This window comes from Streptomyces sp. NPDC036815 (assembly GCF_055609205.1).
In genome coordinates this window covers 57,110-171,283 of sequence record NZ_JBVJPW010000015.1, presented here as the reverse complement: position 1 = coordinate 171,283, position 114,174 = coordinate 57,110, and the positions used below count along the sequence as shown (strand labels likewise).

At 71.7% G+C, this 114,174-nt stretch carries 97 protein-coding genes and 1 tRNA gene (2 of these 98 only partly in view); 64 read left to right on the top strand and 34 right to left on the bottom strand.

Features of this window, described 5'->3' with window-relative positions; all coding sequences use genetic code 11:
* Nucleotides 1–277, top strand: the final stretch of a protein-coding gene (locus tag ACZ69I_RS27340) for an NUDIX hydrolase (protein ID WP_470835246.1). It extends 593 nt beyond the left edge of the window; the window shows 277 of its 870 coding nt (coding positions 594–870); the start codon falls outside the window, past its left edge; its stop codon occupies nt 275–277.
* Between the two features lie 388 nt (nt 278–665).
* Nucleotides 666–1,496, top strand: a complete 831-nt coding sequence (locus ACZ69I_RS27335) for an MBL fold metallo-hydrolase (protein ID WP_467674179.1) — start codon at nt 666–668, stop codon at nt 1,494–1,496.
* A 63-nt stretch (nt 1,497–1,559) separates the two neighbouring features.
* Here the strand turns inward: ACZ69I_RS27335 and ACZ69I_RS27330 are convergent, their stop codons facing one another.
* Nucleotides 1,560–2,234, bottom strand: coding sequence for a Crp/Fnr family transcriptional regulator (locus ACZ69I_RS27330; protein ID WP_016642758.1), 675 nt, complete (start codon nt 2,232–2,234; stop codon nt 1,560–1,562).
* 367 nt (nt 2,235–2,601) lie between these two features.
* On the opposite strand from ACZ69I_RS27330, the gene nth reads away from it, so the two are divergent.
* The 3 genes from nth (at nt 2,602) to ACZ69I_RS27315 (ending at nt 5,772) form a co-directional block, all read left to right on the top strand.
* The gene (nth, locus tag ACZ69I_RS27325; RefSeq protein ID WP_470835244.1) at nt 2,602–3,582 is read left to right on the top strand and encodes an endonuclease III; all 981 of its coding nucleotides are present in this window, start codon (nt 2,602–2,604) and stop codon (nt 3,580–3,582) included.
* A 275-nt stretch (nt 3,583–3,857) separates the two neighbouring features.
* A complete protein-coding gene (locus tag ACZ69I_RS27320; protein ID WP_470835268.1) occupies nt 3,858–4,517 on the top strand; it encodes an NUDIX hydrolase in 660 nt (219 codons plus the stop codon).
* Nucleotides 4,518–4,566: 49 nt separating this feature from the next.
* A complete protein-coding gene (locus ACZ69I_RS27315; protein ID WP_467674175.1) occupies nt 4,567–5,772 on the top strand; it encodes a MarP family serine protease in 1,206 nt (401 codons plus the stop codon).
* A 30-nt stretch (nt 5,773–5,802) separates the two neighbouring features.
* Here ACZ69I_RS27315 and ACZ69I_RS27310 read toward each other — a convergent pair whose 3' ends face one another.
* From ACZ69I_RS27310 to ACZ69I_RS27285, 6 genes are all read right to left on the bottom strand, one after another.
* On the bottom strand, nt 5,803–5,991 hold the full coding sequence (locus ACZ69I_RS27310) for a hypothetical protein (protein ID WP_467674173.1): 189 nt from the start codon (nt 5,989–5,991) through the stop codon (nt 5,803–5,805).
* A gap of 98 nt (nt 5,992–6,089) precedes the next feature.
* A complete protein-coding gene (locus ACZ69I_RS27305) occupies nt 6,090–7,031 on the bottom strand; it encodes an alpha/beta fold hydrolase (RefSeq protein ID WP_470835242.1) in 942 nt (313 codons plus the stop codon).
* Entirely contained in the window at nt 7,028–7,525 is a 498-nt protein-coding gene (locus tag ACZ69I_RS27300; protein WP_389717432.1) for a phage holin family protein, read from the bottom strand. The genes ACZ69I_RS27305 and ACZ69I_RS27300 overlap by 4 nt, the downstream gene beginning before the upstream one ends.
* A gap of 51 nt (nt 7,526–7,576) precedes the next feature.
* A complete protein-coding gene (nhaA, locus tag ACZ69I_RS27295) occupies nt 7,577–8,983 on the bottom strand; it encodes a Na+/H+ antiporter NhaA (protein WP_470835240.1) in 1,407 nt (468 codons plus the stop codon).
* A gap of 248 nt (nt 8,984–9,231) precedes the next feature.
* The gene (gene acs, locus ACZ69I_RS27290; RefSeq protein ID WP_467674166.1) at nt 9,232–11,187 is read right to left on the bottom strand and encodes an acetate--CoA ligase; all 1,956 of its coding nucleotides are present in this window, start codon (nt 11,185–11,187) and stop codon (nt 9,232–9,234) included.
* A 126-nt stretch (nt 11,188–11,313) separates the two neighbouring features.
* Nucleotides 11,314–13,641: a bifunctional SulP family inorganic anion transporter/carbonic anhydrase gene (locus tag ACZ69I_RS27285; protein ID WP_470835239.1), complete on the bottom strand. Its 2,328-nt coding sequence runs from the start codon at nt 13,639–13,641 to the stop codon at nt 11,314–11,316.
* 295 nt (nt 13,642–13,936) lie between these two features.
* On the opposite strand from ACZ69I_RS27285, the gene ACZ69I_RS27280 reads away from it, so the two are divergent.
* A complete protein-coding gene (locus tag ACZ69I_RS27280; protein WP_467674162.1) occupies nt 13,937–15,208 on the top strand; it encodes a polysaccharide deacetylase family protein in 1,272 nt (423 codons plus the stop codon).
* A gap of 15 nt (nt 15,209–15,223) precedes the next feature.
* Here ACZ69I_RS27280 and ACZ69I_RS27275 read toward each other — a convergent pair whose 3' ends face one another.
* Nucleotides 15,224–16,204 carry an ATP-binding protein gene (locus ACZ69I_RS27275; protein WP_470835237.1) on the bottom strand — a complete coding sequence of 327 codons (981 nt, stop codon included), beginning with the start codon at nt 16,202–16,204 and terminating at the stop codon, nt 15,224–15,226.
* 101 nt (nt 16,205–16,305) lie between these two features.
* Between ACZ69I_RS27275 and ACZ69I_RS27270 the strand changes: the two genes are divergently transcribed.
* On the top strand, nt 16,306–17,160 hold the full coding sequence (locus ACZ69I_RS27270) for a Fic family protein (RefSeq protein WP_467674158.1): 855 nt from the start codon (nt 16,306–16,308) through the stop codon (nt 17,158–17,160).
* 410 nt (nt 17,161–17,570) lie between these two features.
* On the opposite strand, the gene ACZ69I_RS27265 is transcribed toward ACZ69I_RS27270, so the two are convergent.
* Nucleotides 17,571–18,395, bottom strand: a complete 825-nt coding sequence (locus ACZ69I_RS27265) for an HAD family hydrolase (protein WP_470835236.1) — start codon at nt 18,393–18,395, stop codon at nt 17,571–17,573.
* 524 nt (nt 18,396–18,919) lie between these two features.
* On the opposite strand from ACZ69I_RS27265, the gene ssd reads away from it, so the two are divergent.
* The 7 genes from ssd (at nt 18,920) to ACZ69I_RS27230 (ending at nt 24,412) form a co-directional block, all read left to right on the top strand.
* Entirely contained in the window at nt 18,920–20,050 is a 1,131-nt protein-coding gene (gene ssd, locus ACZ69I_RS27260) for a septum site-determining protein Ssd (protein WP_470835234.1), read from the top strand.
* Nucleotides 20,047–21,222 (top strand): TadA family conjugal transfer-associated ATPase, encoded by a 1,176-nt coding sequence (locus ACZ69I_RS27255; RefSeq protein ID WP_470835233.1) that lies wholly within the window; start codon nt 20,047–20,049, stop codon nt 21,220–21,222. Before ssd ends, ACZ69I_RS27255 begins: the two co-directional genes overlap by 4 nt.
* Before the next feature lie 50 nt (nt 21,223–21,272).
* Nucleotides 21,273–22,085 (top strand): type II secretion system F family protein, encoded by an 813-nt coding sequence (locus tag ACZ69I_RS27250; protein WP_470835232.1) that lies wholly within the window; start codon nt 21,273–21,275, stop codon nt 22,083–22,085.
* A gap of 386 nt (nt 22,086–22,471) precedes the next feature.
* Nucleotides 22,472–22,894: a type II secretion system F family protein gene (locus ACZ69I_RS27245; RefSeq protein ID WP_470835230.1), complete on the top strand. Its 423-nt coding sequence runs from the start codon at nt 22,472–22,474 to the stop codon at nt 22,892–22,894.
* A gap of 207 nt (nt 22,895–23,101) precedes the next feature.
* On the top strand, nt 23,102–23,239 hold the full coding sequence (locus tag ACZ69I_RS27240; RefSeq protein ID WP_355810965.1) for a DUF4244 domain-containing protein: 138 nt from the start codon (nt 23,102–23,104) through the stop codon (nt 23,237–23,239).
* Nucleotides 23,226–23,639: a TadE family type IV pilus minor pilin gene (locus ACZ69I_RS27235; RefSeq protein WP_470835228.1), complete on the top strand. Its 414-nt coding sequence runs from the start codon at nt 23,226–23,228 to the stop codon at nt 23,637–23,639. The genes ACZ69I_RS27240 and ACZ69I_RS27235 overlap by 14 nt, the downstream gene beginning before the upstream one ends.
* On the top strand, nt 23,636–24,412 hold the full coding sequence (locus ACZ69I_RS27230) for an Rv3654c family TadE-like protein (RefSeq protein WP_470835227.1): 777 nt from the start codon (nt 23,636–23,638) through the stop codon (nt 24,410–24,412). The genes ACZ69I_RS27235 and ACZ69I_RS27230 overlap by 4 nt, the downstream gene beginning before the upstream one ends.
* Nucleotides 24,413–24,596: 184 nt before the next feature.
* Here the strand turns inward: ACZ69I_RS27230 and ACZ69I_RS27225 are convergent, their stop codons facing one another.
* Nucleotides 24,597–27,047 carry a DEAD/DEAH box helicase gene (locus ACZ69I_RS27225; RefSeq protein WP_470835226.1) on the bottom strand — a complete coding sequence of 817 codons (2,451 nt, stop codon included), beginning with the start codon at nt 27,045–27,047 and terminating at the stop codon, nt 24,597–24,599.
* Nucleotides 27,048–27,127: 80 nt separating this feature from the next.
* Between ACZ69I_RS27225 and bldG the strand changes: the two genes are divergently transcribed.
* The 11 genes from bldG to ACZ69I_RS27170 all read left to right on the top strand — a co-directional run bounded on the left by bldG (nt 27,128) and on the right by ACZ69I_RS27170 (nt 44,208).
* A complete protein-coding gene (gene bldG / locus ACZ69I_RS27220; RefSeq protein WP_003975386.1) occupies nt 27,128–27,469 on the top strand; it encodes an anti-sigma factor antagonist BldG in 342 nt (113 codons plus the stop codon).
* Between the two features lie 119 nt (nt 27,470–27,588).
* A complete protein-coding gene (locus ACZ69I_RS27215) occupies nt 27,589–28,023 on the top strand; it encodes an ATP-binding protein (RefSeq protein WP_470835224.1) in 435 nt (144 codons plus the stop codon).
* An 877-nt stretch (nt 28,024–28,900) separates the two neighbouring features.
* Nucleotides 28,901–31,303, top strand: a complete 2,403-nt coding sequence (locus ACZ69I_RS27210; protein WP_470835223.1) for a sodium-translocating pyrophosphatase — start codon at nt 28,901–28,903, stop codon at nt 31,301–31,303.
* A 260-nt stretch (nt 31,304–31,563) separates the two neighbouring features.
* Complete coding sequence (locus tag ACZ69I_RS27205; RefSeq protein ID WP_470835222.1) at nt 31,564–32,133, top strand: small secreted protein; 570 nt, start codon at nt 31,564–31,566, stop codon at nt 32,131–32,133.
* A gap of 194 nt (nt 32,134–32,327) precedes the next feature.
* Nucleotides 32,328–33,851 (top strand): DUF7059 domain-containing protein, encoded by a 1,524-nt coding sequence (locus tag ACZ69I_RS27200; RefSeq protein ID WP_470835220.1) that lies wholly within the window; start codon nt 32,328–32,330, stop codon nt 33,849–33,851.
* Between the two features lie 190 nt (nt 33,852–34,041).
* Nucleotides 34,042–34,239: a hypothetical protein gene (locus ACZ69I_RS27195; RefSeq protein ID WP_361725907.1), complete on the top strand. Its 198-nt coding sequence runs from the start codon at nt 34,042–34,044 to the stop codon at nt 34,237–34,239.
* A gap of 470 nt (nt 34,240–34,709) precedes the next feature.
* Nucleotides 34,710–37,553 (top strand): type I DNA topoisomerase, encoded by a 2,844-nt coding sequence (gene topA, locus ACZ69I_RS27190; RefSeq protein WP_470835219.1) that lies wholly within the window; start codon nt 34,710–34,712, stop codon nt 37,551–37,553.
* Between the two features lie 168 nt (nt 37,554–37,721).
* Nucleotides 37,722–40,952, top strand: a complete 3,231-nt coding sequence (gene tmk, locus ACZ69I_RS27185; RefSeq protein WP_470835218.1) for a dTMP kinase — start codon at nt 37,722–37,724, stop codon at nt 40,950–40,952.
* A 186-nt stretch (nt 40,953–41,138) separates the two neighbouring features.
* Nucleotides 41,139–42,344 carry a DNA polymerase III subunit delta' gene (locus ACZ69I_RS27180; protein WP_467674130.1) on the top strand — a complete coding sequence of 402 codons (1,206 nt, stop codon included), beginning with the start codon at nt 41,139–41,141 and terminating at the stop codon, nt 42,342–42,344.
* 131 nt (nt 42,345–42,475) lie between these two features.
* Nucleotides 42,476–44,047: an alpha/beta hydrolase gene (locus ACZ69I_RS27175; RefSeq protein ID WP_470835216.1), complete on the top strand. Its 1,572-nt coding sequence runs from the start codon at nt 42,476–42,478 to the stop codon at nt 44,045–44,047.
* An 84-nt stretch (nt 44,048–44,131) separates the two neighbouring features.
* Nucleotides 44,132–44,208 (top strand) — tRNA-Thr (locus tag ACZ69I_RS27170).
* A gap of 51 nt (nt 44,209–44,259) precedes the next feature.
* On the opposite strand, the gene ACZ69I_RS27165 is transcribed toward ACZ69I_RS27170, so the two are convergent.
* Nucleotides 44,260–45,207 carry a LysR family transcriptional regulator gene (locus ACZ69I_RS27165; protein ID WP_467674126.1) on the bottom strand — a complete coding sequence of 316 codons (948 nt, stop codon included), beginning with the start codon at nt 45,205–45,207 and terminating at the stop codon, nt 44,260–44,262.
* A gap of 314 nt (nt 45,208–45,521) precedes the next feature.
* On the opposite strand from ACZ69I_RS27165, the gene ACZ69I_RS27160 reads away from it, so the two are divergent.
* Nucleotides 45,522–46,610, top strand: a complete 1,089-nt coding sequence (locus ACZ69I_RS27160; protein WP_470835215.1) for a ParB/RepB/Spo0J family partition protein — start codon at nt 45,522–45,524, stop codon at nt 46,608–46,610.
* Between the two features lie 60 nt (nt 46,611–46,670).
* On the opposite strand, the gene ACZ69I_RS27155 is transcribed toward ACZ69I_RS27160, so the two are convergent.
* From ACZ69I_RS27155 to ACZ69I_RS27145, 3 genes are all read right to left on the bottom strand, one after another.
* Nucleotides 46,671–48,065 carry an aldehyde dehydrogenase family protein gene (locus tag ACZ69I_RS27155; protein WP_470835214.1) on the bottom strand — a complete coding sequence of 465 codons (1,395 nt, stop codon included), beginning with the start codon at nt 48,063–48,065 and terminating at the stop codon, nt 46,671–46,673.
* Complete coding sequence (locus tag ACZ69I_RS27150) at nt 48,065–49,165, bottom strand: phenazine antibiotic biosynthesis protein (protein WP_470835213.1); 1,101 nt, start codon at nt 49,163–49,165, stop codon at nt 48,065–48,067. The genes ACZ69I_RS27155 and ACZ69I_RS27150 overlap by 1 nt, the downstream gene beginning before the upstream one ends.
* A gap of 201 nt (nt 49,166–49,366) precedes the next feature.
* On the bottom strand, nt 49,367–49,765 hold the full coding sequence (locus tag ACZ69I_RS27145) for a hypothetical protein (RefSeq protein ID WP_470835211.1): 399 nt from the start codon (nt 49,763–49,765) through the stop codon (nt 49,367–49,369).
* Nucleotides 49,766–50,208: 443 nt separating this feature from the next.
* On the opposite strand from ACZ69I_RS27145, the gene ACZ69I_RS27140 reads away from it, so the two are divergent.
* Together ACZ69I_RS27140 and ACZ69I_RS27135 are read left to right on the top strand one after the other, a co-directional pair.
* Nucleotides 50,209–50,571: a YybH family protein gene (locus tag ACZ69I_RS27140; protein WP_467674116.1), complete on the top strand. Its 363-nt coding sequence runs from the start codon at nt 50,209–50,211 to the stop codon at nt 50,569–50,571.
* 100 nt (nt 50,572–50,671) lie between these two features.
* Complete coding sequence (locus ACZ69I_RS27135) at nt 50,672–52,231, top strand: MFS transporter (protein ID WP_470835210.1); 1,560 nt, start codon at nt 50,672–50,674, stop codon at nt 52,229–52,231.
* A 54-nt stretch (nt 52,232–52,285) separates the two neighbouring features.
* On the opposite strand, the gene ACZ69I_RS27130 is transcribed toward ACZ69I_RS27135, so the two are convergent.
* On the bottom strand, nt 52,286–53,197 hold the full coding sequence (locus tag ACZ69I_RS27130; RefSeq protein ID WP_467674111.1) for a LysR family transcriptional regulator: 912 nt from the start codon (nt 53,195–53,197) through the stop codon (nt 52,286–52,288).
* Nucleotides 53,198–53,451: 254 nt separating this feature from the next.
* Here ACZ69I_RS27130 and ACZ69I_RS27125 point away from each other — a divergent pair, with 254 nt between their 5' ends.
* The 3 genes from ACZ69I_RS27125 to ACZ69I_RS27115 all read left to right on the top strand — a co-directional run bounded on the left by ACZ69I_RS27125 (nt 53,452) and on the right by ACZ69I_RS27115 (nt 55,800).
* Complete coding sequence (locus tag ACZ69I_RS27125) at nt 53,452–54,006, top strand: adenylyl-sulfate kinase (protein ID WP_467674109.1); 555 nt, start codon at nt 53,452–53,454, stop codon at nt 54,004–54,006.
* 65 nt (nt 54,007–54,071) lie between these two features.
* Nucleotides 54,072–54,860: a class I SAM-dependent methyltransferase gene (locus tag ACZ69I_RS27120; RefSeq protein ID WP_467674107.1), complete on the top strand. Its 789-nt coding sequence runs from the start codon at nt 54,072–54,074 to the stop codon at nt 54,858–54,860.
* Nucleotides 54,861–54,888: 28 nt separating this feature from the next.
* Entirely contained in the window at nt 54,889–55,800 is a 912-nt protein-coding gene (locus ACZ69I_RS27115; protein WP_467674105.1) for a sulfotransferase domain-containing protein, read from the top strand.
* 134 nt (nt 55,801–55,934) lie between these two features.
* Here ACZ69I_RS27115 and ACZ69I_RS27110 read toward each other — a convergent pair whose 3' ends face one another.
* Nucleotides 55,935–57,854 carry a serine/threonine-protein kinase gene (locus tag ACZ69I_RS27110; RefSeq protein ID WP_470835207.1) on the bottom strand — a complete coding sequence of 640 codons (1,920 nt, stop codon included), beginning with the start codon at nt 57,852–57,854 and terminating at the stop codon, nt 55,935–55,937.
* A 177-nt stretch (nt 57,855–58,031) separates the two neighbouring features.
* Here ACZ69I_RS27110 and ACZ69I_RS27105 point away from each other — a divergent pair, with 177 nt between their 5' ends.
* Both ACZ69I_RS27105 and ACZ69I_RS27100 read left to right on the top strand, forming a co-directional pair.
* On the top strand, nt 58,032–58,625 hold the full coding sequence (locus ACZ69I_RS27105) for a cupin domain-containing protein (RefSeq protein ID WP_470835205.1): 594 nt from the start codon (nt 58,032–58,034) through the stop codon (nt 58,623–58,625).
* Nucleotides 58,618–59,430, top strand: a complete 813-nt coding sequence (locus tag ACZ69I_RS27100) for an SDR family NAD(P)-dependent oxidoreductase (protein WP_470835204.1) — start codon at nt 58,618–58,620, stop codon at nt 59,428–59,430. The genes ACZ69I_RS27105 and ACZ69I_RS27100 overlap by 8 nt, the downstream gene beginning before the upstream one ends.
* Nucleotides 59,431–59,501: 71 nt before the next feature.
* Here the strand turns inward: ACZ69I_RS27100 and ACZ69I_RS27095 are convergent, their stop codons facing one another.
* The 3 genes from ACZ69I_RS27095 to ACZ69I_RS27085 form a co-directional block, all read right to left on the bottom strand.
* On the bottom strand, nt 59,502–60,146 hold the full coding sequence (locus ACZ69I_RS27095) for a LuxR C-terminal-related transcriptional regulator (protein WP_467674096.1): 645 nt from the start codon (nt 60,144–60,146) through the stop codon (nt 59,502–59,504).
* Complete coding sequence (locus tag ACZ69I_RS27090) at nt 60,110–61,438, bottom strand: sensor histidine kinase (protein ID WP_470835202.1); 1,329 nt, start codon at nt 61,436–61,438, stop codon at nt 60,110–60,112. Before ACZ69I_RS27090 ends, ACZ69I_RS27095 begins: the two co-directional genes overlap by 37 nt.
* Nucleotides 61,439–61,537: 99 nt before the next feature.
* Nucleotides 61,538–62,335 (bottom strand): alpha/beta fold hydrolase, encoded by a 798-nt coding sequence (locus ACZ69I_RS27085; RefSeq protein ID WP_470835200.1) that lies wholly within the window; start codon nt 62,333–62,335, stop codon nt 61,538–61,540.
* A gap of 85 nt (nt 62,336–62,420) precedes the next feature.
* On the opposite strand from ACZ69I_RS27085, the gene ACZ69I_RS27080 reads away from it, so the two are divergent.
* From ACZ69I_RS27080 to ACZ69I_RS27060, 5 genes are all read left to right on the top strand, one after another.
* Nucleotides 62,421–63,779 carry an aminotransferase-like domain-containing protein gene (locus tag ACZ69I_RS27080; protein ID WP_470835199.1) on the top strand — a complete coding sequence of 453 codons (1,359 nt, stop codon included), beginning with the start codon at nt 62,421–62,423 and terminating at the stop codon, nt 63,777–63,779.
* 95 nt (nt 63,780–63,874) lie between these two features.
* On the top strand, nt 63,875–64,462 hold the full coding sequence (locus ACZ69I_RS27075; RefSeq protein ID WP_470835197.1) for a hypothetical protein: 588 nt from the start codon (nt 63,875–63,877) through the stop codon (nt 64,460–64,462).
* 108 nt (nt 64,463–64,570) lie between these two features.
* Nucleotides 64,571–65,392 carry a response regulator transcription factor gene (locus ACZ69I_RS27070; protein WP_470835196.1) on the top strand — a complete coding sequence of 274 codons (822 nt, stop codon included), beginning with the start codon at nt 64,571–64,573 and terminating at the stop codon, nt 65,390–65,392.
* A complete protein-coding gene (locus tag ACZ69I_RS27065) occupies nt 65,382–67,556 on the top strand; it encodes a sensor histidine kinase (protein ID WP_470835195.1) in 2,175 nt (724 codons plus the stop codon). The genes ACZ69I_RS27070 and ACZ69I_RS27065 overlap by 11 nt, the downstream gene beginning before the upstream one ends.
* Nucleotides 67,557–67,865: 309 nt before the next feature.
* Nucleotides 67,866–70,994 carry an AfsR/SARP family transcriptional regulator gene (locus ACZ69I_RS27060; protein WP_470835194.1) on the top strand — a complete coding sequence of 1,043 codons (3,129 nt, stop codon included), beginning with the start codon at nt 67,866–67,868 and terminating at the stop codon, nt 70,992–70,994.
* 31 nt (nt 70,995–71,025) lie between these two features.
* Here ACZ69I_RS27060 and ACZ69I_RS27055 read toward each other — a convergent pair whose 3' ends face one another.
* The gene (locus ACZ69I_RS27055; protein ID WP_470835192.1) at nt 71,026–72,738 is read right to left on the bottom strand and encodes a bifunctional 3'-5' exonuclease/DNA polymerase; all 1,713 of its coding nucleotides are present in this window, start codon (nt 72,736–72,738) and stop codon (nt 71,026–71,028) included.
* A 104-nt stretch (nt 72,739–72,842) separates the two neighbouring features.
* Between ACZ69I_RS27055 and ACZ69I_RS27050 the strand changes: the two genes are divergently transcribed.
* The 3 genes from ACZ69I_RS27050 to ACZ69I_RS27040 all read left to right on the top strand — a co-directional run bounded on the left by ACZ69I_RS27050 (nt 72,843) and on the right by ACZ69I_RS27040 (nt 77,578).
* On the top strand, nt 72,843–73,685 hold the full coding sequence (locus ACZ69I_RS27050) for a nitrilase-related carbon-nitrogen hydrolase (RefSeq protein ID WP_467674078.1): 843 nt from the start codon (nt 72,843–72,845) through the stop codon (nt 73,683–73,685).
* 119 nt (nt 73,686–73,804) lie between these two features.
* Nucleotides 73,805–74,950 carry a DUF2786 domain-containing protein gene (locus ACZ69I_RS27045; RefSeq protein WP_470835191.1) on the top strand — a complete coding sequence of 382 codons (1,146 nt, stop codon included), beginning with the start codon at nt 73,805–73,807 and terminating at the stop codon, nt 74,948–74,950.
* Nucleotides 74,951–75,067: 117 nt separating this feature from the next.
* Nucleotides 75,068–77,578, top strand: a complete 2,511-nt coding sequence (locus ACZ69I_RS27040) for an FUSC family protein (protein ID WP_470835190.1) — start codon at nt 75,068–75,070, stop codon at nt 77,576–77,578.
* A gap of 43 nt (nt 77,579–77,621) precedes the next feature.
* Here the strand turns inward: ACZ69I_RS27040 and ACZ69I_RS27035 are convergent, their stop codons facing one another.
* Nucleotides 77,622–78,128: a hypothetical protein gene (locus tag ACZ69I_RS27035; RefSeq protein ID WP_467674072.1), complete on the bottom strand. Its 507-nt coding sequence runs from the start codon at nt 78,126–78,128 to the stop codon at nt 77,622–77,624.
* Between the two features lie 207 nt (nt 78,129–78,335).
* Between ACZ69I_RS27035 and rpmG the strand changes: the two genes are divergently transcribed.
* The 4 genes from rpmG to ACZ69I_RS27015 all read left to right on the top strand — a co-directional run bounded on the left by rpmG (nt 78,336) and on the right by ACZ69I_RS27015 (nt 80,616).
* Complete coding sequence (rpmG, locus tag ACZ69I_RS27030) at nt 78,336–78,500, top strand: 50S ribosomal protein L33 (RefSeq protein WP_052836384.1); 165 nt, start codon at nt 78,336–78,338, stop codon at nt 78,498–78,500.
* A 5-nt stretch (nt 78,501–78,505) separates the two neighbouring features.
* Complete coding sequence (locus ACZ69I_RS27025; RefSeq protein ID WP_467674070.1) at nt 78,506–78,760, top strand: type B 50S ribosomal protein L31; 255 nt, start codon at nt 78,506–78,508, stop codon at nt 78,758–78,760.
* A 71-nt stretch (nt 78,761–78,831) separates the two neighbouring features.
* Nucleotides 78,832–80,055 carry a CobW family GTP-binding protein gene (locus ACZ69I_RS27020; protein WP_470835187.1) on the top strand — a complete coding sequence of 408 codons (1,224 nt, stop codon included), beginning with the start codon at nt 78,832–78,834 and terminating at the stop codon, nt 80,053–80,055.
* A gap of 321 nt (nt 80,056–80,376) precedes the next feature.
* Nucleotides 80,377–80,616 carry a DUF397 domain-containing protein gene (locus tag ACZ69I_RS27015; protein ID WP_361725630.1) on the top strand — a complete coding sequence of 80 codons (240 nt, stop codon included), beginning with the start codon at nt 80,377–80,379 and terminating at the stop codon, nt 80,614–80,616.
* 169 nt (nt 80,617–80,785) lie between these two features.
* Here ACZ69I_RS27015 and ACZ69I_RS27010 read toward each other — a convergent pair whose 3' ends face one another.
* A complete protein-coding gene (locus ACZ69I_RS27010) occupies nt 80,786–81,274 on the bottom strand; it encodes an ATP-binding protein (RefSeq protein WP_467674065.1) in 489 nt (162 codons plus the stop codon).
* 298 nt (nt 81,275–81,572) lie between these two features.
* Here ACZ69I_RS27010 and ACZ69I_RS27005 point away from each other — a divergent pair, with 298 nt between their 5' ends.
* The 7 genes from ACZ69I_RS27005 (at nt 81,573) to ACZ69I_RS26975 (ending at nt 87,873) form a co-directional block, all read left to right on the top strand.
* Complete coding sequence (locus tag ACZ69I_RS27005; protein WP_467674819.1) at nt 81,573–82,436, top strand: helix-turn-helix domain-containing protein; 864 nt, start codon at nt 81,573–81,575, stop codon at nt 82,434–82,436.
* 75 nt (nt 82,437–82,511) lie between these two features.
* Nucleotides 82,512–83,969, top strand: a complete 1,458-nt coding sequence (locus ACZ69I_RS27000) for an aldehyde dehydrogenase family protein (protein WP_470835186.1) — start codon at nt 82,512–82,514, stop codon at nt 83,967–83,969.
* 111 nt (nt 83,970–84,080) lie between these two features.
* Nucleotides 84,081–84,815: a S1 family peptidase gene (locus ACZ69I_RS26995; RefSeq protein ID WP_467674061.1), complete on the top strand. Its 735-nt coding sequence runs from the start codon at nt 84,081–84,083 to the stop codon at nt 84,813–84,815.
* A gap of 132 nt (nt 84,816–84,947) precedes the next feature.
* Nucleotides 84,948–85,496, top strand: coding sequence for a DinB family protein (locus ACZ69I_RS26990; RefSeq protein WP_470835184.1), 549 nt, complete (start codon nt 84,948–84,950; stop codon nt 85,494–85,496).
* A 71-nt stretch (nt 85,497–85,567) separates the two neighbouring features.
* The gene (locus tag ACZ69I_RS26985; RefSeq protein ID WP_470835183.1) at nt 85,568–86,209 is read left to right on the top strand and encodes a PadR family transcriptional regulator; all 642 of its coding nucleotides are present in this window, start codon (nt 85,568–85,570) and stop codon (nt 86,207–86,209) included.
* An 87-nt stretch (nt 86,210–86,296) separates the two neighbouring features.
* Nucleotides 86,297–87,055 carry a MerR family transcriptional regulator gene (locus ACZ69I_RS26980; RefSeq protein WP_467674054.1) on the top strand — a complete coding sequence of 253 codons (759 nt, stop codon included), beginning with the start codon at nt 86,297–86,299 and terminating at the stop codon, nt 87,053–87,055.
* Between the two features lie 140 nt (nt 87,056–87,195).
* Nucleotides 87,196–87,873, top strand: coding sequence for a DedA family protein (locus ACZ69I_RS26975; protein WP_467674052.1), 678 nt, complete (start codon nt 87,196–87,198; stop codon nt 87,871–87,873).
* Between the two features lie 22 nt (nt 87,874–87,895).
* Here the strand turns inward: ACZ69I_RS26975 and ACZ69I_RS26970 are convergent, their stop codons facing one another.
* Both ACZ69I_RS26970 and ACZ69I_RS26965 read right to left on the bottom strand, forming a co-directional pair.
* Entirely contained in the window at nt 87,896–89,569 is a 1,674-nt protein-coding gene (locus ACZ69I_RS26970) for a threonine/serine exporter family protein (RefSeq protein ID WP_467674050.1), read from the bottom strand.
* Between the two features lie 119 nt (nt 89,570–89,688).
* Entirely contained in the window at nt 89,689–90,180 is a 492-nt protein-coding gene (locus tag ACZ69I_RS26965; RefSeq protein WP_055568469.1) for an inorganic diphosphatase, read from the bottom strand.
* Between the two features lie 124 nt (nt 90,181–90,304).
* Between ACZ69I_RS26965 and dacB the strand changes: the two genes are divergently transcribed.
* The 6 genes from dacB to folE all read left to right on the top strand — a co-directional run bounded on the left by dacB (nt 90,305) and on the right by folE (nt 98,225).
* Entirely contained in the window at nt 90,305–91,810 is a 1,506-nt protein-coding gene (dacB, locus tag ACZ69I_RS26960; RefSeq protein WP_470835182.1) for a D-alanyl-D-alanine carboxypeptidase/D-alanyl-D-alanine endopeptidase, read from the top strand.
* A 447-nt stretch (nt 91,811–92,257) separates the two neighbouring features.
* On the top strand, nt 92,258–93,385 hold the full coding sequence (locus ACZ69I_RS26955) for a zinc-dependent metalloprotease (RefSeq protein ID WP_470835181.1): 1,128 nt from the start codon (nt 92,258–92,260) through the stop codon (nt 93,383–93,385).
* Nucleotides 93,386–93,618: 233 nt separating this feature from the next.
* Nucleotides 93,619–94,656: a tRNA lysidine(34) synthetase TilS gene (gene tilS / locus ACZ69I_RS26950; RefSeq protein ID WP_470835180.1), complete on the top strand. Its 1,038-nt coding sequence runs from the start codon at nt 93,619–93,621 to the stop codon at nt 94,654–94,656.
* Between the two features lie 54 nt (nt 94,657–94,710).
* Nucleotides 94,711–95,271 carry a hypoxanthine phosphoribosyltransferase gene (gene hpt / locus ACZ69I_RS26945; protein WP_150175769.1) on the top strand — a complete coding sequence of 187 codons (561 nt, stop codon included), beginning with the start codon at nt 94,711–94,713 and terminating at the stop codon, nt 95,269–95,271.
* A 184-nt stretch (nt 95,272–95,455) separates the two neighbouring features.
* Nucleotides 95,456–97,477 carry an ATP-dependent zinc metalloprotease FtsH gene (ftsH, locus tag ACZ69I_RS26940; protein ID WP_467674042.1) on the top strand — a complete coding sequence of 674 codons (2,022 nt, stop codon included), beginning with the start codon at nt 95,456–95,458 and terminating at the stop codon, nt 97,475–97,477.
* A gap of 142 nt (nt 97,478–97,619) precedes the next feature.
* Complete coding sequence (gene folE, locus ACZ69I_RS26935; protein WP_467674040.1) at nt 97,620–98,225, top strand: GTP cyclohydrolase I FolE; 606 nt, start codon at nt 97,620–97,622, stop codon at nt 98,223–98,225.
* A gap of 442 nt (nt 98,226–98,667) precedes the next feature.
* On the opposite strand, the gene ACZ69I_RS26930 is transcribed toward folE, so the two are convergent.
* The 6 genes from ACZ69I_RS26930 to ACZ69I_RS26905 all read right to left on the bottom strand — a co-directional run bounded on the left by ACZ69I_RS26930 (nt 98,668) and on the right by ACZ69I_RS26905 (nt 103,669).
* A complete protein-coding gene (locus ACZ69I_RS26930) occupies nt 98,668–99,153 on the bottom strand; it encodes a DUF3180 domain-containing protein (RefSeq protein WP_470835178.1) in 486 nt (161 codons plus the stop codon).
* 47 nt (nt 99,154–99,200) lie between these two features.
* Nucleotides 99,201–99,812 (bottom strand): 2-amino-4-hydroxy-6-hydroxymethyldihydropteridine diphosphokinase, encoded by a 612-nt coding sequence (gene folK, locus ACZ69I_RS26925; RefSeq protein ID WP_470835177.1) that lies wholly within the window; start codon nt 99,810–99,812, stop codon nt 99,201–99,203.
* Nucleotides 99,809–100,168 (bottom strand): dihydroneopterin aldolase, encoded by a 360-nt coding sequence (folB, locus tag ACZ69I_RS26920; RefSeq protein ID WP_055565731.1) that lies wholly within the window; start codon nt 100,166–100,168, stop codon nt 99,809–99,811. The genes folK and folB overlap by 4 nt, the downstream gene beginning before the upstream one ends.
* Nucleotides 100,169–100,391: 223 nt before the next feature.
* Nucleotides 100,392–100,949, bottom strand: a complete 558-nt coding sequence (locus tag ACZ69I_RS26915) for a nuclear transport factor 2 family protein (protein WP_470835175.1) — start codon at nt 100,947–100,949, stop codon at nt 100,392–100,394.
* Nucleotides 100,946–101,818, bottom strand: coding sequence for a dihydropteroate synthase (gene folP / locus ACZ69I_RS26910; protein ID WP_470835174.1), 873 nt, complete (start codon nt 101,816–101,818; stop codon nt 100,946–100,948). The genes ACZ69I_RS26915 and folP overlap by 4 nt, the downstream gene beginning before the upstream one ends.
* Nucleotides 101,819–101,848: 30 nt before the next feature.
* Nucleotides 101,849–103,669 (bottom strand): phosphatidylglycerol lysyltransferase domain-containing protein, encoded by a 1,821-nt coding sequence (locus ACZ69I_RS26905; protein WP_470835173.1) that lies wholly within the window; start codon nt 103,667–103,669, stop codon nt 101,849–101,851.
* Nucleotides 103,670–103,919: 250 nt separating this feature from the next.
* On the opposite strand from ACZ69I_RS26905, the gene ACZ69I_RS26900 reads away from it, so the two are divergent.
* Entirely contained in the window at nt 103,920–105,038 is a 1,119-nt protein-coding gene (locus ACZ69I_RS26900; RefSeq protein ID WP_470835172.1) for an alpha/beta hydrolase, read from the top strand.
* A 25-nt stretch (nt 105,039–105,063) separates the two neighbouring features.
* On the opposite strand, the gene ACZ69I_RS26895 is transcribed toward ACZ69I_RS26900, so the two are convergent.
* The gene (locus ACZ69I_RS26895) at nt 105,064–106,221 is read right to left on the bottom strand and encodes an ABC transporter ATP-binding protein (RefSeq protein WP_470835170.1); all 1,158 of its coding nucleotides are present in this window, start codon (nt 106,219–106,221) and stop codon (nt 105,064–105,066) included.
* A 158-nt stretch (nt 106,222–106,379) separates the two neighbouring features.
* Between ACZ69I_RS26895 and ACZ69I_RS26890 the strand changes: the two genes are divergently transcribed.
* From ACZ69I_RS26890 to ACZ69I_RS26875, 4 genes are all read left to right on the top strand, one after another.
* Nucleotides 106,380–107,108 (top strand): ABC transporter permease, encoded by a 729-nt coding sequence (locus ACZ69I_RS26890; protein WP_470835169.1) that lies wholly within the window; start codon nt 106,380–106,382, stop codon nt 107,106–107,108.
* A complete protein-coding gene (locus tag ACZ69I_RS26885) occupies nt 107,105–107,767 on the top strand; it encodes an ABC transporter permease (RefSeq protein WP_361725700.1) in 663 nt (220 codons plus the stop codon). Before ACZ69I_RS26890 ends, ACZ69I_RS26885 begins: the two co-directional genes overlap by 4 nt.
* Before the next feature lie 94 nt (nt 107,768–107,861).
* On the top strand, nt 107,862–108,833 hold the full coding sequence (locus ACZ69I_RS26880) for an ABC transporter substrate-binding protein (RefSeq protein WP_470835167.1): 972 nt from the start codon (nt 107,862–107,864) through the stop codon (nt 108,831–108,833).
* Between the two features lie 163 nt (nt 108,834–108,996).
* The gene (locus tag ACZ69I_RS26875) at nt 108,997–110,100 is read left to right on the top strand and encodes a hypothetical protein (protein ID WP_470835166.1); all 1,104 of its coding nucleotides are present in this window, start codon (nt 108,997–108,999) and stop codon (nt 110,098–110,100) included.
* 51 nt (nt 110,101–110,151) lie between these two features.
* Here ACZ69I_RS26875 and ACZ69I_RS26870 read toward each other — a convergent pair whose 3' ends face one another.
* Nucleotides 110,152–111,498 (bottom strand): PH domain-containing protein, encoded by a 1,347-nt coding sequence (locus ACZ69I_RS26870; protein ID WP_470835164.1) that lies wholly within the window; start codon nt 111,496–111,498, stop codon nt 110,152–110,154.
* The gene (locus ACZ69I_RS26865) at nt 111,495–111,995 is read right to left on the bottom strand and encodes a PH domain-containing protein (RefSeq protein WP_467674014.1); all 501 of its coding nucleotides are present in this window, start codon (nt 111,993–111,995) and stop codon (nt 111,495–111,497) included. The genes ACZ69I_RS26870 and ACZ69I_RS26865 overlap by 4 nt, the downstream gene beginning before the upstream one ends.
* 86 nt (nt 111,996–112,081) lie before the next feature.
* Between ACZ69I_RS26865 and ACZ69I_RS26860 the strand changes: the two genes are divergently transcribed.
* Nucleotides 112,082–113,245: an NADH-quinone oxidoreductase subunit D gene (locus ACZ69I_RS26860; RefSeq protein ID WP_467674012.1), complete on the top strand. Its 1,164-nt coding sequence runs from the start codon at nt 112,082–112,084 to the stop codon at nt 113,243–113,245.
* Between the two features lie 17 nt (nt 113,246–113,262).
* On the opposite strand, the gene ACZ69I_RS26855 is transcribed toward ACZ69I_RS26860, so the two are convergent.
* A protein-coding gene (locus ACZ69I_RS26855; protein ID WP_470835163.1) for an SAM-dependent methyltransferase crosses the window boundary here: on the bottom strand, nt 113,263–114,174 show its 3' portion. 99 nt of this gene lie beyond the right edge of the window; only the last 912 of its 1,011 coding nucleotides appear in the window; the start codon falls outside the window, past its right edge — the gene reads right to left on this strand; the stop codon is at nt 113,263–113,265.

Sequence of the window (114,174 nt, the reverse complement as noted above, 5' to 3'; positions counted from 1 at the left end):
CAACGCCTCCACGGAGGCCGACCGCACGGTCTGGATCACCCCGTCCGAGGCGGCGGCCCGCTACGACGCGGGCGAACTCCTGATGATGCCGCCCACGATCGCGACCCTGCGGTCCCTGACCGCGCACCCGTCGCCCCTGGCCGCCCTGGCCGCGGCCCCGTCCCGGGACATGACGCCGGTCCTGGCCCAAGCGCGTCTGGAGGGCGACGAATTGATCCTGTCCTGGCCGGGCCACGACGAGTTCACGAAGCACATCGCGACGAGCACTCCCCAATGACGCCACCCGGAGCGGCCCCGGGACGGCGGTCGGCCGCGATCGAGACAGGAATCGAGACAGGAATCGAGACAGGAGGGGACGTGGGGGTGTGCGCGCACGGAGCCCTGAGCGCCCTCTGGCGTCCTTGTTCTTGAGGCGTGGCGCGCAGTGATGGCGAGTACGTACATACCCCCGCGGCCCCGCACCCACAGACGAGCCCCAGGCGCCGCACCCGCAGCCCGCAGGGGCCCGCGCCACCCCGCAACGCTCCACAAGCGGCTGAACGCCCCTCAGAGGCTCCAGAGACCCGCTCACCCCGCATCGCCCCGTACGGCCCCGTACGGCCCCGAGAGCACCTGCCCTCAGCCCCCAGCCCCTGGCCCCCAGCCCAGACAGGAGTCACCCCCGCATGACCGATGCCGCCGCCCTCCCCGGCCAGCCGCGCGGCGGAGTCCTCAGCGGCCCCGCCACCACCCGCGCGGTCAACGTCCTCGCGCCCAACCCCTCCGCGATGACCCTGGACGGCACCAACACCTGGATCGTCTCCGAGCCGGACTCACCGCTCGCGGTGGTCATCGACCCGGGCCCGCTGGACGACACGCACCTGAGCCACGTCGTCGAGACCGCCGAGAAGGCGGGCAAGCGCGTCGCCCTGACGCTTCTCACCCACGGCCACCCCGACCACGCCGAGGGCGCGGCCCGCTTCGCCGAGCTGACCCGTACTCACGTCCGCGCCCTGGACCCCGCCCTGCGCCTCGGTGACGAGGGCCTGGCACCCGGTGACGTGATCACCACGGGCGGCCTGGAGATGCGCGTCGTCGCCACCCCCGGCCACACCGCGGACTCGCTCTGCTTCCACCTCCCGGCCGACCGGGCGGTCCTGACGGGCGACACGATCCTCGGCCGCGGCACCACGGTCGTGGCGCACCCCGACGGCCGTCTGGGCGACTACCTGGATTCCTTGCGGCGGCTGCGCTCCCTGACGGTCGACGACGGCGTGCACACGGTCCTGCCGGGCCACGGGCCGGTCCTGGAGGACGCCCAGGGTGCCGTCGAGTTCTACCTCGCGCACCGCGCCAACCGGCTGGCCCAGGTCGAGACGGCGGTGGAGAACGGCCACGTCGAGGCCGCGGACGTCGTCGCGCACGTGTACGCCGACGTGGACCGCTCCCTGTGGCCCGCAGCGGAACTCTCGGTCAGGGCACAGCTGGACTACTTGCGGGAGCACGGCCTGATCTGACGCGGGAACGCCGATGAGCCCTGCCTCCCGGGAGGCAGGGCCCATCGGCGTACGGACACGGCGTCAGCGCGACCGCTTGGCCAGCCGCTCCACGTCCAGCAGGATCACGGCGCGGGCCTCCAGGCGGAGCCAGCCGCGGCCCGCGAAGTCCGCGAGCGCCTTGTTGACCGTCTCGCGGGAGGCGCCGACCAGCTGGGCGAGCTCTTCCTGCGTGAGGTCGTGCACGACGTGGATGCCCTCTTCGGACTGGACGCCGAAGCGGCGGGACAGGTCGAGGAGCGCGCGGGCCACCCGCCCGGGCACGTCGGAGAAGACCAGGTCGGACATCTGGTCATTGGTCTTACGAAGGCGTCGGGCGACGGCGCGCAGCAGCGCGGCGGCCACCTCGGGCCGGGCGTTCAGCCAGGGCTGGAGGTCGCCGTGGCCGAGGCCGAGCAGCTTGACCTCGGTGAGGGCGGACGCCGTGGCGGTCCGCGGGCCCGGGTCGAAGAGCGACAGCTCTCCGATGAGCTCGCCGGGGCCGAGCACAGCGAGCATGTTCTCCCGGCCGTCGGGCGAGGTGCGGTGGAGCTTCACCTTGCCCTCGGTGACCACGTACAGGCGGTCTCCGGGGTCGCCCTCATGGAAAAGCGCATCCCCGCGCGCGAGCGTCACCTCACTCATGGAGGCGCGGAGCTCCGCGGCCTGCTCGTCATCGAGCGCCGCGAAGAGCGGGGCGCGCCGCAGAACGTCGTCCACGAGTTCTCTCCTTGTCGACCTGCTCAGGGGATCTGGGATCTTGATTCCCCCGTCATATCAGGGGACCGTGTTCCCCGTTTTGCTGGACGGTCCAAACAGTGTGATCAGTCACAAGTCTGCCGCACCGGCGTCGCAAGCTGTGCGGGAGGGGGCCAATTGGGGGCCGATCCATGGGGTCAGGGACGGATGTCAGTGCCGGGCTCTAGGCTGGCCGGGTGTCCAAAAAGCCGGTGAGAGCGCAGGCCGAGGGGGCTGAGCAGGTGACCGCACCCCGTTATTCCGCTGTGGGCGAACATGCGTCCGGTACTCCTGAGAAAGCGACAAAACGGACAGCTCCCCTGGCGTCCCCGGTGAAGAGGTCGACCCTGTGAACGCAAAGAAGAAGACGACGCCCGCGCCGGAGAAGGCTACGGCGAAGAAGACCACGGCGAAGAAGGCACCCGCCAAGAAGGCACCTGCCAAGAAGACGGCCGCCAAGAAGACGGCCGCCAAGAAGACGGCCGCCAAGAAGACGGCCGCCAAGAAGACGGCCGCCAAGAAGGCCGCCACCCCGGTCGGGAAGCCCGCGACCGCCGGTACCCGGACGGAGTCCCACGCCGCCCTGGTCCGCCGCGCCCGGCGGATCAACCGCGAGCTGGCGGAGGTGTACTCGTACGCACACCCCGAGCTGGACTTCGAGAACCCGTTCGAGCTCCTGGTCGCCACGGTGCTCTCCGCCCAGACCACCGACCTCCGGGTGAACCAGACGACCCCGCGCCTCTTCGCCAAGTACCCGACTCCGGAGGACCTGGCCGCGGCCGTCCCCGAGGAGGTCGAGGAGCTGATCAGGCCGACCGGCTTCTTCCGGGCGAAGACCAAGTCGATCATGGGCCTGGCCAAGGCGCTGCGGGACGACTTCGGGGGCGAGGTGCCGGGCCGCCTCGACGACCTCGTCAAGCTGCCCGGAGTGGGCCGCAAGACCGCGTTCGTCGTCCTGGGCAACGCCTTCGGAGTGCCCGGCATCACCGTGGACACCCACTTCGGCCGCCTGGTCCGCCGCTGGAAGTGGACCGAGGAGACCGACCCGGTGAAGGTCGAGGCGGCGATCGCCGCGCTCTTCCCGAAGAGCGAGTGGACGATGCTCTCGCACCGCGTGATCTTCCACGGCCGCCGCATCTGCCACTCCCGCAAGCCCGCCTGCGGCGCCTGCCCGATCGCCCCGCTCTGCCCGTCGTACGGAGAGGGTGAGACCGATCCGGAGAAGGCGAAGAAGCTGCTGAAGTACGAGATGGGCGGCTTCCCCGGCCAGCGCCTCAAGCCCCCGTCGGACTACCCGGGCAAGCCCGCGCCGCCGCTCGCCGCGGGGTGACACCGACGGCGGACGGAACGAACCCGAGGGGAAAGAGCGTTGTCCAGAGACGGACGGGGGTGCCGATGACGCACGCGAGCGATACGACGGACACGGCGAGCACCAAGAACACGGCGAGCGACTCGCACATGGCGAGCGACTCGCACACGGCGAGCATCAACAACACCGTGAACCACACCCACAGCACGAACACACCCAGCAACAGCACTCGCACCAGCAGCAGCACCCGTACCACCCTCCCCACCCACCAACCCACAGATCAGGACGGTCACCCCCTGCTCAGCACCGTCGGCCTGCCCTCCTGGCTCGACCCGGTCGTGCACGCCGCCCGGACCGTCAAGCCGCTCCAACTGAGCCGCTTCCTGCCTCCGGAGAGCGGCGCCGGACGCCAGTCCGCCGTACTCGTCCTCTTCGGAGAGGGCGAAAAAGGCCCCGAGATGCTCCTGATGGAGCGTGCCGGATCCCTCCGTTCGCACGCCGGGCAGCCCTCCTTCCCCGGCGGCGCCCTCGACCCCGAGGACGGCGACCCGCAGGGCGAGGGGCCGCTGCGCGCCGCTCTGCGCGAGGCCGAGGAGGAGACGGGGCTCGATCCGCGAGGCGTCCAGCTCTTCGCCGAGCTGCCCCGCCTCTTCATCCCGGTGAGCGACTTCGTCGTGACGCCCGTGCTCGGCTGGTGGCGCACCCCGACCCCGGTGGGCGTCGTCGACCCGAACGAGACGGCCCGGGTCTTCACGGTCCCCGTGGCCGATCTCACGGACCCGGCGAACCGGGCGACGGCGATCCACCCCAGCGGCCACCACGGCCCTGCTTTCCTCGTCGAGTCCGCCCTGGTCTGGGGCTTTACGGCCGGCGTGATCGATAGAATCCTGCACTTCGCGGGCTGGGAGCGCCCTTGGGACCGCAGTAGGCAGGTCCCGCTCGACTGGCGCGCATGACAAGGTTGCGTGGAACGGGCGACCGCGATGCGAGGCGAGGATTGAATCGGTGAACGTGCTGGACGTCCTGCTGCTGCTCGCCGCCGTGTGGTTCGCGGTCGTGGGGTACCGCCAGGGCTTCGTGGTCGGCATCCTCTCGGTGACCGGGTTCCTGGGCGGCGGTCTCGTGGCCGTCTATCTCCTGCCGATCGTCTGGGACGCCCTCACGGACGACGACGCGGCCACGGTGAGTACGACCGCGGCGGTGGTGGCGGTCGTCATCGTGATCGTCTGTGCGTCGATCGGCCAGGCCTTCACCACCCATCTCGGCAACAAGCTGCGCAGATACATCACCTGGCAGCCCGCCCGCGCCCTCGACGCGACCGGCGGCGCGCTGGTCAACGTCGTGGCGATGCTCCTCGTCGCCTGGCTGATCGGTTCCGCCCTCGCGGGCACGACGCTGCCGACCCTCGGCAAGGAAGTGCGCAACTCCAAGGTCCTCCTCGGCGTCTCCCGCACCCTGCCGGGCCAGGCCGACACCTGGTTCGCCGACTTCTCCTCGGTCCTCGCGCAGAACGGCTTCCCGCAGGTCTTCAGCCCGTTCTCGAACGAGCCCATCAAGGAGGTCCAGCCGCCGGACGCCAAGCTCGCCAAGAGCAAGGTCGCCACGAAGGCCAAGCGCTCCATCGTGAAGGTCCGCGGTGAGGCCCGCTCCTGCGGCAAGGTCCTCGAAGGCACCGGCTTCGTCTTCGCGGACCGCCGCGTGATGACCAACGCCCACGTGGTCGGCGGCGTGGACGAGCCGACCGTCCAGATAGGCGATCAGAACCAGACGTACGACGCGAAGGTCGTCCTCTACGACTGGGAGCGCGACATCGCCGTCCTGGACGTGCCCGCGCTGAAGGCCCCGCCCCTGCAGTTCACGCCCAAGGACGCGTCCAGCGGCGCCGGTGCCATCGTCGCGGGCTTCCCCGAGGACGGGCCCTACGACGTCCGCCCCGCACGCGTGCGGGGCCGCATCACGGCCAACGGCCCGGACATCTACCACCGCGGCACCGTGCACCGCGATGTGTACTCGCTCTACGCGACCGTCCGCCAGGGCAACTCCGGCGGCCCGCTGCTCACGCCCGACGGCAAGGTCTACGGCGTGGTCTTCGCGAAGTCCCTCGACGATCCGGACACCGGCTATGCGCTGACGGCGGACGAGGTGCGCGAGGACATCGAGCGGGGCCGCACCGCGAACCAAGAGGTCGACAGCCAGGGCTGCGCGCTCTAGAGCGGCGGTCGGGAGGCCCGGAGGGCGGGGTCAGTCGCGCGTGTGACGGAGCCGCGCGGAGACCCAGCGGGCCCTCCGGCGGAGAATGTGGGGAATGCCCATCTCCTGAGGGGGGCCGTGATGGTCCTGCTCCTGTGGCCCGCCCCTCTCGTGGCTGTTCAGCGCTGTGGCCGAGCGGCGATTGCGTGCTACGTCACTGTAGTCGTGCGTCCAGCCCATACCCCGACGTGTGCCCGGGCCTCATGGTCGGTAACCGCGCGCAGGGGACCCAATTGGCCTATGCGCGAGGCAATTGGCGTTCGTAGGACAAGTGTTCCCTACCGGTCGGGCTCGGGGTCCTTCAGCCAGTTCACCAGCTCCGTCGAGAACGCCACCGGGTCCTCCTCGTGCGGGAAGTGCCCGAGGCCGTCGAACAGCCGCCAGCGGTACGGCGCTTCGACGTACTCGCCGGATCCCGCCGCGCTCCTCGTACGCATCACGGGGTCAAGCGATCCGTGCAGATGCAGCGTCGGCACCCGCACCGGACGCTTCATGCGCCGGTTGAACTGGATGCCGTCGGGACGCGCCATCGACCGCACCATCCAGCGGTACGGCTCGATCGAGCAGTGCGCCGTCGAGGGGATGCACATGGCTCGCCGGTACGTCTCCACCGCGTCGTCGTCGGGCAGTCCGGGGCCGGACCAGTCCCGCACCAGACGCCCCACCAGGGCCGCGTCGTCGGCGATCAGTTGACGCTCCGGCACCCACGGCCGCTGGAAGCCCCACACGTACGAGGCCGCGGCCGTCTGCCTGCGGTCCGACAGCATCGCCGAGCGCCAGCGCCGCGGGTGCGGCATCGAGGAGACGGCGAGGCGGCGCACCAGCTTGGGCCGCATCACGGCCGCGGTCCACGCCAGGTACCCGCCCAGGTCGTGCCCGACGATCGCGGCGTCGGGCTCGCCGAGGGAACGTACGACGCCCGTGATGTCGAGCGCGAGGTTCGCCGGGTCGTAACCGCGGGGCGTGCGGTCGCTGCCGCCCACGCCCCGCAGGTCCATCGCGACGGCCCGGAAGCCCGCGTCGGCGAGCGCCACCAGCTGGTGCCGCCACGACCACCAGAACTGGGGGAAGCCGTGCAGGAGAAGGACCAGTGGCCCGTCGCCCATCTCGGCGATGTGGAAACGTGCCCCGTTGGCGGCCACGTCCCGGTGGGTCCAGGGCCCCTCGATGCGTACGACTGAGCCGGGGGGTTGGGCCGATGGGGCGGCGGGGTCCGTCATGAGGACGAGCGTGCCACAGTCGCTCCCGTCTCACCGACCCGGACCTCGACGGCACCCGCAGGGCTCACCGGGCGGGGATGCGGCTTGACGTTCCCCAGTACGGCAGCCGTCTGTTTGGCCGACGCGGCGACCTTCTGCGGGCCCTTGCCCTTCTTGGCCTTCTTCGCGAAGACGACGCCGATGAGCGCGAGCACCCCGGCCACCAGCACGTTGGCGGCGAAGGACAGCACGAAGCAGATCGCGAGGTTCCAGTCGCTCCAGGTGCGGATGCCGTAGGCGAGCGCGAAGCTCAGCATCGGCAGCGAGAAGATGAGGACCGCGCCGGCCGCGGCGAAGGCTCCGCCGCCGACCGCACCGCGCTTGACGTCCTGTCGCAGTTGGGCCTTGGCCAGGGCGATCTCGTCGTGCACCAGCGCGGACATCTCGCCGGTCGCCGTGGCGACCAGTTGGCCGAGGCTGCGCTCGGCGCCGACGGGGCCGTCGGGTGAGCTCATCGCGTTCTCCCCTTTATCTCTTCTGATCTCTTCTGGATATGTCTGCTCAGATCATGCCGGACCGTTGCCGTCCTTGCGTTCCCCACCCGAGACTTCGGCAAGCCTGCGGTGCTCCGCGGCCTTCTTCTCGTAGATGGCGGCCATCCGCAGGTGGTAGTCCGGCTTGTCCATCTCGTAGATGTCGGGGATGCCGTCGAGGTCGTCGTCGCGCTCCTCGTCCTCGCACAGCTTGCGGTACTTGGTGTTGCGCATCTTCAGCAGGATCCCGGAGAACACCGCCGCGATCAGCGAGCCCGTCAGGACGGCCGCCTTGATCTCGTCCGTGAGCAGCGGGTCCTCGGTGAAGGCGAGTTCGCCGATGAGCAGCGAGACGGTGAAGCCGATGCCGGCCAGCGAGGCGACCGCGAACACGTCGGGCCAGGCCAGGTCCTCGTTCAGTTCGGCCTTGGTGAAGTGTGCCGCGAGCCAGGTGCCGCCGAAGATGCCGACCGCCTTGCCGACCACCAGACCAAGGACCACGCCGAGTGTCTCCGGCTTGGTGAACACATCGCCAAGAGCCCCGCCCGAGACGACCACACCCGCGCTGAACAGCGCGAACAGCGGTACGGCCAGGCCCGCGGAGAGGGGGCGTACGAGATGTTCGATGTGCTCGCCGGGGGAGTGCTCCTCGCTCTCGTCCTCCTTGTGGCAGCGCAGCATCAGGCCCATGGCGACGCCCGCGATGGTGGCGTGGATGCCGCTGTTGTACATCAGGCCCCAGATGGCGAGCGCCAGCGGCACGTAGACGTACCAGCCGCGCACCCGCTTCCTGAGCAGCAACCAGAAGACCGCGAGACCGAGCACGGCGCCGCCGAGCGCCGCGAAGTTGAGGTCACTGGTGAAGAAGACCGCGATGATCAGGATCGCGAAGAGGTCGTCGACGACGGCGAGGGTGAGCAGGAAGGCGCGCAGCGCGGACGGCAGCGCGGTGCCGATGACCGCGAGGACGGCGAGCGCGAAGGCGATGTCGGTGGCGGTCGGTACGGCCCAGCCGTCGAGCGAGCCGCCGCCCGCGGTGTTGGTCAGGAAGTACACGAGCGCCGGCACGGCCATGCCGCAGAGCGCCGCGACGACGGGCAGCGCGGCGGCCTTGGGGTCGCGCAGATCGCCCGCGACCAGCTCGCGCTTGAGCTCGATGCCCGCCACGAAGAAGAAGACGGCGAGCAGTCCGTCGGCCGCCCAGTGCTGGATGGAGAGGTCGAGGCCGAGCGATCCGGGGCCGATGTGGAAGCCCCGTACGGACTCGTAGGAGCCGCCGGCCGTGTTGGCCCAGATCAGTGCGGAGACCGCGGCGACGAGCAGCAGCACACCCCCGACGGTCTCGGCGCGCAGCGCCTCCGCGATGAAGTTCCGCTCGGGCAGGGAGAGGCGGCCGAGAACCTTGCGGTTGTCTTGGGGTGCGGGTGCGGGCGCGGTCACGAGAGACGACCTCCGGTCGGGCGGGCAGGGCAGAGCACATGCCGACCAGACTTCCCGGCGCACCTGAGTTCTTCGCGTCGCGCCATCGGGCCGCGACGCTGAACCTTGTCGCGACGTTGACGCGATCCTTAGCTTACCTAACGTACGCCCGGACCTATCCGGTGATCTTCACCTTAAGCACAAAAGGGCCGCCCGGCACGCTGCCGGACGGCCCTTCGGGCGTACGTGGATCAATCGCTGACCGGCGGTCAGTCCTCGCTGGGCGCGGCCGGCAGCTTCGTCTGGATGAGGTCCATCACGGTCGAGTCGGTGAGCGTGGTGACGTCGCCGAGCTCACGGTTCTCCGCGACGTCCCGCAGGAGGCGACGCATGATCTTGCCGGACCTGGTCTTCGGCAGCTCGGCCACCGGAAGGACCCGCTTCGGCTTGGCGATCGGGCCGAGCGTGGCACCCACGTGGTTGCGCAGCTCCGCCACGAGCCCCTCGTCGTCGGCGTTCGCCGTGCCCCGCAGGATCACGAACGCCACGATGGCCTGGCCCGTCGTCTCGTCCGCGGCGCCCACGACCGCCGCCTCGGCGACCGCGGGGTGCGAGACGAGCGCCGACTCGACCTCGGTGGTGGAGATGTTGTGCCCGGAGACGAGCATCACGTCGTCCACCCGGCCGAGCAGCCAGATGTCGCCGTCCTCGTCCTTCTTTGCGCCGTCACCGGCGAAGTACCGGCCCTCGAAGCGCGACCAGTACGTGTCGAGGAAGCGCTGGTCGTCGCCCCAGATGGTGCGCAGCATCGACGGCCACGGCTCGGTCAGGACGAGATAGCCGCCACCACCGTCCGGCACCTCGTTCGCCTCGTCGTCGACGACGGTGGCGGAGATGCCGGGCAGGGCGCGCTGGGCGCTGCCCGGCTTGGTCTCGGTCACGCCCGGCAGCGGCGAGATCATCATCGCGCCGGTCTCGGTCTGCCACCAGGTGTCCACGATGGGGCAGGCGTCGTTGCCGATGTTCTTCCGGTACCACATCCACGCCTCGGGGTTGATCGGCTCGCCGACCGACCCGAGCACCCGCAGGCTGCTGAGATCGAACTTCGCGGGGATGTCGTCGCCCCACTTCATGAACGTGCGGATGGCCGTGGGCGCCGTGTACAGGATGGAGACCTTGTACTTCTGCACGATCTCCCAGAAGCGCCCCTGGTGCGGAGTGTCGGGAGTGCCCTCGTACATCACCTGGGTCGCGCCGTTGGCCAGCGGGCCGTACGTGATGTACGAGTGGCCGGTGACCCAGCCGATGTCGGCCGTGCACCAGTAGACGTCGGTCTCGGGCTTGAGGTCGAAGACGGCGTGGTGGGTGTACGCCGCCTGGGTGAGGTAGCCGCCGGAGGTGTGCAGGATGCCCTTCGGCTTACCCGTGGTGCCGGAGGTGTAGAGGATGAAGAGCGGGTGCTCCGCGTCGAACGCCTCGGGGGTGTGCTCGGCCGGCTGCTTCTGGGTGATCTCGTGCCACCACACGTCGCGGCCCTCGGTCCACGCCACGTCCTGACCGGTGCGGCGCACGACGAGGACCTTCTCCACGGATACGCGGGTGAGGGCCTCGTCGACGGCGGGCTTGAGCGCGGAGGGCTTGCCCCGGCGGTAGCCGCCGTCGGAGGTGATGACGACCTTGGCGTCGGCGTCCTCGATGCGCTTGGCGATGGCGTCCGCGGAGAAGCCGCCGAAGACCACCGAGTGGGCGGCGCCGATGCGGGCGCAGGCCAGCATCGCGACGACCGCCTCGGGGATCATCGGCAGGTAGACGGCGACGCGGTCGCCCTTCCGCACGCCGAGCTCGGTCAGCGCGTGCGCGGCGCGGCTGACTTCGTCCTTCAGCTCGGCGTAGGTGATGGCCCGGCTGTCGCCGGGCTCACCCTCGAAGTGGATCGCGACGCGATCGCCGTTGCCCGCCTCGACGTGGCGGTCGACGCAGTTGTACGCGACGTTGAGCTTCCCGTCGGCGAACCACTTGGCGAACGGGGGGTTCGACCAGTCGAGCGTCTCGGTCGGCTCCGTGGCCCAGGTCAGCCGACGGGCCTGCTCGGCCCAGAAGCCGAGCCGGTCAGCCTTGGCCTGCTCGTACGCCTCCGCGGTGACGTTGGCGGCGGCTGCCAGCTCCGCCGGCGGCGCGAAGCGACGCTCCTCCTTCAAGAGGTTGGCCAGGCTTTCATTGCTCACGACATCTCCCTTGCGCTGCTTTGCCGGGGGCGACCGTTGTGTCCGAAGCCACAGCTCATCAGACACAACCCGTGGTGACAAGGGGCTGCCGAAAATTGGTTTAGACCTTTACTCGGGAGGCGTCCGCTAGACCTGGATCCGCGCTGTGGGCGCCACCTGATCGAAGACTTCGTCGGGCACTTGCTCCGCGCCGGTCCCCTCCGTCAGCAGATAGGACTGCGCCTCACCGACGTGGAAGTACATACCGTGCAGCTCAAGATCACCTTCGGCAAGTCGGCGCGCCACCGACTCGTGCGCCTTCAGGTGTTCCAACTGCTGGACCACGTTCGTGAGGCAGAGCTGCTCGACCGCGTCGGCGGGCGCGCGTCCGGCCAGGCGCGCCCATGACCTGTCCTGCGCGCCCATCCGCTCCAGGCTCGGCAGACCGTGCCGCAGCCACCGCTTCAGCGGGGTCTGGGCGCCGCCGGGCGGGGTGTTGAGCAGCGCCTGCATGGCACCGCACCCGGAGTGCCCGCAGACGGTGATGGACCGCACCCGCAGCACGTCGACCGCGTACTCGATCGCGGCGCCCACCGAATCGTCCCCGCTCTCGGCGCCCGGCATCGGCACCAGATTGCCCACGTTGCGTACGACGAAGAGGTCGCCGGGGCCGCTCGACGTGATCATCGAGGTGACCACCCGGGAGTCCGCGCAGGTCAGGAAGAGCTGTGCGGGGCGCTGCCCCTCACGGGCGAGCCGGGCGAGCTCGCCGCGCACGTGCGGCGCGGTGTTCCGCTGGAACGCGCTGATCCCGCTCGCCAGTTGATGCGAACTGGGGCGCGCCGCCTGCTCGTCCTCCTGCGGCCGGTCGCAGTGGTGGTTGCGCCACGGGGTCCAGGGCCGGCAGCAGGAGTGCGCGGTACTGGCGGGCTCGGCGATACGGATCCCGGAGCGGCCGGTGATCTCGACGCTGCCGCCGTGCGCGGCATGCGCGTCCTGCCAGCACTGCAGCGATTCGTACGCCGCGTGGTCCATGAAGGAGCCGTCCAGCTCCACGATCACCTGGGCCTCGTGCGGGACGAGGTGCAGCGTCCGGCTGAGCCGCGGCACCGCGAGGAAGGTCAACTGCCCGCGCACGCGCACGTGGTGGACGCCGTCCACCTCGCGGTGGGTGATCCGGGTGCGGGCGAGCCGGTGCAGCGAGACGGCGACGGCGACGGCGACGCCGAGCGCCACCCCTTCGAGGACACCGAAGACGACGACGCCGAGGGTGGTGACGGCGTAGACGAGGATCTCGCGGTGGCGGGTGACGGTCCGGATGTGGTGGAGGTTGACCATCTGGATGCCGACGGCCATGACGAGGGCGGCGAGGGCCGCGAGCGGGATCAGCTCCAGGACGGGGACCAGGAGCAACGCGGCCACTACTACCCAAACGCCGTGCAGCATCGTGGAGTTCCTGCTGACCGCTCCAGCGCGCACATTGGCCATGCTGCGCACGGCGACACCGGCGACAGGGAGCCCGCCGAGGGTGCCCGACACGATGTTCGCCGCGCCCTGGCCGAGCAGTTCGCGGTCGAGGTCGGAGCGGCGCACGCCCTGGTGCAGGTCGTGCTGTCCGGCGACGACCTTGTCGACGGCGACGGCACCGAGGAGCGACTGCACGCTGCACACCAGGGTGGTGGTGAGCACGGCGGCGATGAGCCCGAGGACGGGCCCGTCCGGCAGCCCGGCCAGTGCGTGACTGCGCCAGGACGGCAGGTCCACCTTGTCGACCCCGAGCCCGCCGAGCGAGGCGGCGGCGGTCGCGGCGGCGACGGAGACGAGGGCCGCGGGCAGGATCCGGGCGATGCGCCCCGCCCGCCCGGGGATCCGCGGCCAGAGCAGCAGGATCGTCAGGGTCAGCACGCTGATCGTCAGGGCGGCCGGGTGGAGGTCGGCCAACTGGGCGGGCAGCGCACTGATGTTGTCGAGCACGGAGCTCTGCGGGGTGCCGCCGAGCACGATGTGCAGCTGTGCCACCGCGATCGTGACGCCGATGCCGGCCAGCATGCCGTGCACGACGGCGGGGCTGACGGCGAGCGCGGTGCGGGCCACGCGCACGCAGCCGAGGCCGAGTTGGGCGAGTCCGGCGAAGACGGTGATCGCGCAGGTGGTCCGCCAGCCGTACTGCTGGATGAGATCGGCGGTGACGACGGTCAGTCCGGCGGCCGGGCCGCTGACCTGGAGCGGCGAGCCGCCGAGCGCTCCGACGAGGATGCCGCCGACGGCGGCGGCGACGAGGCCCGCCTGGAGCGGGGCCCCGGTGGCGAGGGCGATGCCGAGGGACAGCGGCAGGGCGATCAGGAAGACGGCGACCGATGCGGACAGGTCGGCGCCCGCGATACGGAACCTCTTGCCGGGCGGCGGGGCGTGGGGCTTGTTGGCGCGGGGTGTGTGAGCCGAGTCGGTGGGGCGAGTGGGGACGCAAGCAGACATGTTTCCCGTCTCCTCCGGGGCAGCGCGGTCGCGGAACAAGGGGTCCCCCGGAGTTCTCCGGAGGGCGGGTCGCGGCCGTGGGTCACGGCGTGCAGCGGCGGGATTCTCAACTCTCGGTAAACGGATCGTAATCCAGAGTAAAGGGTTTCCAAGGCTTTTCGGCGCAAATGGGGTAACTAATCACCCTGATGAGTGAATAAAAAATCTTATCGGCTTGTCGTACAAATACATTTTGGGCTCCGTGTGAAGTTGAGGCCGTTCTGTCCCTACTTGCACGGAAGAAGGTGGGCGGAAGATGGCCGCCACCCGGAGGATTGCCGCGAGCCTCACCGCCCTCGTGGCGTGCACAGCGGTACTGGCAGGCTGCGCCGACAGCGGCTCCGGCGCCGAAAAGGGCGCGCGGGGCCCGAAGAAGGCCGCCGGAGCCCCGGCCCCCAAGAGTCCCGTCCGCATGATCGGCGACGGCTCCACGTCCTTCACCGGGAAGCAGCCGCACCTGCCCCGGCCCGCCCGCCTGAAGCCGGGCCAGAAGCCGCCGCAGTTCGTGGTCTTCTCCTGGGACGGGGCGGGCGAGGACAGCCAGAAGCTGTTCTCCCACTTCCGCAAGGTCGCCAAGCGGAACAACGCCGACATGACGTACTTCCTGAGCGGCGTGTACATGCTCCCGGAGGGCAAGCGCAGGCTCTACAAGCCGCCGCAGCACATGGCGGGCAGCTCGGACATCGGCTTCAACGACCGCAAGGGAATCAAGGACACCGTGGAGCAGCTCCGCGGCGCCTGGCTCGAGGGCAACGAGGTCGGCACGCACTTCAACGGCCACTTCTGCGGCGCCGGGCGCGGGGTGGGCGAGTGGTCCGTCGAGGAGTGGAAGAGCGAGATCAGACAGGCCAAGTCCTTCGTGAAGGCATGGAAGACCAACACCGGCCTGAAGAAGGCCCAGCCCCTGCCCTTCGACTACGACAAGGAGCTGGTCGGGGCCCGCACCCCGTGCCTCGAGGGCCGGAAGAACTTCATGCGGGCCGCCCGCGAGCTCGGTTTCCGCTACGACACCAGCGGCGTCAACAACCAGGTCTGGCCCAAGAAGAAGGAGGGGCTGTGGGACCTGTCGATGCAGCTCGTCCCGGTCCCCGGCCGCAAGTTCGAGACGCTGACCATGGACTACAACTTCATGGTCAATCAGTCCGGCTCGACGTCGCACGGCGACCCGTCCATGCACGAGTACTGGGGTGACCAGATGCGGGACGGCCTGCTCCAGGGCTTCAAGCGCGCCTACAAGGGCAACCGCGCGCCGCTGATCATCGGCAACCACTTCGAGTCCTGGAACGGCGGGACGTACATGCGGGCCATCGAGGAGACCGTCGACCGGGTGTGCACCAAGCCCGGCGTGCGCTGTGTCTCCTTCCGCCAACTCGCTGACTGGCTCGACGCGCAGGACCCGAAGACGCTGGCGAAGCTGACCGGGCTCCCGGTCGGCAAGGCGCCGAAGGAGGGCTGGGCGAGGTTCCTCTCCGCCCAGCCCGCACCGGCTCCCAAGGGTGTCCCGGGCGCTCCGGCGGTCAAGCAGTAGCACCCCGCGGCCTGTTCAGGCCGTCGCGGTCATCCGCTCGCGCAGTACGAAGTCGGGGTCGACCTGGGCAGCCAGGTCGGCCCCGGTCCTTTCGTTCCCCCAGCTCTGCGCGTTCTTCAGGTGGAAGTGGACCATCTGGCGGGTGTACCGCTCCCAGTCCCGTCGCTCGTACGAGGCGTCGACGGCGTCCTGAAGCGCCTGCAGGGAGCGGCGGTTGTCGTCCTCAAGGAGCTCGAAGCGCGGCGGGTGCCCCTTCTCCATGGCGCGCACCCAGTCCGAGTGCCCGACCGTCACGAGGAGGTCGTCACCGACCTGCTCGCGCAGGAAGTCCACGTCGTCCTGGCCCTGCACCTTGTTGCCGACGACGGCGAGGCTGACGCCGAAGTCCCGTGCGTACTCCTTGTACTGGCGATAGACGGAGACTCCCTTCTTCGTCGGCTCGGCCACCAGGAACGTCATGTCGAAGCGCGTGAACATGCCGGAGGCGAAGGAGTCCGAGCCTGCGGTCATGTCCACGACCGCGTACTCGTCGCGGCCGTCCACCAGGTGGTTCAGGCAGAGCTCCACCGCTCCCGTCTTGGAGTGGTAGCAGGCGACACCGAGGTCGGCTTCGGTGAACGGCCCGGTGACCATCAAACGCACGGCGGCGTCGTCCAGTTCCACGGTGCGGGCACACGCGTCGTACACCGGGTTGTCCTCGCGCAGCCGCAGGAGCCGCGAGCCGTCGCCGGGCGGCGTCGTCTTGATCATGGTGTCGGCGGAGGCGATCCGTGGGTTGGAGCCCCGCAGGTACTCCTTGATCAGGGGCAGTCGCGCGCCCAGGGCGGGCAGCTCGGCGGCGGTCGCCTCGTCGAGGCCCAGGGCCGGCCCCAGGTGCTGGTTGATGTCGGCGTCCACCGCGATGACGGGGGCACCGGTGGCGGCGAGGTGGCGGATGAAGAGCGAGGACAGCGTGGTCTTGCCGCTGCCGCCCTTCCCTACGAAAGCGATTTTCATAACCACGAAGAGTAGCCGCTCGCGCACGTGGAGTGCTCGACCCGCGTGAAGAAGACCACTCCTTCGTGGAGGGCGGCCCGGGAGTACGTAGGGTCGTACTCATGAGTACGACAGCTGATCCTTCCCCGGGCTCCGGATCCGGCTCGAGCATGGGAGACCCGCTCGCGGCCCTCGGGGGCCTCCCGGGCGTGGCCGACTCCGTGGACTCCGTCCGCAAGGCCGTGGACCGGGTCTACGGGCACCGGATCATGCGGCGCCGCAGCAACGAGATCACCTCCGAGGCGGCGCTGCGCGGCGCCCGCGGCTCCGCGGCGCTCTCCGGCGCCGACTGGGCGCTCGAAGAGGTGCGCCGGCGCAGCGACTTCAGTGGCGACGGCGAGGAGCGCACGGTCGGCGCGGCCCTGCGGCTGACCGCCGAGGCCGGTCAACTCCTGTCCATCTGGCGGCAGTCGCCGCTGCGGGTCCTGGCGCGCCTGCACCTGGTCGCCGCGGCCGACTCCACCGACGAGGCGGGGCGCCCGCGGCTGGCCGGCGAGCCCGTCGACGAGCCCCTCGTCGAGCTTCCCCTGCCGGACGCGGACGAGGTGGCGGGCCGCCTGGAGGGCCTCTCGCAGCTGATCATCGCGGGCGGCTCGGCGCCGGCCCTCGTGACGGCCGCCGTGGTCCACGGTGAGCTGCTCAGCCTGCGCCCCTTCGGCTCGCACAACGGCCTCGTCGCACGGGCCGCCGAGCGCATCGTCCTGGTGGGCAGCGGCCTCGACCCGAAGTCGGTCTGCCCGGCGGAGGCGGGGTACGCGGAGCTGGGGCGGGCGGCCTACGTCGCGGCCCTCGACGGCTACGCGTCGGGACGGCCGGAAGGTATGGCGGCCTGGATCGCCCACTGCGGCAAGGCGCTGGAGCTCGGCGTCAGGGAATCCACAGCGGTGTGTGAGGCGCTGCAGCGCGGCGCGGCCTAGGGCAACCTGAGACGGCACGGCGGGGGCCTGAACAGGGTTGCGGCGGTACGGAATCCGTACCGCCGCTGGCATGTTCACCGGGTTACCAAGCGTCCTCGAAGGTTGCCCATCAGGTCGGGAACGTTGCCCGTCACCTGGTGCGGCTGGCCCGTAATCGACGGGTCGACGTCGCGTGGGTGCTCGGTGTTCATGCTTCGGTCCGTGGGGCCTTACTGCGTTTAAAGGTGATCCTCTCGGATGTCCTTGGTCTCGCGGGCCGTTGACTCCTTTGTACTCCAGTCCTCGGGTAAGCGGAAGTGCTGGCCACACTTCTTTACTTTTAGGTTCAAACAGGTGTGAATCGGGCGCGGGGGGCTTCGTGCGCTTCCGGCCGGTCTCCGCCCGGCTCCCGCGGCCTGGCGCGTCCTGGGTCAGCTCGCCGTCGCCCGGCGTCGGCTGGCGAACCAGACGAGGCCCGCCGTCGCCGCGGCCGCGCCCACGGCGGCGGCCGCCACGACGGCGGGGCGGGGCGGCGTGGGAAGGCGCTGCTTCAGGCGGACCGGACGGTGGAAGTCGAGGATCGGCCACGCGCGCGTGGTGGCCTCGCGACGCAGTGCGCGGTCCGGGTTGACCACGAAGGGGTGGCCGACCGACTGCAGCATCGGCAGGTCGGTGGCCGAATCGCTGTAGGCGTAGCAGCGGTCGAGGTCGTACCCCTCCGACCGGGCGAGCTCCTTGATGGCCTCCGCCTTGGTGGGTCCGTACGCGTAGTACTCCACCTCACCCGTGAAGCACCCGTCGTCCCCGACCACCATCCGGGTCGCCACCACCCGGTCCGCGCCGAGGAGTTCACCGATCGGCTCGACGACCTCGGCGCCCGAGGTGGAGACGATGACGACGTCCCGGCCCGCCGTGTGGTGCTCCTCGATGAGGGAGGCGGCCTCGTCGTAGATGATCGGGTCGATCAGGTCGTGGAGGGTCTCGGCGACGATCTCCTTGACCTGCTGCACGTTCCAGCCGCGGCACAGCGCCGACAGGTACTCGCGCATCCGCTCCATCTGGTCGTGGTCCGCGCCGCCCGCGAGGAAGACGAACTGCGCGTACGCGGTGCGCAGTACCGCTCTGCGGTTGATCAGGCCACCTTGGTAGAACGACTTGCTGAAGGTGAGCGTGCTCGACTTCGCAATGACCGTCTTGTCCAGGTCAAAGAACGCGGCAGTCCGAGGCAAGGAGTGGTTTTCCACGAGGCCGAGCATAGGCGCCCACCATTCGGCGTAAGCTGAGGCGCGTGGGTTTGCCTGAGAAGGCTCTCGGGTACACCATGGAAGTCACGGATCGTTCGCGACCGTGCTAACCCGGTCTGGCTCCTCCCCCCCCGAGTCGGACCGTGGGGACGACCCCCGCTCTCCCCCCCGGCGGGGGTCGTCGCATGTCCGGATGGGTTTTTGAACCCTCCGCTGATCCTCTTCCAGTCCTTGAGCGATCCTCGTCGCCATCTTGAGCGCCGCTCGGCCTGTCCAAGATCCGTCACTGTGTGTAGTCGAGACACTGCTCTGCGGAAGTCGCCACGAAGTCCGTGAGATGTCACTGGTATGGGTGACCGGGATATTCACAGGCACCGTCTTGTCCACAGTTATTGACCAAGATCCACACCATTTTCGACACCGCTGCACGCTGATTCCGCCCGTTCCAGTCGCGAAGTCCAGGGCCGGATTGCTTTGTGCCGGCTCTTCGCGGAGACGGGACGAGGCATTCACAAGGGGCACGAGGTGTGAGGGGGATGGAGATCGTGGGTGGAGTCATTTCGCGTGACGGGGCCGCGCCGACCGGTGCGCGGCAGGGCGGGCCGCTGATCGTCACGGAGGACGTGGAGCTGCTGGACGACCTGCTGCGGCTGTGCGCCGCGGCCGGAGCGCTGCCGGAGGTGCACCACGGAGGTCCCTCGGGGAGGGACAGCTGGGACTCGGCCCCGCTCGTCCTGGTCGGGGACGACGCGGCGGACCGGGTCCGCGGGGCCGCGCGGCGGCGTGGAGTCGTGCTGGTCGGACGGGACCAGGACGACCCGGGCGTCTGGCGGCGGGCGGTGGAGATCGGCGCCGACCAAGTGCTGCTCCTGCCCGACGGCGAGCAGTGGCTCGTGGACCGCATCGCCGACGTGGCGGAGGGCGTGGGACGGCCCGCGCTCACCGTCGGCGTCATCGGCGGCCGCGGTGGTGCCGGGGCTTCCACGCTGGCCTGCGCCCTCGCGGTCACGGCGGCGCGCGCCGGGCGGCGCACGATGCTCGTCGACGCGGACCCGCTGGGCGGCGGCCTCGACGTGCTCCTGGGCGGCGAGAGCGCCGAGGGACTCCGCTGGCCCGCGTTCGCCGCCTCGCGCGGCAGGGTCGGCGGTGGAGCACTGGAGGAATCGCTTCCCGAGCTGCATGCGCTGCGCGTCCTGAGCTGGGACCGGGGAGAGGCGGTCACGGTCGCTCCGGAGGCCGTGCGCGCGGTCGTCGGTGCCGCCCGGCGGCGTGCTGGTGTGGTCGTGGTCGATCTGCCCCGCCGGGTGGACGAGGCAGTCGCCGAGGCGCTCGCGCAGGTCGACCTCGGCCTGCTGGTGGTGCCCGCGGAGCTGCGGGCGGTGGCGGGCGCGCGGCGGGTGGCCTCGGTGGCGGGCATGGCGCTCCGGGACCTGCGGGTGCTCGTCTCGCACGGTGCGGGGACACCGGGGCCCGGGGGCCTCGACCCGGAGGAGGTCGCACGCCTGCTCGGGCTGCCGCTGGCAGGCGAAGTGCCCTGGGAGGCCGGACTGGCGGCGGCGCAGGCAGCGGGGACCCCACCCGGCGGAGCGGTGCGCGGACCGCTGGCGCGGTTCTGTACGACCTTCTGGGACCGGCTGCCGGCCGACGCCGCGGGAGCGGGCGTATGAGCGCGGTGGTCGGGGCCCGGATGCTGGAGGGGGTTCGCCAATGGCTCGCGGAGAACGGCACGGAGCCGACACCGGCCCGGGTCGCCGAGGCGCTGCGCGCCCAGGGCCGGGTGCTCGGGGACGCCGAAATCCTCGGCGCGGCCGCCCAACTGCGCTCGGAGCTGGTCGGCGCCGGCCCGTTGGAGCCGCTGCTCGCGGACGACTCGGTGACCGACGTGCTGGTCTCCGCGCCCGACCGGGTGTGGGTGGACCGGGGTGGCGGCCTGGAGCTCACGGGCGTCACCTTCCGGGACGCGGCCGCGGTGCGGCGGCTCGCGCAGCGGCTCGCGGCCGTGGCGGGCCGACGCCTCGACGACGCGAGGCCCTGGGTGGACACACGCCTTCCGGACGGCACCCGGCTGCACGCGGTGCTGCCGCCGGTGGCCGTGGGCTCGACCTGCCTCTCCCTGCGGGTCGTGCGGCCCAGGGCGTTCACCCTTGAGGAACTGGTCACGGCGGGGACGGTGCCGCCCGGCGGCGACGGCTTCCTGCGGGCGCTGCTCGACGCCCGGCTGTCCTTCCTCATCAGCGGGGGCACCGGCAGCGGCAAGACGACCCTGCTGAGCGCGCTGCTGGGGCTGGTCGGTCCCAAGGAGCGGATCGTTCTCGCCGAGGACTCGGCGGAGTTGAGGCCCGCGCACCCCCACGTGGTGCGGCTGGAGTCCAGGCCCGCGAACCAGGAGGGGGCGGGGCTCGTCGGCCTGGACGACCTGGTACGACAGGCGTTGCGGATGCGGCCCGACCGGCTCGTCGTCGGCGAGGTGCGGGGTGCGGAGGTGGTGCATCTGCTGGCCGCGCTGAACACCGGGCACGAGGGCGGCTGCGGCACGGTTCATGCCAACGCCGCGGGGGGCGTGCCGGCCCGTCTGGAGGCCTTGGGGACGGCTGCGGGACTCGACCGGGCGGCTCTCCACAGTCAGTTGGCGGCCGCGCTGTCCGTGGTGATCCATCTCGTGCGTGACAGGGCGGGTCGCCGTCGTATCGCCGAGGTGCATGTCCTGGAGCGGACCGAGTCCGGCCTGGTGGTGACGGTACCGGCGCTGCGGTGGGGCAGGTCGGCGTTCACCCGGGAGCCGGGCTGGGAGCGGCTGAGCTCCTTGCTCGCGGACGGGGCCTGGAGTGATGCCAGGTGACTCCCTCGATGTGGGCGGCGGCGCTGTGTGCGGGTAGCGCTGCCTGGCTGATGGGCCGAAGGAACCAGGAGGCCCGGCGACTGCGATCACTGCTCGGGTCGGCCGAGCCGCTGACGAGCCGGACCTCGCCCTGGCACCGGGTGCGGGCAGCGGCCCGCGCACGCCACGAATGGTGGTGCCTGGCGGCCGGGGTGGCGGTCGCGATCCTTGCGCGGTCCGTGGTGCCGCTGGTGGTGGGCGCGGCCGGGGTGCCGCTGGCGGCGCGCGTGCGGCGGGCCCGTGACGCGCGCAGGGGGCGGCAACGGCGTGGCGACGAGGTGATCGCGCTCTGCGGGGAGCTCGCGGGGGAGGTACGGGCGGGTCGGCAACCGGGGGAGGCGCTGCGCCTGGCGCTCGACGAGGCCGGGTCGGGCGAGGGTGGTGCGGGTGCGGGTGCCGGGGTTTCGCGGAGCGCTGTGTTGGCGGCGGCGCGGTTCGGCGGGGATGTGCCGGGGGCGCTGCGAGAAGCGGCCCGGGAGCCGGGCGCCGAAGGCCTGCTCGGGCTCGCGGCGTGCTGGCGGGTGGCGGTGGATCGCGGCGCGGGGCTCGCCGCGGGGCTGGAACGGCTGGAGGGGGCGCTTCGTGCGGAGCGCGACCAGCGGGCCGACCTGCGGGCCCAGTTGGCGGGGGCCCGGTCGACCGCCGTGATGCTCGCCGGGCTGCCCGCCCTGGGACTGCTGATGGGCAGTGCGCTGGGGGCGCAACCGCTGCGGGTGCTGTTCCACACGGGGCCGGGGCTCGTGTGCCTGGCGGCGGGCGGAGCGCTGGAGGCCGCCGGGGCGTGGTGGGCGCTGCGGATCGTACGAGGGGCGGAGGAGCGGTGAACGTTGTCCACAGCCTGGGGGTAGCCGTGTGGGATGCGGCGGCGGTGCTCTGGCTGGCGTTGACGGTGCTGGCCGCACGAGGTGAGCGACGACTGCGGCGGCGGGCAGGACGGACGCTGGACAAGGAGGGCCCGCCCACCCGCCGCCGACCACGAGCCCCGAGCCACTGGCCATGGGCACGGCACTGGCTGCTGACGGCAGGCACGGCGAGCGCTGCCTACGCCCTGCTGGGCGGAGTCTTGGGCCTGTTGGCTGCTGCGGCGGTCGGCTATGGCACCTGGCGCCGCATCCAGCGGACGCGTGCTTCCCCACACCACCCGGGAGGCGGCCCGCAAGGCGACCCGGATGAGGAGAACGCGGCAGCCGAGGCCTCCAGACAACTCCCCTTGGCGGCCGACCTCTTGGCGGCGTGCGTGGCCGCGGGGGCGAGTCCGGTGGCGGCCGCTCAGGCCGTGGGGGAGTCCCTGCGGGGCCCGGTCGGCGCACGACTGGCGCGCGGCGCGGCGGAAGTGCGGTTGGGCGGCGAACCCGCCGAAGCATGGCGCCAGTTGGGAGCGGTGCCTGGCGCCGCTCCGCTGGCCCGGCTCCTGGAACGGGCCGGCGAGTCCGGAGCGCCGGCCGCGGCGCCGGTGGCCCGCCTCGCAGCGGACGCCAGGGCGGAGTGGGGCCGGGCGGCGACGGCCGGGGCGCGCCGGGCGGCAGTCCTGATGACGGCACCCGTGGGCCTGTGCTTCCTGCCGGCGTTCGTCGCGGTCGGGGTGCTGCCGGTGGTGATCGGGATGGCGGAGGGGCTGCTGAAAACGGGCTGAACGGCGGCACTGTCCAGCAACAGCTGGCCAGCAACAGAGGTAATTCTCAAGGAGGTTGAAATGCGGGGGAAGAAGATGCAGGGAGAGAAGACGCGAGGGGCCGCGCCCCAACGAGAGCTCACGCCGGAACGGCCTCGGCGTCCGTGGAGCCTCGTGGGGCTGCGAGGGCTGAGGCGGCGGGCCGGTTCGCCGGACGGGGACGCGGGGATGGTCACGTCCGAGTACGCGATGGGCCTGATCGCGGCGGTGGGCTTCGCCGGGCTGCTCTACAAAGTGGTGACGAGCGGGCAGGTCAAGGCGGCGTTGCAGGCGGTCGTGGAGAAGGCGCTCGATGTCCCGTTCTGAAGTGGAGCGAGGGGTCCGGAGCGCCCGACGCCGGGACCGATCGGCCTTCTCGGACCGGGGGTTCGTGACGGCGGAGGCGGCCGTGGTGCTGCCGACGCTGGTGCTGTTCACCATGGCGCTGATCTGGACGGTGCTGGCGGCATCCGCGCAGATCCAGTGCGTGGACGCGGCTCGGGCCGGAGCCCGGGCCGCGGCCCGGCAGGACCCCGAGAGCGCAGCCGTGGCGGCGGCACACCAGGCGGCGCCGCGCGGGGCCAGCGTCTCCGTACGGCATGAGGGCGACCTGGTGCGGGTCGAGGTGGCGGCGGCCCCGCCGGGCCTCGCGGTGCTCGGTCTGGGGCTGCGTCTGCGGGCTGAGGCGGTGGCGTTGGCGGAGGAGACGGTGGGGGTGGACGTATGAGGGCCGGACGATGGCGCGGAGAGGGCGGGGATCGCGGGGCGGCCACCGTGTGGGTGGTGGTCGTGATGGCCGTGCTCGGCGTGGTCTGCGGTGCGGTGCTCGCGATGGCGCAGGCCGTCGTGGCCAGGCACCGGGCGGGCGGTGCGGCGGATCTGGCGGCGCTGGCCGCGGCGGATCGGTGGGCGGGAGGTTCCTCCCAGGCGTGTGAGGGAGCGGTTCGCGTGGCCGAGGAGCAGGGGGCGCGGGTCCTGCGGTGCGTGTTGCGTGGGCAGGTCTCCGAGGTCGTGGCGGCCTCTTCGGCCGGCCCTTTCTCCGCCAAGGTGAGGTCCCGGGCAGGCCCGGGCCATCCGCCTCCGCGGGCCGTGCCTTTGCCGGTACGGGGGCGTCCCGCCGTCTTGCCCTCGGCGAGGGGGCGCGGGGGGCTGCTGGGTGGGTGTCTCCCCCGATTCCCCCGTGGCGGTACGAACAGGACCGCCGCTCCGCGGCGGATTGATCCCACCCACCCACCCGTTTGCCCCGCGATGTGCGGCGGGAGTAGGGGCGGGTGGGCCGGGGGCCCACCGGGTCACGGGAGTCGCGGCGGGTGGGTGGGGGTTTGCCCCCGCTGGGCCGTCTGCGGGAGCGGGGTTCCCCCCGCCGGGCCGCCCGCGGGAGCCAGGCACCCCCACCGGCCTGTCTGCCGCCGAACGGCCCGAGGGGACGTGGGGGTATGTGCGAACGGAGCACCGAGCATGCTCTGGCGTCTTTGTCCGTGCAGCGCGACGCAGGGATAGCGAGTACGCACATACCCCCGCGGCCCCGCCCCACCCACCGCACACAAGGCGCCCCCACTCAACGCTCAGCCGCCCACGCCTCCCCCCCCAGAAGCACACAAGGCGCCCCCGCCAAAGCGCAGCCGCCCACGCCCCCGCCACAGCGCAGCCGCCCACGCCCCCGCCCCCGCCAAAGCGCAGCCGCCTACGCCCCCGCGTCCCTCAGCAACACCGAAAGCAACCGCACCGCGCCCCGCTTGTGCAGCGGATCGTTGCCGTTGCCGCACTTGGGGGACTGGATGCACGAAGGGCAGCCCGCCTCGCACTCGCAGGAGGCGATCGCCTCTCGCGTGGCCGTCAGCCATTCACGCGCCGTGTGGAACGCGCGCTCGGCGAAGCCCGCCCCGCCGGGGTGGCCGTCGTACACGAAGACCGTGGGAAGGAGCGTGTCCGGATGCAGCGGTATGGAGACCCCGCCGATGTCCCATCGGTCACACGTGGCGAACAGCGGCAGCATGCCGATGGACGCGTGCTCGGCGGCGTGCAGCGCACCGCCGAGGATCTCGGGATTGACGCGGGCGGCGTCCAGTTGGTCCTCGGTCACCGTCCACCACACGGCCCGCGTACGGAGGGTGCGCGGAGGGAGGTCCAGCTTCGTCTCGCCGAGCACTTCGCCGGTGATGAGTTTGCGACGCAGGAAGGAGACGACTTGGTTGGTGACTTCGACGGAGCCGTAGCAGAGGCGCCCGGCGCCCCAGGGGACCTCGGTGTCCGTCTCCAGGATGGAGATCGCCGTGGTGTCGCGGGCGGTCGTGGAGTAGGGCGGTACGGCCTCTTCGACCAAGGCCACCGAGTCCTCCAGATCGAGGTGGCGCACGAGATACGTGAGCCCTTGATGGAGGTGGACGGCGCCTTCGTGGACGGTGGTGTGGGCCGCGGACGCGTCGACCGTGCCGAGCAGTCGGCCCGTGCCCTCCTCGACGATCTGGACGGGCTTTCCGCCCTCGCCGCGGATGTCGGTGAGGTCGGCGGCCCGCTCCCGGCGGGTCCAGTGCCAGGCCTTCGTGCGGCGACGGAGCAGCTTCGCGGCCTCGAGCTGGGGGAGGAGTTCCTCGGTGGTGGGTCCGAAGAGTGCGAAGTCCTCCTCCACGAGGGGGAGTTCTGAGGCGGCGGCGCAGAGGTGGGGAGCGAGGACGTACGGGTTGTCGGGGTCGAGGACCGTGGACTCCACGGGCTGCTGGAACAGCGCCTCGGGATGGTGGACGAGGTAGGTGTCCAGCGGGTCGTCGCGGGCGACGAGGACGGCCAGGGCGCCCTGGCCCGACCGGCCCGCGCGGCCGGCCTGCTGCCAGAGGGAGGCCCGCGTACCCGGGTAGCCCGCGATGATGACGGCGTCCAACCCCGAGACGTCCACCCCGAGTTCGAGGGCGGTGGTGGCGGCGAGGCCGAGGAGCTCGCCGGAGTGCAGGGCGCGTTCCAGGGCGCGGCGTTCCTCCGGGAGGTAGCCGCCGCGATAGGCGGCGACGCGCCGGGGCAGCGAGCGGTCGACCTCGGCGAGGCGTTCCTGGGCGATGACCGCGATCAGTTCGGCGCCGCGCCGGGAACGTACGAAGGCGACGGAGCGGACGCCTTGGACGGTGAGGTCGGTGAGCAGGTCCGCGGTCTCGGCGGTGGCGGTGCGGCGGACGGGGGCGCCCTTCTCGCCGTGGAGTTCGGTGAGCGGGGGTTCCCAGAGGGCGAAGACGAGGTCGCCGCGGGGTGAGGCGTCGTCGGCGACCTCCCGCACGGGCACGCCGGTGAGGCGCTCCGCGGACGCGGCGGGGTCGGCGGACGTGGCGGAGGCGAGGAGGAAGACGGGCTCGGAGCCGTAGCGGGCGCAGAGTCGGCGCAGTCGGCGCAGGACCTGGGCGACGTGGGAGCCGAAGACGCCGCGGTAGGTGTGGCACTCGTCGATGACGACGTAGCGCAGGGCGCGCAGGAAGGCGGACCAGCGGGGGTGGGAGGGGAGGATCCCGCGGTGCAGCATGTCGGGGTTGGTCAGGACGTAGTTGGCGTACTGGCGGACCCACTCGCGTTCCTCGAACGGGGTGTCGCCGTCGTACACGGCGGGGCGCACCGCCTTGCCGAGCGGGCCCGCCAGCTCGCGGACGGCCCGGCGCTGGTCGGCGGCGAGGGCCTTGGTGGGGGCGAGGTACAGGGCGGTGGTGCCGCGGCCGTTGGGGGCATCGGAGCCGTCGAGGAGGGCGGAGAGCACCGGGGTGAGATAGGCCAGGGACTTGCCGGACGCGGTGCCGGTGGCGACGACCACGGATTCGCCGTCCAGGGCGTACTCGGCGGCCAGCGCCTGATGGGCCCAGGGGTGCTCGATGCCCGCGGCCCGGACGGCGGATATGACCTCGGGACGGATGCGGTCGGGCCAGACTGCATACCGGGCCTCACGTGGGGGCAAGTGCTCCGTATGAGTGACGCGCGATGCACGGCTCGGCCCCGCGGTGAGCCGGTCAAGGACGGTCCGCGGGGACGTGTGTGCCGGGGCGCCCGCAGAGGGCCCTCCGGGCGAGGAAATTTTGGCCATCGGCATCGAGTGTGTCACTGGCGGGATGGACAATGGTCCCAAGGCGTCGTGCACGCCTACCAGTAAGTGATTGAATGCCATCGCGGCTGGCGATCCGTCCTGGGGGCTCTGCCGAGGTGTCCCGAGGGATGACCGCTCGATAGCAAGGTGCTGGAGGATCCGTGGACCTGTCCCTGTCGACCCGTACCGTCGGCGATCGTACGGTCGTCGAGGTCGGTGGCGAAATCGATGTATATACCGCGCCCAAGCTGCGCGAGCAGTTGGTCGAGCTGGTGAACGACGGCAGTTTTCATCTTGTCGTCGACATGGAGGGCGTGGACTTCCTCGACTCCACCGGGCTCGGCGTGCTGGTCGGCGGCCTGAAGCGGGTGCGTGCTCATGAGGGCTCGCTGCGCCTGGTCTGCAACCAGGAGCGCATTCTGAAGATCTTCCGCATCACCGGTCTGACCAAGGTGTTCCCCATTCACACCTCGGTCGAGGAAGCGGTCGCCGCCACCGACTGAGTGGCGGTCGACCGGAAGCCGGAACCTCCCGGGCCCTGGGCCCGGGGTTGGCAGTACAGCAGGGGACCGGGCCTGCGGCCCGGCCCCCTGACAGCACGTGTGTATGTCGAGGGGGATGCATGGCCACCGTTGAACTCCGCTTCAGCGCGCTGCCCGAGCACGTCAGGACCGCCCGCCTCGTGGCGGCCGCGGTGGCGCGCAGGGCCGGAGTGGACGAGGCCGTTCTCGACGAGGTCAGGCTCGCGGTCGGCGAGGCCTGCACGCGCGCCGTCGGGCTGCATCAGAGCAGCGGTGTGACGGAGCCGGTGCGGGTGGCGCTGATCGAGGACGAGAAGCAGTTCTCCATCGAGGTCGGCGACGAGGCTCCCCGTGCGGCACCCGGTGACCGGGCACCCGGCGTGGGGCTCGGCGACGGCGACGACGCGGAGGGCGAGGACGAGATGGGCCTCGCGGTCATCAGCGGTCTCGTCGACGACGTGGAGGTAACGGCCGGCGAGTTCGGCGGCCTCATCCGCATGACCTGGCCGACGACCCCGGCGCCGCTCGTCCCCTGACGGGTCTCGGCCCGACTCGCCTCGTCTCCGGCTGGCCTCATACCCGACCGGCCTCACATCTGCCCCGCCTCATATCCGACGGGCCGCCCTCACATCCGGCCTCACATCCGGCCCGCCTCGATCTGACCGGTCTCGACGCGACCTGTCTCGATCCGGCGCGCCTCGATCCGACCCGCTTCGATCCGACCCGCCTCGACCTGACCTCACGCGATCCGGCACGCCCGACCTGACCCGTTCCGGGCCACCCGCCTGCCCCGGACACGCCCGGCGGGCTCCCCACCTTCCTGGAACCCTCCTGGATACCTCCCCGGATACCTCCTGAGCACATCCCTGCGTACCTCCTGGGCACCCCCCTGCGTACCTCCTGGGCACCTTCCTGGACCCGTTCCCGCCCCGCGCGACACCGTTCCGGCCGCGCTCCCGTCCTGTTCCGGCCCCATTCGAGCCCGGTTCCTCGCTCAGCCGCCCGACACCCCGACGCCCCGGCGACCGACGAACCGGCCTCTTCCAGGCATCTTCCCGGCCCCATCCGCCCCGGGCACTCGCCGAATCCTCCCCGGGCCTCCCCGCGCCGCGCCTCCCCACCGCCCCGCAGCGCCCCGCCGCCCCGTCGCGCTCCCGTTCGCGGTCCCCCGGGGGACGTCCGGCACCACGGTGAACTGGGCCTTTTCTTTTTCTGATCAGTTATTTGTCTAGATCGACGAGACGGCGTCAACGGTTTTGAGGCATTACCGCTTTTGGGGTCAATCCTTGAGCGCGATCATTTGCTGAGAAGCAATCTCAGGTCAATTCCGTTTGTGGCGCTCTGTTTTGATCAGGTTCCGCTCCCTACAATCCGTCCACATCTTGAGCTCAGCCCAAGCGTCAAGGAGGACGAATGGCGGGGCTTTCTACCCCTCATCAGTTTGACCACCCCTCAACCTTCGCAGCCGCAGTCCTGACAGATGACAATCGCCTCATCGTGATGGTCGTCGCGGCCGTCGCACTCGCGGCGCTCGTCGTCGCGGGCGTACTGGTCCGCCAGGTGCTCGCGGCAGGCGAGGGCACCGACAGCATGAAGAAGATCGCGGCAGCGGTCCAGGAGGGCGCCAATGCCTATCTGGGGCGACAGTTGCGCACTCTCGGCGTATTCGCCGTCGTGGTGTTCTTCCTGCTCATGCTGCTGCCCGCGGACGACTGGAATCAGCGCGCCGGACGATCGATCTTCTTCTTGATCGGTGCGGCGTTCTCGGCGACCACCGGCTATATCGGTATGTGGCTCGCCGTACGCAGCAATGTGCGCGTCGCGGCCGCCGCCCGAGAGGCCACACCGGCGGAAGGCGAGCCGGAAAAGGATCTCACCGCCGTCTCGCACAAGGCCATGAAGATCGCTTTCCGCACGGGCGGCGTAGTCGGCATGTTCACGGTGGGGCTCGGTCTTCTGGGCGCCTCCTGTGTGGTGCTCGTCTACGCGGCCGACGCGCCGAAGGTGCTCGAAGGCTTCGGCCTCGGCGCGGCGCTGATCGCGATGTTCATGCGTGTCGGCGGTGGCATCTTCACCAAGGCCGCCGACGTCGGCGCCGACCTGGTCGGCAAGGTCGAGCAGGGCATTCCGGAGGACGATCCGCGCAATGCCGCGACCATCGCCGACAACGTGGGCGACAACGTCGGCGACTGTGCCGGTATGGCCGCCGACCTCTTCGAGTCGTACGCCGTGACGCTGGTCGCCGCGCTGATCCTCGGGAAGGTGGCGTTCGGCGACTCCGGGCTCGCCTTCCCGCTGATCGTCCCGGCCATCGGTGTCGTGACGGCGATGATCGGCATCTTCGCGGTGGCGCCCCGGCGCTCCGACCGCAGCGGCATGAGCGCCATCAACCGCGGGTTCTTCATCTCCGCGTTCATCTCGCTCGCGCTCGTGGCCGCGGCCGTCTTCGCGTACCTGCCGTCCTCGTACACGGACCTGGACGGCGTCACGGACGCGGCGATCAAGGGCCACGACGGCGATCCGCGGATCCTCGCGCTCGTCGCCGTGGCCATCGGCATCGTGATGGCCGCGCTGATCCAGCAGCTCACCGGCTACTTCACCGAGACCAACCGGCGTCCCGTCCAGGACATCGGGAAGACCTCGCTCACCGGCCCGGCCACCGTGGTCCTCGCCGGTATCTCGCTCGGTCTGGAATCGGCCGTCTACACCGCGCTCCTGATCGGGCTCGGCGTGTACGGGGCGTTCCTGCTCGGCGGTACGTCGATCATGCTCGCCCTGTTCGCGGTCGCGCTCGCCGGTACGGGACTGCTGACCACGGTCGGCGTCATCGTCGCCATGGACACCTTCGGACCCGTCTCCGACAACGCGCAGGGCATCGCGGAGATGTCCGGCGACGTCGAGGGCGCGGGCGCGCAGGTGCTCACCGACCTGGACGCCGTCGGCAACACCACCAAGGCCATCACCAAGGGCATCGCCATCGCGACCGCGGTCCTCGCGGCGTCGGCGCTCTTCGGGTCGTACCGCGACGCCATCGCGGAAGCGGCCAAGGACGTCGGCGAGAAACTGGGCGACGGCGCGCCGATGAACCTCGTGATGGACATCTCACAGCCCAACAACCTGGTGGGGCTCATCCTCGGCGCCGCGGTCGTCTTCCTCTTCTCGGGGCTCGCGATCAACGCGGTGTCGCGGTCGGCGGGAGCCGTGGTCTACGAGGTGCGGCGGCAGTTCCGCGAGCACCCCGGGATCATGGACTACACCGAGGAGCCCGAGTACGGGCGCGTCGTCGACATCTGCACCAAGGACGCGCTGCGCGAGCTGGCCACGCCGGGTCTGCTCGCCGTACTCACCCCGATCGCGGTCGGGTTCTCGCTCGGCGTCGGCGCGCTCGGCTCGTTCCTCGCCGGCGCGATCGGCACGGGCACCCTCATGGCGGTCTTCCTCGCCAACTCCGGCGGTGCCTGGGACAACGCCAAGAAACTCGTCGAGGACGGCCACCACGGCGGCAAGGGAAGCGAGGCGCACGCCGCGACCGTCATCGGTGACACGGTCGGCGACCCGTTCAAGGACACCGCGGGTCCGGCGATCAACCCCCTGCTGAAGGTGATGAACCTGGTGGCGCTGCTCATCGCGCCCGCGGTCATCAAGTTCAGCTACGGGGACGATGCCAGTGTCGGAATGCGCGTGCTGATCGCGGGGCTCGCCATCGCGATCATCATCGGCGCTGTCTACGTCTCCAAGCGGCGCGGTATCGCCGTCGGGGACGAGGGCAACGCCGAGCGGGTGGCCAAACCGGCCGACCCCGCCGTGGTCTCGTAGCGGAGACTTCGTCACTCCTGGTCGGGCTCTGCCCAACACGCGGGCGGACGGTGCTTTTTGAGGCGCCGTCCGCCCGTCGCCGTGCGCGGCCGCCGTGCGCCGCCGGTGGGCGCGCGGGGCCTCGTGAGCCTTCTCTCGCATGCCGTGCGCCGCTTGGTGCAAATGGCTGCAATAGCGGCAGTACCGGTCCCCCGACATGCGGTTGTCGCCCAGTTGGCGTGTAAGTTCCGGGGCCGAGAGCCACGGAAGGGACCAATCCGGTGAACAAGAAGCTTGCAGCCGCACTGTCCGGCGGTGCGGTACTGGTACTCGCTTTGTCAGGGTGCAGCAGCGACGACGGCAACGAGAAGCTCGACAACTGGGCCAAGAAGGTCTGTGACTCGGTCCAGCCCCAGTCGAAGAAGATCGCGGACGCCAACGCCGCGATCCAGAAGGAGACATCCGACAACAGCTCCCCGTCCGACGTCCAGAAGACCGACTCCAAGGCGTTCCAGGACATGTCCGACGCCTACAAGTCGATGGGCAACGCGGTGAAGAGCGCGGGCGCGCCGCCGGCCGACGACGGGAAGAAGAAGGCGGACGACGCGGTCAAGGAACTCAACTCCATCTCCAAGTCGTACGGGGACCTGAAGAAGCAGGTCGACGGCCTGGACACCAAGAACCAGGCGGACTTCGCGGACGGCCTCAAGGACGTCGCGGGCGAGCTGGACAAGCTGAGCAAGAGCGGCAACGAAGCGCTGGAGAAGCTGCAGGAGGGGGAGGTCGGCAAGGCGATGGGCAAGCAGGACAGCTGCAAGAGCGCGTCCGCCACGCCCTCCGCCAAGAGCTAGCCCCGGCGGGCCGCCCCCGGCCGCCGGTCTCCGCCGAGAGCCTGCCCCGGCGGGCTCCCCGGCCGGCGGTCTCCGCCAAGAGCCGGGCTCGACCGGCTCCGTACGTTCCTGACGTCCTCGGTACGTTCCCGACGCCCTCGGCGCCACACCCGGCGCCGAGGGCGTCGGCGCACCGGGCGGGCCACAATGGGGGAGTGAGTAACGCCAGCCTCCCCCTGCCCTCGTCCGACCACGCCGCCTCCCTGCGGGAGGCCCTGCTCGGCGCCGACTTCACCGCTGACGGGCTGCTCGAGCTGCTCGGGGCGCCCGCGTACACCGCGCTCGCCCGCAGCGAGACCGTGCCCGCGCTGCGGGCCACGCGCGGGGACGGCGCGCTCGCGGCGCTCGTACGCCTGTTCCTGCTGCAGGAATCCGTGCCGCACGCGCGCGTGGCGGACGTTCTGCCCGTCGACGTGCTCCTGGAGAGCGGTTGGCTGGCCGAGGACGGGAGGGGCGCCGGGCCGGACGGTGCGCTGCGGGCGACCGTGGACGTGCGGCCGTACGGCGGGCCGAGCGGTGAGGACTGGTTCATCGTCTCCGACCTCGGGTGCGCGGTCGGCGGCGCCGGCGGCATCGGCAGCCACGAGGAAGGCGTCGTCCTCGGCGTCGGCGGCGCGTCCACGACCCTCGCGGGGGTCACGGTGCGCACGCCCGTCGCGAGCGCACTCGACCTCGGTACCGGCTCCGGCATCCAGGCGCTGCACGCCGCGCAGCACGCCACGCGCGTGACCGCGACCGACCTCAACCCCCGCGCGCTGCGCTTCACCCGGCTCACGCTCGCGCTCTCCGGGGCTCCGGAGGCGGACCTGCGGGAGGGCTCGCTCTTCGGGCCGGTGGCCGACGAGACGTACGACCTGATCGTGTCGAACCCGCCGTTCGTGATCTCGCCGGGCGCCCGGCTCACCTACCGGGACGGCGGGATGGGCGGGGACGATCTGTGCCGGTCGCTCGTTCAGGAGGCGGGGGAGCATTTGAACGAAGGGGGGTACGCGCACTTCCTGGCGAACTGGCAGCACGTGGACGGCGAGGAGTGGCAGGACCGCCTGCGCTCCTGGGTGCCGCGCGACTGCGACGCCTGGATCGTGCAGCGCGAGGTGCAGGACATCACGCAGTACGCCGAGCTGTGGCTGCGGGACGCGGGGGACCACCGCACGGACCCCGAGCAGTACGCGGCGCGGTACGACGCGTGGCTGGACGAGTTCGAGGCACGGGGCACGCGGGCCGTCGGATTCGGCTGGATCACGCTCAGGAAGAGCGGGGCCGCCGAGCCGTCCGTCACCGTGGAGGAGTGGCCGCACCCCGTCGAGCAGCCGCTCGGCGACACCGTGCGGGAGTTCTTCGAGCGCCAGGAGTACCTGCGGACGCACGACGACGCGGCGCTGCTCGCCGGGCACTTCAAGCTCGCCGACGAGGTCGTGCAGGAGCAGGTCGGGCTGCCGGGCGCCGAGGACCCGGAGCACGTCGTGCTGCGCCAGAACCGCGGGATGCGGCGCGCCACCAAGGTGGACACGGTGGGCGCGGGGTTCGCGGGCGTCTGCGACGGCTCGCTGAGCGCGGGGCGGATTCTCGACGCCATCGCGCAACTGGTCGGAGAGGACCCGGTGTTGCTGCGCGACCGGACGCCCGCGCAGATCAGGCTCCTCGTGGAGCAGGGCTTCCTGCTGCCGGCCGGGGAGTAGCGAGCCGGGCCGCGCGGGGACGAGGCGGCGGGGCCGTCCGTCGTTCACCCCGATTTCGCACTCCCGATTCCCGTACGTGTCAGCCTCCCGGCAGGGACTCCCGCGGACGTCCGACCGGCCATCCGACCGGACATCCGGCAGGGCGTTCCGCAAGGCGTCCCGCAGGGGATCCGGCACGGGGAGGCAGACCATGGAGAGCGGACCAGCGATCTTCGCGGGGACGGTGTTCGCGCTGTTCGGCGCCGGACTGCTGCTGTGGACCGGTGCGCGTGTCGCGCACCGCGCCCCCGTCGCCCAGGGTGTGAGCCCCGTCGCATCGGTGACACTCGCCACGCTCGCCGGATCGGGCGCGCTGCTGCTCGGCGTGTGGTGCTTCACGAGGCTCTGACGCGGCCTCGGCGGCACGGCGGACCCGGTCGTTCCGGTTGACCGGGCGGCCGTTCGACCGGACCCCGATCGTGCGGGCGCCCCGCTGCCCCGGCAGGGTGCCCGATCCGCTCCGGGCCCGGTGAAACGCTCCTCTCCCGACCCCGCCGACGCTCCCCTCCCCACCCCGCGGACCCTCTCCTTCCGACCCGCCGGACACTCCACCCCCGGAGATCACGCAGGTGTGGCCCGGCCCGCGGCCGGGCCAGGTGCCGAAACAGCGGGTCGCCACTCCGGGCGGCAGGAATGGCGGTAGTCGGGTTACCGTTCGAGTGGCCGTTGCGGGCTTTTCCCGTTTGACACGGGGGCGGGATGTACCGTCACACTCCGCAGCGACAGCGCAACGCAAGCCATGCGGGCACTGCCACCGCACTGCCGAGGGCAACACCACCGCGCAGTGCCACCGAGCGTCGACCGGAGAGAAGAGCGAAGTTGTCCCCGACCAGCGAGACCGCACAGGGCGGCCGCCGACTCGTCATCGTCGAGTCGCCTGCCAAGGCGAAGACGATCAAGAGCTACCTCGGCCCCGGCTACGTAGTCGAGGCCAGCGTCGGGCACATCCGCGACCTCCCCAACGGCGCCGCGGAGGTGCCCGAGAAGTACACCGGAGAGGTGCGCCGCCTCGGCGTGGACGTCGAGCACGACTTCCAGCCCATCTATGTCGTCAACGCCGACAAGAAGGCGCAGGTCAAGAAGCTCAAGGACCTCCTGAAGGACTCCGACGAACTCTTCCTCGCCACCGATGAGGACCGCGAGGGCGAAGCCATCGCGTGGCACCTCCTCGAGGTCCTGAAGCCCAAGGTCCCGGTCCACCGGATGGTCTTCCACGAGATCACCAAGGACGCGATCCGCAGCGCCGTCGCCAACCCGCGCGAGCTCAACAAGCGCATGGTCGATGCCCAGGAGACCCGCCGTATCCTCGACCGCCTCTACGGCTACGAGGTCTCGCCGGTCCTGTGGAAGAAGGTCATGCCGCGCCTGTCGGCAGGCCGTGTGCAGTCCGTCGCCACCCGCCTCGTCGTCGAGCGGGAGCGCGAGCGCATCGCCTTCCGCTCCGCCGAGTACTGGGACCTGACCGGCACCTTCGGCACCGGCCGCGCCGGTGACGCCTCCGACCCCTCGCAGCTGGTCGCCCGCCTCACCACGGTCGACGGCAAGCGCGTCGCCCAGGGCCGCGACTTCAACTCGGTCGGGCAGCTGAAGGCCAACAGCACGGGCACCCTCCACCTGGACGAGGCCAACGCCCGCTCGCTGGCCGCCGCGCTCCAGGACACGAACTTCTCCGTACGTTCGGTCGAGTCCAAGCCGTACCGCCGCTCGCCGTACGCGCCGTTCCGTACGACGACGTTGCAGCAGGAGGCGAGCCGCAAGCTCGGCTTCGGCGCCAAGGCGACCATGCAGGTGGCCCAGAAGCTGTACGAGAACGGCTTCATCACCTACATGCGTACGGACTCCACGACGCTGTCCGACACGGCCGTCACCGCCGCCCGCACGCAGGTCACGCAGCTCTACGGCAGCGACTACCTGCCGGACAAGCCGCGCACGTACGCCGGCAAGGTCAAGAACGCGCAGGAGGCGCACGAGGCGATCCGCCCGTCGGGTGATCGTTTCCGCACGCCCGCAGAGACCGGCCTGACCGGTGATCAGTTCCGGCTCTACGAGCTGATCTGGAAGCGGACCGTCGCCTCCCAGATGAAGGACGCGACCGGCAACTCCGTCACGGTGAAGATCGGTGGCCGCGCCGCCGACGGCCGCGACGCCGAGTTCAGCGCGTCCGGCAAGACCATCACCTTCCACGGCTTCCTCAAGGCCTACGTGGAGGGCGCCGACGACCCGAACGCCGAGCTGGACGACCGCGAGCGCAGGCTCCCGCAGGTCAGCGAGGGCGACCCGCTCTCCGCCGACGAGATCTCCGTCGACGGTCACGCCACCAAGCCCCCGGCCCGCTACACCGAGGCCAGCCTGGTCAAGGAGCTCGAAGAGCGCGAGATCGGCCGCCCGTCGACGTACGCGTCGATCATCGGCACGATCCTCGACCGCGGATACGTCTTCAAGAAGGGGACGGCCCTCGTGCCCTCCTTCCTGTCGTTCGCCGTGGTCAACCTCCTTGAGAAGCACTTCGGGCGGCTCGTCGACTACGACTTCACCGCCAAGATGGAGGACGACCTCGACCGCATCGCGCGGGGCGAGGCGCAGGCCGTGCCGTGGCTGCGGCGCTTCTACTTCGGCGAGGGCGAGGGCTCCGGCAGCGCCGCCGAGGCGGGCAACGGCGACGGCGACCACCTCGGCGGACTCAAGGAGCTCGTCACCGACCTCGGCGCGATCGACGCCCGCGAGGTGTCGTCCTTCCCGGTCGGCAACGACGTCGTGCTGCGCGTCGGCCGCTACGGCCCCTACATCGAGCGCGGCGAGCGCGACTCCGAGAACCACCAGCGCGCGGACGTCCCCGACGACCTGGCGCCCGACGAGCTGACCGTCGAGTACGCGGAGGAGCTGCTCGCCAAGCCGAGCGGCGACTTCGAGCTGGGCGCCGACCCCGAGACGGGCCGCCAGATCGTCGCCAAGGACGGCCGCTACGGCCCGTACGTGACGGAGATCCTCCCCGAGGGCACCCCGAAGACCGGCAAGAACGCGGTCAAGCCGCGCACCGCCTCGCTCTTCAAGTCCATGTCGCTCGACACGGTCACCCTCGCGGACGCCCTCAAGCTGATGTCCCTGCCGCGCGTGGTCGGTGCCGACGCCGAGGGCGTCGAGATCACCGCGCAGAACGGCCGGTACGGCCCGTATCTGAAGAAGGGCACGGACTCGCGCTCCATCGACACCGAGGAGCAGCTCTTCACGATCACGCTGGAGGAGGCTCTGGAGATCTACTCCAAGCCGAAGCAGCGTGGCCGCGCCGCGGCGAAGCCGCCGCTCAAGGAGCTCGGCGAGGACCCGGTCAGCGGAAAGCCGGTCGTGGTCAAGGACGGCCGCTTCGGCGCGTACGTCACCGACGGCGAGACGAACGCGACACTGCGGGCGGCGGACTCCGTGGAGGACATCACCCCGGAGCGGGGCTACGAACTCCTCGCGGAGAAGCGTGCGAAGGGCCCTGCCAAGAAGACGGCGAAGAAGGCGCCCGCGAAGAAGACCGCCGCGAAGAAGGCCCCCGCCAAGAAGACCGCCGCCAAGAAGACGGCGGCCAAGAAGACGACCACCGCGGCGAAGAAGACGACCGCCAAGAAGACGACCGCCAAGAAGACGGCGGCCGCGTCCAAGGCGGCCTCGGAGGACTGACCTCCGTCGGCTTTTCCAAGGTGCCGGGTGCCTCACTGGAGGCGCCCGGCACTGGTCTGTGCACCCCCTGAAACGGCACGTTCCGCCTGCAACTGGACCAGATGGACCAGACGGTCGTTTGTTCGGGTGGCTCGGCGGGGAGTCAGTCCGTCCAGATAGGCTGGACGGATGACGCGTGCCGAGCAGCCAACGGCCGGAATCCCGGCCCCCGACGACGCCCTGGTCGCAGATTCCCGAGAGCGTGCCGTCCGCGCCTTGCTGCGCGTACCCCCACTGAAGCGGCTGTGGAGCGCCCACCTCGTCGACAGTGTCGGCGACGCGCTCGCGCTCCTCGTTCTGGTGATCCTCGCGCTCCAGTCCGCCATCGCCGAAGGCGCCTTCGGCGGCGGTTACCGAGGGGTGGCCCTCGCCGTGACCGCTGTCTTCGGAGCGCGCGTCCTCGCGACGCTGCTCTTCGGAGCGGTGCTCCTGGGGCCACTCACCTCCCTCACCTCCCCGGACGGACCGCTCGACCGCCGCTGGACCATGGTCGGGGCCGACGGCGTGCGGGCCGCGCTGCTGGTCGTCGCGCCGCTGTGGATCGACTGGACGCCCGACGACGCCCTCGCGGTGATCCTGGTGACGTCCTTCGTCGTCGGCGTCGCCGAGCGCTTCTGGACCGTCGCCAGGGAGAGCGCGGCGCCCGCGCTGCTGCCCGCGCCGCCCCTGGAGGGCGCGACGATAAGGCCGCTGCCGGACCACATGGACGCACTGCGGCGCCTGGCTTTGCGTACGGGATTCCTCGCGCTGCCCGTCGCGGCCGTGATCCTCGTCGGCATCACGCTCATCGGGAACCTCCTCGGCGCCGGTCTCGACTGGTTCGACCTGCACCAGGCCGGGCTCGCCTCCTTCGTGGCCGCCGGGCTCTTCGCCGCGTCGCTCTCGATCGTCTACTTCCTCGAACTTCCCGGTGCGCAGACGCCACGCGCGCGTAGCCCGCTCGAAGGGCTGCGCAGGCCGCGCACCGGCACCAGCCCGGACAAGGGCCGCACCGGCGCCATCCCGCTCCTCGTCCTTGCCTGCGCCGCCGTCGCCGGAGCCGTCGCGGCCGCCGTCGCCGTCGCCGTACTGCACGCCAAGGACCTCGGCGGCGGACCCGTCACGTACGGCCTGATCGTCCTCGCCCTCACCGGCGGCACCGCCGTCGGCATCCGCACCGCGCCGTCCGTGCTGCCCTCGCTCTCGCGCCGCCGCCTGCTCGCGCTCGCCATCGCCCTCACGGGCGTCGCGCTGCTCGCCGCGGGCCTCGTGCCCGACGTGACGACCGTGCTGCTGCTCCTCGCCCTCGCGGGGGTCTGCGCGGGCGTCGCCGCGAACACCGGGCACGCGCTGCTCGACCAGGAGGTCGAGGACTATCGCAGGGCCCGCACGACGGAACACCTCCACGCGGTCGTACGGCTCACCCTCGCGCTCGGCGCGCTGATCGCCCCGGTGGTCGCCGCGGCGATCGGCCCGCACCGCATGGTCAACGGCAAGTTCGTCTTCGACCACGGCGGCGCCGCCTTCACGCTGATGCTGGTCGGCGCGCTGCTGCTGCCGGTGGCCGCGATCGTCCTCGCCAAGGCCGACGACCGGCAGGGCGTACCGCTGCGGCACGACCTGCTCGACGCGCTGCGCGGCGGCGACGACCCGGCGCAGGGCACCTGCGCCACCGGCTTCTTCATCGCCCTGGAGGGCGGCGACGGCGCGGGCAAGTCGACGCAGGCCGAGGCGCTCGCCGAGTGGATCCGCGCCAAGGGCCACGAGGTCGTCGTCACGCGCGAGCCGGGGGCGACGCCCGTCGGCAAGCGGCTGCGGTCGATCCTCCTCGACGTGTCGTCGGCCGGTCTCTCGCACCGCTCCGAGGCTCTGCTGTACGCCGCCGACCGCGCGGAGCACGTCGACACGGTCGTGCGTCCCGCGCTGGAGCGCGGCGCCGTGGTCATCTCCGACCGCTACATCGACTCGTCCGTCGCCTACCAGGGCGCAGGCCGCGACCTGTCGCCGACCGAGATCGCCCGCATCAACCGCTGGGCGACCGGCGGTCTCGTACCGCACCTGACGTGCCTGCTCGACGTGTCCCCGGAGGCCGCCCGCGAGCGGTTCACGGAGGCGCCCGACCGCCTCGAGTCGGAGCCCGCCGAGTTCCACGCGCGCGTGCGCTCCGGTTTCCTCACCCTCGCCGCCGCCGACCCGGGGCGGTACCTGATCGTCGACGCCGCCCAGGAGCCGGAGGCGGTCACGACCGTGATCCGGCACCGGCTCGACGTGGTGCTCCCGCTCTCCGAGGCCGAGGTGAAGGCCAGGGAAGAGGCCCGCAAGGCCGCCGAGGAGGAGGCCCGGCGCAAGGCCGAGGAAGAGGCCGCGCGCAAGGCCGAGGAGGAGCGCCTGGAGCGCGAGCGCCAGGAGCAGCTGGCCAAGCTCCGTGCCGAGGAGGAGGCGCGCAAGCGCCGCGAGCTGGAAGAGGCCCAGCGCCGCGAGGCCGAGCGGCAGGCCGAGGAGGCCAAGAAGCGCGCCGAGGAGGCACGCCGCAAGGCCGAGGAGGAGCAGGCCAGGCTGCTGGCCGAGGAGAAGGTCAGGGCGGCCGAGGAGGAGCGGCGCCGCCGGGAGGCCGAGGAAGAGGCGCGGCGCCGGGCCGAGGCGGAGGAGCGGCGGCTCGAGAAGCAGCGGAAGGCCGAGGAGGCACTGCTGCGGGCGGAGGAGGCGCGGCGCCTCGCGGCGGCCTCCGCGGCTGCGGCTGCGGCCGCGGCGGCTTCTTCGAGGTCGGTTTCCGCGGGGGCTGCGGCTGCGGGGCCTGCGGCTACCGGTTCTGGGTCTACGGGCTCAGCGTCTAAGGGCTCTGCGGCTACCGGTGCGTCTACGAGGCCTGCTTCCGAGGAGAAGGCCGCTGCCACGGAGGACAAGGCATCTTCCGCGGAGCCGCCCGAGACGGACAACGAGACCACTGTGGCCACGCCCGTCGTGACGCAGCCCGCGGGGGCCGCCGATGAGACGGCGGTGCTGCCGGCGGTCACGGCCGACGGGCCCGGCCCCGAGGACACCGAGGTGCTGCCGCAGCCGCCCGCCCCCGAGGGCGCCGCGGACGAGACGGCGGTGCTGCCGACCGTCTCGGAGGACAAGGTGCCGCCGGGGTACTTCAGGGACGAGCGTCCCTCCCAGGCGTCCGAGAGCCCGAACGAGCGGACCCGCGAACTGCCCCAGATCGACGAGCAGGGAGTGCCCCGGCGCTCCCGCTCCGACTGGGCCGAGGAGACGCCGCTCGACGACCTGCCGTCGCTGGCGGACGAACTGCTCGGTTCGCACGAGGGCGAGGCCGAGGACGAGGACGAGCAGAACCAGAGCGAGGGCAGGCGGGGGCGCCGCGGACGCAAGGGCCGCTGAGGTTGCTGAGGCCGACGAGGCGGGTGGGGCCGGTGAGGCCGCTGGGCCTCGCGACGGCCCGCGGCGCCGGGATTGTCAGTGGCGTCCTCCACAATGGGCAGTCCGGTGTCGGACCACCGGGCCTCGGTGCCGGACCGGAATCCGGTGCCCGGGCCGGAGCAGAGCGCAGCGTAAGGCGGTGACCCCATGAGCGTGTGGGACGACCTGGTGGGTCAGGAGCGGGTGAGCGAGCAGCTGGCTGCCGCCGCTCGGGACGCCGACGCGCTGGTGACCGCGACCAGCGCGGGCACCCCGCCGCCGGAGGCGTCGAAGATGACGCACGCCTGGCTGTTCACGGGCCCGCCCGGCTCCGGACGGGCCACCGCCGCGCGCGCCTTCGGCGCCGCCCTGCAGTGCACGAGCCCGGACCGCGCGCTCGGCGGCGCCCCGGGCTGCGGCTTCTGCGACGGCTGCCACACCAGCCTCGTCGGCACCCACGCCGATGTGGAAGTGGTGCGCACGGACATGCTGTCCATCGGCGTGAAGGAGACCCGCGAACTGGTCCGCAGGGCGCAGCTCTCGCCCGCTGTCGGACGGTGGCAGGTCATCGTCCTCGAGGACGCCGACCGCCTCACCGAGGGCGCGGGCAACGTCCTCCTGAAGGCCGTGGAGGAGCCCGCCCCCCGCACCGTGTGGCTGCTCTGCGCGCCCTCCCTGGAGGACGTGCTGCCGACCATCCGTTCCCGCTGCCGCCACCTGACCCTGCGTACGCCGCCGGTGCACGCGGTCGCCGACGTGCTCGTACGGAGAGACGGCATCGAGCCGGACGTGGCGGCGGCCGCGGCGCGCGCCACGCAGGGGCACATCGGTCACGCCCGGCGGCTGGCCACCGACCCGCGCGCGCGGGAGCGCAGGGCCGCCGTCCTGAAGCTGCCGCTGCGGGTGGCGGACATCGGCGGCTGCCTGAAGGCGGCGCAGGAACTGATCGACACGGCCTCCGAGGACGCCAAGCAGGTCGCCGAGGAGGTCGACACCAAGGAGACCGAGGAGCTGAAGGCGGCGCTCGGCGCGGCACAGGGCGGCCGGATGCCGCGCGGCACGGCCGGCGTGATGAAGGAGTTGGAGGACCGTCAGAAGCGCCGCAGGACCCGGACGCAGCGCGACAGTCTGGAACTCGCGCTCATCGACCTCACCGGGCTCTACCGCGATGTGCTGGCGCTGCAGTTGGGTTCCCGGGTGGCGATCGCGAACACCGAGGTGCAGGACATGCTGGAGCGGATGGCCCTGGGCACTTCGCCCGAGGCCACGCTGCGCCGCATCGAGGCCATCGGCGCCTGCCGCACCGCCCTGGACCGCAACGTGGCACCGCTGCTCGCCGTCGAGGCGATGACGATGGCGCTGCGGGCGGGGTGACCGGAGGGGTGGGGTCCAGCCCGCGGCGAGTGGTTGATTGAGCTGTGAGCTGTGAGCTGTGAGCGGTTGACGGAGTCACTCGTACGAGCGCCATGAGTGATCGTCACCTCGCGGAGAGTTACCCTCGCGTGATGGACACCAGCCGTCGCCGCCGTCGCAGCCGTCACCCTTCGCTCCGCACGTGGGGCACTCTGCTCGTGACCGCCGGGCTGCTCATCTCCGGCTGCTCGGCGAGGAGTTCGACGGCGGACACCGCCCTGGCGTCGGTGTCCCGTTCGGTCCCGGCCGAGCTCGCCCCGTACTACGGGCAGAAGCTGAGCTGGCACGAGTGCGGTGTCCCCGGCTTCCAGTGCACCTCCATGAAGGCGCCGCGCGACTACGCCGAGCCCGAGGCCGGCGACATCAAACTGGCGGTCGCCCGCAAGAAGGCCACCAAGAAGAGCGGCCGCCTCGGCTCGCTCCTGGTCAACCCCGGCGGCCCCGGCGGCTCGGCGATCGGCTACCTCCAGTCGTACGCGGGTCTCGGCTACCCCGAGGAGGTCCGCGCCCACTACGACATGGTGGCCGTCGACCCCCGCGGTGTGGCCCGCAGCGAACCCGTCACCTGCCTCGACGGCAAGCGGATGGACGCGTACACGCAGACCGACGTCACCCCCGACGACCGGCGCGAGACGGATGACCTGAGCACCGCCTTCAAGGCGTTCGCGGCAGGCTGCGAGCAGCAGTCGGCCGACATCCTGCCGCACGTCTCGACGGTCGAGGCGGCCCGCGACATGGACGTCCTGCGCGCGGTGCTCGGTGACGAGAAGCTGTCGTTCGTCGGCGCCTCGTACGGGACGTTCCTCGGCGCGACGTACGCCGAGCTCTACCCCGCGCGGGTGGGCCGCCTGGTCCTCGACGGCGCGATGGACCCCTCGCTCTCCGCGCGCCGCATGAACGAGGACCAGACAGCCGGGTTCGAGACGGCCTTCCGGTCCTTCTCGAAGGACTGCGTGGCACGCGGCGCGGACTGCCCGCTGGGCGACAAGAGCCCGGAGGACGCGGGCAAGCGCCTCAAGGCCTTCCTCGGCGAACTGGACGGCACGCCGCTGAGCACGGGCGACAGCAGCGGCCGGCAGCTCGGCGAGGCGCTCGCCACGACGGGCGTGATCGCCGCGATGTACGACGAGGCGGGCTGGCCCCAGCTGCGCGACGCGCTCACCTCGGCGATGAGGAACAGGGACGGCTCGGGCCTGCTCGCCCTCTCCGACGGCTACTACGAGCGGGACAGCGACGGAAAGTACGCGAACCTCATGTTCGCCAACGCGGCCGTGAACTGCCTGGACCTGCCGCCCGCCTTCCGCTCCCCGGACGAGGTGAGGAAGGCGCTCCCCGCCTTCGAGAAGGCCTCCCCGGTCTTCGGCGAGGGCCTCGCCTGGACCTCGCTGAACTGCACGTACTGGCCGGTGCGGGCCACGGGCACGGCGCACCGCATCGAGGCGAAGGGCGCGGCCCCGATCGTGGTCGCGGGCACGACCCGTGACCCGGCGACCCCCTACCGCTGGGCGAAGGCCCTGGCCTCCCAGCTCTCCTCCGGCCACCTGCTCACGTACGAGGGCGACGGCCACACGGCGTTCGGCCGCGGCAGCGAGTGCGTCGACTCGACGATCAACGCGTACCTCCTGAAGGGCACCGTCCCGAAGGACGGAAAGCGCTGCTCATAGCCCCGACGAGGGGGTGTGCGGAGCACCCCCGAAAACTGTGTAGACTTGGCCGCGTTGCTGATCGCACGATGGTGCGGACGGCGTGCCGCCTTAGCTCAGATGGCCAGAGCAACGCACTCGTAATGCGTAGGTCTCGGGTTCGAATCCCGAAGGCGGCTCCACTGGAACCCCAGCTCAGACTCTTCTGAGCTGGGGTTCTGTCGTTCAGGTGGTCACTGCGGCGACAGCGTCGGTTGTGGCACCGACGTGGGGGCCGATTCGGGGGTCGGGGCCAGGGGGGACGGGCGGGCGAAGGACTGGCGGCAGTGGTGGACCAGTTCGCGCAGGGCCGGGTTCTCCGTGGAGGACCAGGCCAGGGAGAGGACGGGCTCGGTGTGGATGTCCTCGATGGGGCGGGTCGTCAGGCGGGGGCGGTGCTGGGCCACCAGGGACTCGGAGAGGATGGCGACGCCCAGGCCGCGGATGGCCAGGTCCGCGATCGCGCTGGGTGCGCCGGCCTGGAACGCGATCTCGATGTCGACGCCCGCCGCCGCGCACGCGTCGTCGAAGACCTTGCGCACCCCCGTGCCGGCCGGGAGGCTCACCACCGAGTGCCGGGCCAGGTCCTTCAGGGTCACCCGGGGCTGCTCGCAGAGCGGGTGGCCGAGTGGCATCGCGGCGACCAGGGGCTCGCGGATGATCTCGTACGCCTCCAGGCCGGGCGGTGGTGTGCCGGAGGTGCTGACGAGGGCCAGGTCGGCGGTGCCCGCGCGCAGACGTTCCAGCAGGCGGTCGGAGGCGTCCTCGAGGAGGACGATCTCCACGCCGGGGTGCCGGTGGTGGAACGCGGACAGTGCGTCGAAGAGCGGCGTGACCGTGCAGGCGGTCACCATGCCGACCACGAGCCTGCCCCGGATGAGGCCGTTCACCTCGTCCACCGCCTGACGGACGGCGTCGGCGGCGGCCAGTGCGGACCGGGCGTGCCGCAGTGCGGCGACCCCTGCGGGGGTGAGCCGGACGGTGCGGCCCGAGCGGTCGAACAGGGACGTCCCGAGGTCGTGCTCCAACTGCCTGATCTGGGCGCTCACCCCGGACTGGCTGATGTGCACGCGCTCGGCGGCACGGGTGAAGTTCTCCTCCTCGGCCACTGCGACGAAGTATTCGAGCTGCCTGAGTTCCATGCCTGCTGATTCTAGTAAGGGGGTGGGGATTTGCCTCCTTGCATTGGAGGGGTAGGGCTGTCAAGCCGTTTGGAAAATTTGGCTTGAAGTCGTGCAGTCTGATTTTGCGTGACACCTTTCCCAGTGGCTCCCGCAGGTACGCGGACGGTAATTTAAGTGAACAACTACTTTCTCCATGCGAACTCTGAACAGGGGGCGATGGGTTCATGTATGCGAGCGAGTCGACAGAGGTTGCGGAAGACGAGGCGAACGGGAATGGGAACAGGAATGGGAGTGGGAACAGGAGTGGGATACCGGAGCACATAACAGAAGAAATGCGGCGGCAGAAGCCGTGGGACGTGCGGCCGCACTCCCTGCCCGTGGAACGGGTCGCCGTCGACCTGCTCTGGTCGGCCGACTCGCCACGCCTCGTCGGCGAGAACGTCGACCACATCCGGGTCCTGGCCGAGTCCGGGGCCGACCTGCCGCCCATCCTCGTGCACCGGCCCACGATGCGGGTCATCGACGGCATGCACCGGTTGCGGGCGACGGTGCTGCGCGGGGACCGGGAGATCGACGTACGGTTCCTCGACGGGTACGAGGCCGACGTCTTCGTCGTCGCCGTGCAGGCGAACACCACCCACGGGCTGCCTCTCACCCGGGCCGACCGCAACGTGGCGGCGACGCGGATCATCCACTCCCACCCGCACTGGTCGGACCGCATGATCGCCTCGTTCGCCGGTCTCTCGCCCAAGACGGTCGGCAGCATCCGGCGCCGGCTCGGCGACGGGCTGCCCGCCGCGCCCGTACGGATCGGCCGCGACGGACGGACGCGGCCGGTCGACGGTTCCGGGGCGCGCGCCGCCACGGGCGAGTTCATCCGGGCCCATCCCGACGCCACGCTGCGGCAGATCGCCGGTGCCGCGGGCGTGTCCCGGTCCACCGCCCGTGACGTGCGCAGGAAGCTGGAGCAGGACGACCTCGACCTGCCGCGGCCGCGCTCGTCGCGGCAGGACGCGCGCGACCTCACGCAGGACGCGCCCGACCGCACGCCGGGCGCGACCGTGCCCGCGCAGGTGGTGACCGGCCGTGCGACGACGCCCTCCGTGTCGGCCCGGGTGGCACCCGACCCCGTGGAAGGGGCCGCGCCGCCTGCGACGTCCGCAGCCGTCGCGTCCGTCGCGCCCGTCGCCGCGGAGTTGATCCCGATCCTGAAGCGCGACCCCTCCATCCGCTTCACCGACTCGGGCCGCCTGCTGCTGCGGCTGCTTGACGCCGCCACCCTCCCGCAGGACGAGTGGACCCGGCTCATCGAGAGCGTCCCGGCCCACTGCGTCGACATGGTGGCGGACGTGGCCCGGGCCTGTGGCGAGGTCTGGCTCAACGTCGCACAGGAAGTGAACAGCCGCGCCGCGCTGAAGTGAGCGCTCACTGCGGGGCGGGGCGGCCTCCTGCTGTTCCTCGGCCGACCCGCTCCCGCGCGGTCAGTCCCGTATCACCGTCTTCGTGCGCATCAGGAAGTCCGCGAGGTACCCGTCGTGCGGCAGCCCGGGGCGCATCCAGTGCGTCGGGTGGTCGCCGACGTACAGGTTGGCGATGGTCGGTTCCGCGAGGAGCCGGTCGAGGAGCGGCTCCTGGGCGGTCAGCGCGGTGAGGACCAGGCTGTCCCGTAGGGGGGCGATGCCGTCCGCCGGGCGCCAAGGGGCCACCCATACGCAGGGGAAGGGGAGCTCGGCGCCCAGCTGCGGGGCGCCGGCGCGGTCGAGTTGGTGGACGGCGGGACGCAACACCGCGCTGCCGTCGCCCAGTTCGTCGGCGACCGTGTCCGCGCCGAGCCAGGCCCTCGCCCCGGCGGCACGGCGCTCCACGTACGCGGCGATCGCCCGTGCGCCCGCGGCCGGTTGGACGGGCAGGACGGCCTTCGGGTGCTCCGGCGGGAGGCTGGGCAGCGCCGCGAACCGTTCGGCGAGCGCCTCGCACAGGGGGGCCGGGTCGCCCTCGACCAGGATGGCCGTCGTGTTCACGCACCCCGTGCCGCCGCGTCCCGCGACCGAGTCCACGAGGGTGTCGAGGTGGTCGCGCCAATCGACGTCGGCCGTCAGGAGGATCTTGGAGCGGCCCGGTCCCTGGAGCAGGACGGTCGGATCGGCGCCGTACTTGCGGACGACGTCCTCGCCGCCGTAGACCAGGCCCAGGTCGGCGCCGCGCAGGACCGCGTCGGCACCCGCGTGGTCGGTGGGCAGCAGCGTGATCTCGTCGTTCCCGAACCCCGCGGTGCGCAGCGCCGTGACGAGCCGGTGCGGGGTGAACGGCTCGCGGCGGGAGGGCCGGACCGCGACGCGGAAGCCCAGCGCGAGCGCCTCGGGCCACAGGCTGTGGGTGCCGGGGTGGTTGCCGGCCGCGTGGACGGCGAACACGTCGCCGCGCCGGGTGTGGACGGCCCGGCCGGACCGGGCGAGCGGGTCGCGCCAGTCGGTCACCGCGCCGGCGGGCCGCGCCTGTGCGATGCCGGACCCGATGTCCCTGAGCCGTTCGGCGATGCGGTCGACGGCCGACGCGACCTCGGTGAGCGGGACGCCTCCGACGCGGCTGACCAGCAGGCAGTACTCCGGCACGCTCAGGCCTGCGACGGTGCCGGTGGCGAACAGGTCGGCGGCCGCGGCGATCCGCCGTATCCGCTCCTCGGACGGCGCGGATTCCGCGCGCCGCAGCGCCGACATCGTGCGGCTGGTGAACGGCGGTGGTACGAGGCTCAGTTCGGCGACGGGAGCGCCGGTCACGTCCGTGACGGACTGGCGGTTCCTGGCCCGGAACCCGCCGCGCGGGCCGAGCGCGTCGAGCTGGAGGGGCGGGTTGTCCCGTACGGGTGCCGGTGTCATCAGTACACCCCCTCCACCACGTCCTCGTTCTCGAACCTGGAGACGGGGGCGATGTCGGCCACGGAGTCGCCGGGGCCGCCGTCGAGCGGCTCGACGCGCGTGGCGAGATCGCGTTCGAGGTTGTTGGGGAGCAGGAACGACTTGCTGACGTGGTTGGCGACGACGCGGCCGCGCTCCCCGTACGGGACCGGGCGCATCGTCTCCGGGTCGACGACCGAGAAGGTCACGTAGGGGCTCAGCGTGTCGAAGACGCAGGGGTCGTCGTCGCCGAGGCCGGGGCGTTCGCCCGCGAAGCCCAGGATCATCGTGCTGCCGTAGTTCCCGGAGAAGACGGTGTCGGGGAAGATCTCCGTCCGGTACACGTGGCGGGAGTCCGGGTCGAGCTGTGTGCCGCCCCAACGGATCGCCCGCACCTTCTCGTTGATCAGCTCCACGAGATCGTCGCGCCGGGAGATCCGCTCGAGGACCGGTGGAGTGACGGTGAGGATGCCGATGTTCTGGGAGCGCAGCACCTCCGCCGCCTGGTCGACGACGTGCTCGGCGTAGTCGTCGGCCTCGCTGCCGCGGCCCTCGGATATCAGCCGCTTCACCCAGCGCGGGTCGAGGTCGATGGTGAACCCGTGGGTGCCGTGGGTGGTCGCCGAACCCCGGAAGAGCTCGCCCACGATGTGCGGCCCTGTGGGAACGATTCCCAGCCAGTTTGCGCCCCGCGGGAAGCCGTGTGCGTCGAGCTGCTCGCTGGTCCAGGCCAGCAGGCGCTCGCGCCAGTCGCCGAGCAGGACGACGCGTTTGGGGGCGCCGGTGGTGCCGCCGCTCTCGAAGACGCCGCGCACGTCCGGGTGTTCGCCGTATCCGCGCGGGATCAGGTCCTCGGCGGGGACGGTGCGCAGTTCGGCGGCGACGTTGGGGAAGCGTACGAGGTCGGCGTGGGTGGAGATGTCGGTGCGCGGGTCGAAGTCCAGGGACTTCGCGCGCTCCAGCCAGTACGGAGAGCCGGTCTCGGGGCCGAAGTGCCACTCCATCGCGGCCTTGATGTAGGCGTCGGGGTCGGGCCGGGTGCCGGGCGGGAGGTCGAGGACATCCCAGGTGTTCGACGTCATGTGGTCGTTGCCCTCCCGGCTATGGGGTCCATTTCGAAGTCAATGCGAAAGTCAATGCGGAAGTCGGTGCGGAAGTCGGGGTGGCGGTCCCGGAATTGGTGGGGGAAAAGGCGGGGAGCGCGGTTCGGAAATCGTCTCCCCGGGAGAAAACCGAGGACATTGGAACCGGGGCCATTCCGTCGTGTCAACACCGTCGGGCCGTCACATTCCGTCGGCGCCGACGGGATCGCCGACGGCCTGGCCCAGGGGTCGGCCGACGGTCTCCACACCGGCGAAAGCGGGGCCGAGGGCCTGCAGTGTGGCCAGTTCGTACACGCCCTCCACCGTGCCCTCCGCCTCGAAGGTGACGCGCACGTCCGGCGGTCGGCCGATCAGTGCGAGGGCCGCGTTCGGCGGCATCTGGTCGAGCGGCGGCCGCTCGTGCTCCCAGAGCATCATCGCGCCCCACCGGTTCTGTTCACGGTCCGCCAGATAGATCTTCAGCCGCAGGCCCGGCACCTTGGTCCAGTGATCCAGCGTGTTCTCCCGCAGGTGCGCGCGCATCGACTCGATGGTCTGCGGCGTGCCGTCCAGATGCCACCAGGCGACGTCGACCCTCATCGCGACGCTCGCGTGACGTGACGGTGCATGTGCGGAGTGTGACAGGACGTGGATCGCGTGGATCGCATGGATGACATGGGTGCCTCCGTCTTCGGTGTGCGGGGTGGGGGAAGGGAGGAGAGGGCGCGGCGCCGACCGTCGGCAGGGGGCGGGCTGCTTGCCGAGGGCAGTGATGGTACGGCGGGAGCGCCGGCGTGGTGACTGAGGAATTCCTCAGTTGCCGCGGTCGCTCGTGCCGCGGTCGCTCGTGGCGCGGTCCCCCGTGCCGCGGTCACTTGAGCCGCAGCCGCTCGTGCCGCAGCCGCTCGTGCCGCGGGCTGGACCGCGGGGCCGATCCAGATCCATTGCTTCTGGCAGCCAGAAGTAATGGGAGTTGGACTTGCCTGTTCCGCGCGACCAAGCTGGTCGGTGCTGGAAATCAGCTCTGAACGAGAGGCCCCCCTGTGTCCGAATACGAGAAGGCTTACAAGCCGGAAGACATTACGCGTCTGTTCGTGGAGCGCGCCAACAAGGGCGACGCGACCGGCGTCGCCGAGCTCTACGCGGAGGACGCGGTCGTCGCCTTCCCGCCCGGGCAGATCACCGAGGGGCGCGAAGCCATCCGCAAGCTGTGGGAGATGGCGATGACGCGCAACCCCAAGTTCGAGCCGGAGGAGCCCCTTCCGACTCTGATCAACGGTGACATCGCGCTCACGTCGACCCCGCCGAAGGACGGCACGGGCGCCCGCGCCCAGGTGGTCCGCCGCCAGCCCGACGGCTCCTGGCTGCGCATCCTCGACCAGCCCGAGTTCATCCAGCCCAAGTAGGCACGGCCCGGCCAAGTACCGCACGGCCGGGCGCGGTTCGGCCGGGCTCCGCCCGGTTCACGTTCGCGCACGTCAGCGACAGATGTGGGGGAGATCGGTGATGGCCAAACGATGGTGGACCCTGGTGGTCGTCTGTGCATCGACCTTCATGATCCTGCTGGACGCCACCATCGTCACGGTCGTGCTGCCGCAGATCCAGAGCGGGCTCGACACCAGCTTCGCCGACGCGCAATGGGTGGTCGACGCCTACTCGCTCACCCTCGCCGCGATGCTGCTGGTCGGCGGTTCGCTGGCCGACCGCTTCGGCTACCGCAAGCTGTTCCTGGTGGGACTCGCCGTCTTCACCGTCAGCTCGCTGCTCTGCGGCGTCTCCTCCACTCCGCTGATGCTGATCCTCTCCCGCGCCGCGCAGGGCATCGGCGGCTCGGTCATGTACGCCACGTCACTGGCGCTCCTCGCCCGGAACTTCACCGGCAAGGAGCGGGGCGTGGCGTTCGGCATCTGGGGCGCGGTGACGGGCATCGCCACCGGACTCGGGCCCGTCTTCGGCGGGTTGATCGCCAGCAACATCAGCTGGCGGGGCATCTTCCTCGTCAACGTACCGATCGGACTCCTCGCCATCCTGGTGACGCTGTGGCAGGTCGAGGAGTCCCCGGTACGGCGCAAGCTGCGTCTGGACTGGCCGGGCTTCGTCCTCTTCACCGGCGGACTCGTCGCGCTGATCTACGGTCTGATCAGGGCCGGCGAGACCGAGTGGGGCAACACCGACGTCGTGATGTGGCTGGGCGCGGCCGCCGTGCTCCTGGTCACCTTCCTGATCGTGGAACTCCGCTCCGCACAGCCGCTGTTCGACCTGTCGCTGTTCCGCACCCCGACGTTCGTCGGAGGTTCGGTCGCCGCGTTCACGATGAACGGCTCGCTGTTCGCGATGCTCCTCTACCTCGTGCTGTACCTGCAGAACGGGCTCGGCTACTCCGTCCTGGAGTCCAGCGTGCGGCTGCTGGTGATCAGCGTGTGCGCCCTGGTGGCGTCGACGATCGCGGGGCGGCTGAGCAGCCGCCTGCCGGTGAAGTGGCTCATCGGCCCGGGGCTCTTCCTGGTCGGCGCGGGGCTGCTCCTCATGTCGGGCAACGACGCGTCGAGCAGCTGGGTCCACCTCATCCCTGGCTTCGTCGTGGCGGGCATCGGCAGCGGCGTCGTGAACCCGCCGCTCGCCTCGACCGCCGTCGGCGTGGTCACGCCGGACCGGGCGGGCACCGCGTCGGGGATCAACATCACCTTCCGCCAGGTCGGCATGGCCGCCAGCATCCCCGTACTCGGCTCCATCTTCACGGCGTCGCTGCACGACGACGTCATCGGCAACCTCTCGGCCGTCCCGGAACTCGCCGACCGCGCCCCGGCCATCGCCGCCGCCGTCGAGCACGGCAACGTCTCCGGCCTGAGCGACGACATGCCCGCGCCGCTGCGGGAGCAGGTGGCCACCGCGCTCCACTCCGGGTACGCCGAGGCGCTCAACGACCTGCTGATCGTCACTGGTGTCGTGGCTCTGGTCGGCGCGGTCTTCTCCTTCTTCCTGATCCGCGCCAAGGACTTCCTGGCCGCCAAGCCGCCGCCGCAGGACGCCGGGGTCGAGGCCGGTGAGCCGCAGCCGGTGAAGTGACGGGCGGCCGGGCGGGCACGGGAGGGCACTTGCGGGCCAGGTGCTGACGTAGCGTCAGTACGCGTTCCGCGCCGCCTCGTCCCGTTCCTGAATGCGGTCGAGCGCATGCTGGACGACCGCCTGCGCCGCCGGGTCGATCGTCCGGTCGTCCGGCCACGCCAGATACAGCCGCCCGTGCATGTCCGGGTCGGCGAACGGTACGAGGCGCAGGTCGTCGCCCGCTGAACGGACGGCGCCGCGCGGCAGGATCGCCACTCCGAATCCGCGCGCCGCCATGTCCACGAGCGCCTGGGGATCGCTCGCCGAGAACGCGATCGGCGCGTCGATTCCGGCCGTGGCCAGGGAGGTGTCGAGACGGCGCCGGGTGCCGCTGTCGCTCGGCAGCGAGATCAGCTGGCGGGACGCGAGGTCCTTCAGGAGCAGGGAGTCCCGCTCCGCGAGCTCGTCGTCCGCGCGCAGCACCGCGACGAGCGGGTCGGCGTGGACGACCTCCGTGCGCAGGAACGCCGGGGGCTCCACGGCCATGCCGAGGAACGCCATGTCGAGTTCGCCGTCCTTGAGCCCGTCGACGAGGTCGTCGGTGCTGCCCTGGCGCAGGGCCACCTCCACGGCGGGGTGCGCCGCCTGGAAGTCCGCGAGCATTCCGGGCACGTCCAGGGACGCCACCACCGTCACCATGCCCACGTTCACCTGGCCCCGCAGCAGCCCGGCCACCTGGTCGACGGCGAGCCGGGCGTTGCGCACCGCGGCCAACGCCGCCTTCGCGTAGGGCAGGAGGGCCTCGCCCACGGCGGTGGGGCGGACCGTGCGGCCGGACCGGTCGAGCAGTTCGTATCCGAGTTCCCGCTCCAGGCGCCGGATCTGCGCGCTCACTCCCGGCTGCGTCACATGGACCCGGGCGGCCGCTCTGGTGAAGTTGCCGTCCTCGACGACCGCGACGAAGTACTCGAGCTGGCGTATCTCCATAACTGACCGATCTAGGCTTCAGTACGAACAGATATTGGACGCCCGGTAAACGCCGGGACAATACTGACGGGGTCGCTCGATCAGCGTCCATTTCATGGGGCCACTCGGAATCCCTTGAGTAATGCGCGCAGGAATGTGCCTGCGGTAATGCATGGTGAATTTTCGGTGCCCAAAATTTTCTGAGGAACTTTACAGCAGCACAGTCGTGCTGTGAAGCGTTCCGCCGACCGTACGTCCACTGAGGGAGGCCATCCATGGGAGCCAACGGGGTTGGAGGCGCCGATTCCGGCGGCACGGTCATCTGGGTGACCGGGCTTGCCGAAGCCGGCAAGACGACGGTCGCGCGCGAACTCGTCCGACAGCTGCTCCAGCGCGGTCAGCAGCCGATTCTGCTGGACGGGAACCAGGTGCGGACCGCGCTCGGCATGACCTCCGGTTTCGACCGGGAAAGCCGGATAAAGGCGTCCATGACCTACGGGCGCCTGTCGCAACTGCTCGCGGGACAGGGGCATGTCGTCGTGGTCGCGACGATCTCGCTGTTCCACGAGGTGCAGCGGTGGAACCGCGAGAACCAGCCCGACTACTTCGAGGTGCTGCTCGACGTTCCCGTCGAGGAACTCCAGCGCCGGGACAGCAAGGGCGTCTACAGCGGGAACGACGCGAAGGACATCGTCGGAATCGGGCAGTCCGCCGAGTTCCCGACCGATCCCGATCTCGTCGTCACCAACTACGGGGACATCGACCCCAAGGCCGCGGCGACCATGATTCGACTCGCGCACGAGGAGCGGTTGAGTTCCGCGGTGGCGTGAGGGTCCGATGAGCCTTGCCAAGGCTTTTCTGTTTTCAGTGAAGAATAAAAGGAGCTCTGCCTCGCATGACGACGTCGACGAAGCTTAAGCACGGAGATTTCACCGACCTGGCGAAGGACTACTCGAAGTACCGCGAGGGGTACGCGACCTCGGTGCGGGACGCCCTGATCGGCCTGGTCGGCCGTCCGGCCGCCGAACTGGACGCCGTCGACGTCGGCGCGGGCACCGGCCTGTGGACCCGCATCGTGGCGGACGGCGGATTCCGCTCGGTCACCGCGGTCGAGCCGAACGACAACATGCGGGCCGAGGGCATCTCGGACTCGGCGGGCTATTCGATCGAGTGGCGGGCCGGACAGGGCGAGAAGACCGGCCTGCCGGACGGTTCGGCCGACCTCATCAGCATGGCGTCCTCCTTCCACTGGGTCGACTTCGAGGTGGGCACCGCGGAGTTCTGCCGCGTGCTGCGCCCGGGCGGCTGGTTCGTCGCGCTCTACAACCCGCGGCTGATCGAGGTGAACCCCGTTCTCGTGGACATCGAGAACGAACTCAAGCGCCTCATGGGGGAGCGCAAGCGGATCACCTCCGCCCACCCCCAGATGATCAAGGAGCTGTCGGACAAGTTCAACGCGAGCCCGCGCTTCGACGACGTCGTCGTCCTGGAGGGCCGCCACTCCGTCGAGCAGACCGTCGACCACTACATCGGTCTGTGGCAGTCGGTGAACGACGTGCGCGTCCAGCTCGGCGACGCCAAGTTCGAGCAGTTCCTCGACTTCATCCGCGAGCGCCTCGCGGACGCGCAGAAGCTCGAAGTCACCTACCTGACCAGGGCGGTCGCGGCGCGCGCCAAGAAGTGAACCACCCCGGAGAGACAGGAAGTGTGACATGACCGAGGACTCCCCAGTCCGGGAGAAGCTGCGGCCGGACGAGCTGGCCCGGCGCAGCGCGCGGCTGCTCGGCGAGAACGACATCGTCGTGGCGGGCGACCCGGGGTCCGGGCAGGCGCTCGTGGCCAACATCGTGCACGAGCTCGGCTTCGAGTACCTCGACCCGTACGTCGAGTCGCCCGACGAGCGGGACGGCGCGGCGCAGGCCGTCGAGACCCAACTGGAGTACTACCGCAAGCGGTTGGCGGCCACGTCGGAGCGCGACAGGGACGGCGCGGCGGGGGCGTCGGACGGCCCTGGCGCGAAGCGCTTCATCAAGACGCACTTCTATCCCGAGGTGTTCGCCGACTCCGCGGTGAACAGCGCGATCCTCGTGGTGCGGGACCCGCGGGACACGATCTACTCGTCCTACAAGTGGTTCTCGTCCTTCGGCGGCTCCTGGATACCGGACGCCGCCGACATGATCGGGAAGCTCACGTACCCCGACTTCCTGGACCGCGTGCGGCTCGGTGACGGTGAGCCCTCGATCCCCGGCTGGGCCCGGTTCTACCGGAGCTGGCTGGAGGCGGCGCCGGAGTTCTCGAAGTTCGCGGTGGTGCGGTTCGAGGACCTGAAGTCCCATCCGGTCGGCGCGATCACCGCGATGCTCGCCGCGCTGGGGCTGTCCGTGACGCCGGAGGTCGTCGCCCAGGCCGCGGACCGCAGTTCCTTCAAGGCGATGCGCGCCCGCGAGGACGCGGCGTCCGCCGGTGAGGACGAGTCCACGAAGAACGCCCGCATCATGCGGCGCGGACAGGTGGGCGAGTGGCGCGAGTGGATCGGCGAGGGCGACCTGGCCGAACGCTTCGCCCACCCGGCGCTGACGGCCACGGCGGCCCGCTTCGGCTACGAGGCGACGCCGACGAAGTAGGCGTACGGGTAGCCGCAGAGGTAGCCGCAGAGGTAGCCGCAGACGTACGGAAGGCCAGGTCACGTGTCCCGTGGCCTGGCCTTCCGCGCGTCCGCATGGACGACTTGGGTCAGGACCGTCGCACGTACGGGCGGCTAGTGCGCCCAGCGCTGCGAGTCCTTGCCGGACGCGCATGTCCCGGTGGCGACGCCGCCCCCGTAGGCCAGGTCGAGGCAGCCGCCGTTGCTCGTGCTCTTCAGGGTGCCGCCGGAGCCCCAGCGCCAGAGGCGTGCGCTGCCCCGGGTGCAGTCGCCGACGAAGACGGCCTGGCCGAGCATGTTGGCGACCAGGCAGGACCCCGACTGCTTGTTGACGACCTTGAAGCTGTCGTTCTCCGCGCGCACGGTCTTCCAGGAGGCGCTCGCATCGCCGCAGCTCCCGGCGTCCGCGGAGCCGTAGACCTGGGTCAGGCACGCGTCGTTGTCGGCGTTCTTCAGGCGGAAGGGGCCCGTGGAGGAACCGCCTCCCGAGCCGCTTCCCGATGAGCCGGAACCAGAACCGGAACCGGAGCCAGAACCCGATCCGGAGTCCGACGAGCCGTCTCCGTCGGCGTCACCGGAGTCTCCGGACCCACCCGAACGGTCGGAACCGGAACCGCCGGAGCCATCGGAATCGCCCTTGTCCCCGGCTCCGGCCGACCCGCCGCCCGCCCCGTCCTTGGCGTCTCCCTTGTTCTTGTTCCCGGGGCCCTTGGGGTCGTCGGGGTCTTCGGTCCCCTTGGACTTCTTCGGGTCCTTCGACTTCTTCGCCCCGGGCTTCGCCTCGCCGTCCGTGCCGGAGGGCTGCGAGGGGTCGGCCGGGGCCGCGACGGAGGCGGACGGCGTCGAGCCCGCCGCGGTGTCCGACCCGCTGACGAACGGCAGGTTCTGGAGGGCGAGGGTCGCCCCCGCCGAGACCACCACGACGGGGACGACGGCCAGCACGATGCGCGTCCGTCGCCGCTCGCGCCGCGGGGGCTCGGCCCCGGGCGTGACCTCCGGGGCGGTCGTGGGGGCGGGTGACGGCGTGGTCGACGGAGTCGTGGGTGAACTCGTCGGGGGGCTCGTCGGAGGCGTGTCCAACAGCGCCGTCGGCGGCACCCGCGCGGCGAACGCGGCGCGTTCCGCCAGGAGTTCCATGACGGGAGCGGGCCAGACGGGAGCGGTCGACGGGCCGTGCCGCTCGGCGAGTTCCACCAGTTCGGGGGCGGTGGGGCGGCCCTCCGGGTCCTTGTCCAGGCAGGCCGCGACGAGCTCCGTGAGGTCGGCGTCGCGCTCGCGCAGCGGCGCGAGGTCGGGCTCGTCGTGCACGATGCGGTAGAGCGGGCTGCCCTCGCCCGCGTCGGAGAACGGCCAGCGGCCGCTCGCCGCGTACCCGACGAGGAGGCCCAGCGCGAAGATGTCGGACGCGCTGGTCAACCCTCTTTTGCCGGAGGCCTGTTCGGGTGACATGTACGCGGGTGTGCCGACGACGAGCCCGGTCTGCGTCAGCTGGCTCTGCTCGGCGGCGCGGGCGATGCCGAAGTCGATGAGGGTGACGCCGTCGAGGGTCAGCATGACGTTCGACGGCTTGAGGTCCCGGTGGACCATGGCGTCGCCGTGCACCGCCGTCAGGCCCTCGGCGACCTCGCGCAGCAGCAGCCACAGGGCGTCGCCAACGAGCGCGCCGCCGTGCTGTTCGACGGCCTCGGACAGGGTGATGCCGGGCACGTACCCGGTGGCGAACCAGGGCGGCTCGGCGGTGCGGTCGCTCGCGAGGAGGGGCGCCGTGGCGTCGGCCGGCAGCCGTGCGAGGTTGTCCATCTCCTGCCCGAAGCGGCGCAGGAACCCCCGGTCCTCGGCGACGACGGAGGCCAGCATCTGTTTGACGGCGGCGTACCGTCCGTCGACGACGCCGAGGTACACCCGTCCCATGCCGCCTGCGCCGAGCCGGCCCACCAGTGGGATCGTCCCGATCCGCCGCGGGTCCTGCGGGCGCAGCGGTTCCGCGCCGCTCCCCGTCAGATCGAACCCGTCGTCCCCGTCTGCCCCGTTCACGCTCTCCCCGTTCACCGGCCTCCCCATGGCCGGACCCGCAAGTCCGGGCTCAGTGTGGCCCATTGATCGACCCGAGCGGAAGATCTGTCCGAAACGCATTCTCCCTTCGCCCCGCGCCGACCGGGTCGGCCCGTGAGACCGGGGTTATGAGGCGCGCGGCCCGGGGAGCGATCGACCATGGTCGAAAACGCCGAACAGGTCGAGAGAGCCGAACGGGCCGAAAGAGCCGAACGGGCCGAAAGAGTGGAACGGGTCGAATCAGCCCAAGAGGTGGCCGCGCGGCACGGGCTGATCCCGCTGCCGGTGGAAGGCGGGCTGTTCCGGCGCACGTGGGCGGGCCCGCCGGACGCCACAGGCCGCCCCGCGGGATCGGCGATCGTCGCGCTCCTGACCACCGCCCCCGGCGACTTCTCCGCCCTGCACCGGCTGCCCACCGACGAGGTCTGGCACTTCTACGAGGGCGACGCGCTGGAACTGCTGCTCCTCGCGCCCGACGGCACGGACCGGACGGCCGTCCTGGGCGCCGGAGGCCACGTACAGCTGGTGGTCCCCGCGGGGACGTGGATGGGGGCGCGGGTCGGGCGCGGCGGGCGGTACGGGTGGGCGCTCTTCGGGACCACCATGGCGCCCGGGTTCGTCGACGAGGACTACGAGGGCGGGGACGCCGACGAGCTGAGCGCGCGGTACCCGGGGCGTGAGCGGCTCGTCAGGGAGCTGTGCCGACCTGGAGAGCCGCTGCGGATGCACGGAGAGGACGACGTCGATGCGTGACGACAGGGGCGAGGGGGCGGGGGACTGCCGGCGGGACAGTGCGCTGCCGGAGCTCTCCGGGCGCGTGGCCCTGGTCACCGGGGCGAGTGGCGGTATCGGCGCCGGGGTCGCCCGGCGGTTCGCGCAGGCGGGCGCCGCGGTCGTCCTCCACTACCGGAGCGGCGGGCGGCGGGCCGAGGAGCTGGCCGGACGGATCGTGGCGGCGGGCGGTGACGCCGTCGCCGTACCGGCGGACCTGACCCGGGAGGAGGAGTGCCACCGCCTCGTCGAGCGGGCGCACGCCTGGCGGGGGCGGCTGGACGCGCTGGTCAACGGCGCCGGTATCCAACCGCTCCAGGAGCTCGCCGGCATGACGGCCGCGGACTGGCGGGAGCTGTCGGAGGCGAACGTGACGAGCGCGTTCTGCTGCACGCAGGCGGCCGCCGGGCTCATGGCCGCGCAGGACGGCGGCGGCACGGTCACCCAGATCGCGTCGATCGAGGGGTCGAGCCCCGCCCCGGGACACGCGCACTACAGCGCGTCCAAGGCCGCCCTGATCATGTTCGCCCGCTCGGCCGCCCTGGAGTACGGGCCCCGTGGCATCCGCGTCAACAGCGTCTCGCCCGGCCTGATCGACCGACCGGGCCTCGCCGAAGACTGGCCCGACGGCGTGGCGCGGTGGGGCCGGGCGGCGCCGCTCGGGCGGCTCGGGCGGCCCGAGGACATCGGCAGCGCCTGTGTGTTCCTCGCCTCGGACGCGGCGTCCTGGATCACCGGGATCGACCTGGTGGTGGACGGCGGAGTGGGGGCGCGGCCCACCTGGTAGGCGCCCGCGGAGACGACGGGGGACACGACGGGGGACACGACCGAGGGTGACCGGGGATACGGCACGGGCTCTCAGCGGTTCAGATAGGCGAGGACCGCGAGGACCCGGCGGTTGTCGGTGTCGGAGGGAGGCAGGCCCAGCTTGGGGAAGATGTTGCCGATGTGCTTGGCGACGGCCTTCTCCGAGATGACCAGGGCGTCCGCGATGCCCGCGTTGGACCGCCCCTGCGCCAGGCACTCCAGGACCTCGCGCTCGCGCGCGGTGAGCGCCGCCATGCCGGTGTCGCGGCCCTTGCGGACCAGCAGCTGGGAGACGACCTCGGGGTCCATCGCGGTGCCGCCCCCGGCGACGCGCCCGATGGTCGCCACGAACTCGGCACCGTTCGAGACGCGGTCCTTCAACACGTAGCCGACGCCCTCGGAGCCGGTCGCCAGCAACTCATGGGCGTACAGCGGCTCCACGTACTGGGAGAGCAGCAGCACCGGCAGACCCGGTACGCGCCCGCGGGCCGTCACGGCGGCGCGCAGGCCCTCGTCGCTGAAGCCGGGCGGCAGCCGGACGTCGACGACGGCGACGTCCGGCCGCAGCTCCGTGAGCGCGCCGAGCAGTTCGGGGCCGTTGTCGACGGCCGCGACCACCTCGTGCCCGAAGGCGGTGAGGAGCCGGCCGATGCCGTCCCTCAGCAGGAAGTGGTCTTCGGCGAGGACAACGCGCACGGCACCTCCATCGTCACGACGGTCGGGCCGCCGGGCGGGCTGCTCACGGCGAGGACGCCGTCGAAGGTGGCCAGGCGCTGCTCGATGCCGCGCAGGCCGGAGCCGCGGGAGGCGTCGGCGCCGCCGTGGCCGTCGTCGGTGACGGTGATGCGGAGGGTGCCCCGGCCCGCGCTCTCGTGGTGGATGTCGATCCAGGCGCGCTCCGCCCCCGAGTGCTTGGCGGCGTTGGCCATGATCTCCGAGACGGCGAAGTACGCGGCCGACTCCACCGGCGGCTCGGGGCGCGCGGGCAGGTCGGCGTCGACCTCCGTGCGGAGCGGGCTGATCAGCGCCAACGACCGTACGGCGTCGGGCAGTCCACGGTCGGCGAGGACCGGCGGGTGGATGCCGCGCACCAGGTCGCGCAGCTCCTGGAGGGCTTTGCTGGAGTTCTCGCGGGCCTCCGCGAGCAGGGCGCGCACGGCGTCGGGGTCGGACTCCAGAAGGTGTTCGGCGGCGTCGAGCGTCATGCCCATCGCCACCAGGCGGACCTGTGCGCCGTCGTGCAGGTCGCGTTCGATGCGGCGGATCTCCGCCGTCTGCGTGTCGACGGCGGCGGAGCGGGTGGTGGTGAGGTGGTCGATGCGGTGCGCCATCTCGGCCAGTTCCGCGCGCAGTTCGCTCTCGCTGGGGGCGAGCATCGCGCGCAGCCAGCGTTCGTGCAGCCGGACGGCACGGGGCGCGGCCCAGTGGAGTGCGAGCGGGAACTGCAGGGCCCCGAGCACTCCCGCGAGGGCGGCCGTGGGCCAGTTCTCGACGGGCACGAAGAGGTACCAGACGCTGTCCCACCGCTCGGAGAGCCGCACGCCGACGACCGCGGTGACCAAGCCCCACACTCCGCTGAGGACGAGAGCGAGCGGTCCGAACGCGATCATGCCACCGAGGTACGGGTCGAGGCCCGCCCACCGCCAGTCACGCCACACCTGCCCCTCCTTGCCCGCCAACTGTGCGCGCAGCGCGAGCCCTTGGTCGCGGGTGGCGGCATCGGCACAGGGGGCGGGGAAGTCCCGGCCCGACCACTCCTCGGCCAGCTCGCGCTGCCGGTCCGCGAGCCTTCGCACGCGCTTCACGGTGGCCGGCAGCAGTCTGGCGTTCGGGCCGCCCGCGAGGAGGACGTGCACGTGGGTCATCCAGAGGGAGAGCCAGAACGCCCGCAAGGAGAGGCCCCACAGGAGCAGGGAGCGCCTGAAGGCGCCGGTGGCTCGTGCGGTGCCGCGTCCGGCGCTTGGCGGCGGCTCTCGGTGTGTGGTCATGCACTTCCCCCTTGGACGTCTGAACTGCGGGTTCATTATCGGCCGGGGTGCGGGCGGAAGTCGGTGGTAAAAACTCCCCTCTTCAGCAGAGGCGGGCCGTCAGGCGATGCGGGACAGCCAGGTGCGGAGCGCGGAGTTGAAGGCGTCCGGGCGTTCCAGGTTCGGCATGTGGGCCGCCGATTCCACGACGTGCAGCGCGGAGTCGGGGAGCGCGGCGTGCATCGCCTCGGCGTCGGCGACCGGGGTGTACGTGTCGTCGCGGCCCACGACCACGAGGGACGGGACGTCGACGCGGGCCAGCAGCGCCCGGTAGTCGGGGCGTTCGGCCCGGCCACGCAGCGCGGCGGCGGCTCCCTCGGGCGGGGCGGCCAGCATCATCCGGTGGACGCGGGCGGACGCCTCCGTGTTGTACGGGGCCACCATCCTGTCCCGCACCTCGTCCGCGTACCCCTTCATGCCCTCGGTGAGGAGGCGGTCGGCGAGGGCGTTGCGGGCGGTCTTGCCCTCCGGGGTCTCGGCCGCGGGGAAGGTGTCCGCGAGGAGCAGTCCCGTGATGCGCTCGGGGAACAGGCGGTAGCACTCCATGGCGATCTGACCGCCCATGGAGAGGCCGCCGAGCGCGAACTCCCGTACGTCCAAGTGGTCCAGGAGCGCCGCGAGGTCGGCGGCGAAGGTGGCGAAGCCGGTGGTGCCGGGGACGACGGTCGACTCGCCGTAGCCGCGCAGGTCCGGGGTGATGACGCGGTGCGTCGCGGCGAGGGCGGCGCGCTGCGGGGACCACATGGAGCGGTCGAAGGGGTGGCCGTGGAGGAGGACGAGGGTGCCCCGGGTGGCGGCTCCGCCACCCCTCTCGTCGTCGTAGCCGATGGTGATGCCGTTGAGCTGCGCGGTAGCCATGCGAGGAGGCTAGGCGCGTGAACTCGTCGGTGCAATAAGGTCTTTGCTCTCGGTGCAATGGCCGAGTGCGAGGGAGGGGTGCGTGATGGCTCAGCGGGACGACTACCGGCGGGTCGCCGATGACGTGGCTCGGGAGATCGAGGCCGGGGTGCTGCGGCCCGGGGAGCAGCTGCCTCCGCAGCGGGCCTTCGCCCGGCGCAGACGGATCGCCAACTCCACGGCCATCCGCGTGTACGGAGAGCTCGCCCGGCGGGGCCTGGTCGTCGGCGAGGTGGGGCGCGGCACCTTCGTACGCGCCACCGCCCCGCACCCCGGCGGCGCGGCCCTGACCGAGGTCCCGCCCGGCCGTCCCGCGCCCCCGGCCGTCAACCTGGAGCTCAACTACCCCGTGGCCGAGGGCCAGTCGGAGCTGATGAGCAGGTCCCTCACGCCGCTGTTGCGGCCCGACGTGCTGCTGGAGTCCACCCGGACCGCGGCGCCCGACGGCTCCCCGGAGGCGCGGGAAGCCGCCGTCTCCGTTCTCTCGCGCGGCGGCTGGCGGCCGGAGCCGGAGCGGGTGCTGTTCGCGGGAAACAGCCGGCAGGCCATCGCCGCCGCGCTCTCCTCGATGGCCCGCCCGGGTGGCCGCGTCGCCGTCGAGGCAGTGACGTATCCGCTGGTGAAGGCCATCGCCGGGCAGCTCGGCGTGCGGCTCGTGCCGGTCGCCGTGGACGATCAGGGCATGCTGCCGGTCGCGCTCGCCGACGCCCACCGGAAGGCTCCCCTCAGCGGTGTCTACGTACAGCCGACCCTGCAGAACCCGCTGTCGGTCACGGCGGGGGAGGAGCGGCGCCGACAACTGGCCGACTGCATCGAGCAGTTGGGCGTGCTCGCCGTCGAGGACGGTACGTGGGGGTTCCTCGCCCCGGACGCGCCCGCTCCGCTCGCCGCCCTGCTGCCCGGCCGCGTCGTCTTCGTGGACAGCCTCTCCAAGCGCCTCGCGCCCGGCCTCACCGTCGGCATGCTCGCCGCCCCGCCCGCCCACGCGGAAGCGCTCGCGCGCAGTCTGCGGTCCGGGGCGTGGACGGCGGGGGCGTTCAACCTGGCGGCGGCCGTGCGGTGGGTCGCCGACGGGACCGTGGAGACGCTGACGGCGGCCAAACGCGCCGATGCGGCCGTGCGGCACCGCATCGGGCGGGAGCGGCTGATCGACGCGGGCGTGAAGGGCCGGTTCCGTACCGATCCGCGCGCGTACTACTGCTGGTGGGAGCTGCCCGCGCCGTGGCGCGCCGAGACGTTCGTGGCGGCGGCGGCCGACCGGGGCATCGCCGTCACGCCGGGCTCGGCCTTCGTCGCGGACGGCCACTCGGCGCCCGACGCGGTACGGATCGGCCTCGCCTCGCCGCCTCCGGACGTCCTCGCGGAGGCGCTGGGGGTGCTGGGGGCGGTTGTCCGTACGCCTTGAGGGGGACGCGGGGTACGACCTCTGTCTTGAGGTGGGGGTGGCTTTTCGTTCTGTGGCCGTACGAGATCGGGGGGCGGGGGCCGAAGACTGGTCGTATGCCCCTTCGCACCTTCCCTCGCACGCCTCTGAACAAGAAGAAGGCCGGTGCCGTCGTCCTCACCGCGGCCGGATGCCTGGTCGCCGTCGGCACCGTCGCCGTCGCGGCGCCCTCGCTCAAGGACAGCGCGCTGCTGCCGGACGCCGTCAGCGAGCACGTCTTCAAGGAGAAGACGAAGTCCTTCGCGACGGCGGCGGACGCGCCGGACACGGGCGACCTGGCGTTCGCGCTGCCCGCCTGGGTGCCGAAGGGCGCCGAGAACGTCAGGGTGAAGGTGAAGACGACCGGCGGGGCGAAGCTCATCCGCTTCACGCTCGGCGCGGGCGACCGCGGCGAGCACGGCGGCGCGGGTACGGGTACGTGGGCGGGGCGGGGCAGGGACTGCGGGGCCGGTGCGTCCCGGGTCGGCGCGCCGGAGCTCGACGCCCCGTGGTGGCCCGACCGCACGCCGACCCGGTCCCGCACCGAGTGCGGCGACTTCCACCAGTACCGGGTCGCGGTCCTCGGGGACACCGTCTACGCCTGGACGAACGGGGACCTGTCCATGGCGGTGGACGGGTCGGCCGAGGGGCGCGACAAGGCCTGAGTCCCGGCGCGCTCAGAGTGGCAGGCACTTATGAGGATCCTGTCAGGCCTGCATGCGGATCCCATTTGCCTCTCCTGCAACAGGACAGCCGTGCCTATCCTCAACGCCATGTGCGCTTTTGTCCTGGTCGCGGAGGACGACGAGAAACAGGCCGAGCTGGTCCGCCGCTATCTGGAGCGCGAGGGCCATGCCGTCACCGTCGTCCACGACGGGTCCGCCGCCCTCGCCGCCGTGCGGCACCGGCCACCGGATCTGCTGATCCTCGACGTGATGATGCCCGGCACCGACGGCCTGGAGGTCACCCGGCTCCTGCGGCACCCCGACGGGCCCCCCGAGCTGTCCCGGCTGCCGATCCTGATGCTGACCGCCCGCTCCACCGAGGACGACCTGCTCGAAGGGCTCGACCTGGGCGCCGACGACTACCTCACCAAGCCGTACAGCCCGCGCGAGCTGATGGCCCGGGTACGGACGCTGCTGCGCCGCGCGTGCGGTATCCACGTGCCGCTGTCCGGCACCGACCGGCGGGTCCTGCGCGTCGCCGGTCTCGTCGTCGACCCGCTGCGGCACGAGGTGACGGTCGACGGGCGGCACGTGGACTGCACGCCGGGCGAGTTCGACCTGCTGTCGGCGCTCGCGGAGGAACCGGACCGCGTCTTCACGCGCCCGCAGCTCCTGGACCGGATCCACGGCTCGTCGGGCTACATATCCGCGCGCACGGTCGACGTGCACGTCCTCAACCTGCGCAAGAAGATCGAGGCCGACCCGCGCCACCCGGACCGCCTCGTGACGGTCTTCGGGGTCGGGTACAAGCTGGCGGGGTCGGGTGCGCTTCCGGGCTCGGGTGCGCTTTCGGGTCCGGGTGCGCTTTCGGGTTCGGGCGCGCTTTCGGGTTCGGCCCCGGACGGGGCGGCGGCACGGCGTGGCGCGTGACATCCCGCTCCGCAAGAGCCTGCTCGCCCGCCTCCTCGCCGTGTCCGTCCTGGTCTCCATCGGCTCGATCGCCGCGACCGCGTGGCTCGCGGCGCAGACGACGTCCGGTGCGCTGCGCCAGGAACAGGGGCAGGTCCTCGCCGACGACGCCCGCATCTACGACAGGCTCCTCGGCGTCGGCGCGAGCGCCCCGGAGTGGCGGGGCGCCGACGAGGCCGTGCGCGAACTGGCCCGGAGCACCGGCCGCCGCATCGCCCTCACCACGCAGGACCGCAAGGTCATCGCGGACTCGGCCGCCCCGAAGGGGCAGGGTCAGGCGGCGGGCGGCCCACCGGCAGGCGGCTCCAAGCAGGGCAAGGGGGGCCCGGGCAAGGGCGGCTCCGACCAGGGCAACGGCCCGCCCGACGGCAACTCCGGCAAGGGGGGCCCTGGTGAGGGAGATCCCCACAAGAGCGACTCCGCCAAGGACGACTCCGCCAAGGACGACCCCGCCAAGGACGACTCCAAGCGCACCTCCCTCCCCCCGACCGCCTCCGCCGTCCTCGACCCCCTCGCCGTCGACTCCACGCTGTCCCCGGGACGTACGGACGAGGACGCGAGCACGGGCACGGACGCGGGCACGGGCACGGGCACGGGCACCGAGGACGCCACAGCCGACCGCATCGACCCGCGCGCGGTGGGCCCCTACCGCCTCACCGCGGCGGAGCGCGACGTGCTCAAGGCCGCGGCCGACAAGAGCGCGGGCTGTCTGGCCGATCTCGGCGCGAGCGCCCAGGTCGTCGTCGGCCCTGGCGGCCGCCCCACCGTCCAGGTCGGCCACGACCCGGACGAGTTCCTGAAGTACCGCTGCCGCATGCCCCCGCTCGAAATGCCCACCGAGACCGAGCAGAAGGCCCTCAAGAAGCTCAACTCCCTGGCCGAGGCCTGCATGAAGCGGCACGGCCTCGCCCCCGTCATGGTCGGCCTCGACCTGACCGGACGGGCCGGGCCGAAACCGGTCACCGCCGCCGTGCCGGCGTCCCCGGCCGAGGCGCCCGGGACCGACCCCGCCAGGGCAGAAGCGGAACTCGGGCCCGCCGGGGCGGCCGACAGCAGCGCCGTCGATCCCGCCGCCGCCGCGACGGCCGCCGCCACCGCCTCCTGCGTCGACACCGCGCGCCGCGAACAGCTCGGCCCCTACGTCTCCTCGCCCGCGCTGCTCTTCATCACCAGCTCCGACGGCACCCGCAGCACACCCGGCTTCAGCCTCTCCCGGGGCAACACCGCGCGTCTCGCCGGACTCGCCGCGGCCGTCCTCGCCGTCACGGTCGCCGTCACCGCGCTCGCCGCGACCCGGCTCACCCGGCCGCTGCGCGCGCTCACCACCGCGACGCGGCGCATGAAGGCGGGCGAGACGAGCGAACCGGTCCCCGCGCGGGTCACCCGCTCGGCGGGCGAGATCAGCCAACTCGCGGCCGCCTTCAACGACATGGCGGCCCACCGCAAGGCCCTGGAGGAGCAGCGCAAGGCGATGGTGAGCGACGTGGCGCACGAGCTGCGCACTCCGCTGTCCAACATCCGCGGCTGGCTGGAGGCGGCGGAGGACGGCGTCGTCGAGACCGACCCCGAGCTGGTCACCTCGCTCCTCGAAGAGGCCCTGCTGCTCCAGCACATCGTCGACGACCTGCAGGACCTGGCGGCCGCCGACGCAGGCACGCTCCGGCTGCACCGCGAGGCGGTGCGCGCCGCCGAGATCGCCGACCAGGTGGCGGCGGCGCACCAGGCGCGCGCGGACGCTGCCGGGGTGCGGCTCAGGGCCACCGCGTTCGGCGATCCGTGGGTGCGGGCCGACCCGCTGCGGCTGCGCCAGGCGATCGGCAACCTCGTCTCCAACGCCGTCCGCCACACCCCCGAGGGCGGCAGCGTCCGCATCAGCTGTCGCACCGCGGACGAGGCGGTACTGATCGAGGTCGCCGACACCGGTACGGGCATCGCGGAGGCCGATCTGCCGCACGTCTTCGACCGTTTCTGGCGTGCCGACAAGTCGAGGACCCGTGCGACGGGCGGCAGCGGGCTCGGCCTCTCGATCGTGCGGAAGCTGGTCGAGGCGCACGACGGCACGGTGACGGCGCAGAGCGTGCCGGGGAAGGGGTCGCTGTTCACCGTGCGGCTGCCGGTCGCGTAGGGATCGCGAGGGGAACGGAGGAGGGGGAGCGTGCCGTGCACGCCGCCCGGGACCGCCCCCAAGTCGGGGTCCGTGCCCCGGCGCCCGCGCGCGCGGCAGGGCGAAAGCCCCGGTCGTTCACCTCCGCCGACCGGGGCTCTCTCTGCCCCCGGACCCGGCCGCGGCGGCGACACTCCCCCGAGCTACGCGCTGTGCGCGAGTACCGGCGGGCCAGGTCCGATGTAGTGATCAGATCAGGGCTCACCAACAGATCGCTAACATGTGGCCAACGGTCCACCGGCACGGTGCGGCCGCCGGGACGGGCGAGACATGGCGGGACGGCACGGGGAGACAGGCGTGAGCGAGCGACGCGGGCTGCGGTTCGGCCTGCTCGGGGCTCCCGCCGTGTACGACTCCGCGGGCGAGCCGCACCCCGTGCGCGGCGCCAAGGGCCGCGCCCTGCTCGCCGCGCTCCTCCTGGAACCCGACAAGGTCGTCTCCCTGGGCGCCCTCAAGGACGCGCTGTGGGACGGCTCTCCGCCCGCGTCCGCGCAGGCCTCGCTCCAGAACCACGTGACACGGCTGCGGCGGCTCCTCGACGACCCGCGGCGGCTGCACGCGGTGCCGCCCGGGTACCGGCTGCGGGTCGGTGACGGCGAGTTGGACGTACGGGTCTTCGAACGCCTGGTGGCGGCGGCGCGGGCGGCGCACGCGGAGCGGGACTGGGCGCGGGTCGCGGAGCACGCCGCGGACGCGCTGGCGCTGTGGCGCGGCGCGCCGTTGAGCGGCCTCCCCGACTCGCTGGCCGGCCACCCCCTCGTACCGCGCATGGCGGAGGCACGCCTCCTCGTCCTGCAGTGGCGGTACGACGCGGAGCTGGAACTCGGCACCGGCCTCGCCGCGCACATCCCCGAACTCACCGCCCTCGTCGCCGAACACCCCCTGCGCGAGGCCTTCCACCGCCAGCTGATGCTGGCCCTGCACCGCACGGGCCGACAGGCGGAGGCCCTCGCCGTCCACCGGGAACTGCGCCGCAGGCTGGTCGAGGAACTCGGCGTGGAGCCGGGGCCGGATGTGCGGGACGCGCACCAGGAGGTGTTGCGGGGGCCGGGCGCGGGCGCGGCTCCCGGGGCGGGGGAGAGCGGCGACACGGCCGTCACCGGCCCGGTGCCCGGCGGCGATCCCGGCGTGCCGGAGGCCGCGGAGGTGAGCGGGGCCGAAGAGGGCGGGGGCGGCGCCGACCGCGGGAGTCCGGTGCGTCCCGGCCGCGCCGGTGCGTCCCCGCCCGCCCAACTGCCGCCCGCCCCGGCCCACTTCACGGGCCGGGCCGGAACCGTCCGGACCCTCCGGCGCGCCCTCGGTGAAGGCGCCCGCGTCGCGGTCGTCTCCGGCATGGCGGGCGTCGGCAAGAGCGCCCTCGCCCTGCATGTGGCGCACGCGTTGCGGGAGGAGTTCCCGGACGGCCAGCTCTACGTCAACTTGCGCGGCGCGACCCCGGGCATGACTCCGCTCACCCCGGGGCAGGCCCTCGCCGCGCTCCTGCGCGACCTCGGCGCCGAGCCGCGCCACACCCCGGAGAGCGCCGAATCCCCGGACGCGGCCAGCGCGTTGCTCCGCTCGCTGCTCGCGCCCACCCGTACGCTCCTGGTCCTGGACGACGCCGCGACGGCGGCGCAGGTCCGCCCGCTGCTGCCCGCGGGCCCCGGCTGCGCGGTCATCGTCACCAGCCGCTCGCCCCTGACCGCCCTCGACGGCGCCGCGCGCTTCCCGCTCGGTCTCCTCACCGACGGGGACAGCGCCGCACTCCTGCGCGCCGTCTCCGGCCGTGCCGGGCTCGACGCCGGGCACCCCCTCGTCGAACTCGCGGGCCGCCTCCCCCTCGCCCTGCGCATCGTCGCGGCCCGCCTCGCCGCCCGGCGCGCCCTCACCCCGGACGCCTTGGCCGACCTCCTCACCGCCAGCGGGGGCCGGCTGCACCACCTGGAGTACGACGACCTCAGCGTGCGCCGTTCCCTGGCCGTCGCCCTCGACGCCCTGCGCACCTCGGACCGCCAGGCCGACCGCGACGCCGCCCGCGCCCTCGCCAGGATCGGCGCGCTCGACCTGCCGACGTACGGAGTGCCGCTGCTGGCCCGCCTGTTGGGCCTGGACGAACTGCGCGCGGGCGCGGCCCTCGACCGGCTCGTCGACGTGGCCCTCCTCGACGAGACGTCCTACGGCCGGTACACCCCGCACGACCTCGTACGCGACTTCGCGAGGGAGACCGCCGGCGCCGCCTCCGCCACCGGCGCCGCCATCGTGGAAGAGGCCTTCCGCTGGTACGCGGAGGGCGCCCGCCGCACCCTGATGGCGATCCTGCCCGAGGGCCTGGACCGGAGCGACCGGCTGCGCGGCGTGGACGCCTGCCTCACGCGCCCCGAAGCCCCCGGCCGACGCGGCACGACCGACACGGCCGCCGAACCACCCATGTCCGCACGGGCCGCCTTCGCCTGGGGCGACACCGAACTGGCGAACGTCCTCGCCCTCACCGAACGGCACCAGGACCCCGCGGGCCTGCTCCCGGTCCTGGTCCGCTGCCTCTTCCCGTACCTGCAGCGCCGCGGCCGCCTCACCGAACTGGGCGCGCTCGGCACGCTCGCCCTGGCCGCCGCCCGCCGCCAGGGCGACACCGGCGCCGAGGCCCAGGCCCTCACCGACCTCGCCGGCCTGCACTTCATGTCCGGCCGGGGCAGCGAGGCCCTCGCCCTGAACGACGAGGCCCTCGCCCTCTGGCGCGCCCTCGGCATCGTGTCCTGCGTCCGCCGCGGCCTGGGCAACCGCGGCCTGCTCCTCGAAGGCCTCGGCCGCCACGCCGAGTCCGCCGAGGCGCTCCACCAGAGCCTCGACCTCGCCAAGGAGCTCGCCGACCCGCTCAGCGAGGCCATCACCCTCAGCCATCTCGGCAACCTCTACGAGCACACGGACGCCCGCGCCGCCATCAGCCACCACGAACGCAGCCTCGCGATCGGCGAGTCCATCGGGCACGCCGTCGTCCGCCAGTCCGCCCACTGCAACATCGGCTACGCCCATCTCACCCTCGGCGAACCCGACGCCGCCCTCGCCCACTTCGAGGAGAGCCTGCGGCTGCACGGCGAGTACCAGGACTGGCACGGCGCGTCCCAGGCCCGCCTCGGCCGGGTCCGCGCCCTGCGCGAGCTCTTCCGCTTCGGCGACGCGACGCGCGAGTGCGCCGCGCTGCTCGACCACGCCGAACAGCGCGGCGACACCCACATGACGGGCCTGGCCCGCCACCAGCGCGGCATCCTGCTCCGCGCGGCGGGCCGCGCCGACGAGGCGTACGAACAGTGGACGGAGGCGCTGCGGGCACTGGACGGCACGGACAGCAGGGTGGTCGGCGAACTCCGCGCGCAGCTGGCCGAGTTGGACGCGACGGGCGGAGGCCCCACGGGCCCGGCCTAGCCGCCGCCCCCCCCCGCGACGCGGGAGGCTCCTACTTCGCGTCGGCGTAGCACTCCACGACGGCCGTGGTGAACGGGAACCGGACCGGCGTCTCCCCGAAGGCGATCCGGCCCGCGAGGTCCCCCGCCTCCCGCACCGCGCGCGCCACCGTCTCCGCCTCGTCGGCAGGGCAGTGCACGATGACCTCGTCGTGCTGGAAGAACACGAGCTCGGCCCGCAGCCCGCCCTCCGCGATCGCCCGCCGCAACGCCGCCAGCATCAGCAGCGCCCAGTCGGCCGCGCTGCCCTGCACCACGAAGTTGCGCGTGAAACGGCCTCGCGCGCGGGCGTTGGACGAGGCGTAACCGGGCGTGAACTCGTCCTCGGCCACGGCGCGTTCGGCACCGCCTTCCTGGGGGATGCCCGCCTCGTCCTGGTCCCCCGCCCCCGCCGCCGGGGGACTCGTGCGGCCCAGCCAGGTCCGTACGAGCCGGCCCTCCTCGCCCGCCTTCGCCGCGTCGTCGACGTACGCGACGGCCAGCGGGAAGCGGCGGCGCAGCGCGGCCAGGTTCTTCAGGCCGTCGCCCGACGTCTGGCCGTACACGGCGCCGAGCAGCGCGAGCTTCGCGTGCTCGCGGTCACCGGAGAACGCGCGGTCGGACAGCCGGGTGTAGAGGTCCTCCTCGCTCCCCGCCACCTCCATCAGGCCCCGGTCGCGGGAGATCGCGGCCAGCACCCTTGGCTCCATCTGGTCGGCGTCGGCGACGACGAGCCGCCAGCCGGGGTCGGCGACGACGGCCCTGCGGATCACCTTGGGGATCTGCAGCGCGCCACCGCCGTTGGTCGTCCAGCGGCCGCTGACCGAGCCGCCCGGCGTGTACTCGGGGCGGAAGCGGCCGTCGCGCACCCAGTCCTGGAGCCAGCTCCAGCCGTGCGCCGTCCAGATCCGGTACAGCTTCTTGTACTCGATGAAGGGCTTCACCGCCGGGTGGTCGATCCCCTCGATCTCCCAGCGCCGCGTCGACTTCACCCTGATGCCCGCCTGCGCGAAGGCCTTCACGACGTCGGCGGCCAGGTCCGGCCGGACGCGGCGGCCGAACGCGGCGGAGACGTCGTCGGCCAGTTCGGCCAGGCGGCGGGGCTCGCCACCGCCCCCGTACCGCTCGCCGAGCAGTTCGGTCAGCAGGTCGCGGTGGACGTCGGCGCGCCAGGGCAGGCCCGAGGCGTTCATCTCGGCGGCCACCAGCATGCCCGCGGACTCGGACGCGGTGAGCAGGCGCATGCGGGCGGGGCGGTCGGTGGCGTCGTGCCGCCGCTGCTGCTCGGCGTGGACCTCGACGAGGTCCGCCAGGGACACGTCGACGCCGCCGGGGCGGGGTTCGAAGAGGCCGAAGAGGGAGTCCTGCGCGCCGGGTTCGGCGGCGCGGGGCGGCGGGTCGGGCGGTACGGGGGCGTCGCGCAGGCGGGCGAGCGCGGCCGCGGCGGAGCGGGGCTCGCCGAGACGGCCCTCGTGGCCGAGCAGGAGCAGCTCGGCGGCCTCGATGTCGTAGCAGCGCTCCACGCGGACGCCCGCGGCGAGCAGGCGCGGATAGATGTCGGCGGTGGACCGCCAGACCCACCGGGTCACCGCCGGGCGCTTGCGGACGGCCTCGGCGAGGTCGGGCTCCCGGACGGCGGGTCCGGCGGGCCGCCCGTCGTCCCCGAGGGGGACGAGCTCGGCGCCACGGCCCTCACCGGCCCGGATGATCCACCGCCCACTCTCCATGCCCCGGAGTCTCGCACCGACCACTGACATCGCCCGGCGGGCGCGCACCCACGGTCGGGCGCGCCCGACGTGCACCACCGCACCCGCACTGCGAGGCTCACCCCATGCGCGTGGCACTGGCACAGACCGACTGCGCCCTGGGCGAGGTCGGGCAGAACCTGGAAACCGCACGGGAACAGGTCACCCTCGCGGCCACCCAGGGCGCAGACCTCGTCGTCTTCCCGGAGCTGAGCCTGCACGGGTATCACCTGGGCGGCCTGGAGAAGGACTCGTCGATCACCACCGACGACCCGGGGCTGCTCGCCCTGACGGAGCCGGGCGGCCCCGACGTGCTCGTCGGCTTCCACGAGCACACGAGCCTGCGGGCGTACAACACGGCGGCGTACTTCTCGCGGGGCCGGCTGCTGCACGTCCACCGGAAGCTGTACCTGCCCAATTACCTGGCGTGGGAGGAGCGCAAGCACGTCAGCCCCGGCCAGCACCTGCGCGCGTACGACCTGCCGGACGGGCTCGGCCGCGCGGCCACCCTCATCTGCAACGACGCGTGGCAGCCCGTGCTGCCCTGGCTCGCCGTGCAGGACGGCGCCGAGGTCATCCTCGTACCGACCAACAGCGCGGCGAGCCTGGACCCGGAGGCCATGGACACCGGCCTGTACTGGGACACGCTGCTCTCGTACACCGCCCGCATGCTGCAGTGCTGGGTCGTCTTCGTGAACCGGGTCGGCAACGAGAACGGCGCCTCGTTCTGGGGCGGCTCCCGCGTCGTCGACCCGCGCGGAACGGTCGTCGCGCAGGCGCCGAAGTGGGAGCCGGGCCTGGTGACGGTCGACATCGACGTGCACGAGGCCCGTCGGCAGCGTCGCGCCGTGCCGCTGGTCGCGGAGGCGCGGCTCGGCATGGTCGACCGCGAGGTGCGGCGGCTCATCGACGAGGGCGGCGACAGCTGAGGGGTGCCGTCGCCACGGTCCCGAACTGGCGCAGGAGTTCGATATCCACAGCCTGTGGACGAGCGGGCAGCGACCGGTCCGCCCCGTGCCCCCGCACCGCGCCCCCTACCCTTGTCCCCATGGATTCGGTGATCGACAGAGCGTTCGCGGCGGCGCTGTACAGCGGCGGCGACGACGGTCTCGACACCGGCGCCTCCCTCCTGGCCGCGGCCCCCGAGACCGACGCCGAACTGCGCCGACGCGGCGAGGAGTACTTGAGCCGCGCCTGGCGGAACGGCTGGCAGCCCGCCGACGTGATCCGCCTGGTCCGCCGCGATCTGGATGACCCGCACGTGCGCCTGGCCGCGGCCCTGATCCACGCCGAGACCGGCCGTTACGCCCACCTGCCGCCGCGCTGGCCGGCCCAGCTCGCGGACCTCGGGCCCACCGCGGAGCCCGCCCGCGACCGCTTCACCCGCGCCACCACCCACCTCCAGCTCTACCGCCTGCTCCTGCGCCTCCCCCCGCTCGAACCGGTGGGCCCGCCCCCGGGCGAGACCCTCCCGGGCCCGGCCGAGGGCGAGCCCCGCACGCTCACCCGCATCCGCGCGCTCCTCGCCAAGGCCGAGGCGACCGGCTATCCGGAGGAGGCCGAGGCGCTCACCGCCAAGGCCCAGGAGCTGATGGCCCGGCACTCCCTCGACGAGGCGCTGCTCGCCGCCCGTACGCACGCGAAGGACACTCCCGGGGCGTGCCGCATCGGCGTGGACGCCCCGTACGAGACGGCGAAGGCGATCCTCCTGGACGCCGTCGCCGCCGCGAACCACTGCCGCGCGGTGTGGAACGAGGCGTACGGCTTCTCGACCGTCGTCGGTTTCGAATCCGACCTGGAGTCGGTCGAGCTCCTCCACACCTCCCTGCTCGTGCAGGGCACGGCGGCGATGACCAAGGCGGAGGCGGGCCAGCGCGCCGCGGGCCGCAAGCGCACGAAGACGTTCCGGCAGGCCTTCCTGATGGCGTACGCGCACCGGATCGGCGGGCGCCTCGCCGAGGCGGGCGAGCACGCGGTGACGGAGGCGGCGCGGGAGGCGAAGAGCGCGGCCGACCTGCTCCCCGTCCTGGCCGCCCGCGACGTGGCCGTCACCGGCCACACCGAGCGGATGTTCCCCGAGACGACCACGACCCGGGTGCGGGGCGTCACGGACGGCGAAGGCTGGGCGCACGGCACGGCGGCCGCGGACCGCGCCCATGTGGCCCCGCGCGGCCGGGGCCCGGCGCTGCCCTGAAGGAACGCCTGCCGCCGCCGGGCCGCGCGTGGCCACCCGGCGGTGGCACCGAACGTGACATGAACCGGCGTCCGCCCCACTCTCCGTGTTGCCCCATATGCCCCGTATCATCACAGAGTGACCTGGCTCCGCGCGCTGAAAGAGACAGCTCGCTCGGGTCTGACCGTCGAGCGCAAACGTCTGGAACCCCTGGTCGCCCTGCGCGGCGCCGCCGGCCTGGCGATCATCATCGGCGTCAGCCTCAGCCTCTTCGGCCCCGCGGTGGCGGCCAGCTCCGCGTTCGGCGCGTTCCAGGCGGCCATCGCCACGTTCCAGCGCAGTTGGCGCCCCCGTCCCGAGCTCGCCCTGGCCTCCGGCACGAGCCTCGCCGTCTCCACCTTCCTCGGCTACCTCACCGGCTCCCACCTGCTCCTCTTCCTCGCCCTCCTCTGCCTCTGGACCTTCCTGGCGGGGCTGAGCTGGGCGGCGGGCCCGACGGTCGGCATCATCGCGTCGTCCAACGTCGCGATCATGCTGGTGACGGTCACGATCCCCACGTCGGCCGCCGCGGCGGCGGGCCACGCGGCGATGATGATCGTCGGTGGCTGCGTACAGGCGGCGCTGGTGATCCTCTTTCCGGTACGCAGGTGGGGCGCCCACCGGGACGCCCTGGCCGACGCGCTCGCGGCCGAGGCGGACTACGCCCGCAGGCTCCGCCACGACCCGGTGGCCCCCTTCGACCCCGAGCCCCTGATGGCGGCGCGCGACGCGGCGACGATCACCCCGCGCCAGGCCCGCACGCGCCCCGCCGAACTGCACGGCGCGCGGGGCATCGCCGAACGCATCCGCCCGGTCCTCGCCTCCCTGGCGGACCCGGCGGTCGGCGTGCCGCCGGAGGGCAAGGAGCGGGACAGGGTGCGCGAGCTGCTGGCCGCGGCGGGCTCGGTCCTGGACGCCGCGGCCCGCGCGATCCGCCACGGCGACCCGGTCAAGATCCCCCCGGCGGCGCTGGCCGCGCTGCGGACCCCGGACACGGGGGCGATCCTGACGGGTCCGGCGTACCGGGCGGCGGTGCGTCTGGGGGCGCTCCTGAGGGACGTACTGGAAACGGCGGGCAACACGCAGAACACCCCGACGCACGACACGGCGACGCTCACGGTCCCCGCGACGGGGGAGGGGGAGCGATCTGCTGCGAGGGAGGCGGGGCGGTCTGTCGCGCGGGAGGTCGAGCGGCCTTCGTCGCCGGAGCCGGGGACGCCGTCGGAGACCGGGTCGGCCGCCTCGTCCGAGCCCGAGCGGTCCACGTCGGCGGAGCCCGAGCGGTCCACGTCGGCGGAGGCCGAGCGGTCCACGTCGGCGGAGGCCGAGCGGTCCACGTCGGCGGAGGCCGAGCCGAGTCTTCAGCCGAAGCCCGAGCCGGGCCTTCCGTCCAAGCCCGAGCCGGGCCTCCCGCCCAAGCCCGAGCCCACATCCGAGTCGGGCCCCCCACCCCCATCCGAACCCCCCGTCCCCCTCCTCCGCCCCACCCTCTTCGCCCTGCTCCCCGCCGCCCTGCGGGCCATCCGCGCCGACTTCCGGCACGATTCGCCCGTCACCCGGCACGCGATCCGGGTCACCGCCGTGGCCGCCGCGGGGTACCTGCTCGGCACCTGGCTCCCGTTCGGGCACGGCTACTGGGCCCCCATGGCCTCGGTCATGGTGATGCGCCCGGACTTCTCGCAGACGTACTCCCGTGCCGTGGCCCGCTTCGGCGGCACGCTCGTCGGCGTCGCGCTGGCCACGGGGCTGGTCCAGCTGGCCCACCCCGGCACGGGGCTCTCCGCCGCGCTCGCCGTGCTCTGCGCGGGGATGATGTACCTGCTGATGCGCACCGGCCAGGTCGCGGCGCAGGCCTGCGTGGCCGCGTACGTCGTGTTCCTGCTCGGGATGGGCGGCCAGCAGTGGACGCAGACCGTCCCCGAGCGGGTCGTCCTGACCCTGCTCGGCGGCGTCCTCGCGATGATCGCGTACGCGGTGTACCCCGCCTGGGAGACCCCGCGCCTGCGCACCCGCCTCGCCGACTGGCTGATCGCGGACGGCCGTTACGCCGCCGCGGTCGTCGACCACTACGCGCACCCGGCGGGCAAGGCCTGCCCCGACGTACGGGAGGCCCTGCTCGCCGCCCGCGACGCCCGGGTCGCCTGGCAGGACGCGGGCAACCGGGCCAAGAACGAGCCGGTGCGCCACCGCGGCCTGTCCCGCGCGGCCGCCGCCGACGCGGAGCAGGCGCTCGCCCAACTGGGCCGCGTCGCCATGCTGATGGAGGCACACCTGCCGGACCGCGGCGACACCCCCGTACCCGCCGCGGCCCGCCTCGCCGAGGCGCTGCGCAAGGCGACGGAACAGGGCGCGAAGGCGGTGCGCGAACGCCGCGTGCCCAAGTGGGACGCGGTCCGCACGGCACTGGCGGAGTGGGACGGAGAGGGCGTCCCCGACCGGGTGGTCCGCCGGGGAGCGGGCCTGCTCCTGGAGACCCTCGACGAACTGTCCGACGCCCTGGACACCGCGCCCCCGCCGATGCTGGTGGACGGCTCGGCCACGGCACGGCCGACGGCGGCGGCCCCGGACGCCGACGGGCCGCGGAACCCGGACGGTCCCGCGGCCCGCTGAGGCGTCACGCCGGGGCGCACCACGTCACATCAGGACTGGGGCGTCAGGACTGCGGCATGCCAGCCGTCGGCAGCCCGTCGGGCAGCTTGCCGCCCTTGGTCTTCAGGAACTCGTCCGTGCCGGCCCCCTCCCAGGCGACCTTCAGCGACGTGTCGTCGACGGACTCGACCCGCCCCTTCGTGCGGTCCGAGTCGCCCTTCGGGCACGTCAGGTCGATCGTCCGCGTGCCCGCCTTCTCGCCCGCGCTGCCGCTGCACAGCACGTCCTCGCCGAGCAGCGTCGCCGTCCTGCCGCTGACGGCGAGGGCGAGCGGCTTGCCGCCGGCCGTGGCGACCCACGTGCCTTCGAGGCTCCCGGCCTTGCCACCGGAGCCGCCGGACCCACCGGTCGTTGCCTCGTCGTCGGACTCGGATCCGGACCCGCCGGAGGAGCTCGCACCGGCCGCGCCGCGGTCCTTCTTGCCGCCGCCCGAGTCCCCGTCGCCGTCGCCGTCACTGCTGCAACCGGTCAGCACGAGCGCGGCGGCCAGACCGGCCACCGCGGCACCCATACGGACACTACGGACGTACGTACGCACTTGAAGTCCCCCTCATGAAACTGACGTTGCCGCCGTTGCCGGTGTGATCGTCCGGCCGGATCGCGCGCCAAGCTACCAGCAGGACGTGCGCCCGCCGCTTGTCGTACGAGGTGACGCACCTCTCGGTGGACGGGCCGGGAGCCCTATTGAAAACGGGAGTCATTTTCATATACTGGCTCCATGGCCCGCAACGAACTCCGCCCCGTCATCAAGCTCCGCTCCACGGCGGGGACCGGCTACACGTACGTGACCCGCAAGAACCGCCGCAACGACCCCGACCGACTCACGCTGCGCAAGTACGACCCGATGGCTGGACGCCACGTCGACTTCCGAGAGGAGCGCTGACCGACATGCGCAAGGACATCCACCCCCAGTACGGACCCGTCGTCTTCCGCGACAAGGCCGCAGGCTTCGTCTTCCTCACCCGCTCCACGCTCTCCTCCGCGACCGGTGCGAAGACGGTCGAGTGGGAGGACGGCCGCACGTATCCGGTCGTCGACGTCGAGGTCTCGTCGGCAAGCCACCCCTTCTACACGGGCACGGCACGCGTGATGGACACGGCGGGCCGCGTCGAACGCTTCGAGCGCCGCTTCGGCAAGCGCTGATGGCAGGCACGGACCGGCCCCGTCCCCGCCGGGACGGGGCGACCCCCCGCGGCGACGGTGAGCCGCGTCGCATGGACGTCGTGATCGTCGGTGGTCTCCACGCGGCCGCCCGCAAGGCCGCCGTCGACGAGCTCCTCGCCCGCGTCCCCGGCGGCGTCGCCCTCCACCACGACCTGTCGGCCGCCGTGCGGGGGACCGTCGTCCGTACGGTCCGCGACGCCACCGGCGTGCTCTCCACCGGCGAGGTGCCGCTGGTCGGCGACTGCGCGTGCTGCGCGCTCCGCGAGGACCTGGTGCCCGAGTTGCACCGCCTCGCGGACGCGGGCCTCACCCGGCTCGCGGTCGTCGAGCTGTGGGACTCGGTCGAGCCGAAGGCGATGGCCGAGGTGGTCGCCGCGCACGCCGTTGACCACCTCGTGCTCAGCGGTGTGGTCACGGCGGTCGACCCCGCCCTCCTCCTGCCCTGCCTCGGCAACGGCGACGACCTGATGGACGCGGGGCTCGCCGCCGCCCCCACCGACCGGCGCACCGTCGCCGACACCTGGGCGCGCCAGCTGGAGTACGCGCGCGTGCTCGCCGTCGCGGACTCGGCGGAGGCCGACGACGAGGACCGCGCACTGCTCACCCAGCTCCACCCGACGGCCCACCGGGTCGCCATCGGAGACCCGGGGGCAGGTGCAGGCGCAGGCGCAGGGACAGGCACCGCCAACGGCACCGGCACCGGCACCGGCACCGCCAACGGCACCGGCACAGGCACCGGCAGGCGCGGCCTGGCCGCAGCCGCGCTGGCGGGCTTCGACGTGCGGGCGGCCGCCGCGGCCCAGCATCCCGCCTGCGCACTCCTTCCGGCCGAGGCCGACGAGCACGGAGTCGCCACCCTCGTGTGGCGCGCGGAGCGGCCCTTCCACCCGGAGCGCCTCTTCGCCGCCCTGGAGGAGCTGACCTGCGCGGCCGTGCGCAGTCGGGGCCGTTTCTGGCTGGCGGACCATCCGGACACGCTGCTCGCGTGGGACGCGGCGGGCGGCGCGCTCTGCGTCGAGAGCGCCGGACCGTGGCTGGCCTCGCTGCCGGACGCCGCATGGGAGTCGGTGCCCGCGGTGCGCCGCGTGGCCGCCGCCGTCGAGTGGCACCCGGAGCACGGCGACCGCCGCACCCACCTGGTGTTCACCTCACCGGGCCTGGACCGTGACGGGCTCGAACGGCTGCTGGGCTCCTGTCTGTTGACCGACGAGGAGTACGCCGCCGGGCGCAGCGCCTGGAAGCGCCTGCCCGCCGCCTTCGACGCCTACCTGTAGACCGATCCGGCCAACCTTTCCGGAGGAGCAATTATTTGAATCCTGGAACAGAAAGGGGCCGGGCTGCGTCTCTTCCAGGAGCGAGAAGGGTTCTACCCGGGAGAACCGGCCCGATCGGCGGTGCGGAACTTCGGGGGCGGGGCCCGGCGTTCGTAGGGCAGGTGGGGCGAGGGGCATGTACTGACAGGCCTGTAACCAAGACAACACCCCGCGTGCACGTGCATCTGCCCATGCATCGGCATGTGAACACAGCTATGATCCGGGACAGTTGACCACTGCATCTAGAGCCACTCATGGCACTGCACCACCGGGGAGCGACCTGTGCACCACGCGTTTAACGGCATGGCGGCCACGGAGCTTCACGGGGTGGTCTGGCAGAAGAGCAGGCACAGCAACTCGCAGGGCTCGTGCGTGGAGTTCGCGAAGTTGCCGGGCGGCGATGTCGCCGTGCGCAACTCGCGGTTCCCGGACGGCCCGGCGCTCGTCTACACGCGAGCGGAGATCGAGGCGATGCTCCTCGGCATGAAGGACGGGGAGTTCGACCACCTGGCGGGCGGCTGACCCGACCGGTGAGCCGGTGGGCGATCCCAGCCGGTGAACGATCCGATCGGTGAATGACCGAGCCAGTGAATGACCGAGCCGTGAACGATGACCCGGCAGCCGCCGTCCGGCCGGGTACGGGTCGAGGGCGCCGCCCCCCGCGCCCCGTGTCGCGGGGCTGAACGGCGCCTCAACCCAGGCGGAACAGCGCCCAGACCACCTTGCCGCGCAACGCGCCGGCGAGCGGGTGCCATCCCCAGCTGTCGCTGAAGGAGTCCACGAGGAACAGACCCCGGCCCGACTCCGCGGAGAAGTCGTCGTCGGTGTCGCGTGCGACGGGACTGTCGTCGCTGGGGTCGCGCACCGCGCACACCAGACGGGACGCCCAGTGCATCAGGTGCAGCCGCACGGGCGGCTCCTCCTGATCGCGCGGGGTGTCCGCGGGCAGTGCGTGGCGCAGCGCGTTGGTGACGAGTTCGGAGACGACCAGCGCGATGTCGTCGAACCTCTCGTCGAGATCCCACGTGCCCAGCGTCGTGCGGGTGAACTGCCGTGCGCTGCCCACCGCTTCGTAGCGGGCGGGGAGGGCGACGGAGGCCGCGTCGGAGACGGCCGAGGGGTCGATGGGAGGCAGCCCCTGCCGTAACGGCTCGAGCATGGTCGATCCATTCGTCCCCATGCGAGGCACTCCCCGGTTTCGCGGTACGTAGCGATGGAGCGGTGGCGCGGTCGGTCGCCGATGGTGCGTACAGCGGTGGCGCGCGGACCATGGTTCCGAATGCGTACAGCAGATGCAAGGGCAGATGCACGTGCACGCGCCGGACTTGGTCGATACCGTGCTACTTCTCGCCCATTTCTTCCTCCGACTTCTTCTGGAGCACTTTCGGGGCCTTTCCATTTCTGTAACCGGACGTGTACGGCCCGGAGCGTTTAATGGCAGACTGCTGGCTTCCAGTCGATGGGGAGGATTGAGCGAAGTGACCGCAGGGGAGTCGAGTGGCTCGGTGGTACGGCGCATCCTGCTGGGCTCACAGCTGAGGCGGCTCAGGGAGTCGCGCGGCATCACCCGTGAAGCGGCCGGATACTCGATCCGCGCCTCCGAATCGAAGATCAGCCGCATGGAGTTGGGACGGGTGAGCTTCAAGTCCAGGGACGTAGAGGACCTCCTGACGCTCTACGGCGTCACGGACGAGGCCGAGCGGAGCGCGCTCCTCTCGCTCGCCAAAGAGGCCAACCTCACCGGCTGGTGGCACAGTTACTCCGACGTCCTGCCCGGGTGGTTCCAGACGTACATCGGCCTCGAGGGCGCCGCGTCCCTCATCCGCGTGTACGAAGTCCAGTTCGTCAACGGCCTGTTGCAGACCGAGGCGTACGCGCACGCGGTCGTCGCCCGCGGCATGAAGGGCGCGAGCCGGGGCGAGATCGAACGGCGCGTGGCACTGCGGCTGGAGCGCCAGAAGCTCCTCATCTCCGAACACGCCCCCCGCTTCCACTGCGTCCTGGACGAGGCCGCGCTCCGACGCCCGTACGGCGACCGGGAAGTGATGAGGGGTCAGATCCAGCACCTCATCGAGATCTCCGAACGCCCGAACGTCACGCTCCAGGTGATGCCGTTCAGCTTCGGCGGGCACGCGGGCGAGAGCGGCGCCTTCACGATGCTGAGCTTCCCCGAGTCCGACCTCTCCGACGTCGTGTACGTGGAGCAGCTCACCGGCGCGCTCTACCTCGACAAGGCGGAGGAGGTCGCCCAGTACGAGCGGGTGGTGGCGCAGTTGCAGAAGGACAGCCCCGACGCCGTGGGCAGCAGAGATCTTCTGCGTGGTCTACTCCAACTCACCTGAAACATAAGTACTATGACGTGAGATCAGGTTTCTGCTTCCGTTTGCGTCCGTCTGCCGCGGCAAGGGGTCCGTCTCATGTCCTTCTTCACTGACCTGGCTCATCAGTACATCGACGGGGAGTGGAAGGCCGGGTCGGGTTCCTGGGACATCATCGACTTCAATCCGTACGACGGGGAGAAGCTGGCGTCCATCACGGTGGCCACCGCCGACGAGATCGACCAGGCCTACCGCGCGGCCGAGCGCGCGCAGCGTGCCTGGGCCGAGACCAATCCGTACGCCAGGCGCGCCGTCTTCGAGCGCGCCCTGCGGATCGTCGAGGAGCGCGAGGAGGAGATCACCGAGGCGATCATCGCCGAGCTGGGCGGCACCCGGCTCAAGGCCGCCTTCGAGATCCACCTCACCAAGGAGTTCCTGCGCGAGGCCGTGCACCTCTCGCTGAGCGCCGAGGGGCGGATCTTGCCGTCGCCGGACGACGGCAAGGAGAACCGCCTCTACCGCGTCCCGGTGGGCGTGGTCGGTGTCATCAGCCCCTTCAACTTCCCCTTCCTGCTGTCGATCAAGTCGGTCGCCCCGGCCCTCGCCCTGGGCAACGGCGTCGTCCTCAAGCCGCACCAGAACGCGCCCATCCTCGGCGGCGCCCTGGTGGCCAAGGTCTTCGAGGACGCGGGCCTGCCGGGCGGGCTCCTGAACGTCGTCATCACCGACATAGCCGAGATAGGCGACGCGCTCATCGAGCACCCGGTGCCGAGCGTCATCTCCTTCACCGGCTCGGACGCCGTCGGCCGTCATGTCGCCACGGTCTGTGCCGCGAACTTCAAGCGGTCCATCCTCGAACTGGGGGGCAACAGCGCCCTGATCGTCCTGGACGACGCCGACATCGACTACGCCGTGGACGCGGCGGTCTTCAGCCGTTTCGTGCACCAGGGCCAGGTCTGCATGGCCGCCAACCGCATCCTCGTGGACCGCTCCGTGCAGGCCGAGTTCACCGAGAAGTTCGTCGCCAAGGTCGCGACGCTGAAGGTGGGCGACCCGGGCGACCCGGCCACCCACATCGGCCCGCTCATCAACTCCTCCCAGGCGGAGGCCGTGACGTCGCTCGTCGAGCAGACGGTCGGCGCCGGCGCGACGGCGCTGCTGCACGGCCGCACCGAGGGCAACCTGGTGGCCCCCTCGGTCCTGACCGACCTGCCGGCCGACTCCCCGGTCCTCGACCAGGAGATCTTCGGCCCCGTGGCGCTCGTCCTGCCCTTCGACGGCGAGGAGGAGGCGGTCCGCATCGCCAACGACTCCCGCTACGGCCTGAGCGGCGCCCTGCACACCGGCGACATCGAGCGCGGCGTGCGGCTCGCGAAGCGCATCAACACCGGGATGATCCACATCAACGACGGCACGGTGCACGACGAGCCGATCGTGCCGTTCGGCGGCGAGAAGCACTCGGGCGTCGGCCGGTTGAACGGCGACTCGACGGTGGACGCCTTCACCACACAGAAGTGGATCTCCGTGCAGCACGGCAGGTCGCGCTTCCCGTTCTGAACGTCTCGGGCGCGGTCGGCCCGTTCTCGTGGTGCTCGTGCGGAACGCTTTTGCTCAAAGGGGTCTCTCAGTAGCTGTACGGCTGTACCCCCCTGAGAGGAGTTGTTCCGCATGGTGCGTCGCGTTCGCGTACTGCTGCTGACCGTCCTGGCGTTGGTCGCGGGCTCGGTGATGGCGTCCGCGCCGGCCTCCGCCGTCATCGGCGGCTCGAAGAGCACCTACGGCCCCTGGGCGGTACGGATGCTTGTGGACGGCAAACCGGCGTGCACCGGGACGGCGGTCTCCCGCCAGTGGATCCTCACCGCCTCGCACTGCTTCTACGAGCAGGCGCAGCCGGTCGCCGACAAGCGGATCTCCTTCCGCGTGGGCCATCTCGACATGCGCAGGGGCACCACCGTCCGCCCCCTGCGCGGCAAGCGCGTGGGCAGCGCGCACGCCGACATGATGCTCGTCAAGGTCGCGCCGATGAACGTCCGTGTCGCCCGCCTGTCCACGGTCGGCGTCCACCGCGGCCAGGCCGTGCGGCAGTACGGGTGGGGCGCCACCTGCACCACGGACGAGAGCGCCTGCCAGTCGCCCGTCCTCAAGCAGTCGGACCTGAAGGTCGTACGGCCGAACGACCCCCGGTGCGCGGGCCGCACCGCGCCGGGCGGCCCCGACTTCTGCATGAAGAAGGTGTCCGGGATTCCCGCCGGGGGCGACTCCGGCGGCCCCGTGATGACCGTCGGTCCGCGGGGCACCGAGACCCTCATCGGCGTCTTCAACGGCTCCGACCGCGAGAAGGGCGCAGAGGCCGGAGAGGTCTCCCAGCAGCTCACCTGGATCCGCTCGGTCATCCGCCGATAGCGCCGGAGCCGACACCTCGAACCCACGGAGCCTTGCGGACAGAACCTGACCGCAAGGCTCCGTAGCGTTCGAGGTGTCGGGAAGCCCGGCGGAACGGAGCCCGCGGCAGCGGGCCGGAGAGAGGCGGACACCATGGTCACCCACGTCAGCGCGGAATCCCACGGCGACGAGCGCGGCGCCCTCATCGCCTTCGTGGAGGCCCAGCGCGGCGGCCTGCGCCGCTCGGTGCTCGGACTGACCGGCGAGCAGGCGAACGCCCGCCCCAGCGCCAGCGAGCTGACCCTCGGCGGACTCGTGAAGCACGTCGCCGAGGTCGAGCTCAACTGGCTGCGCATGGCCCAGCAGAAGCCGAACGAGCGCGCCCGCACGCAGGAGACCTGGGGCGAGGGCTTCCGGCTCGTGGAGGGCGAGACGGTCGCCGGGATCCTGGCGTTCTGGGACGAGGTCGCCCGCGAGACCGAGGAGTTCATCCGCGAGGTGCCGAGCCTCGACGACACGTTCCCGCTGCCGCCCGCGCCGTGGTTCCCGAAGGACGGCGTGGTGTCCATGCGCTGGATGATGCTGCACCTCGTCGAGGAGATCGCCCGGCACGCGGGCCACGCCGACATCGTCCGCGAGTCCCTGGACGGCAGGACGGCCTTCGAGCTGGTCGCCCTGGAGCGGGGCGAGTCCTGGAACTGACCGCGCCGGGAGCGGAATGGGCCGTACCCTAGTCAAAGTTGATGACTGGGGTACTCAGGAAGGCGCGGTACATGTCAGCGATCCGGCTGCTCGTTCTCGGGGCCGTGCGCCAGCACGGCCGCGCCCACGGCTACCAGGTCCGCAACGACCTGGAGTACTGGGGCGCCCACGAGTGGTCCAACGCCAAGCCGGGGTCGATCTACCACGCGCTGAAGCAGCTGGCCAAGCAGGACTTCCTGTACGCGCACGAGATCGCGCCGTCCACCGCGGGCGGCCCGCCCCGCACCGAGTACGAGATCACGGAGAAGGGCACCGAGGAGTACTTCACGCTGCTCCGCGGCGCCCTCGCCACGTACGACCAGCGGCCCGACATGCTCACCTCGGCCCTGGGCTTCATCGTCGACCTGCCGCGCGCCGAGGCGCTCTCGCTCCTCGCGGAGCGGGTGCGTGCCATCGAGGCCTGGCGCAGGTCCGTCACGGAGTACTACACGCCCGCCGAAGGCCCCGGGCAGCTCGGCCACATCGGCGAGATCATGAACTACTGGGTGCACGCGGCCGACGGCGGCATGGAGTGGGCGCGGGGCCTGATGGAGCGGATCGAGGGCGGCGCCTACACCTTCGCCGGCGAGGGCGAGCCGTTCGTCGGCGTACTGCCCGAGGGCGAGGAGAACCCGTACGGCAAGGGCGAGCCGCACGCGGAGGACCACCACTGACGCGCTCCGCCCGGGTGGCGGGCTTGCACCTCACGCGACGTGAGGACGCAGGCTGATCCGCGTACCGCAAGAAGAAGGGCGGAAGCGATGAGCTACTCCGTGGGACAGGTCGCCGGATTCGCCGGAGTGACGGTGCGCACGCTGCACCACTACGACGAGATCGGCCTGCTCGTGCCCGGCGAGCGCAGCCACGCGGGTCACCGGCGCTACGGCGACGCCGACCTCGACCGGCTGCAGCAGATCCTGTTCTACCGGGAGCTCGGCTTCCCCCTCGACGAGGTGTCGGCCCTCCTGGACGACCCGGACACCGATCCGCGGGAGCACCTGCGCCGCCAGCACGGGCTGCTGACCGCGCGGATCCGCAGGCTCCAGGAGATGGCCGCCGCCGTCGAGACCGCCATGGAGGCGAAGAAGATGGGCATCAACCTCACGCCCGAGGAGAAGTTCGAGGTCTTCGGGGACCACGACCCCGACCAGTACGCGCAGGAGGTCGAGCGGCGCTGGGGCGACACCGAGGCCTACCGGGAGTCGCAGCGCAGGTCCGCCTCGTACACCAAGGACGACTGGAAGCGGATCAACGAAGAGCTCGACGCGGTGCACGCGCGCGTGGGCGACCTGCTGGCCCAGGGCGTCGACGCCGGATCGGAGAAGGCCATGGACGCCGCGGAGGAGCACCGCCGCTTCATCTCGGCGAACCACTACGAGTGCTCGCACGAGCTGCACGCCTGCCTCGGCGAGATGTACGTGAGCGACGAGCGCTTCACGGCCTACTACGAGGCCATGCGGCCCGGTCTCGCCGTCTACCTGCGGGATGCGATCCTGGCGAACGCGGCGCGCAACGGCTGACGCACCGGGCTTTGTCCCAGTTGTCGCACGATGCGCCCTGAGAAGGACCGTGGAACCCGGTGCCGCCGCCCGGCGTTGATAACTTTGGGCGGCTGCACCCCGCCGCCGCACCGCCCCCTCACCCTCAGGAGCCCGGAACCGTGACGACGCTTGCGCTCGGACCAAGCTGGCTGGATCCGGATTATCTGCTGAACCAGTTCGGCATCTGGGGCCTGCTTCTGATCGTTTTCGCGGAGTCGGGGCTGCTCATCGGCTTCTTCCTGCCGGGCGACTCGCTGCTGTTCACCACGGGCCTGCTGATCACCACGCACAAGCTGGACTTCCCGCTCTGGCTCGCGGTGCTGCTGATCTGCGTGGCCGCGATCCTGGGCGACCAGGCGGGCTACCTCTTCGGCAAGAAGGTCGGCCCTTCGCTCTTCAACCGCCCGGACTCCAAGCTCTTCAAGCAGGAGAACGTGGTCAAGGCCCACGAGTTCTTCGAGAAGTACGGGCCCAAGTCCCTGGTCCTGGCCCGCTTCGTGCCGATCGTGCGTACGTTCACGCCGATCATCGCCGGAGTCTCCGGGATGCGGTACCGCTCGTTCATCACGTTCAACGTCATCGGCGGCGTCCTGTGGGGCGCGGGCGTCACGCTGCTCGGCTCGTGGCTGGGCAACATCGAGTTCGTCCACAAGAACATCGAAGCGATCCTCATCCTGATCGTCCTCGTCTCGGTGGTGCCGATCGCCATCGAGTTCCTGCGGGCGCGCAGCAAGTCCAAGAAGGCGGCGGCGGCCGCGGGCGGCCCGTCCCTGCGGGGCCGCCACGCGAAGCGGTAGGGGCCCTTCTGGCCCCTCGGGGTCAGAAGCCCCTGGTCCGCTTCGCCGCGCGGCGGTTCGCCGCGGACGCGGCGCCCGGCACCTTCAGGATCAGCCGGGAGACCTCGCTCCCCAGGTTCACGCCGATCGCGATGGCAAGGGCCGTCGCGACGGCCTTGGTGAGCGAGTTGATGCCGGTGTTCAGATCGTTCTGCGCCAGGGCGAGCAGCCCGAAGTACGTCGCGCTACCGGGCAGCAGCGGACCGATCGCGGCTGTCACGTACGGCAGTGAGGACGCGAACCGGTAGCGCGAGAAGAGCTGCCCGAACAGGCCCACGAGACCGGCCGCGACAGCCGTCGCGGCGACCGGCGAGAGCTCCAGCGGGGTCTGCGCGAGGGCGCCGAACATCACCCAGGCGATGCCGCCGTTGAGGGTCACCATCAGCACGGTGTTACGTTCCTGCTGAAGCAGGATGGCGAAGGCCAGACTCAGCGCCATCGACGCCAGGATCTGGATGATCGGCCGCGACGAGGTCACGCCGAACTTCGTCTCCGGGGTCAGATTGGTCGCGTCGAGCATCACGCCGAGCGACAGCACGAGCAGCACGCCGCAGACGATGCCCACGATGAGGTACATGACCTCCAGGAGGCGGGCCGCCGCGGTGATGTAGTAGCCGGTGAGGCCGTCCTGTACGCCCGCCACCAGCGCTCGCCCCGGGATCAGCGCGAAGAGCCCACCGGTGATCACCGCCGAGGCCATTGACGCCTCGGTGTGCACGAAGCTGAGCGCCACGCCCATTCCGGCGGGCGGCATCGCGGCGCCCACGAACTGGTAGAACTCCGGCAGCCCGCGCCCCGCGCACAGCCACGCGAGCCGGTCGCCGAGCATCGCGCCCACAGCGGCCACCAGGAACACCAGGGCGCCACCGCCCACCAGCACGGACGCGGAGCCCGCGAGCAGCCCGCTGGCGGCCGTGAGCGCCCATCCGGGGTAGGGGTGACGGTTACGCCGAATGCCCGCGAGACGCCGGTAGGCCTCCTCCAGGGAGACGTCCAGGTCCGGATCGCTGATGTCGTCCACCAGGTGGAAGACGGCCGCGAGGCGGGTGTAGTCGGTGCCGCGGCGGCGCACGGTCCTGGAGGCCGTGACGGGGTCGTCCACCAGGGAGGGCTGGTGCGAGATCGACAGGAGCGTGAACGTCACGTTCGGCTCGCAGCGGTCGAGGCCGTAACTGCGGCAGACGGCGAACATCGCCGCCTCCACGTCCTCGGCGCCCTCGCCCCCCGCGAGCAGCAGCTCGCCGATACGCAGCGTCAGGTCGAGCACGCGCGGCACGGCGGGGCCGGTCTCGTCCTCCTGCTTCTGTGCCGCTTCCGGGGCGGGCCGCTCGGCGACCGGCATGCGCAGCATCGTGCGCATCTGGTCCTGCCAGGGCACTTCCTTGGTGAGCCGCACCAGCGGTATGCCCTGCGCGGGCGTGAAGGCCTGCGGGGCGTTGCGGGCGCTGTAGGTGTGCGGCGTGGTGAACGCCGACTTCTCGGTCTCCTGGGTCGTCGAGGCCGGCGTCGCGAGCCCGGTGGGAAGAGCGAACTCGGACGTGGTCTGGGACTCGTCCTCAACTGCCGGCGCCTGCGCCGCCACCCCGGTGGGCTGCACGAAGGCACTGCGGGCCTCGTCCGACTGAGGCTTTCGGTCCTCGGTCTCCTGCTCGGCCACTGACGCCCTCACTTCTCATATGACTCGTACGCACCCTCCGTATGGCCAGTATGGGCACAGATACACGAACGGGCCGCGTGACCCCCGGGGGTCACGCGGCCCGTACGGGGCGGGGTGGCTCAGTGGCCGCCCTCGTCCTTGAAGCGCTTGTAGGAACGCTCGATCTCGGCCTCGGCGTCCGTACGGCCGACCCAGTCGGCGCCCTCGACGGACTTGCCGGGCTCCAGGTCCTTGTAGACCTCGAAGAAGTGCTGGATCTCCAGGCGGTCGAACTCGGAGACGTGGTGGATGTCGCGCAGGTGCTCCACGCGCGGGTCCGACGCCGGGACGCAGAGCAGCTTGTCGTCGCCGCCCGCCTCGTCGGTCATCCGGAACATGCCGATCGCACGGCACTTGATGAGGCAGCCCGGGAAGGTCGGCTCGTCCAGGATGACGAGGGCGTCCAGCGGGTCACCGTCCTCACCGAGGGTGTTCTCGACGAAACCGTAGTCCGCGGGGTAGCTGGTCGACGTGAAGAGGCGACGGTCCAGACGGATCCGGCCGGTCTCGTGGTCCACCTCGTACTTGTTCCGCGAACCCTTCGGAATCTCGATGGTGACGTCGAACTCCACGGGTGGCTCCTCCATGATCAGCACATACTTCGGGTGATTAAGTGTCCCTCACGCAGATGTGTGATCGCGAAAGGGGCTGGTCGTCGTGCCGGAGCTCAAGCCTTGGCAGCGGCCTCGACAGCTTTTGAGACAGCTGACAAAGCCTTCCGCCACCAAGCTCACCGGGTTCTCCGGGAAGCTCAGGACTTGGCAGCTCACGGCTGGTGCCGCCGCCTTCGGCCTGGTCATCGCGGCCGGAGCGGTGGCCGCGGCCGGCCCCTGGGACTCCTCCGGTCAGCGTACGGCGGAGCGGGACCGGGCCGCTTCCCAGGAGGCCGGGGGTGGCGCAGATCACGCGGGTCGGGGGCCCGAGGGCGCGCCCGAAGCGGCTCCGAGCGCGCCTTCCGTGCTCGCCGGCCTCGGCGCGCCCGCGGGGGTGGCGCCCGCGCCGACGGACTCCGCGATGGCCGAGGTGCTCGATCCGCTCCTGAAGGATCCGGCGCTCGGGCCCGAACGGTCGGCCGTCGTCCTGGACGTGGCCTCCGGCAAGCGGGTCTACGGCAAGGGCGCGGGCGACGGCCTCACGCCCGCGTCGACGGTCAAGATCGCCACGGCGGTCGCGGCGCTCTCCGCGGCGGGCCCGGACCACCGCATCACGACGAAGACCCTGATCGAACCCGTCTCCGGAGTCTCCTCCGGCGCACCGGACGTCGTCCTGGTCGGCGGCGGCGACCCCACGCTCACCGCGCGCAAGCACGGCCGGTACACCGACACCGCCGCGAGCCTGCGCACCCTCGCCGAGGACACGGCCCGCACCCTGAAGAGCCGCCACATCGACGAGGTGAAGCTCTCGTACGACACGTCGCTGTACTCCGGACCCGGGCTGCACCCCATCGGGCCCAACGAGAACATCACGCCGGTCAGCGCCCTGATGGCCGACGAGGGACGGCTCGACGACTCCTCCAGCGGGCCCGCCCCGCGCGCGGCGGACCCGGCGGGCGACGCGGCGAAGAAGTTCGCGGGCTTCCTGAAGGACGAGGGCATCAAGACCGAGCCGGACCCGGGCGCCGCCGAGGCGTCGGACCGCGCCGAATCCCTCGCCAAGGTCGAGTCGCCGCCCCTGTCCGCCCTCGTCGAGCGGATGCTGACCCACAGCGACAACGACATCGCCGAGGCGCTTGCCCGCCAGGCGGCCCTCGCCACGAAGGAACCGGCGAGCTTCGAAGGCGGCGGCAAGGCGGTCCGCGCCCAGCTGGAGAAGCTCGACCTGCCGCTCTCCGGCACGACCTTCGCCGACGGCAGCGGCCTGGACCGGGCCGACCGGATCTCCGCCGAACTCCTGGCGGCCCTCCTCGACCGCGCCGCCGACCCGGCCCACCCCGCACTGCGCTCCGTGGTGACGGGCCTGCCGGTGGCGGGCTTCACCGGCACGCTCGTCGACCGCTACCCCAAGGACTCGCCGGGCACGGGCCTCGTACGCGCCAAGACCGGCACGCTGACGGGCGTGAACAGCCTCGCGGGCACGGTGGTGGACGCGGACGGCCGCCTCCTGGTCTTCGCCTTCATGACCACAGGCACGACCGACCCCACGGCGGCCCAGGCGGCCCTGGACCACATGGCCTCAACAGTGGCGAACTGCGGCTGCCGCTGACGCCCAGGGACGCGGGGAACGGCGCGCCAAGCCACACACGCCCCGCACCCAAGAATCAGCCCGAGCTCCCCAGGGGTGCGAGGAACGGCGCGCCCAGCCACACACGGCCCGCAGGCAAGAAACAGCCCGAGCTCCCCAGGGGCGCGAGGAACTGCGCGCCAAGCCACACACGGCCCGCAGGCAAGAAACAGCCCGAGCTCCCCCAGGGGCGCGGGGAACTGCGCGCCCAGCCACATAAAACTCGCACCCGAGAGTCAGCCCGAGCTCCCCCAGGGGCGCGGGGAACGGCGCGCCAAGCCACACACGGCCCGCACCCAAGACACCCGAGAGCAACCGCCACCCCCCACCACCCCCCCCACCCCTCCCGACCCCCTAGGGGGCAACGCCCGGGACAACGCAGGGGTGCAAGCCCCTCCAAGAGAGGGAGCAACCACGTACCGTTGACGCATGACGAGCATCGGTGGTGCGGAGATGGTCGACTGGAACCTCGCGGTGGCGACCGCGACCCGGCTCGTGAGGCCGGGTCCAGAAGTGAGCCGCGACGAGGCGCGAGCCGTCGTCGCCGAGCTGCGCCGGCACGCCAAGTCCTCGGAGGAGCACGTCCGTTCCTTCACGGGGATGGGTACGGCGGAGACCCACGACACCCCGGTCCTCGTGGTCGACAGGGCCGGCTGGATCCGGGCCAACGTGGAGGGCTTCCGGGAGCTCCTCAAGCCCCTCCTGGACAAGATGCAGGACCGCCGCGGCGGCGCGGGAGGCGCCGTCCTCGGCGCGGTCGGCGGCAAGGTGACCGGCGTGGAGCTGGGCATGCTCCTGTCCTTCCTCGCCTCGCGCGTCCTCGGGCAGTACGAGACCTTCGCCCCGGCCACCCGCGACCTCCCCGCGAGCGCGGAAGGCGGCGGCAGGCTCCTCCTCGTCGCGCCGAACATCGTGCACGTGGAGCGCGAGCTGGACGTGGACCCGCACGACTTCCGGCTCTGGGTCTGCCTGCACGAGGAGACGCACCGCACCCAGTTCACCGCCGTCCCCTGGCTGCGCGACCACCTCCAGGGGGAGATCCAGTCGTTCCTCGGGGAGACCGAGGTCGACCCGATGACGTTCCTGGAGCGCATCAGGGAGGCCGTCCAGTCGCTCGCGGGCGGCCGGAGCGAGGCCGAGGGCGACGAGTCCGCCGATGGCGGCCGTTCCCTCGTGGAGCTGGTGCAGACCCCCGCTCAGCGCGAGATCCTCGCCCGGCTGACCGCCGTGATGTCCCTCCTGGAGGGCCACGCGGACTACGTGATGGACGGCGTGGGCCCGGAGGTCGTGCCGTCCGTGGGCGAGATCCGCGAGAAGTTCAAGGAGCGGCGGGCGCGCGGCGCGAGCCGCCTCGACCAGGCCCTGCGCAAGCTCCTCGGCCTCGACGCGAAATTGCGCCAGTACCGCGACGGCGAGCGCTTCGTGCGCGCGGTCGTCGACGAGGTCGGCATGGGCGGCTTCAACCGCGTGTGGACCTCCCCGAACACGCTGCCCACCAAGGCGGAGATCGCCAAACCGGCGGACTGGGTCGCACGGGTGCACCGTAAGGGAGACTGACATACCGGATGCGGCCGATGGCAGGAGAACGCCCCCGCAATCACCCGTCCGAGGGACCGTAGGCGAGGGGTAGGCGTGCAATGCTCGGGGAACGGCTCGGCTCTGTCACCATCGACACACTCTGAGTGACCGAACTCGCGGGAAAGAAGGACCCCACTGGGTCCGGACGCCCCGAGTGTGTCCTGAGTGACTGGTCCGAGGCTCACCCCCGAACTTCATGAAGGGAACCGGACATGGGTCCCCATCCTGCGGTCGCGGCGATACGCCTGGCGGTCCGCCGCGTACTCCACGACGTACTGACCGACGTACAGCGCAGCACCGAGAACGACCCGCCCCACCCCCCGCACGAGCAGGCCCCGCCGCCGCTCGTGCTCGTCGCGTGCTCCGGCGGCGCCGACTCCATGGCGCTCGCCTCCGCACTCGCCTTCGAAGCCCCCAAGCTCGGCATCCGCGCCGGCGGTGTCACGGTGGACCACGGCCTCCAGCCCGGGTCCGAGCTGCGCGCCGCCGAGGTCGTGGTGCGCCTGACCGCGCTCGGCCTCGACCCGGTCGAGTCCCGCACGGTGCGCGTCGGCCGGGACGGCGGCCCCGAAGCCGCCGCCCGCGACGCTCGCTACGCAGCCCTGGATGCCGCCGCCGAACGGCATTCAGCAGTCGCCGTGCTGCTCGGCCACACCCGTGACGACCAGGCGGAGACCGTGCTGCTCGGCCTCGCCCGCGGCTCCGGGATCCGCTCCCTGTCCGGGATGGCCGAGACCTCGGGGGTCGCCGGCCGTTACCGCCGCCCCTTCCTGCAGATCGACCGGCAGACCGCCCGCAAGGCGTGCATGGTCCAGTCGCTGCCCGTCTGGGACGACCCGCACAACGCCGATCCGGCGTACACCCGGTCCCGCCTGCGCCACGAGGGCCTGCCCGCTCTGGAGAAGGCGCTCGGCAAGGGCGTCGTCGAGGCGCTCGCCCGCACGGCCCAACTGTCCCGGGACGACGCCGACGCCCTCGACTCGTGGGCGGCCCAGGCCGAGACGACCGTGCGCGACGCCACGGGCCTCCTGGAGTGCGCCAAGCTCTACGCGCTGCCGCCCGCCGTGCGGCGCCGCATCGTGCGCCGGGCCGCCATCGAGGCGGGCGCGCCCGCCGGCGCGCTGTTCGCCCGGCACATCGAGGAAGTGGACCGTCTGATCACCGGCTGGCGCGGCCAGGGAGCCATCAACCTCCCGGGCAAAGTCGTGGCTCAGCGGCAGGGTGGCAGACTGGTGATCCGGCAAGGCTGACGAGAGCCCCGTGTTCGTTGCGGGCCCTGTCGGCCGGTGGGACGACCGAAAGTGATGCGGGTGGACGCGAAAGACATGGGCACCGACCTCCAGTCGGTGCTCATCACCAAGGAAGAGATCGACGCGAAGCTGGCTGAGCTGGCCGCGAAGATCGACGCGGAGTACGCGGGCAAGGACCTGCTGATCGTCGGCGTCCTCAAGGGCGCGGTGATGGTCATGGCGGACCTGGCGCGGGCGCTGTCCACCCCCGTCACGATGGACTGGATGGCCGTGTCGTCGTACGGCGCGGGCACCCAGTCGTCCGGCGTCGTGCGGATCCTCAAGGACCTGGACACCGACATCAAGGGCAAGCACGTCCTGATCGTCGAGGACATCATCGACTCCGGCCTGACGCTGTCGTGGCTGCTCTCGAACCTCGGCTCGCGCGAGCCCGCCTCCCTGGAGGTGTGCACGCTGCTGCGCAAGCCCGAGGCGGCGAAGGTCGCGATCGACGTGAAGTGGATCGGCTTCGACATCCCGAACGAGTTCGTCGTGGGGTACGGCCTCGACTTCGCCGAGAAGTACCGCAACCTGCCGTTCGTCGGAACGCTCGCGCCGCACGTCTACGGCGGCTGACGTTCCGTAGCGCCGCGTACGACGTCGGGGAACCCTCACCCGTTTCCCGCCGTTGAAGCATGCGAAGGCGGTATTGCCAGCAGTCCCAGGCATCTTCGGGTCACAATGCTGGGGTACCGTCCGAAGAACAGTCTTTATCAAACTCACTATGGCAGGAGGGACGGGGCGTCATCGCTCCGTATGGATGGACGTGAAGCGATACTTCCGTGGGCCAGTCATGTGGATCGTGCTGGCCGTCCTTGCCGTGGTCGTGTTGATGCAGGTCGTCGGCTCGTCCGGCGGCTACAAGACGGTGGACACCGGCCAGGTCGTCCAGGCGATCAACGACAACAAGGTCGAGTCAGCCAAGATCACCACTGGTGACGAGCAGATCATCAAGGCCGAGCTCAAGGACGGCCAGAAGGTCGAGGGCAGCAGCAAGATCCAGGCGAGCTACATCGGCGACCAGGGCGTCGACCTCGCCAAGTCCCTCCAGTCGAAGTACCAGACCAAGGACATCCCGGACGGTTACACCGTCTCGCCGTCGAAGCAGAACCCGTTCGTCGGCATCCTGCTCTCCCTGCTCCCCTTCGTCCTCATCGTCGTCGTCTTCCTGTTCCTGATGAATCAGATGCAGGGCGGCGGCTCCCGGGTCATGAACTTCGGGAAGTCCAAGGCGAAGCTCATCACCAAGGACACCCCGAAGACGACCTTCTCCGATGTGGCGGGGTCCGACGAGGCGGTCGAGGAGCTCCACGAGATCAAGGAGTTCCTGCAGGAACCGGCGAAGTTCCAGGCCGTCGGCGCCAAGATCCCCAAGGGCGTGCTCCTCTACGGCCCGCCCGGTACGGGCAAGACGCTGCTCGCGCGTGCCGTCGCCGGTGAGGCCGGGGTTCCGTTCTACTCGATCTCCGGTTCCGACTTCGTCGAGATGTTCGTCGGTGTCGGTGCCTCCCGTGTGCGTGACCTCTTCGAGCAGGCCAAGGCGAACGCCCCGGCGATCGTCTTCGTCGACGAGATCGACGCCGTCGGCCGCCACCGCGGCGCCGGCATGGGCGGCGGTCACGACGAGCGCGAGCAGACGCTGAACCAGCTGCTCGTCGAGATGGACGGCTTCGACGTGAAGGGCGGCGTCATCCTGATCGCCGCCACGAACCGGCCCGACATCCTCGACCCGGCGCTGCTGCGCCCCGGCCGTTTCGACCGGCAGATCGCCGTCGACCGCCCGGACATGCAGGGCCGTCTGGAGATCCTCAAGGTCCACCAGAAGGGCAAGCCGGTCGCCCCGGACGTCGATCTCGGCGCGGTGGCCCGTCGTACGCCCGGTTTCACCGGCGCCGACCTGTCGAACGTGCTGAACGAAGCGGCGCTCCTCACGGCGCGCGGCGACAAGAAGCTGATCGACAACCACTCGCTGGACGAGGCGATCGACCGCGTCGTGGCGGGTCCGCAGAAGCGGACCAGGATCATGTCCGACAAGGAGAAGAAGATCACCGCGTACCACGAGGGCGGGCACGCCCTGGTCGCGGCGGCGTCTCCGAACTCGGACCCGGTCCACAAGATCACGATCCTGTCCCGCGGCCGGGCCCTCGGTTACACGATGGTCCTGCCCGAAGAGGACAAGTACTCGACCACGCGCAACGAAATGCTCGACCAGCTCGCGTACATGCTGGGCGGGCGCGCGGCCGAGGAGCTCGTCTTCCACGACCCGACGACGGGCGCGGCGAACGACATCGAGAAGGCCACCGCGACCGCCCGTGCCATGGTCACGCAGTACGGCATGACCGAGCGGCTCGGCGCGATCAAGTTCGGCGGTGACAACACCGAGCCGTTCCTTGGCCGCGAGATGGGTCACCCGCGCGACTACTCGGAAGAGGTCGCGGCGCTGGTCGACGAGGAGGTCAAGAAGCTCATCGAGACCGCGCACAACGAAGCGTGGGAGATCCTCGTCGAGAACCGCGACGTCCTCGACAACCTGGTTCTGCAGCTCCTCGAGAAGGAGACGCTGAACAAGGAGCAGATCGCCGAGGTCTTCGCGGGCATCGTCAAGCGCCCGGCCCGCCCGGCGTGGACCGGCTCCTCGCGGCGCACGCCCTCGACCCGTCCGCCGGTGCTCTCCCCCCGGGAGCTGTCGCTGACGAACGGTGCGAACGGCGCCACCCCCGCGGTGACCGCGGGCACGGAGCAGCCCATCGAGGTGGCCCCGGAGGACCGCCCCGAGAGCTGACCCCGCCTGCCTCAGCAGGCCCGGAATGGATGCCGCGCCCCCCTGGTTCTAGCCTGGGGGGCGCGGCTTGTTTTGTACGCCCGCCGTAGGCACGCTCACACCCGCGCAGGCAGGCGCGGGCACGCACAGGAACGAGGCACAGATGACCGACCCCGTGACGCTCGACGGCGAGGGCTCGATCGGTGAGTTCGACGAGAAGCGGGCCGAGAACGCCGTGCGTGAGCTGTTGATCGCCGTGGGGGAGGACCCGGACCGCGAGGGCCTGCGGGAGACGCCGGGGCGCGTGGCGCGTGCGTACCGGGAGATATTCGCGGGGCTGTGGCAGCGGCCGGAGGACGTCCTGACGACGACGTTCGACCTCGGCCACGACGAGATGGTCCTGGTGAAGGACATCGAGGTCATGAGCTCCTGCGAGCACCATCTGGTGCCGTTCGTCGGGGTCGCCCACGTCGGGTACATCCCGTCCACCGACGGCAAGATCACGGGGCTGTCGAAGCTGGCCAGGCTCGTGGACGTGTTCGCGCGCAGGCCGCAGGTGCAGGAGCGGCTGACCACGCAGATCGCCGACTCCCTGATGGAGATACTGGAGCCGCGCGGTGTGATCGTGGTCGTCGAGTGCGAGCACATGTGCATGACGATGCGCGGGGTGCGCAAGCCCGGCGCCAAGACGATCACCTCCGCGGTGCGCGGGCAGCTGCGCGACCCCGCGACGCGCAATGAGGCGATGAGCCTGATCATGGCCCGCTGAGCCGCTCCTGTTTCGCATGGCCCCGCAAGGCACCTCCGACTCGCCCGCCAACTCGCCCTCCATAACCGGGAGTTATGGGGGCGACTATGGGACGGCGTCGCGACCAGGTCGGCCTCGTGCCGTGGTCGCCGCTGGGCGCCGGATTCCTGACGGGCACCGTCGGGCAGGTCGAGGAGGGCGACTTCCGGCAGAACGCGCCGCGCTTCGACGCGGCGAACCTGAAGGCCGACAACGACCGTCTCGCGCCGGTGCGGGGCGTCGCGGAGGAGCTGGACATCACCGGACGCGCTGGCGCGGCTGGACCGGATCCTGGGCGAGATGCGGGTCGAGGGCGGAACGCTGCTGTAGCGGCCGCTGAGGGCCTCGCCGGACCGGCGGGGCCTCTACCCGGTCACGAGGTCCTCCGGGGCCGGGTGGGGCGGAGGACGGCGCTGGGGCGTGGTTACGCCGCCGCGGCCGTCCCGCCGTCCTCGTCGTCGTCCTCGGGGAGCTTGCAGACCCGCTCCATGAAGAAGGCGGCCACTATCACCGTGATGCCCATCAGGACCGACAGCCCGGCATACACCGCCTGGTCACGGCGGCCCGGGATGTCGAGGAACTCCAGCATGAACACGCCCACACCGCCGTACATCCCGGTGACGAGCGCCGCGACCAGGGCGCTGGCCTGGCCGAAGACGACGGCGCGGGCGGCCATCATCGGTTCGACGCCCTTCGCGCCGGGGCGGCGCTCACGCTGGGCGCGCAGCCGTGAGCGGAGCGAGAGCGCCGTCGCGAACAGGACGACGGCGATGACCGCGAGTACGATGGGCGCGGCCAGCGGGACGCGCGGCAGCGTGCCGAAGGAGTCCCACAGCCGGGCGCCCGACCAGGACAGCACTCCGGCCGCGAGGAAAAGGCCGGCCAGCGTCCTGATGCGCAGTTCCTTCACGGGTGACCCTTCATCGGCTTGCTTACCTCGACCGCCTTCTCCAACGACTACTCCGGCAGTCGGAGTTCCAGGTCGGCGCGGGGCGCGACACCTTCGCGGGTGACCGTCTCCAGGAGGTGCGCCACCGGGCCGCGGCCGGCCAGCCGGGCCTCGGGGTCGACGTCGTACCAGGGGGCGAGGACGAAGGCACGCTCGTGCGCGCGCGGGTGGGGCAGCGTGAGCACCGGGTCGTCGGAGACGACGTCGGCGTACGCCACGATGTCCACGTCGATCGTGCGTGGGCCCCAGCGCTCGTCGCGGACGCGGTGGAAGGCCTCCTCGACCGCGTGCGCGCGCTCCAGGAGCGAGGCGGGCGGCAGGGTCGTCTTCACCACGACGACCGCGTTGAAGTACGAGGGCTGGCTGCCGGGGTCGACGCCCCACGGCTCCGTCTCGTACACCGGGGAGACCGCCTTGACCCGCAGGCCGGGCGTGTCCTCCAGGGCGTCGATGGCGCCCTGCAGCGTCTCCAGGCGGTTGCCGAGATTGCTGCCGAGGGAGATCACGGCGCGCTTGGGGTTGGAGAGGGTGGTGTCCGCCGCGTCCACCTGTTCGACGACGGAGGTGGGCACCGGCTGGACGGTCGGGTCGCTCTGACCCGCTGTGAAGGGCGCAGTCATACTCGGCTCCGGGTGATGGTGACGGTCACGTCGTCGAACGGCACGGTGATCGGGGCGTCCGGCTTGTGCACGCACACCTCGACCTCCAGGACTCCGTCGTGCTTGAGACACGCCTGCGCGATGCGCTCGGCCAGCGTCTCGATGAGGTCGACGGGTTCGCCCTCGACGACGGCGACGACCTCTTCGGCCACGATCCCGTAGTGCACGGTCTTCGCCAGGTCGTCGTCGGCCGCGGCCGCGCGCGTGTCCAGACCAAGCACCAGGTCCACGATGAAGGTCTGGCCCTCTTCGCGCTCCCGCGGATAGACACCGTGGTGCCCGCGGGCCTTGAGGCCGCGCAGCGCGACACGATCCACGCGAATCACTCCTGCAATCGTCGGTATCGGCAGGCCTGTACCGAGTGCGGTCGGCACACCAGCCTCGATCGAATCTACCTGCGAGCACCGACAGTGCTCGCCCGCGGGGCCCGCGGAGCGCCCCGGCGGAGGCCGCACGAGCCGCGTTCCGGCCGCGGCTCACGGCCGGTGGCCGCCAGCCCCCGACGGCCTGTGATCCCGGCCACTCCCTGCGTCTACCCACTCAGGACGGGGTCTCGTCGTCCTCTTCGTCGTCAGTTTCGGCCAGCACGGGCGACGCGTGGTGGGACCAGAGTTTCCAGCCGTCGGGTGTGCGCCGGAACACATTGGTGGCGACCACGAGCTGGCCCACGAGCGGGCCGAGTTCACCGCCGCCCTCCGGGGGCGGGCCGCCGCTGAGGATGTTCTCGGTGCACGTCACCAGGGCGGTGTCGCCGGTCACGCCGACCTTCAGGTCGGTGAGGAAGAACTGGATGTACTCCGTGTTCGCCATGATCAGCGCGTACGACCTGAGGACCTCGCCGCGGCCCCTGAGGACGGGCCAGCCGGGGTGGACGCAGGAGACGGTGTCCCCGGCCGTCGCCTCGGCCTCGCCGCCCTCGACGGTGTCGTCGAGGACGTTGTCGGTGTCGGTCTCGGTGGTGGTGACCGTTCCGTCGGTGTCCGCGTCGGAGTCCAGCCACAGGTCGGACACCGCGTCGAAGTCGCCGCGCTCCAGCGCTTCGTAGAAGGCGGTGTTGGCGAGCTCGACCTGCTCGATGTCGGTCCGTGCCGCGGTCACCGGTGGCCGCCCGCCGCGCCCGTCACGGCCCGGGCGACCCGGACCGCGTCGGCCGTGGCCCGCACCTCGTGCACGCGGACCGCCCAGGCGCCCTGGTGGGCGGCTATGGCGGAGACGGCGGCGGTGGCGGCGTCGCGCTCACGGGCGGGTGGCGGGGCGCCCTCGGGACCGGCCAGGACGCGGCCCAGGAACCGCTTGCGGGAGGCGGCGACCAGGATCGGGTGGCCGAGCTCGGTGAGCCGCTCGAAGCGGCCGAGGAGGGCCAGGTCGTGCTCGGCGTCCTTGGAGAAGCCGAGGCCCGGGTCGACGACGATGCGCTCGGGGGCGATGCCGCCCTCGATGGCGGCCGCCACGCGTGCGTGCAGCTCGGTGACGACTTCGGAGACCACGTCCTCGTAATGCGGCTTGGCGTGGATGTCCGTGAGGAAGCCGCGCCAGTGCATGACGACGAAGGGGGCGTCCGCGGCGGCGACCGCAGGGACCATGCGGGGGTCGGCGAGGCCGCCGCTGACGTCGTTCACGAGGACGGCGCCCGCGGCGAGGGCCTGCTCGGCGACGGTGGCGCGCATGGTGTCCACGGAGACCGTGACGCCCTCGGCGGCCAGGCCGCGCACCACGGGGACGACGCGCTTGAGCTCCTCGTCCTCGTCCACGCGGGAGGCGCCGGGGCGGGTGGACTCGCCGCCGACGTCGACGAGGTCGGCGCCCTGCGCGACCAGGTCGATGCCGTGCTTGACCGCGGCCGTCGTGTCGAACCAGCGACCGCCGTCGGAGAACGAGTCCGGCGTCACGTTCACCACGCCCATGACCGCACAGCGGTCCCACTCCGGCAGCCCCTGGACCGATCCCCGCCCGCGCAACGTACTCATGCCTCCAGCCTAGGCCCGTGGGGACGGGTGCTACGCCGCCTGGACCTCGCGCTCCGCCGCCTGGTGCGGGCAGGGGCGGCGCTGCGGGGTGCCCCTGCGCAGGAAGCGGGGGACGGCGAGGTTCACGAAGCCCTCGGCCTGCATGGCGGCGAAGCCGATGCGGGGCAGGTCCTTGCTGGAGCGGTAGACGACGAAGCGGGGCTCCCAGCGGGGGCGGAACTTCGCGTTGAACTTGTACAGGGACTCGATCTGGAACCAGCGGGAGAGGAAGACCAGCAGGCCGCGCCAGGCGCGCAGGACGGGGCCCGCGCCGATCTTCTCGCCGCGCGCGAGGGCCGCCCGGAACATCGCGAAGTTGAGCGAGACTCGAGCGATGCCGAGTTTCGGGGCGGCCTGCAGGGCGGCGACGATGAGCAGCTCGTTCATGCCGGGGTCGGCGGAGCGGTCGCGGCGCATGAGGTCGAGGGAGACGCCGTCCTTGCCCCACGGGACGAAGTGGAGGACGGCCTTCAGGTCGCCGTAGGAGCCGGGCTCCTCGTCCGCCTTGTGCGCGGTGGCGATCAGGCAGTCGCCGTCGTTCGGGTCGCCGATGCGGCCGAGCGCCATGGAGAAGCCGCGCTCGGTGTCGGTGCCGCGCCAGTCGTCGGCGGCGCGCTGGATCTTGGCGAGCTCCTGCTCGCCGAGGTCACGGATGCGCCGTACGCGCGTCTCGTAGCCATTGCGCTCGATCCGCTTGACCATCTGACGTACGTTGCGCATCGCACGCCCGGAGAGGGAGAAATCCGCGACGTCCACCACCGCCTCGTCGCCCAGTTCCAGGGCGTCCAGGCCGGTCTCGCGGGTCCAGACCTCGCCGCCCGTCTCGGAGCAGCCCATGACGGCGGGCGTCCAGGAGTGGGCCTTCGCCTCGTCCATGAAGCGTTCGATCGCGCCGGGCCAGGCCTCGACGTCGCCGATCGGGTCGCCGCTGGCGAGCATCACTCCGGAGACGACGCGGTAGGTGACGGCGGCCTTGCCGCTGGGCGAGAAGACGACGCCCTTGTCGCGGCGGAGCGCGAAGTGGCCGAGCGAGTCGCGGCCGCCGTGCTTGTCGAGCAGCGCGCGCAGCTTCGTCTCGTCGTCCTCGGTGAGGCGCGCGGCCGGGTGCTCGGGGCGGAAGGCCAGGTAGATGGTGGTGAGGGCGGTCAGCATGCCGAGGGCGCCGAGGGAGAAACCGACCGTCCAGGACGTGCGTCCGTAGTAGTCGACGGGCCCTTCGAAGCCGAAGAGACCGTAGAGGACGTGTTCCAGGCGGTCCGTGATGCTCGGGTCCCCGATGACCCTCCCGGGGTGGACACTGACGATCACCAGGCCCAGCGCGATCGAACCGGCACCGAGGAGGACGAAGTTGGCCAGAGCCCGCCAGCGGCTGCGCGGATCGGGCAGTGCGGTGAACTCACTCCGGTGGCGCAACAGGAGCGCGAGAAGCGCGAGCGAGATCACCACGCCGATGACCGAGTGCCGGTACCCGAACTGCGCCACGGCGCCCACCGGCAGCAGCACCGCGGCGGCCCGCCACGCCCGGCGCTTGTGGCGCCGCAGGCCGTGCGCGAGCAGCAGCAGGAGGATGCCGGAGCTGAGCGCCATTGCGGCGGCGAACGGCCCGAGCGCGCCGGGCAGCACCTCGGCGATGGCGTGCATGCGGCTGTGCCGGAAGCGGGGGAAGACACCGGCCGCGACGTTCAGCAGGCCGACGAGCGTGCATGCTCTGGCGACGAGGGTCGGCACCGCCTCGGGCCGTGGGCCGCGCAGTATCCGGCGCAGTCGGCCGTCGCGGTGGCGGCCCTCACTGTCCGGAACCCCGCCCGACATTTCCCCATCTATCCTGACAGACATCGCATCCCGTAGTTCTGCGAGAGACCTTGATTCCGGCGCCAGAACGGCATCCGGCAACATTGCGTTCTCTAGGACGGTCCTTCTGGGACACGGGTTCATTCCCGACCGGAAACCGCTGGAAAAGCTCTGGCAAGGACCCCGGTGAGCGCCGGCAAGGTCCGGGCCGGGTCCGGTCAAGCCGCGGCGTGCGCCCGGCACAGGTAGAAAGCGCAGGCAGGAACACCCCATGGGTCTCACGAGCAACAAGGTCCTCGCCCTTGCGGTCTTGCTGGCGGTGCTGCTCTTCGTCGGCACGATCTGGCTCTGGCCGCGGCTCGCCCGCCGCAGCTGGAAGGCGATCACCGGCCGCGTCGGGCTGCTCATCGCCACCCAGGTCGCCATATTCGCCTCGGTGGGCCTGTCGGCCAACCAGGCCTTCGGCTTCTACGCCACGTGGGCCGACCTCTTCGGCCAGGAGACGGCCCCCGGAGTGGTGGTCGACCACGATCCGGCCAAAGGGGCAGGGCCCGTCAAGGTCGTCGACACCCAGACCGTGAACGTGCCGGGCGGCAGCCGGCCCGCCACCGGGGGCCAGATCCAGAAGGTGGAGATCAGCGGCAAGAGGTCCAACATCGCCAGTCAGGCCTACGTCTACCTGCCGCCCGAGTACTTCCAGCCGCAGTACAAGAACCGGAAGTTCCCCGCGGCCGTGGTGCTCACCGGCTACCCGGGCACCGCAAAGGCGCTGATCACGGGTCTGCACTACCCGCAGACCGCCCACAAGCAGGCCGCCGACGGCAAGATGCAGCCGATGATCCTGGTCATGATGCGGCCCACGGTGGCACCGCCGCGCGACACGGAGTGCGTGGACGTCCCCGGCGGCCCGCAGACCGAGACGTTCTTCGCCAAGGACCTGCCCGGAGCGATGGCGGATCACTACAGGGTGGGCGTCAAGCCCGAGAACTGGGGCGCCATCGGCGACTCCACGGGCGGCTACTGCGCCCTGAAGCTCGCCGTGCACCACCCCGAGACGTACGCCGCGGGCGCGGGCCTGTCCGCGTACTACAAGGCGCCCCTCGACGTCACCACCGGCGATCTCTTCCACGGCGACAAGGACCTGCAGCGGCGCGCCGACCTGCTCTGGTACCTCGACCACAAGCCGGCGCCCAAGACGTCCCTGCTGGTGACCAGCAGCAAGAAGGGCGAGGACAACTACGGCGCCACCCAGAAGTTCATCGACAAGGTGAAGCCGCCCACGCGCGTGTCGTCGATCACGCTGGACAGCGGCGGGCACAACTTCAACACCTGGCGCAGGGAGATCCCGGCCGCCCTGCAGTGGATGAGCGGGCGCCTCAGCGAGGACTGACGCCAGGAGCCCGTGACGCGGGCACTCAGTCCGTACCGATAGCCGTCACCGTCTCCAGGTCGACCTCGGCGCGCGCGATGGCGCGCGCCTCCGCCGCCGTGGAGCGGCGCAGCGCCTCGTGCAGCCGGGCCGGGGTGAGCACGCCGAGGAAGCGGCCCTCGCTGTCCTTGTCGATGACCGCGATCCACCCCGCGTCGTGCTGCAGCATCGTCGCGAACGCCTGCTTCAGGCTCGCGCCCACCGGCAGCCACGCCTCCATGCGGCGGGCGTGCGCGCGGACCGTGCCGCTGCCCACGCGCGCGTGCTCGGCGGAGATCCAGCCGTGCAGGTTGTTGTCGCCGTCCAGGACGACGGCCCAGCGGGCGTCGAGCTCCTTGGGCAGCGGGTCGTCGAGGTGCACCACGGGGGGCTGCTCCAGGTCGCCCTCCTCGATCGGCGTCACGGAGAGCCGCTTCAGGCCGCGGTCCGCGCCGACGAAGTCGGCCACGTAGTCGTTCGCGGGGGCGCCGAGGACCGTGGAGGGGGTGTCGAACTGCTCGACGCGGCCCTCTCCGTACACGGCGATCCGGTCGCCGAGCCGGACCGCCTCCTCGATGTCGTGCGTGACGAAGAGCACGGTCTTGCGCACCGCCTGCTGGAGGCGGAGGAACTCGTTCTGCAAGTGCTCGCGCACCACCGGGTCGACCGCTCCGAAGGGCTCGTCCATCAGGAGCACCGGCGGATCGGCCGCGAGGGCGCGGGCCACGCCGACGCGCTGGCGCTGCCCTCCGGAGAGCTGCTCGGGATAGCGGTCGCCGAAGACGGCGGGGTCGAGGCCGACCAGGTCGAGGAGTTCGGCCGCGCGCTCGCGGGCCTTGCCCCGCTTGACGCCGAGGAGGTGCGGCACGGTCGCCGTGTTGTCGAGCACCGTCTTGTGCGGGAAGAGGCCGACCTGCTGGATCACATAGCCGATACGGCGCCGCAGTTGGACCGGATCGATTCCGGATATGTCCTCGCCGTCGACGAATATCCGGCCCGCGCTCGGTTCGATGAGCCGGTTCACCATTTTCATCGTGGTCGTCTTGCCGCAGCCCGAAGGGCCGACGAGCGTGACCAGTTCACCCTCGGCGACCTCGAAGGACAGATCGTCGACGGCCGTGGTGCCGTCCGCGTAGCGCTTGGTGACGTGTTCGAACCGGATCATGGTTCCCCATTGTGGAGGGCGGTGGCGGGCTGGGCGTGACGGCAGTGTTGCGGCCGTACGACGAGTCTCTGCGATTGTCGGTGGCGCGCGTTAGGGTCGCCAGACACGGGGGGACGTGTGTACGGCATACGTCCGGGAATTCGGGGGAGGTGGGGCGCGTGGCCGAGCAGAACTGTCTGGTGACGAACGACTGGATCTGCGGAGAATATCTCCGCACCCGCAGCCAGGAGTTGATCGATGCGACCCTGCAGCACGTGGGCATCACGGTCGTCTCCGTGGCGATCGGGGTCGCGGTGGCCCTGCCGCTCGCACTGCTCGCGCGGCGCTGGCGTTTCCTCGCGGGACCGATCCTCGGCGTGACGACGGTGCTCTACTCCATCCCCTCGCTGGCGATGTTCTCGCTGCTCCTGCCCCTCTTCGGGCTCTCGGCCTCACTGGTCGTCACCGGCCTCGTGCTGTACAGCCTCACGGTCCTCGTGCGGAACATCCTGGCGGGCCTCCGGGCCGTGCCCGACGAGGCGCGGGACGCCGCCCGGGGGATGGGGTACGGACCGGCGAGGCTGCTGTGGGAGGTGGAGCTGCCGCTCGCGCTGCCCGCCCTGCTCGCAGGCGTCCGCATCACCACGGTCTCCACGGTCGCGCTGACCACCGTCGGCGCCATCGTGGACTACGGCGGCCTCGGCACCCTCATCCTCGACGGCCTCGACACGACCTTCAAGGCCCAGGTGCTCACGGCGTCGGTGCTCTGCGTGCTCCTCGCCGTCGCCGCCGACCTGCTGCTGCTCGGGCTCCAGCGGTGGCTGACGCCGTGGACGCGGGCCCCTCGGACACGGACGAGCCGCGCCGCCCGGAAGGCGGACCCGGCCAAGGTGGCTGAGCCTGTATGAACGCGATATCCGGGGCGTACGACTGGCTGACCACGGGCGCCAACTGGCAGGGCGAGAAGGGGGTGTGGCACCGGCTCGCCGAGCACCTGTACTTCAGCGGTGTCTGCCTCGCCGTCGCCTGCGTCATCGCGCTGCCCCTCGCGCTGTACCTCGGTCACATCGGCAAGGGCGGCGCCCTCGCGGTCAACATCTCCAACGTCGGCCGTGCGGTGCCCACCCTGGCCCTGCTGATCCTGCTCACGCTCACCCCGCTCGGCGAGCACGGTGACGCGCCGACGCTGATCGCGCTCGTGCTCTTCGCCGTCCCGCCCCTGCTGACCAACGCGTATCTGGGGATGCGCGAGGTGGACCGGTCGGTGGTGGAGGCCGCGCGCGGGATGGGGATGAGCGGCGGCCAGCTGTTCGCGCGGGTCGAGCTGCCGCTCGCGTATCCGCTGATCATGACCGGTGTCCGGTCGGCCGGCGTCCAGGTCGTCGCGACGGCCACGCTCGCCGCGATGGCGGGCGAGGGGGGCCTCGGCCGGATCATCACGGCCGGGTTCAACCTGCAGAACACGCCGCAAGTGGTGGCGGGCGCCGTCCTGGTGGCGCTGCTCGCGCTGCTCGTGGAGGGGGTCCTGGTGGTCGCGGGCCGTCTCTTCGACCCGATGCGGCGATAGCGCTCCCCGTACGGCGATAGCTCCCCCCGTACGGCGACAGCGCCCCCGTACAGCGAGTTCTGATCCTTCTTCCTTTCGAAATGGTGGTTCACCGATGAACAGCAACACGCGTCGTGCGCGACGGATGGCAGGGGCGGCCGCGGCCGTCGTGGCGCTGACCGCGGGTCTCGCCGCGTGCGGCGGGGACGACCTGGAGTCGAAGGGCGACGGGGCGGACAAGGCGGGCGACGGCAAGAAGGGCTCGCTCGTCGTGGGCTCCGCGCGGTTCACCGAGCAGAAGGTGCTCGCCGAGCTCTATGTGGGCGTCCTGGCGGATGCCGGTTATGACGCGCAGGTCAAGACCGTGCAGAACCGCGAGATCTACAAGCCCGAACTGAAGAAGGGCTCGATCGACGTCGCTCCCGAATACGCGGCGACGCTCGCGGAATTCCTCAACCTGGAGAAGAACGGCCCGAAGGCGAAGCTCGTCGCCTCCAGCGATCTGGACGCCACGATGAGCGCGCTGGAGAAGCTCGCGGAGCCGCAGGGCCTGAAGGTGCTCCCGGCCGGCAAGGCGGTCGACCAGAACGCGTTCGCGGTCTCCAGGGAATACGCCGGGAAGCACAAGCTCAAGACCCTCTCGGACCTCGGCAAGTCGGGTGAGAAGGTCAAGATCGCGGCGGGCGACGAATGCGAGACCCGCCCCTTCTGCGCGCCGGGCCTGAAGTCGAAGTACGGCATCGACGTCGCCGGAATCGACCCCAAGGGCGTCGGCAACACGCAGTCCAAGCAGGCCGTCAAGAACGGCACGGACCAGATGCTGCTGACCACGACGACCGACGCGACGCTGAAGAACTACGACCTCGTGATCCTCGAGGACGACAAGAAGCTGCAGAACGCGGACAACATCGTTCCGGTGGTGAACGAGAAGGAGGCCGGCGACAAGGAGATAGCCGCCGCGCTCGGGAAGCTGACCAAGACGCTCACCACGGAAGACCTCATGGAACTCAACCGGAAGGTCGACGAGGAGCGGCAGAAGGAAGCGGATGTCGCGCACGAGTATCTGAAGTCGAAGGGCCTGATCTGAAGTTGATCAAGAAAAGGCCCGGGAAGTTCCGCGACCGCAGCGGAAGTTGAGCGCTGAAGCAAAACGGACGAGGGGTGGGGAGTTGTGGCGAGTTCTGGTCGTGATGCCTGCTTTTTGCCGGGCGGGGCACCAGACTTCGCCTACGCGCGGTAAGTTTCTGGCCATGCCACGTGGACGTCACCGCCATTCCCCACCCCTGCACAGGCTGCTTCCTCCCTCGACGGTCGCAGGCGTCTCTGTTCTCAGCGCCGGCGGCGCCTGGATGTTCGCGGAACCGATCGTGCTCCGCGGACTCGTCGCGGCCGCGGCGGCCGCCGCCGTCGTCGGCTCGGTCGTCATGCGCCGCTGGGACCAGGCGGCCGGCAAACGCGTCGCCGAACTCGGCCGGGCCCGCGCGAGCGACGAGTGGCGCTACGAGGAACGCATAGCCGAGGCCGAGGGCGACCTGGAGGAGTCCCGCGAACTGCGGGGCAAGCTGGAGACGAAGCTGCGCGCCAAGCGCGCCGAGCTGGCGGCGCTGCGCAACGAACACGCGGCGCTCCTGCGGCGGTACGCCACCGCCGAGACGGAGCGGGCCAGCGCCCTGGAGGGGCGGCGGCTGCTCGCCATCGAGGCGTCGTCACCGGCGCCCGCGCTGCCGGCGGCCGGTACGGGTTCCGGCGCGGAGGACCTGGTGCCCGCGGTGCGGGCCGGGGCGCCGGTGCCGAAGGCTCGTACGGAGGCCGCACCACCTCGTACGGAGACTGGTGCTGGTGCTGGTGCTGGTGCTGGTGCTGGTGCTGGTGCTGGTTCCGGTTCGAGGGGCGAGGCGGCCGGAAGTGCCGCCCGGCCGGGTGCGAGTCCCACTCCGGCCCCCACCCCCGCCCTGTTCCAGCGGGCCAACGCGGCGCTCGACCGCATGGCCCCGACGGCGGAGGACGATGCGCGGGGGAAGCCCGGGGCGGCCGACGGATACGGCGGGCACGAGCGCGCGGTCGCCGTCGCGCCGCCCGTGCAGGCGCGGCGCGCGGCGCCCCGGGGCGGGTTCGACTTCTTCGGCACGAAGGACGTGGCGCCCGCGGCGCTGGAGTCCGTGCAGAACGAGGACCTCGCCGACGTGGTGGGCGAGGAGGCCCTCGCGGTCCACAAGGCGGAGGCCGAGGGCGAGTTCAAGAACGCGCCCGAGGACGACGCGGCGCGGGGTGTCGGTCAGGTCATCGACCTGACGGCCCACGACGAGACGGAACAGATCGACGTGGCGGAACTGAGGACGGCCCTGCGGGCGTAAGCCCCCAGGGGCGCGGGGGAGCCGCGTGCCCAGCCCTCGGCGGTTGGGCCGTCAGGCCATCCACCGGTCCGGGCGCGCCGTCCTGCGGCCCGTACGGGACCGGTCCGCCTGCGCCTGGAGAAGCCCGGCCGCCTCCGCAGCGGGCCGCAGCCGGGCCGTCACGGTCTTGTTGGCCCCCGTGTCCACCCGCACGTCGGCCACGCCCTTGAACCGCTCCCACGGCCCCTGGGAGAGCCGCACGCTCTGTACCTTCGCGTGCGGCACGAGCGAGAGACGGCGCTTGAACAGGCCGTGGCGCGCCGCGAAGACCTCACCGGTGACCGCCAGGCCGTACCCCTTCCACCAGAGCGGCACGCACCACGCCGCGCGCGCGGGCGGCGGATCGAGGTCGGCCGCCACCGGCACCCGTACGCCCGGCAGGACCCGGCCGATCACCGCCTCGGCGTGTTCCCGCGGCGCGACCGGCACCAGGACGCCGTTGGCCGAGCCCGCCACGTCCAGCTCGACCCGTACCCAGCCACGCCGCCGCCACAGCAGCGGCTGCACGATGTGCACGGTCTGCACGCGGCCCGGCGGCACCGTCTCGTGGGCCTTGTCGAGCAGCCCGTGGTCGATGCGGATGCCGTCCGGGGACTCGCCCACCGTCCAGTCGTACTCCTTGACGAAACGGCCGCCGCTGCTCGCGAACGCGCCGCCCAGCATGGGCAGGGCGGTCGCGAGGACCGTCCAGGCGTTGTGCGTGGCGATCCAGAGGAACGCGGGCACCACGACCGCCGACAGGAGCAGCGCCCAGGGCCCGCCGGTCAGCAGCAGCGAGACGGCGAGCATGCGCGGCTGGACGTGCAGCAGGTTCCGCACGGGTGCCTCGCCCACCTCGCGCGCCTCCTCGGGGGCAAAACCGGCCGCCCGTGCGAGGAGTTCGGCGCGCAGCCCGGCCGCTTCCCGTTCCCCGAGGTAGGCCAGCTCGTCCTTCTTGTCCGCGCCGACGACGTCCAGCTTGAGCTTGGCGACGCCCGCGACACGGGCGAGCAGCGGCCGGGTCACGTCGACGGCCTGGAGGCGGTCGAGCCGAATGTGGGCCGTGCGGCGGAAGAACAGCCCGGTGCGGATGCGCAGTTCGGTGTCGGTGACCGAGAAGTGCGTGAACCACCAGCTCAAGAAGCCGTACAGGGCGCCGCCGAGGATGACGGCGGCGCTGCCGATGAGCAGGGTGGTCGCGGTCAGTTCGGAGAGGCGCTGCTGGGTGCCGTTCGGGTCGTGGACCGCCCAGCCCACCAGGATCGCGAAGGGCGCCCACGCGCGGCGCAGCGGTGTGACGGGGTGCAGCCGCCGCTCGGGCGACGCGCCGTCCGCCGTCACCGGGCCCTCTCCGTCACGGGCTTCCCGTACGTCGCTCACAGCCCCGCCGATCGGGCCTCGCCGAGCTCGGTCAGGCGGTCGCGCAGCCGCTCGGCCTCCTCCGGGAGCAGGCCGGGGATGCACGCGTCGGTGGCCGCCGCGGCGGTGTGCAGCTGGACGCTCGCGAGTCCGAAGCGCCGCTCCACCGGTCCCGACGTCACCTCGACCAGCTGCATGCGCCCGTACGGCACGACGGTCTCCTCGTGCCAGAGCACGCCCCGGCTGATGAGCAGGTCGTCGGCGCGCTCCGCGTACCGCCACGAGCGCCAGTTCCGCCCGAGGACCGGCCAGCCCCAGGCCACGACGGCGAGCGGCAGCAGCGCGAAGGCGGCCCAGGCGGGCCCCGCGAACAGGCCGAGCAGCACGCCGAGGGCCGCCGCGATCGGCACCAGCCAGACCACCAGGAGGAGCCGCCGCAGCTTCAGCAGCCCTCGCGGCAGCCCGGTCCACACCGGCTCCGTGTGCGCGCCCGCCGGTCCCGCCGTCCCCGTTTCCATGGCTCAAGCGTACGTACGCGCCACGACGGACGGGTACGGGCGGAACGGGCGGCCACGGACGGCGGGGCGTGCGAGAGACTGTGGCCATGAGTCCCACGACGGAGACCACCACGGAGACCACGCTCGGCATCGGCGGAGCGGCCGAGAGCACCGACATGGTGCTCAACATCGGCCCCCAGCACCCGTCCACGCACGGTGTGCTCCGCCTCCGCCTGGTCCTGGACGGCGAGCGCATCCAGCACGCGGAGCCGGTCATCGGCTACATGCACCGCGGTGCGGAGAAGCTCTTCGAGGCCCGGGACTACCGGCAGATCGTGATGCTGGCCAACCGGCACGACTGGCTCTCGGCGTTCTCGAACGAGCTGGGCGTCGTCCTGGGCGTGGAGCGGATGCTCGGCATGGAGGTGCCCGAGCGGGCCGTCTGGATGCGCACGCTGCTCGCCGAGCTGAACCGGGTCCTCAACCACCTGATGTTCCTCGGCTCGTACCCGCTCGAACTGGGCGGCATCACCCCGGTGTTCCACGCGTTCCGCGAGCGCGAGGAGCTCCAGAACGTGATGGAGGAGATCTCCGGCGGCCGTATGCACTACATGTTCAACCGCGTGGGCGGCCTCAAGGAGGACCTGCCTTCCGGATGGGCCACCCGCGCGCGTGCGGCGGTCGCGTCGGTGCGCTCGCGCATGGACGTGTACGACCGGCTCGTGCTCGGCAACGAGATCTTCCGCGGCCGCACGCGCGGCGTGGGCGTCCTCTCGCCCGAGGCGGTGCACGCCTACGGGGTGAGCGGCCCCATCGCCCGCGCCTCCGGGGTCGACTTCGACCTGCGCCGGGACGAGCCCTACCTCGCGTACGGCGAGCTCCAGGACACCCTCAGGGTCGTCACGCGCCAGGAGGGCGACTGCCTGGCCCGCTTCGAGTGCCTCCTGGAGCAGACGCACGTCGCGCTCGACCTCGCGGACGCCTGTCTGGACCGGCTCGCGGAGCTTCCGCAGGGCCCGATCAACCAGCGCCTCCCGAAGGTCCTCAAGGCCCCCGAGGGCCACACGTACGCGTGGACCGAGAACCCGCTCGGCATCAACGGCTACTATCTCGTCAGCAAGGGCGAGAAGACCCCCTACCGCCTGAAGCTCCGCTCGGCCTCGTACAACAACATCCAGGCGCTGACCGAGCTGCTTCCGGGGCAGCTGGTGGCGGACATGGTGGCGATCCTGGGGTCGCTGTTCTTCGTGGTCGGGGACATCGACAAGTAGGGCCGACAGGCAGGGCCTCACGCGGGCAGCAGCGCCTCCAGGCGCACGCCGACCGGCTGCAGCAGCCAGCCGAAGTCGCCGAGGCCGCCGTGGGCGGTGAGCTCCGCGGCCTCACCCGCGCGGGCGAGGGCCCGCACGTACGCCGCCGGGTCGCTGGAGGCGAGCGCGAGCGGCGGGCGTCCGCCGCTCACCCCGAGGCCGCCGAGCGCCGCCCGCTGGGTGAGCAGCGCGGCCCCCTCCAGGGCGCAGGCGTCCAGCGCCACGTGGGCCGTGATGTCGTGCTCGCCGTCGGGCACCGGCGCCGTACCGCGGCCCGCCCTGAAGCCCGTCAGCGTCCCGAACGGCGGGCGGGCGTCCCGGGCGTGGGCGTAGTCGACGGCGACCGCCAGACCGCGTCTCAGGGTCGCCACGGCCGCCGCCCACGCCTCGTCCCTGGGCCGCCCGATCTCCGCGCGCAGTCCCGGCTCGGGGGCCAGCGGCCACCAGCGCGCCAGCCAGTCGGCGTCCGGCCCCTCGACGGGCCCGCCCGGCGACTCGGTGCCGTCGTCGTGCACGAGCACCCGGCGGGGCGTCCCGTCGGGTGCGACCTCGGCGACGTCCACGGGGACGTTGTCCAGCCACTCGTTGGCGAAGAGCAGTCCCGTGACGTCCGCGGGCGGTGTGCTCCGCCACTCGATGCGCGGGTCGAGGCCCGCGGGGCGCTCCGCGCGCTCCACCGCGTACGCACGCACGCGTGCCGCCACATCGGCGGGGAGCGCCGCCAGGACGCCCTCGGTCAGTTCGCCGCGGCCGGCGCCCATGTCCACGAAGGCCACCTCGTCCGGGTGACCGAGCGCCGCGTCCAGGCGGGACAGCAGGAGCGCCACGGCGCCCGCGTACAGGGGCGAGGCGTGCACCGAGGTCCGGAAGTGCGCGGCGGGGCCCGCGGA

Coding starts and splice junctions, on each gene's coding strand:
- ACZ69I_RS27335 (WP_467674179.1), top strand. CDS start 666: ATGACCGATGCCGCCGCCCTCCCCGGCCAGCCGCGCGGCGGAGTCCTC.
- ACZ69I_RS27310 (WP_467674173.1), bottom strand. CDS start 5,991: ATGGGCTGGACGCACGACTACAGTGACGTAGCACGCAATCGCCGCTCG.
- ACZ69I_RS27305 (WP_470835242.1), bottom strand. CDS start 7,031: ATGACGGACCCCGCCGCCCCATCGGCCCAACCCCCCGGCTCAGTCGTA.
- ACZ69I_RS27300 (WP_389717432.1), bottom strand. CDS start 7,525: ATGAGCTCACCCGACGGCCCCGTCGGCGCCGAGCGCAGCCTCGGCCAA.
- ACZ69I_RS27285 (WP_470835239.1), bottom strand. CDS start 13,641: ATGTCTGCTTGCGTCCCCACTCGCCCCACCGACTCGGCTCACACACCC.
- ACZ69I_RS27280 (WP_467674162.1), top strand. CDS start 13,937: ATGGCCGCCACCCGGAGGATTGCCGCGAGCCTCACCGCCCTCGTGGCG.
- ACZ69I_RS27275 (WP_470835237.1), bottom strand. CDS start 16,204: ATGAAAATCGCTTTCGTAGGGAAGGGCGGCAGCGGCAAGACCACGCTG.
- ACZ69I_RS27270 (WP_467674158.1), top strand. CDS start 16,306: ATGAGTACGACAGCTGATCCTTCCCCGGGCTCCGGATCCGGCTCGAGC.
- ACZ69I_RS27265 (WP_470835236.1), bottom strand. CDS start 18,395: ATGCTCGGCCTCGTGGAAAACCACTCCTTGCCTCGGACTGCCGCGTTC.
- ssd (WP_470835234.1), top strand. CDS start 18,920: ATGGAGATCGTGGGTGGAGTCATTTCGCGTGACGGGGCCGCGCCGACC.
- ACZ69I_RS27255 (WP_470835233.1), top strand. CDS start 20,047: ATGAGCGCGGTGGTCGGGGCCCGGATGCTGGAGGGGGTTCGCCAATGG.
- ACZ69I_RS27250 (WP_470835232.1), top strand. CDS start 21,273: ATGGGCCGAAGGAACCAGGAGGCCCGGCGACTGCGATCACTGCTCGGG.
- ACZ69I_RS27240 (WP_355810965.1), top strand. CDS start 23,102: ATGGTCACGTCCGAGTACGCGATGGGCCTGATCGCGGCGGTGGGCTTC.
- ACZ69I_RS27235 (WP_470835228.1), top strand. CDS start 23,226: ATGTCCCGTTCTGAAGTGGAGCGAGGGGTCCGGAGCGCCCGACGCCGG.
- ACZ69I_RS27230 (WP_470835227.1), top strand. CDS start 23,636: ATGAGGGCCGGACGATGGCGCGGAGAGGGCGGGGATCGCGGGGCGGCC.
- ACZ69I_RS27225 (WP_470835226.1), bottom strand. CDS start 27,047: ATGGCATTCAATCACTTACTGGTAGGCGTGCACGACGCCTTGGGACCA.
- ACZ69I_RS27215 (WP_470835224.1), top strand. CDS start 27,589: ATGGCCACCGTTGAACTCCGCTTCAGCGCGCTGCCCGAGCACGTCAGG.
- ACZ69I_RS27210 (WP_470835223.1), top strand. CDS start 28,901: ATGGCGGGGCTTTCTACCCCTCATCAGTTTGACCACCCCTCAACCTTC.
- ACZ69I_RS27195 (WP_361725907.1), top strand. CDS start 34,042: ATGGAGAGCGGACCAGCGATCTTCGCGGGGACGGTGTTCGCGCTGTTC.
- tmk (WP_470835218.1), top strand. CDS start 37,722: ATGACGCGTGCCGAGCAGCCAACGGCCGGAATCCCGGCCCCCGACGAC.
- ACZ69I_RS27180 (WP_467674130.1), top strand. CDS start 41,139: ATGAGCGTGTGGGACGACCTGGTGGGTCAGGAGCGGGTGAGCGAGCAG.
- ACZ69I_RS27175 (WP_470835216.1), top strand. CDS start 42,476: ATGGACACCAGCCGTCGCCGCCGTCGCAGCCGTCACCCTTCGCTCCGC.
- ACZ69I_RS27165 (WP_467674126.1), bottom strand. CDS start 45,207: ATGGAACTCAGGCAGCTCGAATACTTCGTCGCAGTGGCCGAGGAGGAG.
- ACZ69I_RS27160 (WP_470835215.1), top strand. CDS start 45,522: ATGCGGCGGCAGAAGCCGTGGGACGTGCGGCCGCACTCCCTGCCCGTG.
- ACZ69I_RS27155 (WP_470835214.1), bottom strand. CDS start 48,065: ATGACACCGGCACCCGTACGGGACAACCCGCCCCTCCAGCTCGACGCG.
- ACZ69I_RS27150 (WP_470835213.1), bottom strand. CDS start 49,165: ATGACGTCGAACACCTGGGATGTCCTCGACCTCCCGCCCGGCACCCGG.
- ACZ69I_RS27145 (WP_470835211.1), bottom strand. CDS start 49,765: ATGAGGGTCGACGTCGCCTGGTGGCATCTGGACGGCACGCCGCAGACC.
- ACZ69I_RS27135 (WP_470835210.1), top strand. CDS start 50,672: ATGGCCAAACGATGGTGGACCCTGGTGGTCGTCTGTGCATCGACCTTC.
- ACZ69I_RS27130 (WP_467674111.1), bottom strand. CDS start 53,197: ATGGAGATACGCCAGCTCGAGTACTTCGTCGCGGTCGTCGAGGACGGC.
- ACZ69I_RS27125 (WP_467674109.1), top strand. CDS start 53,452: ATGGGAGCCAACGGGGTTGGAGGCGCCGATTCCGGCGGCACGGTCATC.
- ACZ69I_RS27120 (WP_467674107.1), top strand. CDS start 54,072: ATGACGACGTCGACGAAGCTTAAGCACGGAGATTTCACCGACCTGGCG.
- ACZ69I_RS27115 (WP_467674105.1), top strand. CDS start 54,889: ATGACCGAGGACTCCCCAGTCCGGGAGAAGCTGCGGCCGGACGAGCTG.
- ACZ69I_RS27105 (WP_470835205.1), top strand. CDS start 58,032: ATGGTCGAAAACGCCGAACAGGTCGAGAGAGCCGAACGGGCCGAAAGA.
- ACZ69I_RS27100 (WP_470835204.1), top strand. CDS start 58,618: ATGCGTGACGACAGGGGCGAGGGGGCGGGGGACTGCCGGCGGGACAGT.
- ACZ69I_RS27090 (WP_470835202.1), bottom strand. CDS start 61,438: ATGACCACACACCGAGAGCCGCCGCCAAGCGCCGGACGCGGCACCGCA.
- ACZ69I_RS27085 (WP_470835200.1), bottom strand. CDS start 62,335: ATGGCTACCGCGCAGCTCAACGGCATCACCATCGGCTACGACGACGAG.
- ACZ69I_RS27080 (WP_470835199.1), top strand. CDS start 62,421: ATGGCTCAGCGGGACGACTACCGGCGGGTCGCCGATGACGTGGCTCGG.
- ACZ69I_RS27075 (WP_470835197.1), top strand. CDS start 63,875: ATGCCCCTTCGCACCTTCCCTCGCACGCCTCTGAACAAGAAGAAGGCC.
- ACZ69I_RS27070 (WP_470835196.1), top strand. CDS start 64,571: ATGTGCGCTTTTGTCCTGGTCGCGGAGGACGACGAGAAACAGGCCGAG.
- ACZ69I_RS27060 (WP_470835194.1), top strand. CDS start 67,866: ATGGCGGGACGGCACGGGGAGACAGGCGTGAGCGAGCGACGCGGGCTG.
- ACZ69I_RS27055 (WP_470835192.1), bottom strand. CDS start 72,738: ATGGAGAGTGGGCGGTGGATCATCCGGGCCGGTGAGGGCCGTGGCGCC.
- ACZ69I_RS27050 (WP_467674078.1), top strand. CDS start 72,843: ATGCGCGTGGCACTGGCACAGACCGACTGCGCCCTGGGCGAGGTCGGG.
- ACZ69I_RS27045 (WP_470835191.1), top strand. CDS start 73,805: ATGGATTCGGTGATCGACAGAGCGTTCGCGGCGGCGCTGTACAGCGGC.
- ACZ69I_RS27035 (WP_467674072.1), bottom strand. CDS start 78,128: ATGGGTGCCGCGGTGGCCGGTCTGGCCGCCGCGCTCGTGCTGACCGGT.
- rpmG (WP_052836384.1), top strand. CDS start 78,336: ATGGCCCGCAACGAACTCCGCCCCGTCATCAAGCTCCGCTCCACGGCG.
- ACZ69I_RS27025 (WP_467674070.1), top strand. CDS start 78,506: ATGCGCAAGGACATCCACCCCCAGTACGGACCCGTCGTCTTCCGCGAC.
- ACZ69I_RS27020 (WP_470835187.1), top strand. CDS start 78,832: ATGGACGTCGTGATCGTCGGTGGTCTCCACGCGGCCGCCCGCAAGGCC.
- ACZ69I_RS27010 (WP_467674065.1), bottom strand. CDS start 81,274: ATGGGGACGAATGGATCGACCATGCTCGAGCCGTTACGGCAGGGGCTG.
- ACZ69I_RS27000 (WP_470835186.1), top strand. CDS start 82,512: ATGTCCTTCTTCACTGACCTGGCTCATCAGTACATCGACGGGGAGTGG.
- ACZ69I_RS26995 (WP_467674061.1), top strand. CDS start 84,081: ATGGTGCGTCGCGTTCGCGTACTGCTGCTGACCGTCCTGGCGTTGGTC.
- ACZ69I_RS26990 (WP_470835184.1), top strand. CDS start 84,948: ATGGTCACCCACGTCAGCGCGGAATCCCACGGCGACGAGCGCGGCGCC.
- ACZ69I_RS26985 (WP_470835183.1), top strand. CDS start 85,568: ATGTCAGCGATCCGGCTGCTCGTTCTCGGGGCCGTGCGCCAGCACGGC.
- ACZ69I_RS26980 (WP_467674054.1), top strand. CDS start 86,297: ATGAGCTACTCCGTGGGACAGGTCGCCGGATTCGCCGGAGTGACGGTG.
- ACZ69I_RS26955 (WP_470835181.1), top strand. CDS start 92,258: ATGACGAGCATCGGTGGTGCGGAGATGGTCGACTGGAACCTCGCGGTG.
- tilS (WP_470835180.1), top strand. CDS start 93,619: ATGGGTCCCCATCCTGCGGTCGCGGCGATACGCCTGGCGGTCCGCCGC.
- hpt (WP_150175769.1), top strand. CDS start 94,711: ATGCGGGTGGACGCGAAAGACATGGGCACCGACCTCCAGTCGGTGCTC.
- ftsH (WP_467674042.1), top strand. CDS start 95,456: ATGGACGTGAAGCGATACTTCCGTGGGCCAGTCATGTGGATCGTGCTG.
- folE (WP_467674040.1), top strand. CDS start 97,620: ATGACCGACCCCGTGACGCTCGACGGCGAGGGCTCGATCGGTGAGTTC.
- folK (WP_470835177.1), bottom strand. CDS start 99,812: ATGACTGCGCCCTTCACAGCGGGTCAGAGCGACCCGACCGTCCAGCCG.
- folP (WP_470835174.1), bottom strand. CDS start 101,818: ATGAGTACGTTGCGCGGGCGGGGATCGGTCCAGGGGCTGCCGGAGTGG.
- ACZ69I_RS26905 (WP_470835173.1), bottom strand. CDS start 103,669: ATGTCGGGCGGGGTTCCGGACAGTGAGGGCCGCCACCGCGACGGCCGA.
- ACZ69I_RS26900 (WP_470835172.1), top strand. CDS start 103,920: ATGGGTCTCACGAGCAACAAGGTCCTCGCCCTTGCGGTCTTGCTGGCG.
- ACZ69I_RS26895 (WP_470835170.1), bottom strand. CDS start 106,221: ATGATCCGGTTCGAACACGTCACCAAGCGCTACGCGGACGGCACCACG.
- ACZ69I_RS26885 (WP_361725700.1), top strand. CDS start 107,105: ATGAACGCGATATCCGGGGCGTACGACTGGCTGACCACGGGCGCCAAC.
- ACZ69I_RS26880 (WP_470835167.1), top strand. CDS start 107,862: ATGAACAGCAACACGCGTCGTGCGCGACGGATGGCAGGGGCGGCCGCG.
- ACZ69I_RS26875 (WP_470835166.1), top strand. CDS start 108,997: ATGCCACGTGGACGTCACCGCCATTCCCCACCCCTGCACAGGCTGCTT.
- ACZ69I_RS26865 (WP_467674014.1), bottom strand. CDS start 111,995: ATGGAAACGGGGACGGCGGGACCGGCGGGCGCGCACACGGAGCCGGTG.
- ACZ69I_RS26860 (WP_467674012.1), top strand. CDS start 112,082: ATGAGTCCCACGACGGAGACCACCACGGAGACCACGCTCGGCATCGGC.